The 113958-nt window shown below is 71.3% G+C and carries 100 protein-coding genes and 8 pseudogenes (2 of these 108 only partly in view); 55 read left to right on the forward strand and 53 right to left on the reverse strand.

Going from position 1 to position 113958, the window contains the following annotated elements; translation table 11 throughout:
- Both IE318_RS05260 and IE318_RS05265 read right to left on the reverse strand, forming a co-directional pair.
- Positions 1-151, reverse strand: the beginning of a protein-coding gene (locus IE318_RS05260) for an FMN-binding glutamate synthase family protein (RefSeq protein ID WP_373311079.1). 1424 nt of this gene lie to the left of the window's left edge; the window shows 151 of its 1575 coding nt (coding positions 1-151); its start codon is at positions 149-151; the stop codon falls past the left edge of the window.
- Between the two features lie 115 nt (positions 152-266).
- Positions 267-1055, reverse strand: coding sequence for an alpha/beta hydrolase family protein (locus tag IE318_RS05265; protein WP_189896896.1), 789 nt, complete (start codon positions 1053-1055; stop codon positions 267-269).
- A 284-nt stretch (positions 1056-1339) separates the two neighbouring features.
- Here IE318_RS05265 and IE318_RS05270 point away from each other — a divergent pair, with 284 nt between their 5' ends.
- Positions 1340-1618, forward strand: coding sequence for a hypothetical protein (locus IE318_RS05270; RefSeq protein WP_189896899.1), 279 nt, complete (start codon positions 1340-1342; stop codon positions 1616-1618).
- 140 nt (positions 1619-1758) lie between these two features.
- Positions 1759-2274 (forward strand): hypothetical protein, encoded by a 516-nt coding sequence (locus tag IE318_RS05275; RefSeq protein WP_189896901.1) that lies wholly within the window; start codon positions 1759-1761, stop codon positions 2272-2274.
- Positions 2275-2292: 18 nt separating this feature from the next.
- On the opposite strand, the gene IE318_RS05280 is transcribed toward IE318_RS05275, so the two are convergent.
- Together IE318_RS05280 and IE318_RS05285 are read right to left on the reverse strand one after the other, a co-directional pair.
- Positions 2293-2466, reverse strand: a complete 174-nt coding sequence (locus IE318_RS05280; RefSeq protein WP_189896903.1) for a hypothetical protein — start codon at positions 2464-2466, stop codon at positions 2293-2295.
- 291 nt (positions 2467-2757) lie between these two features.
- Complete coding sequence (locus IE318_RS05285) at positions 2758-5610, reverse strand: helix-turn-helix transcriptional regulator (protein ID WP_189896906.1); 2853 nt, start codon at positions 5608-5610, stop codon at positions 2758-2760.
- 158 nt (positions 5611-5768) lie between these two features.
- On the opposite strand from IE318_RS05285, the gene IE318_RS05290 reads away from it, so the two are divergent.
- Positions 5769-7304: a 4-hydroxyphenylacetate 3-hydroxylase family protein gene (locus tag IE318_RS05290; protein WP_229903346.1), complete on the forward strand. Its 1536-nt coding sequence runs from the start codon at positions 5769-5771 to the stop codon at positions 7302-7304.
- 19 nt (positions 7305-7323) lie between these two features.
- Here IE318_RS05290 and IE318_RS05295 read toward each other — a convergent pair whose 3' ends face one another.
- The 4 genes from IE318_RS05295 to IE318_RS05310 all read right to left on the reverse strand — a co-directional run bounded on the left by IE318_RS05295 (position 7324) and on the right by IE318_RS05310 (position 12458).
- Entirely contained in the window at positions 7324-9543 is a 2220-nt protein-coding gene (locus IE318_RS05295; protein ID WP_189896910.1) for a helix-turn-helix transcriptional regulator, read from the reverse strand.
- A 135-nt stretch (positions 9544-9678) separates the two neighbouring features.
- Positions 9679-10167 carry a flavin reductase family protein gene (locus tag IE318_RS05300; RefSeq protein WP_189896913.1) on the reverse strand — a complete coding sequence of 163 codons (489 nt, stop codon included), beginning with the start codon at positions 10165-10167 and terminating at the stop codon, positions 9679-9681.
- Positions 10168-10273: 106 nt separating this feature from the next.
- On the reverse strand, positions 10274-11143 hold the full coding sequence (locus IE318_RS05305) for a dioxygenase family protein (protein ID WP_030182793.1): 870 nt from the start codon (positions 11141-11143) through the stop codon (positions 10274-10276).
- On the reverse strand, positions 11136-12458 hold the full coding sequence (locus IE318_RS05310; protein WP_229903347.1) for a maleylacetate reductase: 1323 nt from the start codon (positions 12456-12458) through the stop codon (positions 11136-11138). The genes IE318_RS05305 and IE318_RS05310 overlap by 8 nt, the downstream gene beginning before the upstream one ends.
- A 228-nt stretch (positions 12459-12686) precedes the next feature.
- Between IE318_RS05310 and IE318_RS05315 the strand changes: the two are divergent.
- The 10 genes and pseudogenes from IE318_RS05315 to IE318_RS44730 all read left to right on the forward strand — a co-directional run.
- Positions 12687-13361, forward strand: a pseudogene (locus tag IE318_RS05315) (sigma-70 family RNA polymerase sigma factor); the annotation flags it as partial.
- A 175-nt stretch (positions 13362-13536) separates the two neighbouring features.
- Positions 13537-13962, forward strand: a complete 426-nt coding sequence (locus IE318_RS05320) for an SsgA family sporulation/cell division regulator (protein ID WP_189896917.1) — start codon at positions 13537-13539, stop codon at positions 13960-13962.
- Positions 13963-14019: 57 nt separating this feature from the next.
- Entirely contained in the window at positions 14020-14880 is an 861-nt protein-coding gene (locus IE318_RS05325; protein ID WP_189896919.1) for a DMT family transporter, read from the forward strand.
- A gap of 168 nt (positions 14881-15048) precedes the next feature.
- Positions 15049-15720: pseudogene (locus IE318_RS05330) on the forward strand (thiolase family protein); the annotation flags it as partial.
- A gap of 113 nt (positions 15721-15833) precedes the next feature.
- Positions 15834-18000, forward strand: a pseudogene (locus IE318_RS05335) (GAF domain-containing SpoIIE family protein phosphatase).
- Between the two features lie 141 nt (positions 18001-18141).
- Positions 18142-18768, forward strand: coding sequence for a TetR/AcrR family transcriptional regulator (locus IE318_RS05340; protein ID WP_229903348.1), 627 nt, complete (start codon positions 18142-18144; stop codon positions 18766-18768).
- Positions 18765-19520 (forward strand): SDR family NAD(P)-dependent oxidoreductase, encoded by a 756-nt coding sequence (locus tag IE318_RS05345; RefSeq protein WP_189896921.1) that lies wholly within the window; start codon positions 18765-18767, stop codon positions 19518-19520. Before IE318_RS05340 ends, IE318_RS05345 begins: the two co-directional genes overlap by 4 nt.
- A gap of 59 nt (positions 19521-19579) precedes the next feature.
- Complete coding sequence (locus tag IE318_RS05350) at positions 19580-20455, forward strand: ABC transporter substrate-binding protein (protein WP_189896923.1); 876 nt, start codon at positions 19580-19582, stop codon at positions 20453-20455.
- Between the two features lie 96 nt (positions 20456-20551).
- Positions 20552-20812, forward strand: a pseudogene (locus tag IE318_RS44725) (aldehyde dehydrogenase family protein); the annotation flags it as partial.
- A pseudogene (locus IE318_RS44730) lies at positions 20785-21129 on the forward strand (hypothetical protein); the annotation flags it as partial. The pseudogenes IE318_RS44725 and IE318_RS44730, both read left to right, overlap by 28 nt.
- A gap of 5 nt (positions 21130-21134) precedes the next feature.
- Here the strand turns inward: IE318_RS44730 and IE318_RS05360 are convergent.
- Positions 21135-21462, reverse strand: a pseudogene (locus IE318_RS05360) (HSP90 family protein); the annotation flags it as partial.
- 142 nt (positions 21463-21604) lie between these two features.
- Here IE318_RS05360 and IE318_RS05365 point away from each other — a divergent pair.
- A complete protein-coding gene (locus tag IE318_RS05365) occupies positions 21605-21889 on the forward strand; it encodes a hypothetical protein (protein ID WP_189896925.1) in 285 nt (94 codons plus the stop codon).
- 82 nt (positions 21890-21971) lie between these two features.
- Here IE318_RS05365 and IE318_RS05370 read toward each other — a convergent pair whose 3' ends face one another.
- The 3 genes from IE318_RS05370 to IE318_RS05380 form a co-directional block, all read right to left on the reverse strand.
- Complete coding sequence (locus IE318_RS05370) at positions 21972-23513, reverse strand: AMP-binding protein (protein ID WP_189896927.1); 1542 nt, start codon at positions 23511-23513, stop codon at positions 21972-21974.
- A 70-nt stretch (positions 23514-23583) separates the two neighbouring features.
- On the reverse strand, positions 23584-24543 hold the full coding sequence (locus IE318_RS05375; RefSeq protein WP_189896929.1) for an alpha/beta hydrolase: 960 nt from the start codon (positions 24541-24543) through the stop codon (positions 23584-23586).
- A 179-nt stretch (positions 24544-24722) separates the two neighbouring features.
- Positions 24723-25541 (reverse strand): SAM-dependent methyltransferase, encoded by an 819-nt coding sequence (locus IE318_RS05380; protein ID WP_189896932.1) that lies wholly within the window; start codon positions 25539-25541, stop codon positions 24723-24725.
- A 159-nt stretch (positions 25542-25700) separates the two neighbouring features.
- Between IE318_RS05380 and IE318_RS05385 the strand changes: the two genes are divergently transcribed.
- Together IE318_RS05385 and IE318_RS05390 are read left to right on the forward strand one after the other, a co-directional pair.
- Entirely contained in the window at positions 25701-26909 is a 1209-nt protein-coding gene (locus IE318_RS05385) for an alginate lyase family protein (RefSeq protein WP_189896934.1), read from the forward strand.
- 83 nt (positions 26910-26992) lie between these two features.
- Positions 26993-27526 carry a GNAT family N-acetyltransferase gene (locus IE318_RS05390; RefSeq protein ID WP_229903349.1) on the forward strand — a complete coding sequence of 178 codons (534 nt, stop codon included), beginning with the start codon at positions 26993-26995 and terminating at the stop codon, positions 27524-27526.
- 52 nt (positions 27527-27578) lie between these two features.
- Here IE318_RS05390 and IE318_RS05395 read toward each other — a convergent pair whose 3' ends face one another.
- The gene (locus IE318_RS05395; protein WP_373311074.1) at positions 27579-29057 is read right to left on the reverse strand and encodes a hypothetical protein; all 1479 of its coding nucleotides are present in this window, start codon (positions 29055-29057) and stop codon (positions 27579-27581) included.
- 468 nt (positions 29058-29525) lie between these two features.
- Between IE318_RS05395 and IE318_RS05400 the strand changes: the two genes are divergently transcribed.
- Positions 29526-29870, forward strand: a complete 345-nt coding sequence (locus IE318_RS05400; protein ID WP_189896939.1) for an STAS domain-containing protein — start codon at positions 29526-29528, stop codon at positions 29868-29870.
- 372 nt (positions 29871-30242) lie between these two features.
- On the opposite strand, the pseudogene IE318_RS05405 reads toward IE318_RS05400, so the two are convergent.
- Together IE318_RS05405 and IE318_RS05410 are read right to left on the reverse strand one after the other, a co-directional pair.
- A pseudogene (locus IE318_RS05405) lies at positions 30243-30548 on the reverse strand (zinc ribbon domain-containing protein); the annotation flags it as partial.
- Between the two features lie 186 nt (positions 30549-30734).
- Positions 30735-31208, reverse strand: coding sequence for a carboxymuconolactone decarboxylase family protein (locus IE318_RS05410; protein ID WP_030171536.1), 474 nt, complete (start codon positions 31206-31208; stop codon positions 30735-30737).
- A gap of 334 nt (positions 31209-31542) precedes the next feature.
- On the opposite strand from IE318_RS05410, the gene IE318_RS05415 reads away from it, so the two are divergent.
- On the forward strand, positions 31543-31758 hold the full coding sequence (locus IE318_RS05415; RefSeq protein ID WP_189897152.1) for a DUF5133 domain-containing protein: 216 nt from the start codon (positions 31543-31545) through the stop codon (positions 31756-31758).
- A gap of 104 nt (positions 31759-31862) precedes the next feature.
- Here IE318_RS05415 and IE318_RS05420 read toward each other — a convergent pair whose 3' ends face one another.
- Positions 31863-32930: an ABC transporter permease gene (locus tag IE318_RS05420; protein ID WP_189896942.1), complete on the reverse strand. Its 1068-nt coding sequence runs from the start codon at positions 32928-32930 to the stop codon at positions 31863-31865.
- Between the two features lie 419 nt (positions 32931-33349).
- Between IE318_RS05420 and IE318_RS05425 the strand changes: the two genes are divergently transcribed.
- Positions 33350-33904, forward strand: coding sequence for a TetR/AcrR family transcriptional regulator (locus IE318_RS05425; RefSeq protein ID WP_189896944.1), 555 nt, complete (start codon positions 33350-33352; stop codon positions 33902-33904).
- Positions 33905-33932: 28 nt separating this feature from the next.
- Here the strand turns inward: IE318_RS05425 and IE318_RS05430 are convergent, their stop codons facing one another.
- Together IE318_RS05430 and IE318_RS05435 are read right to left on the reverse strand one after the other, a co-directional pair.
- Entirely contained in the window at positions 33933-36380 is a 2448-nt protein-coding gene (locus tag IE318_RS05430; protein ID WP_189896947.1) for a SpoIIE family protein phosphatase, read from the reverse strand.
- Between the two features lie 160 nt (positions 36381-36540).
- Positions 36541-37434: pseudogene (locus tag IE318_RS05435) on the reverse strand (RNA polymerase sigma-70 factor); the annotation flags it as partial.
- Positions 37435-37613: 179 nt separating this feature from the next.
- On the opposite strand from IE318_RS05435, the gene IE318_RS05440 reads away from it, so the two are divergent.
- The 6 genes from IE318_RS05440 (at position 37614) to IE318_RS05465 (ending at position 43788) form a co-directional block, all read left to right on the forward strand.
- Positions 37614-39314, forward strand: a complete 1701-nt coding sequence (locus IE318_RS05440; protein ID WP_189897154.1) for an FAD-dependent oxidoreductase — start codon at positions 37614-37616, stop codon at positions 39312-39314.
- 117 nt (positions 39315-39431) lie between these two features.
- A complete protein-coding gene (locus IE318_RS05445) occupies positions 39432-40178 on the forward strand; it encodes an SDR family oxidoreductase (protein ID WP_189896952.1) in 747 nt (248 codons plus the stop codon).
- Between the two features lie 350 nt (positions 40179-40528).
- Positions 40529-41587: a maleylacetate reductase gene (locus IE318_RS05450; protein ID WP_229903350.1), complete on the forward strand. Its 1059-nt coding sequence runs from the start codon at positions 40529-40531 to the stop codon at positions 41585-41587.
- A gap of 72 nt (positions 41588-41659) precedes the next feature.
- Positions 41660-42529: a dioxygenase family protein gene (locus IE318_RS05455; RefSeq protein WP_189896954.1), complete on the forward strand. Its 870-nt coding sequence runs from the start codon at positions 41660-41662 to the stop codon at positions 42527-42529.
- Positions 42530-42686: 157 nt separating this feature from the next.
- Positions 42687-43202 (forward strand): flavin reductase family protein, encoded by a 516-nt coding sequence (locus IE318_RS05460; protein WP_189896956.1) that lies wholly within the window; start codon positions 42687-42689, stop codon positions 43200-43202.
- Positions 43203-43332: 130 nt separating this feature from the next.
- Positions 43333-43788: a hypothetical protein gene (locus tag IE318_RS05465; RefSeq protein ID WP_189896959.1), complete on the forward strand. Its 456-nt coding sequence runs from the start codon at positions 43333-43335 to the stop codon at positions 43786-43788.
- 90 nt (positions 43789-43878) lie between these two features.
- On the opposite strand, the gene IE318_RS05470 is transcribed toward IE318_RS05465, so the two are convergent.
- The 6 genes from IE318_RS05470 to IE318_RS05495 all read right to left on the reverse strand — a co-directional run bounded on the left by IE318_RS05470 (position 43879) and on the right by IE318_RS05495 (position 49551).
- Positions 43879-44472, reverse strand: coding sequence for a malonic semialdehyde reductase (locus IE318_RS05470; protein WP_189896961.1), 594 nt, complete (start codon positions 44470-44472; stop codon positions 43879-43881).
- Positions 44473-45244: 772 nt separating this feature from the next.
- Positions 45245-46033: a DUF427 domain-containing protein gene (locus IE318_RS05475; RefSeq protein WP_189897157.1), complete on the reverse strand. Its 789-nt coding sequence runs from the start codon at positions 46031-46033 to the stop codon at positions 45245-45247.
- Positions 46034-46046: 13 nt separating this feature from the next.
- On the reverse strand, positions 46047-46580 hold the full coding sequence (locus tag IE318_RS05480) for a MarR family winged helix-turn-helix transcriptional regulator (protein ID WP_189896963.1): 534 nt from the start codon (positions 46578-46580) through the stop codon (positions 46047-46049).
- Between the two features lie 16 nt (positions 46581-46596).
- The gene (locus IE318_RS05485) at positions 46597-47949 is read right to left on the reverse strand and encodes an NAD(P)/FAD-dependent oxidoreductase (protein ID WP_189896968.1); all 1353 of its coding nucleotides are present in this window, start codon (positions 47947-47949) and stop codon (positions 46597-46599) included.
- A gap of 155 nt (positions 47950-48104) precedes the next feature.
- Positions 48105-48692 (reverse strand): histidine phosphatase family protein, encoded by a 588-nt coding sequence (locus IE318_RS05490; RefSeq protein ID WP_189896970.1) that lies wholly within the window; start codon positions 48690-48692, stop codon positions 48105-48107.
- A 313-nt stretch (positions 48693-49005) separates the two neighbouring features.
- Positions 49006-49551, reverse strand: a complete 546-nt coding sequence (locus IE318_RS05495) for a helix-turn-helix domain-containing protein (RefSeq protein ID WP_189896972.1) — start codon at positions 49549-49551, stop codon at positions 49006-49008.
- Positions 49552-49688: 137 nt separating this feature from the next.
- Between IE318_RS05495 and IE318_RS05500 the strand changes: the two genes are divergently transcribed.
- Entirely contained in the window at positions 49689-50930 is a 1242-nt protein-coding gene (locus IE318_RS05500; RefSeq protein ID WP_189896975.1) for a benzoate/H(+) symporter BenE family transporter, read from the forward strand.
- Positions 50931-50945: 15 nt separating this feature from the next.
- On the opposite strand, the gene IE318_RS05505 is transcribed toward IE318_RS05500, so the two are convergent.
- The gene (locus tag IE318_RS05505) at positions 50946-51722 is read right to left on the reverse strand and encodes a TetR/AcrR family transcriptional regulator (protein WP_229903351.1); all 777 of its coding nucleotides are present in this window, start codon (positions 51720-51722) and stop codon (positions 50946-50948) included.
- A gap of 154 nt (positions 51723-51876) precedes the next feature.
- On the opposite strand from IE318_RS05505, the gene IE318_RS05510 reads away from it, so the two are divergent.
- The gene (locus IE318_RS05510) at positions 51877-53103 is read left to right on the forward strand and encodes a DUF418 domain-containing protein (protein ID WP_189896979.1); all 1227 of its coding nucleotides are present in this window, start codon (positions 51877-51879) and stop codon (positions 53101-53103) included.
- Positions 53104-53127: 24 nt separating this feature from the next.
- Here the strand turns inward: IE318_RS05510 and IE318_RS05515 are convergent, their stop codons facing one another.
- Both IE318_RS05515 and IE318_RS05520 read right to left on the reverse strand, forming a co-directional pair.
- Positions 53128-55422: a glycoside hydrolase family 3 N-terminal domain-containing protein gene (locus tag IE318_RS05515; RefSeq protein ID WP_189896981.1), complete on the reverse strand. Its 2295-nt coding sequence runs from the start codon at positions 55420-55422 to the stop codon at positions 53128-53130.
- A gap of 260 nt (positions 55423-55682) precedes the next feature.
- Positions 55683-56570, reverse strand: coding sequence for a LuxR C-terminal-related transcriptional regulator (locus IE318_RS05520; RefSeq protein WP_229903352.1), 888 nt, complete (start codon positions 56568-56570; stop codon positions 55683-55685).
- Between the two features lie 130 nt (positions 56571-56700).
- Between IE318_RS05520 and IE318_RS05525 the strand changes: the two genes are divergently transcribed.
- The 9 genes from IE318_RS05525 (at position 56701) to IE318_RS05565 (ending at position 68216) form a co-directional block, all read left to right on the forward strand.
- Entirely contained in the window at positions 56701-58326 is a 1626-nt protein-coding gene (locus tag IE318_RS05525) for an AMP-binding protein (protein WP_189896986.1), read from the forward strand.
- 65 nt (positions 58327-58391) lie between these two features.
- Positions 58392-59426 (forward strand): alpha/beta hydrolase, encoded by a 1035-nt coding sequence (locus tag IE318_RS05530; protein WP_229903353.1) that lies wholly within the window; start codon positions 58392-58394, stop codon positions 59424-59426.
- Between the two features lie 214 nt (positions 59427-59640).
- Positions 59641-61647 (forward strand): CocE/NonD family hydrolase, encoded by a 2007-nt coding sequence (locus IE318_RS05535; RefSeq protein WP_189896992.1) that lies wholly within the window; start codon positions 59641-59643, stop codon positions 61645-61647.
- A complete protein-coding gene (locus tag IE318_RS05540; protein ID WP_189896994.1) occupies positions 61644-63260 on the forward strand; it encodes an ABC transporter substrate-binding protein in 1617 nt (538 codons plus the stop codon). The genes IE318_RS05535 and IE318_RS05540 overlap by 4 nt, the downstream gene beginning before the upstream one ends.
- A 5-nt stretch (positions 63261-63265) precedes the next feature.
- Positions 63266-64207, forward strand: coding sequence for an ABC transporter permease (locus IE318_RS05545; RefSeq protein ID WP_189896996.1), 942 nt, complete (start codon positions 63266-63268; stop codon positions 64205-64207).
- Positions 64204-66180 (forward strand): dipeptide/oligopeptide/nickel ABC transporter permease/ATP-binding protein, encoded by a 1977-nt coding sequence (locus IE318_RS05550; RefSeq protein ID WP_189896998.1) that lies wholly within the window; start codon positions 64204-64206, stop codon positions 66178-66180. The genes IE318_RS05545 and IE318_RS05550 overlap by 4 nt, the downstream gene beginning before the upstream one ends.
- A complete protein-coding gene (locus tag IE318_RS05555; protein ID WP_229903354.1) occupies positions 66152-67027 on the forward strand; it encodes an ABC transporter ATP-binding protein in 876 nt (291 codons plus the stop codon). The genes IE318_RS05550 and IE318_RS05555 overlap by 29 nt, the downstream gene beginning before the upstream one ends.
- Before the next feature lie 11 nt (positions 67028-67038).
- Positions 67039-67800 carry an SDR family NAD(P)-dependent oxidoreductase gene (locus IE318_RS05560; RefSeq protein WP_189897000.1) on the forward strand — a complete coding sequence of 254 codons (762 nt, stop codon included), beginning with the start codon at positions 67039-67041 and terminating at the stop codon, positions 67798-67800.
- An 83-nt stretch (positions 67801-67883) separates the two neighbouring features.
- Positions 67884-68216: a putative quinol monooxygenase gene (locus tag IE318_RS05565; RefSeq protein WP_189897002.1), complete on the forward strand. Its 333-nt coding sequence runs from the start codon at positions 67884-67886 to the stop codon at positions 68214-68216.
- A gap of 17 nt (positions 68217-68233) precedes the next feature.
- On the opposite strand, the gene IE318_RS05570 is transcribed toward IE318_RS05565, so the two are convergent.
- Positions 68234-70654, reverse strand: a complete 2421-nt coding sequence (locus IE318_RS05570; protein ID WP_189897005.1) for a SpoIIE family protein phosphatase — start codon at positions 70652-70654, stop codon at positions 68234-68236.
- 275 nt (positions 70655-70929) lie between these two features.
- Positions 70930-72357, reverse strand: coding sequence for a rifampin monooxygenase (gene rox, locus IE318_RS05575; RefSeq protein ID WP_189897007.1), 1428 nt, complete (start codon positions 72355-72357; stop codon positions 70930-70932).
- 199 nt (positions 72358-72556) lie between these two features.
- Here rox and IE318_RS05580 point away from each other — a divergent pair, with 199 nt between their 5' ends.
- A complete protein-coding gene (locus IE318_RS05580) occupies positions 72557-73264 on the forward strand; it encodes an SMI1/KNR4 family protein (protein WP_189897009.1) in 708 nt (235 codons plus the stop codon).
- Between the two features lie 83 nt (positions 73265-73347).
- Here IE318_RS05580 and IE318_RS05585 read toward each other — a convergent pair whose 3' ends face one another.
- Positions 73348-74169 carry a DUF1963 domain-containing protein gene (locus IE318_RS05585; RefSeq protein ID WP_189897011.1) on the reverse strand — a complete coding sequence of 274 codons (822 nt, stop codon included), beginning with the start codon at positions 74167-74169 and terminating at the stop codon, positions 73348-73350.
- 95 nt (positions 74170-74264) lie between these two features.
- On the opposite strand from IE318_RS05585, the gene IE318_RS05590 reads away from it, so the two are divergent.
- The 3 genes from IE318_RS05590 to IE318_RS05600 all read left to right on the forward strand — a co-directional run bounded on the left by IE318_RS05590 (position 74265) and on the right by IE318_RS05600 (position 76547).
- On the forward strand, positions 74265-74633 hold the full coding sequence (locus IE318_RS05590; protein WP_189897014.1) for a MerR family transcriptional regulator: 369 nt from the start codon (positions 74265-74267) through the stop codon (positions 74631-74633).
- Positions 74634-74680: 47 nt separating this feature from the next.
- A complete protein-coding gene (locus tag IE318_RS05595; protein WP_189897016.1) occupies positions 74681-75694 on the forward strand; it encodes a zinc-binding dehydrogenase in 1014 nt (337 codons plus the stop codon).
- A gap of 214 nt (positions 75695-75908) precedes the next feature.
- The gene (locus tag IE318_RS05600; protein WP_189897018.1) at positions 75909-76547 is read left to right on the forward strand and encodes a cysteine hydrolase family protein; all 639 of its coding nucleotides are present in this window, start codon (positions 75909-75911) and stop codon (positions 76545-76547) included.
- Positions 76548-76571: 24 nt separating this feature from the next.
- Here the strand turns inward: IE318_RS05600 and IE318_RS05605 are convergent, their stop codons facing one another.
- Positions 76572-77456 (reverse strand): LysR family transcriptional regulator ArgP, encoded by an 885-nt coding sequence (locus IE318_RS05605; protein WP_189897021.1) that lies wholly within the window; start codon positions 77454-77456, stop codon positions 76572-76574.
- A 77-nt stretch (positions 77457-77533) separates the two neighbouring features.
- Here IE318_RS05605 and IE318_RS05610 point away from each other — a divergent pair, with 77 nt between their 5' ends.
- Positions 77534-78151 carry a LysE/ArgO family amino acid transporter gene (locus tag IE318_RS05610; RefSeq protein WP_189897023.1) on the forward strand — a complete coding sequence of 206 codons (618 nt, stop codon included), beginning with the start codon at positions 77534-77536 and terminating at the stop codon, positions 78149-78151.
- Between the two features lie 190 nt (positions 78152-78341).
- The gene (locus tag IE318_RS05615; protein ID WP_229903355.1) at positions 78342-78962 is read left to right on the forward strand and encodes a hypothetical protein; all 621 of its coding nucleotides are present in this window, start codon (positions 78342-78344) and stop codon (positions 78960-78962) included.
- On the opposite strand, the gene IE318_RS05620 is transcribed toward IE318_RS05615, so the two are convergent.
- The 4 genes from IE318_RS05620 to IE318_RS05635 form a co-directional block, all read right to left on the reverse strand.
- Positions 78917-79492 (reverse strand): rhodanese-like domain-containing protein, encoded by a 576-nt coding sequence (locus tag IE318_RS05620; protein WP_189897025.1) that lies wholly within the window; start codon positions 79490-79492, stop codon positions 78917-78919. The two genes, IE318_RS05615 and IE318_RS05620, sit on opposite strands and share 46 nt — an antisense overlap.
- Positions 79493-79576: 84 nt before the next feature.
- Complete coding sequence (locus IE318_RS05625; protein WP_189897027.1) at positions 79577-80320, reverse strand: sulfite exporter TauE/SafE family protein; 744 nt, start codon at positions 80318-80320, stop codon at positions 79577-79579.
- Positions 80317-80466 carry a hypothetical protein gene (locus IE318_RS05630; RefSeq protein WP_189897030.1) on the reverse strand — a complete coding sequence of 50 codons (150 nt, stop codon included), beginning with the start codon at positions 80464-80466 and terminating at the stop codon, positions 80317-80319. Before IE318_RS05630 ends, IE318_RS05625 begins: the two co-directional genes overlap by 4 nt.
- An 84-nt stretch (positions 80467-80550) precedes the next feature.
- Positions 80551-81915: an MBL fold metallo-hydrolase gene (locus tag IE318_RS05635; protein WP_189897032.1), complete on the reverse strand. Its 1365-nt coding sequence runs from the start codon at positions 81913-81915 to the stop codon at positions 80551-80553.
- A 330-nt stretch (positions 81916-82245) separates the two neighbouring features.
- Here IE318_RS05635 and IE318_RS05640 point away from each other — a divergent pair, with 330 nt between their 5' ends.
- Complete coding sequence (locus IE318_RS05640; protein ID WP_189897161.1) at positions 82246-82533, forward strand: metal-sensitive transcriptional regulator; 288 nt, start codon at positions 82246-82248, stop codon at positions 82531-82533.
- 167 nt (positions 82534-82700) lie between these two features.
- On the opposite strand, the gene IE318_RS05645 is transcribed toward IE318_RS05640, so the two are convergent.
- The gene (locus IE318_RS05645; RefSeq protein WP_229903356.1) at positions 82701-82847 is read right to left on the reverse strand and encodes a hypothetical protein; all 147 of its coding nucleotides are present in this window, start codon (positions 82845-82847) and stop codon (positions 82701-82703) included.
- On the opposite strand from IE318_RS05645, the gene IE318_RS05650 reads away from it, so the two are divergent.
- Positions 82846-83253 carry a TetR/AcrR family transcriptional regulator gene (locus tag IE318_RS05650; RefSeq protein WP_189897034.1) on the forward strand — a complete coding sequence of 136 codons (408 nt, stop codon included), beginning with the start codon at positions 82846-82848 and terminating at the stop codon, positions 83251-83253. The genes IE318_RS05645 and IE318_RS05650 overlap by 2 nt on opposite strands.
- Positions 83254-83328: 75 nt before the next feature.
- Here the strand turns inward: IE318_RS05650 and IE318_RS05655 are convergent, their stop codons facing one another.
- Positions 83329-85089 (reverse strand): MOSC and FAD-binding oxidoreductase domain-containing protein, encoded by a 1761-nt coding sequence (locus IE318_RS05655; RefSeq protein ID WP_189897036.1) that lies wholly within the window; start codon positions 85087-85089, stop codon positions 83329-83331.
- 210 nt (positions 85090-85299) lie between these two features.
- On the opposite strand from IE318_RS05655, the gene IE318_RS44735 reads away from it, so the two are divergent.
- The 6 genes from IE318_RS44735 (at position 85300) to IE318_RS05685 (ending at position 92026) form a co-directional block, all read left to right on the forward strand.
- Positions 85300-85989, forward strand: a complete 690-nt coding sequence (locus tag IE318_RS44735) for a TMEM175 family protein (protein WP_051844147.1) — start codon at positions 85300-85302, stop codon at positions 85987-85989.
- A 196-nt stretch (positions 85990-86185) separates the two neighbouring features.
- The gene (locus IE318_RS05665; protein WP_189897039.1) at positions 86186-87055 is read left to right on the forward strand and encodes an alpha/beta fold hydrolase; all 870 of its coding nucleotides are present in this window, start codon (positions 86186-86188) and stop codon (positions 87053-87055) included.
- A 58-nt stretch (positions 87056-87113) separates the two neighbouring features.
- Positions 87114-87995: a DUF427 domain-containing protein gene (locus IE318_RS05670; protein WP_189897042.1), complete on the forward strand. Its 882-nt coding sequence runs from the start codon at positions 87114-87116 to the stop codon at positions 87993-87995.
- A 93-nt stretch (positions 87996-88088) separates the two neighbouring features.
- Positions 88089-88724 (forward strand): response regulator, encoded by a 636-nt coding sequence (locus IE318_RS05675; RefSeq protein WP_189897045.1) that lies wholly within the window; start codon positions 88089-88091, stop codon positions 88722-88724.
- Positions 88702-89898, forward strand: a complete 1197-nt coding sequence (locus IE318_RS05680; RefSeq protein WP_189897048.1) for a sensor histidine kinase — start codon at positions 88702-88704, stop codon at positions 89896-89898. Before IE318_RS05675 ends, IE318_RS05680 begins: the two co-directional genes overlap by 23 nt.
- A gap of 163 nt (positions 89899-90061) precedes the next feature.
- Positions 90062-92026 carry a serine/threonine-protein kinase gene (locus IE318_RS05685; RefSeq protein ID WP_229903357.1) on the forward strand — a complete coding sequence of 655 codons (1965 nt, stop codon included), beginning with the start codon at positions 90062-90064 and terminating at the stop codon, positions 92024-92026.
- Positions 92027-92051: 25 nt separating this feature from the next.
- On the opposite strand, the gene IE318_RS05690 is transcribed toward IE318_RS05685, so the two are convergent.
- Positions 92052-92930, reverse strand: a complete 879-nt coding sequence (locus IE318_RS05690) for an alpha/beta fold hydrolase (protein ID WP_189897051.1) — start codon at positions 92928-92930, stop codon at positions 92052-92054.
- 146 nt (positions 92931-93076) lie between these two features.
- On the opposite strand from IE318_RS05690, the gene IE318_RS05695 reads away from it, so the two are divergent.
- Complete coding sequence (locus IE318_RS05695; protein WP_189897054.1) at positions 93077-95023, forward strand: AfsR/SARP family transcriptional regulator; 1947 nt, start codon at positions 93077-93079, stop codon at positions 95021-95023.
- A 30-nt stretch (positions 95024-95053) separates the two neighbouring features.
- Here IE318_RS05695 and IE318_RS05700 read toward each other — a convergent pair whose 3' ends face one another.
- The 4 genes from IE318_RS05700 to IE318_RS05715 all read right to left on the reverse strand — a co-directional run bounded on the left by IE318_RS05700 (position 95054) and on the right by IE318_RS05715 (position 97836).
- Positions 95054-95833 carry a D-Ala-D-Ala carboxypeptidase family metallohydrolase gene (locus tag IE318_RS05700; protein ID WP_189897056.1) on the reverse strand — a complete coding sequence of 260 codons (780 nt, stop codon included), beginning with the start codon at positions 95831-95833 and terminating at the stop codon, positions 95054-95056.
- A 163-nt stretch (positions 95834-95996) separates the two neighbouring features.
- The gene (locus IE318_RS05705) at positions 95997-96221 is read right to left on the reverse strand and encodes a DUF5133 domain-containing protein (protein WP_229903358.1); all 225 of its coding nucleotides are present in this window, start codon (positions 96219-96221) and stop codon (positions 95997-95999) included.
- Between the two features lie 386 nt (positions 96222-96607).
- Positions 96608-96871 carry a hypothetical protein gene (locus tag IE318_RS05710; RefSeq protein ID WP_189897059.1) on the reverse strand — a complete coding sequence of 88 codons (264 nt, stop codon included), beginning with the start codon at positions 96869-96871 and terminating at the stop codon, positions 96608-96610.
- Between the two features lie 320 nt (positions 96872-97191).
- Positions 97192-97836, reverse strand: a complete 645-nt coding sequence (locus IE318_RS05715; RefSeq protein ID WP_189897062.1) for a TetR family transcriptional regulator — start codon at positions 97834-97836, stop codon at positions 97192-97194.
- 84 nt (positions 97837-97920) lie between these two features.
- Between IE318_RS05715 and IE318_RS05720 the strand changes: the two genes are divergently transcribed.
- On the forward strand, positions 97921-98856 hold the full coding sequence (locus tag IE318_RS05720; protein ID WP_189897166.1) for an oxidoreductase: 936 nt from the start codon (positions 97921-97923) through the stop codon (positions 98854-98856).
- 75 nt (positions 98857-98931) lie between these two features.
- Here IE318_RS05720 and gap read toward each other — a convergent pair whose 3' ends face one another.
- From gap to IE318_RS05740, 4 genes are all read right to left on the reverse strand, one after another.
- Positions 98932-99930 (reverse strand): type I glyceraldehyde-3-phosphate dehydrogenase, encoded by a 999-nt coding sequence (gene gap, locus IE318_RS05725; RefSeq protein WP_189897065.1) that lies wholly within the window; start codon positions 99928-99930, stop codon positions 98932-98934.
- A gap of 127 nt (positions 99931-100057) precedes the next feature.
- Positions 100058-101014: a GlxA family transcriptional regulator gene (locus IE318_RS05730; RefSeq protein ID WP_030171723.1), complete on the reverse strand. Its 957-nt coding sequence runs from the start codon at positions 101012-101014 to the stop codon at positions 100058-100060.
- Positions 101015-101064: 50 nt separating this feature from the next.
- Positions 101065-101721: an ATP-dependent endonuclease gene (locus IE318_RS05735; RefSeq protein WP_189897068.1), complete on the reverse strand. Its 657-nt coding sequence runs from the start codon at positions 101719-101721 to the stop codon at positions 101065-101067.
- 86 nt (positions 101722-101807) lie between these two features.
- A complete protein-coding gene (locus tag IE318_RS05740) occupies positions 101808-102719 on the reverse strand; it encodes an aldo/keto reductase (RefSeq protein ID WP_189897071.1) in 912 nt (303 codons plus the stop codon).
- Positions 102720-103008: 289 nt separating this feature from the next.
- On the opposite strand from IE318_RS05740, the gene IE318_RS05745 reads away from it, so the two are divergent.
- Positions 103009-103752 (forward strand): class I SAM-dependent DNA methyltransferase, encoded by a 744-nt coding sequence (locus IE318_RS05745; protein WP_189897073.1) that lies wholly within the window; start codon positions 103009-103011, stop codon positions 103750-103752.
- Between the two features lie 37 nt (positions 103753-103789).
- Here the strand turns inward: IE318_RS05745 and IE318_RS05750 are convergent, their stop codons facing one another.
- Entirely contained in the window at positions 103790-105772 is a 1983-nt protein-coding gene (locus IE318_RS05750; RefSeq protein WP_189897075.1) for a heavy metal translocating P-type ATPase, read from the reverse strand.
- Between the two features lie 135 nt (positions 105773-105907).
- Between IE318_RS05750 and IE318_RS05755 the strand changes: the two genes are divergently transcribed.
- Positions 105908-106297 carry an ArsR/SmtB family transcription factor gene (locus IE318_RS05755; RefSeq protein WP_030171738.1) on the forward strand — a complete coding sequence of 130 codons (390 nt, stop codon included), beginning with the start codon at positions 105908-105910 and terminating at the stop codon, positions 106295-106297.
- Between the two features lie 3 nt (positions 106298-106300).
- On the opposite strand, the gene IE318_RS05760 is transcribed toward IE318_RS05755, so the two are convergent.
- From IE318_RS05760 to IE318_RS05785, 6 genes are all read right to left on the reverse strand, one after another.
- Positions 106301-107467: a permease gene (locus tag IE318_RS05760; RefSeq protein ID WP_189897077.1), complete on the reverse strand. Its 1167-nt coding sequence runs from the start codon at positions 107465-107467 to the stop codon at positions 106301-106303.
- Positions 107468-107595: 128 nt separating this feature from the next.
- Entirely contained in the window at positions 107596-108567 is a 972-nt protein-coding gene (locus tag IE318_RS05765; protein WP_229903359.1) for a DUF8832 domain-containing protein, read from the reverse strand.
- A gap of 102 nt (positions 108568-108669) precedes the next feature.
- Positions 108670-109167: a hypothetical protein gene (locus tag IE318_RS05770; protein ID WP_229903360.1), complete on the reverse strand. Its 498-nt coding sequence runs from the start codon at positions 109165-109167 to the stop codon at positions 108670-108672.
- Between the two features lie 136 nt (positions 109168-109303).
- On the reverse strand, positions 109304-109639 hold the full coding sequence (locus IE318_RS05775) for a cupin domain-containing protein (RefSeq protein WP_229903361.1): 336 nt from the start codon (positions 109637-109639) through the stop codon (positions 109304-109306).
- A gap of 111 nt (positions 109640-109750) precedes the next feature.
- Complete coding sequence (locus tag IE318_RS05780; protein ID WP_189897079.1) at positions 109751-110482, reverse strand: SDR family oxidoreductase; 732 nt, start codon at positions 110480-110482, stop codon at positions 109751-109753.
- Positions 110483-110541: 59 nt separating this feature from the next.
- Positions 110542-113022 carry a SpoIIE family protein phosphatase gene (locus IE318_RS05785; protein WP_189897082.1) on the reverse strand — a complete coding sequence of 827 codons (2481 nt, stop codon included), beginning with the start codon at positions 113020-113022 and terminating at the stop codon, positions 110542-110544.
- 212 nt (positions 113023-113234) lie between these two features.
- Between IE318_RS05785 and IE318_RS05790 the strand changes: the two genes are divergently transcribed.
- On the forward strand, positions 113235-113958 hold the 5' portion of the coding sequence (locus IE318_RS05790) for an RNA polymerase sigma-70 factor (RefSeq protein WP_189897084.1). It continues 173 nt past the right edge of the window; 724 of the gene's 897 nt are visible here — the first part of the coding sequence; the start codon lies at positions 113235-113237; its stop codon lies beyond the right edge, outside the window.

The raw sequence follows: 113958 nt of genomic DNA on the forward strand, positions 1-113958 counted from the left end.
GCACCGAGTGGCGCTTTTGGAGGAGATCGTAGGTACCCACGCCCGCCAACGCCGCGCACAGCACGGCGGCTGGCCACCACCAGGGAGATACGGCGGCCGCGAAGGATCCAAATGCGACTGCGAGGACTCCAATAAATGCGATCGCTGCAATTCTAATCACGTGCGAAACCTACTCCTGTCCCGGTAGCGTCACAATGTCTGAATGATGCGACATACGGCACATTCGGCGCACGGAAGTCCTATCGGCTCGGAGTATGCGAATTCCGTCACGCCGGCCCGGCCGGGACCGAACCGCGCGCGTAACGGCCGGCCCATGCGGCCAGCAGCGTCGCGACATAGCGGGCGTCGGCACGATCGGTGAGCAGATGGTCGGCGCCATCGATCGCGACAAAGGACTTGGGGTGCCCTGCTGCGTCGAGGATCCGCTGGGCGTTCTCCACACCTACCGTCTCGTCGCTCGGCGAGTGCAACACCAGGAGCGCGTGACGCAGTCGGCGGATGCGCTCGGCCTGAGGCTGCGCGGAGATGTCGTCGAGGAACTCCCGACGGATGTGCAATACGCGGCCTCCGAGACTCACCTCGGCCTCCCCGTTCCGCTCGATCTCCTCCCGCCTGCCGCCGAAAGTGTGCACGACGTGCTCCGGCTCCGCAGGCGCACCGATCGTGGCCACCGCCGCCGTCTCGGGTATCCGGTGCGCGGCGGCCAGCACGGCTGCGCCGCCCAGCGAATGCCCGATGAGGAGCGACGGTGCCGCGAAGTTCTCGCGCAAGTGGTCGGCGGCGCGCACGAGATCGTCCACATCGGAGCTGAATGTACTGTCGGCGAAGTCACCCCCGGACTCGCCGATGCCGGTGAAGTCCACACTGAGGACCGCGATTCCGCGTTCGGCCAGCCCCCGGCAGATCCGAGCGGCCGCCAACCAGTCCTTGCCGCATGTGAAGCAGGGGGCGAATACGGCGTACGCCCAAGGCGTCCCCTCAGGCAGGTCCAGGCGCGCCACGAGCGGGACGCCCTGCGAGCCTACGAACTCGATTTTGCTACTGCGCCTGGACATCCCGGCCCTCCACGCCCCCGGCCCCGATCTGGTTCCGTGTGCCACTTTTCTCGAGCGATATCAGCTCTCTGGGCAGAGTAGACCGGAAAGGAACCGAGAACATCGCACAATCTAGCGATTCATGTGACTACCAAGTCTCGACTCAAGCCCACAATACATACCTGCAGCACGGCCCCACCTGGGCGGCAGTCAATCACCAGATCATGCGATGCACTACGCACCTTCCTGATCGAAACTGGCCGCGTTGGAAGTTTCTACTCTCCGGAAACCAAGGAATGATTGTTTTGCGCACCAAGAACAAGCTCGCACAGCGTATGGCGACCACCGCCGCCGCTCTGGCATTCGCCGGAGGCACCCTCCTCGTCGCCGGGGGTTCCGCGAACGCGGCTGCTCTTCCGGCCGACGCCCGCGTCCCTGCGCGAGCGGGTGCGGTGGCCGAGACGGGAACCGTCGGTGGGCACCACGACGGACATCGCGGACACGTCTGGGACTGTTCCAGGTACGAACGCTTCTACCCGTGGATCTGGGAGCAGCTCAAGACGTTCCGGGTGGCACGCCCGTAGTGGGTGACACCGGCATCGCCCGCGGCCCGAGAAGTTCGGTGGCACACCGCGGGAATATCCGGAACGACGTTACGGCTGTGCCCATGTGGAATCCGGGAAACCCGCCGGTGTCGGAGGAAGTGCGCGAGGACGGACCGCAAGTGACCAAGGAACATACCGGCCACCGCGGCCTCGCGCCGGACCGCCGCAGGAGGCACACCGCTGAGCTGCTCGCCACGTGTGCCGCCTGTCTCATACCCTGGACCGTGATGCTGGGTCTGACGCTACCGTCGTCCCACCACGTGCACGAGTGGCGCCTGACCTGGGTCGGATTCGACGTGCTGCTCATCATGGCTTTGGCGTCCACGGCGTTCCTGGCCTGGCGGCGCAGCCGTTCGGTCATTCTGTACGCGCACGCCACAGCAGTCCTGCTGATCTGCGACACCTGGTTCGACATCTCGCTCGATGCCGGAACTGAGGACGTCTGGATGGCGGGGGGCCTTGCCCTGGCCACCGAACTGCCGCTCGCCGCCTTCCTCATCCACCGGGCACACTCCCTGATCGCCCTGCTGCCATGGCCGCCCCCGCACACCGCCACCGGCGACACCGCCGGGAGCCGGACGGAACCGGTCCCGGAGGGGGAGACCCTCCCCCCGGGCCTGCGGACGCGTGGATGACCGGAGGGGTTCCAGAGCTCAGATGTGGGAGCCGCCGTACGCGACGGCACCCAGCCCGAGGAAGGCGAGCGTCGCACCGGCGAGGAGTGCCAGGACTTCGGCCGTCCCTGGGGCGCCCCGATCGGACGACGTCATGGCGGTGGCGGTCCACGGCGCCAGGGGGTATCCGTGCGGGGCCGCGCTCGCGGCCACGGCTGCACGGAGCCGACCGCGGTATTCGCCGGTGTCGACCGACCCGGGCCGCGGTTGACCATCCGTCCGTGACACGGGGAAAGTCCTCCCACGCCGGTACTCCTGCTCGAGCGCCTGGTACGCGGCCCGGTCTGCGCCACGGGAACGACCCGGTCGGCCTCCGGGCTCACCGTCCGCATGTGATCGGATCGCTGATGGCACCGTGCCTGTGGCGCCGTCGCGACCAGGATCACCCGTACGTCACCCGCCTGCATCGCCCATTCACGGGATCCCCGCCGCCGCAGGCGTCACTCAGTCCGCCCCGTCGGCGATGCCGCCCCGTTCGATCGCCAGCCGGGTCAGTTCGACCCGTGTGTTGATGCCGAGCTTGGTGAAGATGTGCTTCATATGCGTGTTGACGGTGTGCACGGACACGTAGAGCCGGTCGGCGACGGCCCGGTTGGTGAGGCCCTCCACGACGAGCGGGATGAGCTTCCGCTCAGATTCGGTCAGGCTTTCCCATCCCGCTGGGCCGGTCGTGTGGTGCCCTGGGGCAGCTGTGCGCACGCCGAACTGTCTGAGGCGCCGCATGATCCGTTCGTGATCGCGCAGGGCTCCGCATGCCGACGCCAGCTCACTCGCCTCTTCGAAATACCGGATCGCCGACGTGCTGTCGCCCGACGCGGCCACGCGGTCCCCGAGGTCCTCGCAGACCGCGGCCAGGGCCAGCCGCCTGCCGGTGCTCCGGTAACCGGTGACGGCGGACTCAAGTGCACCCCGGTCGTCGTGGAGCAGGCCGTCCACATGGGCACGGACGGTCCCGATGATCTGCTGGCTGTCGTCCTGTTCGGCGAGGGTGCGCAACGCGCCGGACACGGCCTGCGCGAGCGAGGAGTCCTCGCCGCGGAGCGCCATGCGCGCGATCCCGGGCCAGTGGGACGGCGGCGCCGCAAGCAGGCGTGCCGGCTCGGCGTCCGTGAAGCTGCCGCCCATCGCCGCTGCCGCTGCGGTGTCCCGGCCCTCCGCGTCAGCCAGGCAGGCGCGTGCGAGCGACACCCACAGGCCGTACCGCTGGGTGCTCGTGCCGGATCCGGCTTCGACGGCGCGGAGATGGTCCCTGGCTTTGGCGAGGTCACCGCGTCTGATCTCCACCAATGCCAGGACGGAGCGGGCCTGCGGATTCGGCTGGGTGATCTCGAGTTCGTCGGCCACCATCAGACTGGACTCGGCCTCTACGGCCGCGTCGTCCAGCGCCCCCTGTTCGAACAGCGCGCAGGCACGGCTCGCATGCCAGTGGGGAAGTGACCAGCCCAGGCCCAGCGCCTCCGCTTCGCGCTGCCCCTCCCGCAGCACCCGCTCGGTGTCCGCGAGCCGGTCGGTGGCGGTCAGCACCGTGGCCAGCCACAGCGCGGGAATCCGCGGCGGCCGCAGGTGGAGTACGCCGGACTCCGTGCCGGCGCGTGCCGTGGCCTCCTCGGCGAGCTCGAGGGCGCGGGCGAGACGCCCACGGTAGAAGAACGTCTGCGACTGGAACACCATGGCGCTGACGACGACGGCCGGGTCCTCGCTGCGGTAGGAGGCCTCGACCAGTCCGACGTCGGTCTGCTCGGCAGCGGTGATGTCCCCGAGGTACACGTGGCCCGTCGCCTTGGTCTTGAGCAGCCGGACCCGCAGGTCGGCCGGCAGCCCGGGAAGGGTCAGGGCCTGCTGGAGATGCGTCATCGCGGCGGCGTCGTCCCCCGCGGCCTGGTGGATCTCGGCGGCCACCAGGCGCAGACGCGCCTCCTGCAGCGGCTCCAGCCGGTCCGACAGGGTGGCGTCGACCAGGTTGAGCGCCTGGTGCACCCGGCGGGTCCGGCCGAGGTATTCGGCGGCGTCGGTCAGCAGGGCGATGCGCCGCCGGTCGTGCAGGGGCAGCAGTCCGGCGGTCTGCTGAGCCAGGTCCGCGGCCGCGTCAGGGGCCGACGAGGACAGTTCCCGTACCGCGGTGGTCAATGTGGTCACGGCGTCGTCGTCGACCGGGCCGCCCGACAGGACGACGTGCCAGGCCACCTCGGCCGATCGTGCCCCGATGCCACGCAGAATGTCGGCGGCCTCCCGGTGCAGAGCGGTCCGTACGGCCGGCGCCAGATTCTCGTGGACGGCCTGCCGCATGAGGTCGTGGCGGAACGCCAGTCGCGGCCCGTCGCCGGAGAGCAGACCGGCGTTCAGGGCCGCCTCGACGCCCGACAGCAGGCTGCCGGCCTGCCTGCCGAGCATGCGGGCGGCCGTACCGAGGTCGAACTCCCGGCCCAGGACGGACCCGATCTGGAGCAGGCGCACGGCATCCTCCGGGAGCCGGTCCAGACGCGCGGCGACGCTCCGCCGGAAACCGACGGGGATGCCGTCGTGCAGCAGGCTCGCCACGCCCGCCTCCACTTTGACGGCGTCCGTGTCGACGAAGGCGCGCACCAGTTCGATCGCCAGGAACGGATTGCCCCCGACGCCCCGCAGCAGCCGGGCCAGACCGGGTGACGGTTTCGCCCCGAGGACGTCGACCGCGATGTGCTGCAGCTCCTGCTGCGGCAGGGGACCGAGGGTCAGCCACCGGGCTCCGAGGCGTTCGAGGTCCTCCCGCACCCTGGCAACGGTCGGCCGCTCGGTCTCCGACCGTACCGCCAGCACCCACAGGATCCGCGAAGCCGCCAGTCGCCGGGGCAGGGTGCGCAGCACCAGGAGCGTGGCCGGATCCGCCCACTGCGCATCGTCCACCAGCACGGCCACCGGGGCACGCTGGGCACGCTCCTCGAGAGCGTCCGCGATGCTGTCCAGCAGCCACAGCCGCTGATCGTCGGTGGCCGCGGCCGCTCGTTCGGAACCGTCGGAGAACTGCAGGGCGGACTGCAGGGCGGCTCCTGCGGCGTACTGGTCCAGCTCGTCGGCCCGTACGGACACCACGTCGAACCCGGACCGCCGTGCCAGCTCGTCCAGCTCCGCGAGCAGCCGGCTCTTGCCGACACCGGGTGCGCCTTCCACGACGACGCAGGCGCCCCGTCCGCCACGCACCGCGTCCACGGCCTCACGGACAGCGGCCATCTCGCGGCCCCGTCCTCTGAGGCGCAGCCCGTTCATGGCCTGGTTCCCACGCCCACCGGGCCGGTCACCCACGGGGTCTGTGCTGCGCATGGGGCCAGCATGCCGCACGGCCACATCGCCCTCAACGCAGGTTCATGTGTGCCCGGCGCTTTCACCCGGGTGATTGCCGGTTCCGTGCCGTCCGCTCACCCCGCCACGACACATGCTTCGAGGCGTCCAGATCTCTTGCCCCCCGAGAGGAGCACGACGTGCGTACAGGCAAGGAATACCTCGCGGCACTGAACGACGGCCGCACGGTGTGGGTGGGTGACGAACTCGTCGACGACGTGTCCACTCACCCCAAGACCAGGGCGTACGCCCGGAGCATCGCGGACTTCTACGACCTGCACCACCGTCCCGACCTCCAGGACGTCATGACGTTCCTGGACGAGGACGGTGTCCGGCGGTCCATGACATGGTTCCAGCACCGCTCCAAGGAGGATCTGCTGCGCAAGCGGCGCTACATGGAGACGGTGCAGCGGGAACTGGGCGGCGGTGCGATCCCGCGCACACCGGACGTCAACAACTACGTCCTGCTGACCTACGTCGACGACCCCGAGCCCTGGAGCAGCCAGTCCGTCGGGACCGACGGCCGGGACCTCACCGGTGGGATCCTCGACTTCTGGAACGTGATGCGGGACGGCGACCTCAACGCGACGCCGGCCTTCGTCGACCCGCAGGCGGACCGCTCGCGCGATTCCGCACAGGCCATCTCCCCCGCGCTGCGGGTGGTCGCCACCTCGGACGAGGGCATCACCGTGCGGGGTGTGAAGGCGATCAGCACCGGCGCGGCCTTCGGGGACTGGATCCACATCGGCGTCTTCTACCGCCCCGGCATCGTGTCGGAGCAGATCATCTACGGGGCGGTGAAGCCCAACACCCCCGGGGTCACCATCATCTGCCGCGAGAGCAACGTCCGCGACGGCGAGGAGGTGGAGCACCCGCTCGCCTCGCAGGGTGACGAGCTGGACAGCATCATCGTGTTCGAGGACGTGCTCATCCCCTGGAACCGCGTCTTCCACATCGGCAACCCCGACCACGCCTCGCTGTACCCGCAGCGCGTCTTCGACTGGCTGCACTACCACTCGCTGGTGCGTGCCATGGTCAAGGCCGAGCTGATGCTGGGTCTGGCCCTGCTGATCACCGAGCACATCGGCACCTACCAACTGCCCCCCGTCCAGGCCCGGATCGCCCGGTTCGCCGGCTTCCTCCAGACGCTCAAGGCGCATGTGATCGCCTCGGAGGACGAAGGGTTCTTCACTCCCGGCGGCATCTACAAGCCGAACGTCCTGATGTTCGACTTCGGGCGGGCGTACTACATCGAGCACATCACCGACCTGACCCACGAGCTCATCGACCTGTCCGGTCGTGCCGCGCTCATCTATCCCACCGAGGGGCAGTGGGAGCGGCCCGAACTGCGGCCGTGGCTGGCGGCGCTGCAGACCGGACCGGTCGGCAGGCCGCACGACCGGCTGAAGATCAGCCGCGTGATCCGCGACATGTTCCTGTCCGACTGGGGCGACCGCATCAGCACCTTCGAGAACTTCAACGGCACACCCCTGCTGGCCATTCGAAGCCTCACGATGAAACGTGCGGAGATGTCCCCCACCGGCAGCATGGCGGACCTCGCGCGCAAGGTCTGCGGCATCGAGAGCGTGAGCAGCGACGGGGAGCAGGAGACCGCGTACCTGGCCCAGGCGGACTACGCCCGACGCCAGGACGCCTCTCGTCAGAACGCCTCGTAGCAGGATGCCGGGGCCCGGGTCAGAGCATGCCGCACTCCCGGGCCCTGGCGACCGCTGCGCTCCGGTCGTGCGCATCGAGTTTGCGGAAGATCGCCCGTACCTGTGTCTTGACGGTGTTGTGGGACACATAGAACTCGGCGGCGATCTCACGCAGTGTCAGCGGACCGCACAGGGCGTGGAGCACCCGGCGTTCCCCGCGCGACAGCTCCTGGGGGCCGGACACGACGAGCGGCACGACGGTGTCCTCGCCGACTGGCCCGAGCAGTTCCGTGAGCACTCCTGGTGACTCGCACCGGGCCGCTGCCCGCGCGGCCGCCTCACGGGCTTCCCGCGCGGCGTCCGTGTTGTGCCGCGCAGTGGCAAGTCGTGCCCGTGTGACGTGGTACAAGGCGTGCATCTGGGGTTCGCTGCCGGTCCTGGACGAGTCCGCCAGTGCCGCTTCCGCATCGGCCAGGGTCCGTTCGGCCTCGTCGGCCCGTCCCTCGTCGAGGAGCAGGCCGGCCCTGCCGATGTAGGCGGACGCCGCGACGAAGTGCCGCTCCAGCCCGGCCGTCCCGGCCGCGTCCAGGGCTTCGTCGCTCAGCATGCGCGCCGGCTCATGGCATCCGGCCAGCAGGGCGCACAGCGCCCGCAGCCCCAGCGCGCGGACGAGCGTCAGGCCGTGCCCGGCGGCATGCGCGTCACGGGTCGCCTCGCCGAGCAGCGCCTCGGCCTCCTCGTACCGGGAGGTCCACAGCAGAGCGGTACCGCGGGCCGTACAGGCCAGGGCACGCCAGGAAGTCAACGGGACGGTGCCGGCGAAGACGGTTTCGGCGAGACGGTCGCCGGTCAGGACCTCCCCCTGCAGCCAGCAGGCCACGGCCCGCGCGACGGCCGCCGCATCGGACACCGTGCTGCCTTCGCCGACCTTCTCCGCTCCCGGCCCCCTGAGCCGGACCACGTCCAGCCAGCGCCGGGCCGTTTCCCGAGCACCCCCCGACAGGGCCGCCATCGCCGCCACGACGCACAGTCTTGCGTCGGCGGCGACCGTGCGGAGCGGCAAGAGCTCCAGCCATTGTCCGACCTCCCGACCGCGGCCTGCCGAGATCGCCTGTTCCCAGTCGTGGAGTATCGACGCGACGGCGGCGGCCTCGTCACCGCCGCGCAACCAGTGCCGTACGGCCGCGGTCGTCTCGCCCTGCCGTGAGTACCACCGAGCCGCCGTCCTGTGCAACGACACGGCGGTCTCGCGCCCTTCGGATCCGAGAAGGTCCCAGAGCAGCGCGGACAGTGCGCGGTGACGCCGGTATGCCGAGGAATCGGCGGCTACGGGCACGAGCAGTTGGACGGTTCGTGCAAGCTCGCGCAGCAGTACGCCCGCCCGGTCCCCGGCGAGGGCTCGGCACGGCCCGGCACTCAACTCGTCGAGCACACTGGTACGGAGCAGGAACTCGCGCTGCTCGGTGGTGAGCCGGTGGAGCACCTCGGTGGCCAGGTACTCGGTGACCCCTCGCCTGCCGCGGGCCAGGTCGGCCGCCGTGTCGGCGTCGTCCGACGAGCGAGCGAGGGTACGGCCCATGATGCACAGCGCCGCCGCCCACCCCTCGGTGGCCTCGTACACTGCGCTCAACGTGTCCGGGGCCGGAGCGGACCCGAGCAGATCGGTGAGCACGGCCTGTGCCTCCTCGAGGTTGAAGGCCAGGTCGTGCCGGTCGAGTTCGGCGATCGCGCCCCGGGCGCGCAGGGTCGGTACGGGTCCACCCGGAACGTGACGGGTCGACAGAACGACGCGAAAGCCCTGCGGAAGCCTCGTCAGGAAATCCGAAAGGCTGCGGACCGCATCGACGTCCGTGATCGATTCCACTCCGTCGAGGATCAGCGCGAGCGGTCCCTGTCCGTCCAGTCCGCTCACGAGGCTCGGCAGGATCTCCTCGAGCCACGCGTCGAGTGTCCACTCGCCGCGGTGGGGGCGGACGGGCAATTCCGGCCGTACGTGCTGCAACGCCCGCAGGATGCCGGCCCAGAGCCGGCCCGGGGCGTTGTCGTACGCGTCCAGACTGAGCCAGGCGCACGCGCCACGAGTTGCGAGGCTTCGCGACCACTCGGTCAGGAGCACCGTCTTTCCGGCGCCGGCGGGCGCGGAGACCACCACCACGGGCTCGGTCGACGCGTCCAGCCGGCGCAGCAGCCGGGGGCGGGTCAGCAGGTGCGGGGGCTGGTCCCCAGGACGCAGCTTGAAGGTCGGCACGGAACTGGTCATGGCACCTTCGGTGGAGTGGTCAGGAGTGGTGGAGCCCCCGGCGTCCGTGGCTCGCCTGCAGGAGCCCGGCGCCGGGGGCCGTAGTGGACCGGGGCAGGGATACGGCAGCCTTTCGTCGGGCCGCTGTCACCCGCGCTAGCAGGGGGGCCTGAGCGTGTCGAAGTCTCCGCCGAAGTGGAGCAGCGGCCGGCCTTCCATCCGATGTTCGAAGTGACGGACGTCGCCCACGAATATGGTGTGATCGCCGCCGGGCAGCGCCGCGGCGACGTCGCACACGACAGCCGCGATGGCGTCCTTCAGCACCGGCACGCCATGGTCGTCGATGGTCTCCACACCCGCGAACTTGTCCGGCTTGGAAACGGCGAAGTTCCGCGCGAGGTGCTCGCTGTCCTCGCCGAGGACATTGACGGCGAAGCGACCGTGCTCCGCGATCGCGGTCCGCGTGTGCAGCTGGTTGCCGATGCACACGAGCAGCTGGAGCGGCTCCAGCGACAGCGCGGAGACGGCGCTCGCCGTCATGCCGATGGGCGTGCTGCCCGAGCATGTGGTGATCACGCTGACACCCGTGGCGAGCCGGCTCATCGTGGCTCGGAACCCGAAGACGACATCAAGGGTTTCACTCATTTGAGGACCTCCGTGAATTCGGGGCTGAACCCCGCGGTGTGATGGAGTGTTCGACGTCGGCCGTCCTCGTGGATGACCGGCTCCCGTCGTGGTGACGCCGTGAGGATCAGTCCGTGACGCAGGGTTCGAGGACGAAGGTGTGGCGCAGCAGGGTGTACGGCACGTCGGTCATGCCCCGGCAGGGTCCGGCGTCGGCCGGGTAGGTGTCGTAGCGGTCGACCAGCGACTCCTTGACGCCGAACACCGGATCGGTGTCCAGGTGCGGGTCGTCCGAGGGGAAGAGCATGGTGGTCACGCGCTGGAATCCCGGCGCTTCGATCAGCAGGTGCACATGGGCGGGACGCATGAGCGACCTGCTGGTCGCGCTCATGAGTTCGCCGACCGGGCCGTCACCGGGTATCGGGTAGCTGGACGGGCGGATGGAACGGAAAGCGAAGTGCCCCGTCTCGTCGGTACGGAACAGCGCGCGCATGGCCGGCTCGTCCAGGCCGGGCACCTCCATGTCGTAGTGGCCGTCCGAGTCGCTGTGCCAGACGTCCACCGCCGCCTCGGCCACCGGCGCTCCCTCGTGGTCCACGACCCGTCCCTCGAAGAACAGCGGGGTACCGGACAGCCCCCCGGAGATGTCTGCGGCGTCGGCCTGCTGCGGCCTGTCCTCCCTGAAGTACGGGCCCAGCACGCTGTTCTGCGTGGCCTGGCTGGGACGTCGGTTGCTCAGGGCGTCGACCAGCATGGTGACGCCGAGCACGTCGGACAGCAGGATGAACTCCTGACGCGTCGGGGTGCACGTCTGCCCGGTGCGCGTCAGGAAGTCCACTCCCCGGGCCCATTCGTCCTCCGTCAGTTCGACGTCACGGACGAACGCGTGCAGGTGCCGCACCAGTGATTCCAGGATCTCGGCGACGCGGGAGTCCTTGGTGTCCCGCATGGTCGAGATCACAGCCTCGGTGATGGTGTCGCTGGTCAGATCACGCATGACGCGCTCCCATGGTGGTGGAGTGGTGGACCGCGGACTCGGTCGGGGGATGTCCGCCGCCGGATGATGTGCACGGCGGCTGTCCGGCCCAGGCGCGGGCCAGGAGGGCGCGTACCGCCGTCCGTTCGACTGGTCGCGGGTTCCAGTAGCCGTCCCGCACGATGAGTTCGGCCGCCTGCTCGATGCCCGATTCCGGCATCCCGAGGTCCCGCAGTGCCCTGGGGGCGCCGAGCCGTCCCGCGAAGTCGAAGAGTCCCTTCGCGGCGTCGGCCGCCGACAGCGCCCTTGCGATGCGTGCCATGGCCTCGGGCGCCGCCGGTGCGTTGTAGGCAACGACGTGCGGCAGCACGACCGTGTGGGTTTCGGCGTGCGGAAGCCCGAACGTGCCGCCCAGGACGTGGCACACCTTGTGGTGCAGGGCCATGCCGACCGTGCCGAGGCACGTGCCCGCCAGCCACGCCCCGTACAGGGCATCGGCCCGTGCCTCGCCGTCGTCCGGACGTTGTACGACGACCGGGAGGGAGCGGATGAGGGATTCGAGCGCTTCACCGGCCATCAGGAAGGCGAGCGGGTCCCGGTCCTGTGCGTAGAGGGCCTCCACCGCGTGCGCCATCGCGTTGATGCCGCTGACCACCGATGCCGCCGCGGGAAACGTGAACGTCAGGTCGACGTCGTACACCACGGTCTTCGGCAGCACTTCCGGCAGCCGCCGGGTCGTCTTCCGGCGCCCCTCGGTCTCTCCGAGGATCGGCGTCATCTCCGAGCCGGCGTAGGTGGTGGGCAACGCCAGCTGTGGCAGCCCGGTCCGCAGAGCGATCGCCTTGCCGAGGCCGATCGTCGAGCCACCGCCGATGGCGAGCACCGAGTCCGCTCCCACGGTTCCGGCATACGCGACCGCCTTCTCCGTGACTTCGACGGGGGTGTGCGGAGCCGCTTCCGTGAAAGTTCCCACCGCCGCCGTACCCAGTACGTCGTGTACCTCCACTGCCTGGCCCGCTTGACCAGGTGTGCACAGGATGAGCACCCGACGGCATCCGAGGGCATCAGCCTCTTCAGGGATACGGCTGCGCGTACCGCTGCCGAAGACCACCTTGGTCATCTGTCCCCGATGCACGAATGTCTTCATGAGAATTCCCCAGTCCCGCCGTCTGCTTGGAACCAAGACTTTCGATGCCTGAATGACGGGGGTCAACGTAATCCGCGAGGGATAGCGGGCACCGGCGTTGAAATACCTTGTTCGTGCGACAGGCTCCGCGCCCGGGGCCTCCGGCTCTCGACGGACATCACTCGTTTGCGCGATGCGGTGGGTTTCCATGGGCTGGATCGTGGATCCGGACCTCTGTCAGGCCGATATGCCGGTCGAGGTCACCGGAACGGCGTCCGAGGGGTCCGCATTCACGAGCGGCGAGGATTCAGGTCGGGGGGTGCCGAACCCAGGAATACGGCCGCTGTCCGTGCGTCTCCCGGACCAGGTGCGGACCGGTCCGGCGCGCACCTGATCGACGGCTGAGATCCGGCCGCCGTCCCCACCCCAGGAGGCACCATGACCGGAACCGGAACCGACCGCGAGGCCGACCCCGACATCCCGCTGAGCCCGGCGGCGACGGGGACGACCGATGAGGACGCGAAGACCGTGGCGGACCACGACATGCAGGCCCGCTTCGAACCGGCACTGGTACACCGTGACCGGCTTTTCGCGGCCGCCGTGCGGATGACCGGCAGTCCGACCGACGCCGAGGACCTGCTCCAGGAGACGTACGCCCGGGCCTACGCCTCGTTCCACCAGTTCCGCGAGGGCACGAATCTCAGGGCCTGGCTGTACCGCATCCTCACCACCACGTTCATCAACTACCGCCGCAGTCAAGGCAGGCGACCGCAACGCGACGACACGACGGCGATCGAGGACTGGCAGATCGCCCGCGCGGCCTCGCACACCTCGGCGGGACTGCGCTCCGCCGAGGCCGAGGCGCTCGACCACCTGCCCGACTCGGACGTCAAGGCGGCGCTGCAAGCCGTCCCGGAATACTTCCGGACGGCGGTGTACCTCTTCGACGTCGAGGGCTTCACCACCCGTGAGATCGCCGACATCATGCAGACTCCCGTCGGCACCGTGCTGTCCCGACTGCACCGAGGTCACCGACGGCTGCGCTCGCTGCTGGAGGGCTATGCCCAGGAGCACCGTCTCGTCCCGGCGGGCCACGTTCGAGGCAGTGGGTCCGCACCACGGGCTGGTGAGCGAGGTCACCCGGGACGGCGGCGGAAGGCGGGATGCACGCAGGGGGCAGCGGTGTTGCAAGAGCGCATGGAACACCCGTTGACAGCCCTCCGGCCCGGTGTCCGGGACAGCCCCGGGCCGGAGGGCTCGACTCCCGTACCGAGTGAGTGAGGAAGAGATGCCGAGACCCAGCACCGATGCCGTCGATGCCGAGCTATGTGCACTCCTCGTCATGCCGGACGGCTCGGCGGTGCCCGTGTCCACGCGACTGGGCTACCGTCCCGACGATCCCTACGCGGTCCGTGCGACCTTCCGCCTCGGCGGTGACCGGGCGGTCGAGTGGTTCTTCGCCCGTGAGCTCCTGAGAGAGGGGCTGCTCCAGCCAGTCGGTATCGGCGACGTCCGCCTGCGCCCTGCTTGGCACCAGGGACAGCACATGGTGCAGATCGTCCTCACGCCGCCCGCAGGACGGGTCGACCTCATGTTCCCCTGGCCGGTGGTGAGGGAGTTCCTGCAACGCACCGATGCGGTGGTCTCACCGGGCACCGAGCCCGTGCATGTCGACGTCGACGCCCAACTGATGCATCTTCTCGCAGAGCACTGACCCACACCCACGAACGATCGATCATCGATCAATGCGATCTCGGGACAGGAGACCACGATGCTGACCGTGCTGTCGCCGATCTTCGCTCTGCTCGCAGCGGCAACCAACGCACTGGGAACCGTGATGCAGCGCCGGGTCGCCACCGCCGTCCCACAGTCCAGCGGTCTGCGCATCGGCCTGATGTGGGACCTGCTGCGCACACCGGTCTGGCTGCTCGGCATAGGTGGGGTCGCCCTCTCGGCGATGTTCCAGGGCGCCGCGCTGGCCACCGGCGCCCTCGCGGTCGTACAGCCGATCTTCATGCTGGAGTTGCCGTTCGTGCTGCTGCTCGCGAGCATCGTCTTCGGGCGCCCGTTGCCCCGGGCCGGCTGGGTGCCCGTCGGCAGTATCGGGGGCGGCCTGGGCCTGGCGTTGTTCGCGGCCGCGCCGACCGGTGGCACTCTCGGGATCCCCGCGGCTCGGTGGACAGCGGTGCTGACCTGCTGCCTGCTCGCCGTGGTGGTGCTGTGCAGCGTCGCGGTCAGGCTGCCCAACGGCGCGGCGCGCGCCGCGTGCATGGGCCTGGCCGCCGCCGTCTCCTACTCCCTCACTGCCGCGCTCATGAAGTCCTCGACCGCCGCCCTCGGCCGCCGGGGTATGGGCGCCTTCTTCACCACATGGCAGACCTATGCGTTCGCAGCCCTCGGCGTGTGCGCCCTGTTCCTGCTGGAGAACGCCATGCAGTCCGGACCGCTGGTCGCCTCCCAGCCTGCCCTGACCCTCGGGGACACACTGGTGAGCCTGGCGCTCGGCGTCACCCTCTACGGGGAAAGACTGCGTGGTGGCTGGTGGCTGGCCCTCCAGGTGTTCGGGCTCGCGCTGGTGGCGTACGGGGTCGCCCGCCTGTCACGTCAGCATCTCGTTCTCGCAGGAATGTGAAATACCCGATTCGTGCGAGAGCGGCCGACAGCACAACCCTTGAATCGCAGCCAATATCGCCGATCTGCGGGATGGCCAAGCGCGCCGTGGCGTCGGACCGTGGAACCAGGTCTCTGCGGACGGCCCCGGCAGGCCGAATGCACATCGGGCGGACATGTCGGCGGCGTAAAGCAGGGGATCAGCCGTGAGCAGCAGGACGGGTTCGCCCTGCACAGCCACCCGAAGGCCGCCGCCGCCCAGGAAGAGGGCCTGCTCGAAGCCGAGTTGGCGGCCGTCCCCGTCCCGCAGCGCAAGGGCGACCCCCAGCTGTTCGCGGCCGACGAGTGCTTACGCCCCGACGCCTCCCTCGCCGCGATGGCGAAGCTGAAGCCGGCCTTCCGTACCAAGGACGGCACAGTGACGGCTGGTAACGCCTCCCCGCTCAACGACGGAGCCGCCGCCCTGCTGCTGGCCGACGAGGAGGGCGTGAAGGCCATCGGCCGCGAGCCGCTGGCCCGCGTCTGTGCGACCGGAGTGTCCGCGATCGACCCCGACTACTTCGGCCTCGCCCCCGTCGAAGCCGTCACCCGGGCCCTGGCCAAAGCCGGCCGGGCCTTCGCCGACCTCGACGTACTGGAGCTTAACGAGGCCTTCGCCGCCCAGGTCCTCGGCTGCCTCGCCGAGTGGCTCGAGTTCGACACGGCGATCCTCAACCCGCAGGGCGGCGCGATCGCGCTCGGCCACCCCCTAGCCTGCACCGTCGCCCACCAGCTCGCCCGCCGCGGCACCGGCACCGGCACCGGCGTGGCCACCCTCTGCATCGGCGTGGGCCAGGGACTCGCCCTCGTCCTCGAACGCTGACACGCACGGGACGAGCAGACCGTCGTGGGGAACAGCGTCCGTGACCGGGATCGGCAGCGGCTTCCGCGCGGCGGGGCCGGCAGGTGCGGACGTACGCTACTGGTATGTGCGCCATGCGGGAAGGCGGCACGGCGCAGCCCGATGGGCCCCGCCCCCCTTCGCCCACCGCCGGGTCGCTGCGCAGTGCCGAGCTGGACCGGCTGCTGGAGCTCGCCGTGCGCGACACGGGCGCACACGCGGGAGCGGTCTTCCTGCTGGCGTCCGACGGGCAGACCCTGCGGCTGGAGGTGACCGCAGGGATGCCGGCGGAGTATCTCGCGCCCTGGTTCGGGGTCCCGTTGTCGAGCCGCTTTCCCGTGACCGATGCGGTGCGCGAGCGGCGGCTCGTCTGGCTCGGCGACCCGGAGGAGCTCGCCCGTCGCTACCCGCGCACGGCGATCGCCCTGCCCTACCACCATGCGGTGGCCGCGGCACCGCTCCTCACCGGCACCACGGCCTGGGGCGCACTGCTGCTGTTCTGGCCCGGCGCCGGCTCCACCCGTGCCGACGGCCCGAGCCCTGAACGGGTCCGTGCCGCCGGTCGGCGTCTGGGACGGTTCCTGCGCGACGCCGCCGGTACTGGCCATGCCGTCGGTCCGGGATCCACACCCCGCACCCTGGTGCAACCGCCCGCCCGCAAGCGCGGGCCGGCCGAGGCGCTCGCCGCAGCCGACCTCGTCGAGCGGCTGCCCTGGGGCAGTTGCTCCCTCGACCTCGAGGGCAGGTTCACCTACGTCAGCGCCACCGCCGCCGGCCTGCTGGGCGCGAGCAGCCCCGACGATCTGATCGGCGCGTCCCTGGCAGTCCTTGCCCTGGCACACCGACCCGGCCTTCGAGGACCACTTCCGCGCCACCGTGGTCAGCCGGAAGCCCGGCTATTACACCGCCATGCACCCACCGGACCAGTGGCTCGCGTTCGAGCTCTACCCCGACGACTCGGGGGTGAGCGTCCGCATATCGCCGACCGGTCCGGGCGGAGACTCACAGCCGGCGCCCACCAGGACGGAAACGTTCCAGGGCGAGCCGATCCGCCTGGGCGAGATCTACCGGGTACTGCACCTGGCCGCCGCCCTCTCCGAAACCGTGGGCGTCTCGGACGTGGTCGATCTGGTCACCGAGGAGATGCTGCCGGCGTTCGGAGCCCGGACCGTCGCCCTGCTCGCGGCCGAGAACGGCAGAATGCGGGTCATCGGCCGCAGCGGCTACAACCCCTCGCTGCTCGAGCACTTCGACGGCATGCCGCTGACCCACCCGGCACCCGCGGTCCGGGTCCTCGCCACTGGCGTGCCCAGCTTCTTCGCCTCCTTCGACGAGCTGTCCCGGGCCTACCCGCCCGCCCCGCACCAGAAGGGTCTGCATGCCTGGGCGTTTCTGCCGCTGATCGCCTCCGGGCGCCCGGTGGGCTCGTGCGTGTTCGCCTTCGACCGGCCCCACCCCTTTCCCGACCAGCAGCGGGTCGTCTTCATCGCGCTCGCGGGCCTGATCGCGCAGGCGCTGGAACGGGCCCGCCTGTACGACACCAGTAACGAACTCGCCAAGACCCTGCAGGCGTCCCTGCTCCCCGACTCGCTGCCCGACCTTCCCGGACTGGATGTGGCGGCCCGCTATGTGCCCAGCGTCCGCGGCATGGACATCGGCGGCGACTTCTACGACCTGGTCCGGGTCGACGACAGCACCGCCGCCGCGGTCATCGGAGACGTCCAGGGCCACAACGTCAACGCCGCCGCGCTCATGGGCCGGGTGCGCCCCGCCATCCGCTCGCACGCCGCGTCGGGGGCCACGCCGTCACAGGCCCTCGCACAGGCCAACCGCCAGCTGGTCGCCATGGACCCGGGCCGCTTCGTCAGTTGCCTCTACGTCCACCTCGACCTCGCACACCACCGAGCCGTCCTCGCCACCGCCGGCCATCCCCCGCCCGTTCTGCGTCACCCGGACGGCCACGCCAAGGTCCTTCCGCTCCGACCCGGCGTGCTACTCGGCATCGACCCCGACGCGGACTACCCCCCCACCGAGATCCCGCTGACCCCCGGCACCGTCCTGGCCCTGTACACCGACGGCCTCGTCGAGACTCCCGGGGTCGACATGGACGACGCCATGTCCGGGCTCGCCACCCAGCTCGCCCGGGCCTCGATCCAGCCCATGGACCGGCTCGCCACGGCCCTGATCGACCGTGCACGGCAGACCGCGCCCCGGACGGACGACATCGCCCTGCTGCTCATCGGGCTCGCCACCGCCGGGTAGCACGCCCCCGGCCAGACCTCGTCGGCAGGCGCTTGGGACGTACGGCATGCCTTGACAGCGAAGAGACGGAGGGCAACGATGGGAACTATGGAAACTAATCCAGTTTCTCGAGTTTCCACCAGTGACGAGCGGCGTGCGGACGTGATCGTGGAGGCGGCCGGCCGGCTGTTCTTCGGGTCGGGTTTCGCGCGGGTGAGCATGGACGATCTCGCTCGTGAGCTCGGGATGAGCAAGAAGACGATCTACCGTCATTTCCCTGACAAGCGCAGCCTGCTGGCCGCGGTGCTGGACCGCCAGTTCGCCGCGGTGGAGCGCACGTTGGAGGCTGCGACCGAGGAGGCGGAAGGGCGGCCGTTCGGTGTGCGGGTGCAGCGGTTCCTGATCGCGGTCGGCAGTGAGCTCGAGCGGATCGGCGCGCCTCAGCTCGCGACGGGGCGAGGCGACGCGATGCTGCGCCAGTACGTGGAGCAGCGTGTGGACGCGGTGGTCTACCGGCGGCTCGACGAGCTGTTCCGGGAGGGACACCGGCAGGGCTTGCTGCCGGCGCCGCCCGAGCTGCTGAGTGAGATCACCCGCGGCGCGTTGGAGCGGCTGCTCATGTCGGAGTTGCCGCGCGATCTGGACTGGACCGCGGCCGATCTGCTGCGGGCGACCGTCGACACCGTGCTCTACGGGGCGATCCGCCCGACAGGCCAGGGCATCGAGGACGAACAACCCCGGGCGGTCATCCCGACGGCCCGCGACGACGATCAGGAGATGGGCCCATGACCGGGACGACGGCCAGGGTGGCATTGGTGACCGGGGCCGGCAGCGGAATCGGAGCGGCCACGGCGCAACTTCTCGCCGCGCGAGGAATGCGCGTGGTGGTCAACTACCTCCGCAACACCAAGGCGGCCGAGGAGGTCGTGGCCGACATCGAGGCCGCAGGCGGCCAGGCCATGGCCGTGCAGGCCGACGTACGCGAGGAGGAGGCCGTCGAGCGCATGGCCGGGCAGGTCCGGGAGGCCTGGGGCGGCATCGACGTGCTCGTGCACAACGCGCTCATCCCCTATGCGGTCAAGTCGTTCCAGGACATGACGTGGGAAGAACTGGGCGGCAAGATCGACGCCGAGATGCACGCGGCGTTCGCGGTCACCAAAGCCGTACTGCCCACCATGACCGGGCAGGGCTGGGGACGCCTCGTCTACATCGGCACCGGACTCAGCCGTCTGCCCCGGGCAGGCATGATCGCGCTGGGCGTCTCCAAGGCCGCACTCGAGCAGTTCGCCCGGTATCTCGCCCAGGAACTCGGCCCGCAGGGCATCACGGTCAACGTCGTCTCCCCCGGCCCGGTGGAGTCCCGCATCGCCGATGACGTGCTCGACGACGCGACGAGGCAGCGGCAGGTGGCCGCCACCCCGCTGGGCCGCCTGGCCCACCCGGCCGACGTCGCCCAAGCGGTCGCCTTCTACGCCGCCGAGGACAACTCCTTCATGACCGGTACCACGGCCGCGGTCAACGGCGGGATGGCCATGTACTGACACCCCACCGGCCTCCGCCCACGCGGCCGAACCCTTAAACGATCAAGGAAAGACGGTTCATGCACACGATCGACCTGGCCTACGTCGGACAGGGCCTGCACGAAGAACTCGCCGCCTACATCGCCGACCAGCAGGACTACTACGCCGACGAGGGCGTCCACGTCGCGCTGCGCGACGGCTGCCTCTGGGACGTGGAACGGCTGCGCCGCTGCGCCACCATCGGGCTCGGCCGGGCACTGCTGTCACGACTGACCGACGGCACCCCGTGGGTCGCACTCAGTGTCAACACCCAACGCCCGCTGTTCTGGTTCCTCGCCCGCCCCGGCCTGACCTCCCTGGCCGACCTGGCCGGGCGACGGCTGGCGGTCCACGCCCCGCACACCCCGCCCGGCGTCTTCGCCCGGATCGTGCTGCGAAAGGCCGGCCTCGACCCGGACCGCGACGTGAAGACCGTCGTCCGCTCGCCCGGCGACTACGGCATGGACCTGCGCCGGCTCAACGACGGCAGCATCGACGCCGCCTACGTCGGCAGCACCATGGCACCGGAGGCGGTGGCCGCCGAGCACGGCTGGCAGGTGCTGGCCTGGGTCGGCGACCACTTCCAGATTCCCACCGTGGGCGTGGCCGTCGACCCCACCTACATCTCACCGGACGACCCCGCGGTCCAGGCCGTCGTACGAGCGCACCGGCGCGCCCTTCAGGTGATCCACGACGACCCCGACACCACGGTGCGGCACATGCAGACGTTCCTCGGCGGACAGACCGCGGAAGAGGCCCGAGCCCACTACGAGACGTTCATCGCACCGTACTTCACCACGGACGGCCAGGCCGACCTCGCTGTCGCCGACAACGCGATCACCGCGGTCGCCGCCGAACTCGGCGTCCCTGCCACCGTCACCGCGGCCGAGTTCTGCCGCACCGCGGCCACGGTCTAGGCATCAGGAGTCGAGGAGTAGGGTGCAAAGCCCTGGGCCCGCGGGCCGATACTCGCAGCAGCTAGCTCTGCGTTTTCTGTTTGTGGAGGTCCAGCGCCCGACGCCGACTTCGACGCGGCGGCCAACGCCGCCGTGACCGCCGCCCACGGCTCCGCGGGTCAGCGCAGCATGGCAGTCTCCGTGGTGGTCGCGGTCGGCTCGGCGGGCGACGCGGTGGTGTCCCGGATCGCCGAGCGGGCCACGAAGATCAAGATCGGCCCGTGCAACGACCCCACGTCCGACATGGGCCCGCTCATCACCAAGGCGCACCGCGACGAGGTGGCGGACTGCTCGAAGGCGGCGGGTCGGCCATCGTGCTGCTCGACGCCCTGTTGCTCCGCGCCATCGAAGACGGTGTCCAGGAAGCCGTCATCGGGATGGCGCACCGCGGCAGGCTCAACGTCCTGGCCAACAGCATCGGCAAGTCCTACGGCCAGATATTCGACGAGTTCGAGGACGCGGTGGACATCCGGTCGGTCCAGGGCTAGGGGGACGTGAAGTACCACCTCGGCGCGGAGGCCACCTGCCGTGCCCTGGACGGCGACACCATCGCAGTCTCGGTCGTGGCGAACCCCTCGCACCTGGAGATCGTGGGGCCGGTGGCCCAGGGCATGGTGCGCGCCAAGCAGGACCTGGCCGGTTCGGCGATCTTCTCGGCGCGCTTGCTGCTCCGGCCGATCGTGACGAGGAACCTGTGCACGGCGGCCTCGGTGAGTCCGATGCCGTCGTCCTCGACGCGTACGACCGAACCATCGGCGTGCAGGCGGACGCCCAAGGCGTCGGCGGGGGCGGCCGATTCGAGGCGATGCCGGGCGGCGAGGCGTCCACCGCGTTGTGCATCATTTCGCGCAGATAGACGCGGGGCTGGAGTAGAGGTGGTGGGAGAGGAGATCGACGAGGCCGCGCAGATCCACCTGTAAGGTGCGGTCGGCGCCGGCCGGGCTCGAAGGCGTGTCGGGCAGAGTCATCGGGCAGTCCGGGGTGGAGTGGTCGAGGAGTGGCAGGTGGGATGGCGGGGGCCGGGCTCAGGCGTTGCGCCGGGCGCGGGCGGTATTAGGATCCGCACGTGGCACCCGAGAGCGCACCTCGACCACGTCGTCGGGACATGGCATGAAGAGGCACATACCGGCACTCCTGACGGCTTCCCTGGTGCTTGTGGCCGGATGCGCGGGCGACCCTGGTGACCAGTACGAAAAGGGCTATCACTTCGGCCGGGGGCTGCCGGCGACGCATCTCGGCAATCCCATGAACGCGTCCTCCGCCTACGACGGTGCGGCGAGCTCGGAGTGCGGTGAGCACGCCGAGACGGACGGAGTGAAAATCACCGAGGACTGGATGGCGGGCTGTGTCGACGGCGCCCTGGGCCGGCCGGCGTCTCCGCCGGCATCGGGTTGACACCTGTGCTCCGCCGAGTGACCGCACCGCATCATGCCGCGAGGGGCTGTTCCGATCCTGTCACCCGGCTCCGAAGCCGTGGTCAGTTGACCTTCCGGTCCCGCCCGTCCCAGTACGGGCGGCGCAGCTTGAACTTCTGGATCTTGCCGGTGGCCGTACGAGGGATGGCGTCGCGGAACTCGACACTCGTCGGCGCCTTGTAGCCGGCCATGCGCTGCTTGCAGTGGGCGATGATGTCGGCCTCGGTCGCCGTGACTCCCGCTGTGAGCACCACGAGGGCCTTGATCGTCTCGCCCCACTTCTCGTCCGGCACCCCGATGACGGCGACCTCGGCGACCGCCGGGTGGCTGAAGATCACGTCCTCCACCTCGATCGACGACACGTTCTCGCCGCCGGTGATGATCACGTCCTTCTTCCGGTCGGAGATCGTCAGGTGACCGTCGGAGGCGTCGACGCTGCCGCCGTCGCCGGTGTGGAACCACCCGTCCTCCAGGGCCGCCGCAGTCTCCTCCGGCTTGTCCCAGTACCCGTCCAGCACGACGTTCGACCGGGCCAGTACCTCGCCCGTCTCGGAGACCTTCAACCTGACTCCCAAAGCGGGCAGTCCCGCACGGGACAGCTTGCGCGCCCGCTCGTCGGCGGGAAGTGACGCATCGGCAGGCCTGGACCGGTTGAACGTGAGCAGCGGGGAGGTCTCGGTCAGGCCGTAGATCTGCGTGAACTCCCAGCCGAGCTCCTCCCCCACCCGCTGGATCAGCGTGCTCGGCGGCGGAGCCCCCGCGCACACGATCCGCACCCGGTCCCGGCCGGGGATCTCCCCCTCCCAGGACGCCGCCGCGTCCAGCACCGCCTTCCACACCGCCGGCGCCCCGCACATGAGCGTCACGCCATGCCGGTCGACCCGGCGCAGGATCTCCGCGCCGTCGACCTTGCGCAGCACCACCTGCTTCACGCCGAGGCCGGCCATCACGTACGGCATGCCCCAGCCGTTGCAGTGGAACATCGGCAGGGTGTGCATGTAGACGTCGCGCTCCCACGCCCGGGTGTGCAGCCCGAAGGTCATCCCGTTCACCCAGATGTTGCGGTGGGTCAGCTGCACCCCCTTCGGGCGGGCCGTGGTCCCCGACGTGTAGTTGATCGTCGCGGTGGCGTCCTCGTCCGGGTGGGACCACGGGCGGGGGGCGACGCCGAACCGCATCAGTTCGGACTCGGTCTGCTCGCCGAGCACGAAACGGTGGCGCGCCTTGACCCCGGACAGCGCCTCGTCCAGTTCCGGGTCGACGAGCAGCACCGACGCGCCGCTCTGCCGCACCACGTATTCGACCTCATCGGGCCCCAGGCGGAAGTTGACCGGTACGCAGATCCGCCCGCTCATCGGCACCGCGAACAGCAGTTCCAGCAGCCGTGCGGAGTTGTGGCTGACCACCGCCACCCGCTCGCCCTCGGCGACGCCCAGCGCGTCCAGCCCCGCCTGCCAGGCCCGCACCCGCTCGCCCAGCCGCCCGTACGTCGACTCCGGTACCGGCACGCCTGGCTGATCCGGCTCGTCCACCACGCCGGTGTCGGAGGCGAAGCCCAGCTCGGCCCGCTCGAGGAAGTCCGCGACCGTCATCGGAACCCGCATAGCTCACTCCCCTGCATCCGGAAACGACTGCTCCACACGGAAGCCCGCGTACTGGCCAACGTCTACCCAATCAGCCACGTGTACCGGACACGCCGCCGCTCACTCCCGCCGCGTCGAGCAGATGACCGGCCACCGTGCGCGCGCCGTCGTCGCCGACGAGCACGGTGTAGTGGTTGACGTCGGCGACCCGGTGCGTGGCCAGCCGGGCCGGGTCGAGGCCCGCGGCGGCCAGCCGCCGCTCGTCGTACAGCCCCTGGGGCTCGTCCATCAGGCCCCGGTCGGCCCACAGCAGCCGGGCCGGAAGCTCCAGTCGGCCCGGTGCGGCCAGTACCTCCGGATCGCACAGTACCTGCGTGCCGTCTTCGCGTACGGCGTCGCGGACGCAGGACGAGCGCAGTCGCGGCTCCGCGCCGACGAGGTCGCGTTGGATGTAGGCGTCCACCCACGGCGACCACGAGTCGGCGAAGGCTGGATGAGCCCGCCAGTAGTCGCGATACGCCTGCCGGTCGGGGAAGGTCATGGCCAGCCGGCGCATCGCCGGGCCGATGACGGCGTCCAGCAGGGCGTCCGGGTCGAGGTGGGTCGGCGCGGGGAAGCCGAGCCCGCCGTCGACGAGGACGAGCGAGCCGAACCTCGCGGGATGGTGCACGCCGGTGAACGCGCTGACGAAGGCGCCCATCGAGTGACCGGCGAGCACCGCCTCCCGCAGCCCGAACGCGTCGGCGATCGCGGCCACGTCCGCGGCGTGGGCGGCGATGCCGTACGGTCCGGGCAGCGACCCGCTGCCGCCCCGGCCCCGAAGATCGGGCGCGATCACGGTGGCCCGGCCCGCGAGGTGGTGGGCGACCCTCGCCCAGGAGAGTGCGTTGGCGGTGATGCCGTGCACCGCGAGCACGACGGGAGCGCCCGGTTCGGCCGCCGGCCAGCGCAGCACGGCGAGTTCGCCGCCGCTGACGGGTACCGTCAGTTCTTCGTACGGATCAGTCTCCGGCGGGGCCTCGTGGCGAGGGGCCTCGGCGTGACGCGTCATGTTCGGCGACTCCTCATCTCGTCGCGCACGGCTGCGATCGTCCGGTCGCGTGCCGCGCACGATACGGCCCGACGACCGGATCCGACATGTGATCGACCCATGCACGTGACGTCAGACGTGTGTGGCCAATCCACATGGTCGAGGCGCAGTGCGCGTGGGCGAGGTCCCCGTCGTAGCGACTACGCCTTCCGGGCCAGTCCGGCGGCGATGAGGCGTTCCCAGACGGTGAGTTCTCGTTCGCCGTCGTTGTTCCACCGGTTGTCCACGGTGTCGGGACGCCACAGGGACGCGGGGACGATTCCGGGGTCTAGGATCTCCAGGCCGTCCAGCAGGGATTCGATCTCCGCGTCGGTGCGCCACCGGCCGCGGCCGAAGGTCTGCTGGAGGATTCCCTCGGCCTCCACCGTTTCCGGGTTGTTGCCGGAACGGAAGTGGCTGACGAAGAAGTAGCTGCCGGAGGGCACCTGTCCGCGCCAGTAGCGCACGATCGCGGCCGGGTCTTCCTCGTCGTTGACGTGGTGAAGGATGGCGCTGAACATGACGGCGACGGGGCGATCGAAGTCGATCAGTTCCACGGTGTCCGGATGGCCACGGACGTCGTCGGGCTTGCGCACGTCGGCCGCCACGACCCTGGTCCGGTCGTTCTCCTCCAACAGCGCACGGCCGTGGACCAGTACCTGGGGGTCGATGTCGACGTACACGACCCTCGACTCCGGAGCGTGCCGTTGCGCGACCTGGTGGACGTTGTCGGCCGTCGGAAGACCACTGCCCAGGTCGATGAACTGCCGTACGTCCGTGGTCGTCACGATCTCCCCGACCGCCCGGATCAGGGCCGCGCGATTGGCGAAGGCGATGGCCACCGAGCCGGGGAGGTCCCGTTTGAACACATCACCGATCTCCCGGTCCACGGCGTAGTTGTCCTTGCCGCCGAGCAGGTAGTCGTAGACGCGCGCGATGCTCGGCTTGGTGGGGTCGATGGAGAGGCCTTCGTCCGTCATGACGACCATCCTCCCCTGCAACGGCGCCCGCTGACCAGCATTTTGGCATCCTTCTCTGCCACCTCTTGACGGTCCATTAGTTCGTACCTATGGTCACCGGCGAGCACATGCGTTCAACCCCTCACACGTCGTTCACATACAAGAACGGATGGCCGTCGTATGCCTGCCGCTCCCCCACACTCCTGCCGCAGACCCCGAGCCGCACTTCTCCTCACACTGGTCGCCGTCCTCACCTGCGGCCTGCTCCTGCCACGGGCCCAGCGCGCCGAGGCCGCACCCACCACGTTCGTCCACCCGGGCGTGACCGTGTCCCGGGCCCAACTGGACTTCGCCCGCGACAAGGTGCTGGCAGGGGCCCAGCCCTGGAAGGGCGCCTACGACCAGATGGCGGCGAGCTCCTACGCCAGCCTCAGCCGGACGCCGAAGCCCTGGGCGACCGTGGAGTGCGGCTCGTACTCCAACCCGAACTACGGCTGCACCGACGAACGCCAGGACGCCATCGCCGCGTACACGGACGCGCTCGCCTGGTACATCACCCGCGACGCGCGCTACGCCCAGAAGGCCATCGAGATCATGGACGCCTGGTCGGCCGTGATCCAGAGCCACACCAACAGCAACGCGCCGCTGCAGACCGGCTGGGCCGGCTCCTCCTGGCCCAAGGCCGCCGAGATCATCAAGTACACCTACACCGGCGGCTGGCCCAACGCCGGCCGCTTCGCCACCATGCTGCGCAACGTCTATCTGCCGATGGTCATCAAGGGCTCCAACTCCAACGGCAACTGGGAGCTCTCGATGATGGAGGCCGCCGTCGGCATCTCCGTCTTCCTGGAGGACAAGGCGTCCTACGACACGGCCATGGCCAAGTTCCGCACCCGCACCGCCGCGTACGTCTACCTGGCCTCCGACGGGGACCTGCCCAAGACCGTGCCGAGCCAGAACCTGAACACCAGGGACAAGATCGTCTCCTACTGGCAGGGCCAGTCCACCTTCGTCACCGGACTCACCCAGGAGACGTGCCGCGACTTCACCCACACCGGGTACGGCATCTCCGCCATCTCGCACGTCGCCGAGACCAGCAGGATCCAGGGACAGGACCTGTACGGCACCGACGTCGGCGAGCGGCTGCGACAGGCCCTGGGGTTCCAGTCCAAGTACGAGCTCGGCGCCTCCGTGCCCAGCTGGCTGTGCGGCGGTTCGGTCAACCGGGGCCTCGGCCCGGTCACCGAGGTCGGCTACAACGCCCTCCACAACCGGCTCGGCATCGCCATGACCAACACCCAGGCCCTGACCCAGCAGAACCGGCCGGCCGGCACCAACGCCCTGTTCGTGGCCTGGGAGACGCTCACCCACGGGGACAATCCCGCCTGACGGGCGGCCGAGGCGGCCGCGGCCGGGCCGGTCACGGCTCAGGGGAAACAACGATGTAACCAACTCCGCGTACCGTCGTACCCGTGAGCACGAACGTGAACGGGCACAGGGCTGACTCAGGGGCACGGATCCGGCCCGGCACCGAGGACGACCTCGAAGAACTGACCCGGATCTACAACCACTACGTCGCCGAGACACCGATCACCTTCGACATCGAGCCGTTCACCGTGGACCAGCGCCGGCCGTGGCTGCAAGCCCATCCCGACTCTGGTCCACACCGGCTCCTCGTCGCCGAAGAGGGCGGAAAGCTCCTCGGCTACGCGACCAGCAGCGCGTTCCGCCCGAAGCAGGCGTACGCGACCTCCGTGGAAACCAGCGTCTACGTGGCGCCCGAGCACGTGGGCCGTGGCGTCGGCAGCCTGCTGTACACCGCGCTCTTCGACGTGCTGGAGCACGAAGACCTTCATATGGCGCTCGCCGGAATCACCCTGCCCAACGAAGCGTCGCAACGGCTCCACGAACGCTTCGGGTTCCGGCCCGTGGGCGTCTACGAACAGGTCGGCCGGAAGTTCGGGAGTTTCTGGGACGTCGCCTGGTTCCAGAAGCCGCTGTCCTGAGAACCGGCGGCGAACTTCGGCGACTTGACGACCGCCGACGTGCCGCCCTCCGTCAGGTGGCGAGGCCGGCGACTCTGAGGGCGTGGAGCAGGTCCCGGTGGCGCTCGTTCGAGACGGAGCGGGCCGCGTCCAGCAGCAGCGGTACCAGGCGCCCCGGATCGGGTTCGGCGCTGCGGGCCGCCTGCTCGGGGGTGCGGACGCGGACGTACGCGTCGAGCAGGACGCGCACCTCTCGGTCGCGGCCCCCGGCGGCCAGGCCGAGCACGGCCTCGCCGATCTCGGCTGCGGGCCGCGCGACCCCCTGCCGTACGATCTGCTCGCTGTCGGCCCCGCGGCCCGCCGCCAGCAGTGCGTCGGCGGCCTCCACCAGCCGCTCCGCGGGCAGCGAGGCCGCCTCCCAGAGCAACGTGGTCCAATCGGCGCCCAGCCCGGCGCTCTCCAACTCCGCTGCGAGGGGCGGCAGCTGGGGCGCCGGCCAGTGGACGGCCTCGATCAGCAGGGCGTGCGCCTCGCCGCCGCGGCCTTCGCCGCGCAGCCGCAGCAGGGTCCGGACCGTCCGGGCGATCAGCTCTCGCGCCGTGTCGTCGACGCGAGCTCCGGGCGTCGCCCTCCGCTCCGGGTCGGTCTCGGCGGCGGCTCCCGCGAAGCGCGCGCCGCGGGGTGTGGGGCGCCGGTCGGCGGTCTGCGGGGGAAGGACGGGGACGACTTCCGGGGCCGCGTCCTCTGGCTCCGACATCCCGGCGAACCGCGCGCTCCCGCGCCGCCGCTTCCGGGGTGGTTCGGCGACCGGGTTCGCGGGCGCCGGAGCGTCCGCGGGTGCGTGCTGCCCGAGTTCCGGGCCGGGCGCTGTTCCCTCTCGGCCGGGTCGCACCCCGGCCTGCGGGCTGTGCCCGATGCGGGGACCAGGGACAGTGCCTGCGGTGCCGTAGCCGTCCGTGCCGGGCGCCGGGGCCGGGCCCGCCTCCGCACCCTGGGCGCCCATGGCACTCGGGACCCCTGGGCGCCGGCCGGCGGGCGCCGTGGCCCGGTCGAGGTCCGCCATGCGGGAGCGGATCTCCGCGCAGCGCGCGGTCGCGCGTTCGAAGTCGTCGTGGGCCCAGGCCAGGTCGACACGGAGGGCGTCGGCCCGGTCCGGTGTGGTCGCCGTGGCGAGGTCACGGCTCAGACCGGCCTGTCGTTCGGCCGCGTACCGCTGCTCGCGGAGCATCACGTCCAGCCGGTCGCCGAGGGACTCCCGCCCACCGGGCCGAGTGTCGTACGCGGTGACCGCGGCCGCGTACAGGCCGCGGGCCCGGTCACGCTCGAGGGCGACGACCGCCGGACCGTGGTCCGCGGCGAGGTCGTGCAGCAAGGCCTCCATCACGTCCCAGGGCGGCACCTCACGCCCCTCGACGCAGGCCCGCATGCCCTCGGGATCGCGCTGCCAGAAGATGCCGCACCATCCACCTGCCGGGTCGAGCCGCGCCAGCAGACCGTCGAGGTACGTCGTGAACTCCCGCAACGGACCGGGGAGCCGATCCCGTTGGTCCACGATCAACGCCCACCTCCAGCCAGACCGGATCACTCCCGTCCGACACAACACCAGCCGCGTTACAGAGGTGCTACAGGGAGTTTTCATCGGCGCGCACGACGTCCCGGGGGCGCAGGGGCAGGCCGCGCATCCCCCCTGTGTCGGACAGCCTGCCCCTGCTCGCCACATCGGCCGACACACCGGTCTCCGGCCGTGCGGTGGGTGCGGCTCCGCCGCCCTGGGGGTTGTACGGGCTGCGTACAAGGGGGCGGAGCCGCGGGCCTCGACTCCCGACCGAGGGGGGCGTAGGAACCGAGGTGGTGAAACGTACCTTCATGGGGCGCCACTGTCGCTCCACCCCAAGGGTGAACCGTTGGCCAGGCGTTCGCACCCTGGTGATCCTTTGGCCATTCGTTCGTGCATATGCGGAACGAATGTGCGGTAGTGGTAGGCCGCAACCTCTACCCAAGGCATTTCTGTTGGTCCGGTATGCGGCACGAATTCGAGATCAGCCACCGCGAAGAGAACGAGTGGACCATCGTGGAGATCCGCGGCGAGGCGGACATGTACACCGCACCGCAGATCCGTGAGCACGTCTTCGACCGGATCCGGGCAGGCCACCACCGTCTGATCCTCGACCTGCTCGGTGTGCAGTTCATGGACTCCACGGGCCTGGGCGCTCTCGTCGGCATCCGGAACCTCATCGCACCCCACGGCGGAGAGCTGAGACTGGCCATCAACCATCCCGGCATTCGGCGGATCTTCGCCATCACGGGTCTGCACCACGTCTTCCCGATCTACGAGACCGTCGACCTGGCGAAGGCCGCCCAGTGAGAGCCCACGGCGGAGCCACCGCGTGCACCAGGCCGGCGTCGTCGAACAGCACGACGGTGCCGTCCAGGATCAGCGGCGCGCACAGGCCGAAGCCCTCCGGCCACGGACGACACCGTCGGCGACCGCGAGGCCTTGGCCCGCCTCGTCGACCTTCGTGCGCCGGCCTCCCCGTCCGTTCGCCGAATCCAGCGTGAACACCGTGCCGCCCGCCGCAGTTGCGTACAGCACTCCCGCGTCCGCGACCGGGGCACCGCACACCTACCCGTCGGAGTCCGTGTGCCGCAGGGTCCGGCCCGACCCGGCGTCGAGCGCTCGTACGCCCAGCCTGCCGCCGGACGACGGCGTGCCCATGCCGTTGACCTCCTCCCCCGCCTAAAGGCGGGGGATTCCAGCGGTCGCCCGCTGGGTTTCCTGCTTCACCGACGACCGCCCTGTCCGGGAGGACTCCCGTTGAGGTCTTACACCGTCTCCACAGGCAGACGCCGCCAGCCCGGCGGCCAGGATGTTGCGTGCCGCGTTCACGTCGCGGTCGTGCACCGCGCCGCACTCGCACGTCCACTGGCGGACGTGCAGCGGCAGCTTCGCCGTGACCGTGCCGCAGGCCCCGCACAGCTTCGAGCTGGGGAAGAAACGGTCGATCACGACGAGTTCACGCCCGTACCAGGCGCACTTGTACTCCGAGGTCACCAGCCTGTGCATGGGCCGGCCCGGCGCGCACATCAGGGGTGCCGCCGCCGGTCGGGAGCGGCCCGCACTCGTCCTGGTTCGCTGCCATCGGCCGGCGCCCGAGGCCCGTCTCCCCGCTGAACGCCGCGGCGGCGGAGAGACGGACCGGACGCGTCCCACCGGACGGAACGCCCTGGCTCAGCCGAACATGCCGACCTTGTAGCCGCCGGCCGGCTGCTGGGTGATGATGTTGATGCGGTTGTAGGCGTTGATGATCGCGATGAGGGAAGCCAGGGCGGTCAGCTGGTCCTCGTCGAAGTGCTTCGCGGCGTTCGCCCAGGCCTCATCGGTGACTCCGCCGGCCGCGTCGGCGACGCGGGTGCCCTGCTCGGTCAGTTCCAGTGCGGCGCGCTCGGCCTCCGTGAAGACCGTCGCCTCCCGCCAGGCGGCGATGAGATTGAGCCGCACCGAGGTCTCCCCGGCGTGGGTGGCCTCCTTGGTGTGCATGTCGGTGCAGAAGCCGCAGCCGTTGATCTGGCTGGCACGGATCTCCACCAGGTGCTGGACGGTGGTCGGCAGCGTCGAGCCCGCCAGGACCTTGCTGGCCGAGACGAGGTGCTTCAGCACCTTGCCCCCGAGGGAGTTGCCGTAATAGTTGAGACGCGGATCCATGGGTCTGGGCCCTCCTAGCAGAGTCGCGGTTACGCACTACTGACCGGACAGCCCGGCAAGGTGTGACACCCGAACCGGTGTGATGCGGGTCTTCATGCGTGCGCCGGCTGCGAGTCCCGAACAGCACGACCGTCACAGAAGTCGGGTGCATCCGGTCTTCACCTCGGGCAGCGGTGTGGAGCCCCAAAGCACGGGCCAGGCACGAACGTTCGTTCACCGGTGCGGGAAGACAACATGGAGGTACGAGACAGTGTCCAGCCACGTCTCAGCAGGCGCGACTTCGGCCCGTGACGGGGCAGTCGGCGCGGAGATCGAGAGAGTGCGCCTGACTGTGCTGCTGGTTCCGGATCCGAAGGTCGTCAGAGGGCTGTTGACCCGGTACGCGTCCCTGCGGATCGCGCTCGCCGAAGGCGGGAGGCCGGCCACGGAACGCGAGCTCGAGGACGTGCGGTACACGCTGTGCGTCACGATGGGCACCCGGAACATACAGGAGGCCATCGAGGCCGCGGACGCGCTTCTCGCGGCCGGGCGGGGGCGGGCGAACACGTGAGCCGGTACCTCGCCCCGCACCCCTTCTTCAGCATCGCCTGCACTTGAGGCGCATCCCCTATGAGGAGCCCGGCGCGGGCTGATCCGGAGTATGCCGGCCGGCCCTCAGGCGCCCGCTCCGGAAGGTTTTCCGCGGTGGGCGACATGGACGATGGCCGTCGACGCGGCGATCTGGTCGAGGCTGAAGATGGCCCCGATGCAGAACACCACCCAGACGGAGAGGATGGTCACGCCGTCCCCGACTCCGTCGTTGTGGAAGTAGGCGAGCCCGTTGATGGCCCGCACCCCGACACCGGCGGGCATCACCGAGGCCAGCGGCTGCAGCCAGCCGGGAAGGAACGACGGGGGCAGCACACCGCCGCTCGTGGCGTTGCCCATCACCAGCATGAAGATCGAGCCCAGCGGGACGCCGAGCGGCCCGAAGATCCGGATGAGCAGGACGGTTCCGGCCGCGACGGCCCCCGCCATGAGCGCGATGACGCCGGCCAGGGCGATGAAGGACCCCGGAATCGCGTCGAAGACGGTACTCGCGATGAGCGCGGTGGCCAGTCCTCCCACGACCGCGAAGATCGTGAGACTGAGCACGCGTTGCGCGAAGGACAGCCGCGGCGCCAGTTGGTACGTCATCTGACCGAACAGGAAGCCCGCCAGGACGAGCCCGAAGGAGGCGTAGAAGACCGACAGGCCGCGGCTGTCCCCCTTCGACAGCGGAAGGATGTCCTGCACCCGCAGCCTGTTGCCCTCAGGCGTGGCGGCGTGACCGAGCGGCGTGATCATCGCCTTGACGGCCAGGCCGTTGGCACCCGCGTACAGAATGCGGGGCGGGCCGGAGGTGTCCAGGTAGGCCGCGTACGCGGCGCGGTGCTCGACCGCCGACCTGGCGGCGTCCTCGTCCCGGTACCGCTCGACCTGGAACGCGTCGGGCGCCACCCGCTGCAGCCTCACGTCGAAGAGTGCCGCCGCCCGGTCCGGAGCGGCCACCGCGACCGGCAGTCGGTGGGCCTTGGGCGTGTGGAAGGCGGCGAGAAACACAGCCACGAAGACCAGTCCGATGGTGAGCACGGTGACGACCGGGGCCAGCACCGCTGTGGAGCCGGTCAGGCCACGCCGGACCGGCGCCGCGTCGGTGCGCGTACCCGCCCGGTGCCGGGGCCGGCCCCTGTCCGGACTCATGTCGGGCGTCATGGCGTCTTGCTGCACAAGCACATCTCCTGGTGAGGCTCCCGAGGGAGGTGACGGGCCCCCCTCCGGCCCGCCAAGTCAGCACTCGCTGACATAACGACTGTAGGCGAACCCGGCGCCCTGCCGGCGGGCGGTTGTCACGAGGGCGCCTAGTACTGGACCGCACGGAGGACCGTCGGCCGGAGTCCGGGCGCCTGGCAGCCGCATCGCGCGGGACCACCCATGGCTACTAGGCCGGGCCGTAGACGCTGCCGGCCGCGTGATACGACTCACGTCCCTGCGACCTGTCACCCGGACGCCTGGTGAACGACCGCATCCGAAGAGCCCGGCCTCTGGCGCGCCGGAGACGACGAAGGCGTGGCAGAGTCGGCCGCAGGGGCGGACAGACGAGAAGGAGGGACGTCGCGTCGATGAGCGCCGAGAGGCCCGCGCGCCGGAGGGATTCGGCGCGTACCAGGGAGCTGTTGGTCAAGGCCGCGGGCGAGTTGCTCGCCGAGCGCGGGTTCGAACGCACCACGGTGCGGGACATCGGCGAACGCGCGGGCGTGGACCAGGCCCTGATCGCCCGTTACTTCGGGGGCAAGACGCAGCTCTTCATCGCTGTTCTGCACGCCGAGACGGGCGACGACGTGCCGTTGGACCTGCTTCACACCGAGCGGCTGCAGGAGCTCTTCGAACGCGTCGGGCGGCGCGGGCCCGGACCCGTCTTCCAGGCCGCGGTCCAGCGCCCTCATGATGCGGCGGTCGAGAGCGCGTCACGCGAGCAGCTCCAGGTCCGGATGGTCGCCCCCTTGAAGGAGGCCTTCGCGGAGCAGGGACTCGACCGGCCGCAGCTGCGGGCCGAGGTGGCGACGGCCGCGCTCATCGGGGTGCTGATGGGACGCAGCGCCGGTGCGTTGGAGGAGTTGGCGGCGGCGGACCCGCAGGAACTGCTCCCCTTGGTCCAGCGCCTACTGAGTCACTGAACCACTGAGCCACTGAGCAGCAGGTGCGTCAGGGGAGATCCTGCTCGGCCCAGACGACCTTGCCCGGTTCGGTGTAGCGAACGCCCCACCGCTTGCTCAGCTGGGCGACGAGGAACAGACCTCGGCCGCCCTCGTCCAGCGTCCGCGCGTTCTGCAGCCGGGGCGAGGTGTTGCTCCTGTCGAAGACCTCGCAGATGAGGGCATCGTGGTGGATCAGGCGCAAGGTGAGCGGGCCCTTGCCGTAGCGGACCGCGTTGGTGACCATTTCGCTGACGATCAGTTCGGTCGTGAACGCCAGCTCCTCCAGCCCCCACTCGGCCAGTTGACGCATGGCCAGTTCCCGGCTCAGCGTCACGACCGCCGGATCGGTGGGAAGGTCCCAGCGAGCCACCCGGTCCGCAGCAAGGATGCGGGTGCGGGCCATGAGCAGCGCCGCGTCGTCCCAGAGCGGTTGGTCGAGAACGTCGGCGGCCACCTTGCCGCACAACTCGTCCAACGAGGACCGGTCTCCGCATCCGGCATGCGCCAGGGCCTCGGACAGCCGCGTCATCCCCGTGCCGAGATCCCGTCCGCCGCACGTGATCAGCCCGTCGGTGAAGAGGACCAGCAGGCTCTCCTCGCGCAGCTTCCACCGCACCGACTCGATCGAGAGCGTCGCCACACCGAGTGGCGGCGCCGGTGGCAGATCCAGGAAGGTGACCGTGCCGTCCGGTGCCAGCAGGGCCGGCGGCGGGTGGCCCGCCCCGGCCGCCGTGCACTCCCCGAGAACGGGGTCGTACACGATGTACAGGCAGGTCGTGCCCACCGGCCCGAAGCGAAGCCCCTCCCCGTCGGACGTGTCCTCCTCGGCGAGCCGGACGACCAGGTCGTCCAGGTTCGCCAGCAACTCCTCCGGCGTCAGGTCCATGGCAGCCAGGGTCTGCACGGCGGTCCTCAGCTGACCCATGGTGGCGGCCGCATGCACCCCGTGCCCGACCACGTCGCCGACCACCAGCGCGACACGGGCACCTGACAGTGGGATGACGTCGAACCAGTCGCCGCCGACCCCTCCGTGCGTGTCGGTGGGCAGGTAGCGCCAGGCCACGTCGAGCAGAGACCCTCGTGCCGGGCTGTGCGGGGGCAGACTGTGCGGCAGCAGGCTCTGCTGCAGAGCCAGCGCCGTGGCGTGCTCCCTGCTGTATCGATGAGCGCGGGCGAGGGCGGCCGCGGCCCGAGTGGTGAACTGCTGGACGAACAGAAGGTCGTCCTCCGTGAAGGGCCCGGACCGCAGCGCCCGTGCCACGGACATCACTCCGAGCACGCCGTCCGGAGAGGTGATGGGGACGGCGATGAGCGAGTGCGCCCCGAAGTCCCGGACCAGCGCGGCGACGTGCCCGTCCGCGTCCTGCTCGGCCGAAGCGGCTTCACCATCCGAACATTCGATCCGGGCGAGCAGTCCCCGGCCCTCGGAGACGGCACGCGCCGTCACCGACGCCGGCTGCGTCCGCACCTCGTCACCCACGGCCGGCCCCGACGTCGAGAGTGGTCGCAGGGACTCCTGCCCGGCCCGGCGCAGCGGGACCCGGCGACGGGCGCGTCCGTCCGGAAGTGACCCGCCGGGAAGGGCCGTGTCCAGCAGGTCGACAGCGGCATAGTCCCCGAGCAGCGGAACCGCGGCGTGCGCGATGCTCTGCGCCGTCCGCGTGATGTCGAGGCCGTCCTCGATGCGGTCGCCGAGCTCACTCATGAGCTGCCTGCGCTGCCGGGCCCGCCACCGCGCGGTCACGTCCAGAACGAGGCACGCCACACCGAGGACGCGGTTCCGCGGCCCCTGGAGCCGGGCGAAGGAAGCCGAGTAGGCGCGACCGGCGGGATCGGCCATCGTTGCGCCCTGGTACTCGTGGTCGATCAGTGGCACACCGGTTTCCAGCACCCGGCGGATCCGCGCCCCCAGCTCGGCGGCCTGGGAGGGAGGGAACACGGCGTCCAGCCCCAGACCCAGACGCCGCTCCCGGGGCACTCCGCCGACACGGGCCTGGGCGTCGTTGAGCCACACGCAGCGCAGGTCCGGATCCAGCACGGCCACGCCGACCGGTGCGTCCTCGAGCAGCCGTCTGACGGCCGACCGTTCCACGCCGTACCAGGGCGTCTGCTCGGCCGGAAGGACCTGGAGCAGTCGTGACTCGGCTCCGTCGTCGTCGGTCAGGACGGACACCCGCACGATCAGCCCCAGACGGCGTCCGTCGCGGTGCCGGGCCACGACGTACTGGTCGCGGGCCGCACGCCGCGCCGGAAGCCCGCCCTCGCCGGGCGCGTCGACGAGGTCACCGGAGACCAGGAGTGAGTCGACCGGCTGCTTCAGCACCTCGGAGCCCGTATAGCCCAGAAGCTCTTCGGCCTCGTCCGACCAGGCGGTGATCAGACCGAGCGCGTTCAGCATCATTAGCGCGGCCTCGAACGACGGGGTCACGCCCTCGGTTTCAGCACGGGAAGCCATCGCTGTCCGCCCTGGAGAGCTGGAGCACAGGGGGTGGACTCACCGGGACCATGAGCCATTGCGCCTCGTCTGCACACGCTACCTCGCACTCCGCCTCCTCGCAGGAAGCCGCCGGCGGCCCTGGCATGCCCGCGCGGACGCCGGAGGGCGTCGTTGCGATGCGGGAGCGTGAATCCAGGAAGGCCGCGATCTTGCTCGGGTTCCACACCCACATGACCGTGTGGATGCCTTCCGGCGATGCGGCTGTCGTCAGGAACGTGGTGGGCTCGCCGTCTCGGTAGATCATCACTCCTGAGCGGCCGTTGGCATCGACGGGCCTGAGGTCCGCGCCGCTCCAGAACCGCCGAGTGGCGGTCGCCAGGTTCGCCACGCGTACGCGGCCCAGCACGGGTACCCGCGCGGCCCCCTGGATGCCGTTGCCGTCGGACAGGCTGACGGCATCGGGGGTGAGCAGGGCTTCCAGGGATCCCATGTCCCCCGTCCGAGCGGCCGAGACGAAGGCGTCCAGGAGACGTCGGTGCTCCGCCCTGTCCACGCTCTCCCGCCGCTCTTCCGACAGACGCCTGCGAGCGCGGCTGACGATCTTTCGCACGTTGACGAGACTGAGCTGAAGGATCTCGGCGATCTCGGGATATGCGTAGTCGAACGCCTCGCGCAGTACGTACGCGGCGCGCTCGGTCGGGTTCAGCCGCTCCAGCACCAGCAGCAGGGCCAGCTCCACGGACTCTCCTCGCTGGGCGCCCACCTCCGGGTCCGAGCTGGTGTCGACGGGCTCGGGCAGCCACGGACCGATGTAGGTCTCCCGGCGCACACGCGCCGACTGCGCGACGTTGATGGCCAAGCGGGTCGTGGCGCTCGAAAGGAAGGCCATCGGGCTGACCACCGCGCAGCGGTCGGTCTGCTGCCAGCGCAGCCACACCTCCTGAACCACATCCTCGGCCTCGGCCACACTGCCGAGCACGCGATACGCGATTCCGAAGAGACGTGCCCGGTGCTGCACGAAGACAGAGGCGGCCTCCTCGAGGTCACTCGGCCTGGGGGACATACGGTGCATCGTTTCGGCCACCCGACCACAGTGGATCGGGGCGGTACGCAAGCGCATCGCATGAACGAGTGATTTGGCTGCTGCTCCGTCGGAAGGTGTCACAGATCCCCGGACGACCCGGTCGTAGTGACTGACACCCCCGACCATCGGAGTAGACCGTGGCTCTCGTCGAACAACGTCTTTCCACCATGGTGCTGGTGATCGGCACCGGAGGTGCTGGGCTGCGAGCAGCGATCGAACTGGCAGAGGCCGGAGTCGACGTCCTCGCGGTCGGCAAGCGCCCCAAGGACGACGCCCACACGGCACTCGCTGCCGGTGGGATCAATGCGGCGCTGGCCACCATGGATCCCGAGGACACCTGGCAGCAGCACGCGGCAGACACTCTCAAGGAGAGTTACCTGCTGGCCGACCCCCGGACCGTCCAGATCGTCACCGAGGGCGCCGCCCGAGGCATCGACGACCTGGAACGCTACGGCATGTCCTTCGCCAGGGAGGAGGACGGCCGGATCTCCCAGCGCTTCTTCGGCGCGCACAAGTTCCGGCGGACCGCCTTCGCCGGCGACTACACCGGACTGGAGATCCAGCGCACCCTCGTCAGGCGCACGGAGCAGCTCGGCATCCCGGTACTGGACGGCGTCTACATCACCCGGATCCTGGTGCACGACGGCACCGTTTTCGGCGCCTACGGCTTCGATCTCACGCACGGAACGCGGTACCTGATCCATGCCGACGCCGTCATACTCGCCGCGGGTGGCCACACCCGCATCTGGCGGCGCACGTCCTCGCGGCGCGACGAGAACACGGGTGATTCCTTCCGCCTGGCGGTGGAGGCCGGAGCCCGACTGCGCGACCCGGAGCTGGTCCAGTTCCATCCGTCGGGGATCCTCGAGCCGGAGAGCGCGGCGGGCACCCTGGTCAGCGAGGCCGCCCGCGGTGAGGGCGGGATCCTGCGCAACGCACTCGGGGAACGGTTCATGACCCGCTACGACCCCGACCGTATGGAGCTGTCCACCCGCGACCGCGTGGCACTGGCGTCCTACACGGAGATCAAGGAGGGGCGGGGGACGCCCAAGGGAGGCGTCTGGCTCGACGTCTCCCACCTGCCACGGCAGACGATCATGACGCGACTGCCCCGTGTCTACCAGACGCTTCTCGACCTCCAGATGCTCGACATCACCCGCGAACCCGTCGAGATCGCGCCCACCGCGCACTACTCGATGGGCGGGGTGTGGGTGCGTCCCGAGGACCACAGCACCGACGTGCGTGGCCTGTACGCCATCGGTGAGGCCTCCAGCGGAATGCACGGCGCCAATCGCCTGGGCGGCAACAGTCTCATCGAGTTGCTGGTCTTCGGCCGGATCACCGGGCAGGCGGCCGCCGCCTATTCGCAGTCCCTGACCGCGCAGCCGCGCTCCGCCTCAGCGGTGGCACAGGCCCGCGCGGAGATCGACGAGCTGCTCGCGGCCGACGGACGGGAGAACGTCCGCGCCCTGCAGCGTGCCGTCCGCAACACCATGACCGAGCACGCGGGAGTCGTACGCGACGAGGAGGGTCTGCGCACCGGGCTGGCGGAACTCGCGGAGGTCGAGAAGCGGATGGAGGACGTCGGTGTGCACCCGGACATCGCCGGCTATCAGGACCTGGCGCACGCCTTCGACCTCAAGTCCGCCGCCCTGGCGGCCCGGGCCACCCTCGAAGCGGCTCTGGAGCGCCGCGAGAGCCGCGGTTGTCACAACCGCAGCGACTACCCGGACCTGGATCCCACGCTGCAGGTCAATCTCGTGTGGTCCCCGACAACGGGCATCACCCGCGAGAGCATCCCGGCGATCCCGGACGAGATCTCCTCTCTGATGCAGGAGGTCTCGACCGAGGGAAAACTCGCCGAATAGACCGATGGGGGCGGCGGCGGAATCTCTTCTCGACTTCGCGAACCGCATGTCACAAACGGAACTGCCGCCCTGTCTCTCCTCGTACAGACATCAAGAAACTCCGAGAGGAATTCCGCCATGAAGGTCGTAGTGATCGGTGGCACCGGGCTCATCGGCTCCAAGGTGGTCGCCAGGCTCCGCGAGCACGGGCACGAGGCGGTGGCGGCCGCGCCCAGCACCGGCGTGAACACGCTGACGGGCGAGGGCTTGGCCGACGTCCTGGAGGGCGCGTCGGTCGTGGTCGACGTGTCCAACTCCCCCTCGTTCGAGGACCAGGCCGTCATGGACTTCTTCCGCACCTCCACGGCCAACGTCCTGAAGGCGGAGTCCGGGGTCGGCGTCACACACCACGTGGCGCTGTCCGTGGTCGGCACCGAGCGCCTCCGGGAGAGCGGGTACTTCCGCGCCAAGCAGGCCCAGGAAGAGCTGATCAAGGCGTCGGGAATCCCCTACTCCATCGTCCACGCCACCCAGTTCTGCGAGTTCGCGAAGGGACTCGCCGACGGGATGACCGACGGCGACACCGTGCGCGTGCCCGCCGCGAGGATCCAGCCCATCGCCTCCGACGACGTGGCAGCGGCCGTCGGCCGCACCACGGTCGGCGCCCCGGTCGACGGCGTCGTCGAGGTCGCGGGCCCAGAGGCGTTCCAGCTCGCCAACTTCATCCGCACGGGACTCGCCGCCCTCGACGACCCCCGCGAGGTCGTCACGGACCCGCAGGCGCGGTACTGGGGTGCCGAGCTGCAGGAGGCCACGCTCCTGCCGGGGCCGGACGCGCAGATCGGCGAGATCACGTTCGCCGACTGGCTCGCACAGCAGAAGTGAGCAATCCCTGAGAGTGGCCCCCGCCGGCAGGCGGGGGCCACTCTGCTTTTGATCCCCGCACGGGGGCAGAAGCCGGCGAGCTCAGGAACCGCGTGGCCGAGCTCCGCCGACAACTCGCGCTTCTCGACGAGCGGATGGGCCGCACGGAGGCCCGGTGCTCGGCGTCATTCACCAGATCATGCGATGCGCGCCCCTCGCCGTCACGCCGAGACTGGCGGTGCCGGCCGAGGGTGGGTGCGCCGGTCGGCCGGACGGCCACGACGCGATGCGTCGGCGGCTGGATCCGTCACCGCCGCGGCTTGTCCGGGTGGTGACAGGCGATGTGGCGCAGCGAGCTGAGGAGCAGCGCGATGGACGGGTTCGTGCACCAGGGGCAGATCACCAAGGTGGTCTTCGGCAGCGGCACACGGCTCCGCATCGGCCAGGAGGTCGCCGCCCTGGGATGTGGGCGGGCGGTGGTGCTGTCCACACCCGGTCAGGCCGCCCAGGCGGCCGCGGTGCAGGGGACGCTCGGCGGCATGGCCGCCGGTGCTTTCGCCGAAGCGGCCATGCACACGCCCTTGCACGTCACCCGAAGAGCCTTGCGTTTCGTGGCGGCTCAGCAGTCCGACTGCCTGGTCAGTGTGGGAGGCGGGTCGGCGATCGGGCTCGGCAAGGCGGTGTCGCTGCGCACCGGACTTCCACACATCGCGCTGCCGACCACGTATGCGGGGTCGGAGATGTCTCCGATCCTGGGCGAGACCGACGGCGAACGGAAGACGACGCGTCGCCTGCCCGAGGTGCGGCTGAGGACGGTGGTCTACGACGTGGATCTCACCGTCACCCTCCCGCCGGCCATGGCGGCGGCCAGTGGGCTCAACGCGCTCGCCCATGCGGTGGAGGCGCTCTACTCCCAGGACGGTGATCCGCTCGCGTTCCTGATGGCCGGTGAAGCGCTCACCGCGCTGACGACCCATCTCCCCGGTGTCGTGGAGCGACCGGACGACATCGAGGCCCGCTCCGGGGCACTGTACGGAGCCTGGCTGGCCGGCGCCTGTCTGGGCACGGTCGGCATGGCGCTGCACCACAAGATCTGTCACGTCCTCGGGGGCATGTTCGCACTGCCGCACGCCGAGACCCACGCGGTCGTGCTGCCGCATGTGGTGGCGTTCAACGCGCCGTCCGCGCCACGGGCGATGGCACGGATCGGCACCGCACTGTCCGCCGCCGACCCGGCGACCGGTCTGTACGAGTTCACCGGGCGGCTCGGGGTCCCCCCGCTCGCTGCGCGAACTCGGCATGCCCGAGTCGGGCATCGAGGCGGCGGCCGACCGAGTGCTGGAGAACGCCTACTGGAACCCCCGCCCGGTGGACCGGCGCGCCGCCACCGGGATCCTCACCCGCGCCTGGCGCGGGGCCGCACCGACTGAATGACCCCGAAGAAATGCGCGTCCGCCGCGGCCCGCCGTCCGCGGTGGCGACCAAGAGCAAGGGAGACATACATGCGAGACCTGGACAGCGCGGACATCACCGAGGAAGTGATCTCCGCCATGGCCGGAACCGAGGATCCGCGGGTGGCGCAGATCCTCGACTCACTCGTCCGTCATGCGCACGACTTCGTCCGCGAGGTCGGCCTGACGGAGGAGGAGTGGGCGAAGGGCGTGGACTTCCTGACCCGGACCGGTCAGCTGTGCTCACCGCAGCGCCAGGAGTTCATCCTGCTGTCCGACGTCCTGGGCGTCACCATGCTCGTCGACGCGATCAACCACCGACGGGAGGGCAAGGCCACGGAGAACAGCGTGCAGGGTCCGTTCTTCCGGGAGGACCGGCCGTCGCGGGACACGGGGGACGACATCTCCGGGGGAATTCCAGGGGCTCCCCTCTTCTTCGACGGCCAGGTGCTGGACGAGGACGGCGAACCGGTCGCCGGCGCGGCCGTGGACGTCTGGCACAGCGACGGCTCGGGCCACTACGACGTCGACGTCCCCGGGCTCACCCAGCCCGCCATGCGCGGCCTGTTCCGGACGGACGCCCAGGGACGCTTCGCCTTCCGTTCCGTCCGGCCCGCCAGCTATCCGATTCCCGGCGACGGCACCGTGGGTGAACTGATGAAGGCGACAGGACGCCCGCTGATGCGCCCGGCCCACATCCACCTGGTCATCGAGGCGGCCGGATACCAACGGGTGACGACCATGCTGTTCCCCTCGGACGACCTCTACCTCGACCAGGACCCCGTCTTCGGCGTCAAGCAGTCGCTCATCGCCGACTTCGCCACCCACGCGGCGGGGACCGGCCCCCACCAGCAGTCGACCGACGAGGCCTACACCGCCATGCAGCACACCTTCGTGCTGGATCCGCTGTCCCGTCGTTGATCGCCGCGGCCCGGGGCCGGACACCGCATCCGCGTCCCGGGCAGCCAGGTCTCGGCCCCGGACACGCTCGAGGCCGACGGTCCGTCGGACGACGGACATCCACACGCTCTTCCCCGCCCCTCGGCAGCCGGCCGAGCGCCCTTCCACGGAGGCAACCATGCCTGCATCCCTCGACCTGACCGCCGCGTTCCGAGCCACCATGGGCCGGCTCGCCACCGGCGTGAGCGTGATCACGACCCGCAACGAGAGCGACCCGATCGGCATGACGGCGAGTGCTGTCGCCTCCCTGTCGATGGACCCGCTCCAGCTCATCGTCTGCATCGGCAACCACCTGTACACGTGTGAGGCGATCACCAACTCCGGACGGTTCGCCGTGAACATCCTCGGCGAGGGCAGCGAGGAGCTGGCCATGAACTTCGCCGTCTCCAAACCCGACAAGTTCGCCGGAGTGGACTTCCACGTGGAACACGGAGTACCGGTTCTCCGAGACGCCATCGCCTACGTCGTCTGCGACGTCGCCGCGGCGCTCCCCGGTGGCGACCACACCATCTTCGTCGGCGACGCACGGCACTTCGAGCACCGGGAGCAGGCGCGTCCGCTCCTGTACTTCGCGGGCGGGTTCCGCAGCATGCGACGTGCGCCCTCGGCCGCCGTGCCCGTGCGCACAAGCTGACGGGTGGGGCGGAAGCCGCACATCACGGTGGGCCTCGCGGCGGGTGGGCGGACGACAGCGTCCGCCCACCCGTCCGCGAGGCGCTCCCCAGCGCTCCGCGTCCGGCGCGGCGAAAGAGAGGTGCCTCGACATGCTGGGACCCGGGTACCGCCGGCAGCTCCAGGCGGTCGTCTCCGGCAGCGCGACTCCCTACGGCTACACGCTGACCCTGTGGACCGCCACCGCGGTGACATCCGCGGCTCGCGGCTCGCCACGGGCGGTGGACGCCGTAGTGCTTCTGATCGGGGCGACGCTGTCCTTCGTGGCCGTGGGTGCGTTCGCCGCGGGCGGCCTGCGCCGGCCGATCGGCCCGCGGGCCGCCGGCCCGACTCCGCTCTGGGCAGCCTTGCACCTGCCGTCGGCGGGCGCCGGGATGCTGCTGTGCCGGCTGCTCGCCTCCTTCCTCTCCGGATGCCTGCTGTGGACGGCGGTCGGTGCGGTGAGCACGGCGGTCTACCTGGTGGGCGTCGCCGCACAGTTCTGGTACGCCGAACGTCACCTCGGCGAGTCCCCCGAGCGGTCCCAGGACGCGCAGCACGCGTCCTGATACGACATGCGGCCGCCGCCTCCTGGTGGGAGGCGGCGGCCGCATGTGGTGTCCTGCGTCGGCACGGTGCGTGCGAGCACCGGCTCCGGATCAGACGGTGGTGAAGACCTCGTCGTAGTCGAGTCGGGGCAGGCGCGGCAACCACGCGTTCTCGCCGGGCCTGCCGATGTTCACCACGGCGAGGACCCCGTGTTCAGCGTCGGGGAAGAACTCCTTGTTGATCCCCTCGGCATCGAAGCCCGTCATGGGTCCGGCCGCGAGGCCTGCGGCGCGCACTCCCACGATGAAGTACCCCACCTGGAGCGCGGCGTTGAGCCACGCGGACTGCTCCCGCACGGACCTTTCGGCGAAGAAGACGTCCTTGGCCTGCGGGAAGTGCGGGAACTGGCTCGGCAGTTCCCGGTGGAACTCGTAGTCCGCCGCGAGGATCGCCACCAGCGGAGCCGACGCGGTCTTGGCCCGGTTGCCCTCCGCCATGTGCCCGAGCAGGCGCTCACGGGCCTCGTCCGACCGGACGAGGACGACGCGCAGCGGCTGCTGGTTCATGGAGGTCGGGCCGTACTTCACCAGGTCGTGGATAGCACGCACCTGTTCGTCCGTCACCGGCTCGTCCGTGAACGCGTTCGCCGTGCGTGCGTCGCGGAACAGGAGACGTTGGGCCGCGGAGTCGAGTACGAGAGACATGGACACCTCTTGGGGAAGTCGGAAACGGGACAGCACGGGCTCGGTGTCGTACGGGACCGACGCACATGGCCCGACGTCGCCAGTCTCCGAAAGACGGCTCCCCGGCCGCATCGCATGAACTGGTGATTCGCGGGACACCGTCGTCCGCTCCCCGCAAACGCAACTGGGGTACGGCGGACTCGGTGAGCCGAGCGGCCGTCAGAATCTCCCCTCGCGAGCAGGACACCGCCGACCGCACGATGACCGTCGTGTCCGTCGCACCGGACGCCTCGCCGAACGCGACGGTCCCGGGGCGGCGCACATCGGCCAGATCGAGCCACCGGCAGGCCGCCTCCACGTCTCCCCCGGCGAGCGCGGTCATGGCGCCGACGGCACAGAGCCTGGGATCCGCCGCGACCAGCTCCCTGGGCAGTTGCTCCAGCCAGGGCGCCGCATCCGTATGGCGCCCGGCGGCCACCGCGCCCTCCCACGCCTGCAGCACCGCCGCAGCCGCGGTCGTGAGGTCCGCGCCGAGAACCGCGTGCCGGACCGCCCGCGACGCCTCTCCGTGTTGCTCGAAATTCTTGTCGGCCTTCCCTGATGGGGTCAACGGCCACATCGCGCGACTTGTCGCTGCGCTCGTCCCTCGGGCTTTTCACGCCATGGTTTTGACGTGTTCGAACGATGGCCTCGGCCCTCCGGACCAGGCGCCCTCCCGGCGACGCCTCGCCCGGCCGGCCCGGGCATCGCCTGTTCATGCGATGCCCGGGTCCGCCTTCGGCCCGGCGCCGTGCTATTCGGCAGCTCCACCGGTGGGGTCGGTGGGCCTCGGCAGCAAGGTGCCGTCGACGTACAGATCGACGTGCTCGTTGTAGAACGCGGTCAGCCCCGCGATGCGGTTGGCCTCGACGGTCGGGAAGTCGTACGTCCAGGCGATGTCCTCATGGGAGGCGGTGTCGCTGTCGAACGACCAGTAGCTGCTCGTCGTCCCCTTGTACGGGCACCGGGTCACCGTGTCGGAGTGCCGCAGCCGGGTCCAGTCGATGTGCGTGCCGTCAAGGTAGTAACGGGTCGGCAGACCGGTCTCGAACAGCTTCACGCACTGGGGTGCCTCCGCCAGCAGGACCCCGTCCAGCTCCACACGGATGGCGCTGGAGGACCGCAGGGCGTCCACGCGGGAGTACGGGCTCCTCGGGTGGACGAAGACCGGCTCATCCTCCTCGAACCAGGAGTCCAGCGCGTCCCACTCGAAGCGCACGGTGTCGTGCAGGGGCTCCGGGGCGCCCTCGTCCCACACCCATGCCGCACCCGCGCGGACCTCGGAGCCGACCTGCAGGGTGTGCCGGCGTGCGGGGCCGGCACCCAGTTGCTCCGTGTGGTCGTCATCGCGGAGCAGGCCGTCGACCAGGTCCTCGACCGGAATGCTGAACTGAGGGTAGGCCTGCCATTCCCACACATACAGGGCGCGGCGCGTGTCGAAGACGACGCGGCCGCCGACCAGCCCGCGGATCCGACGCGGTACGGGCTCGACGTGCCCGATCGGGACGATCAGGCCCGGATGCAGAACGCTCTCGATTGCAATTGCCATGGCGGTCCTACCCTCGTCGTTCCATGCTTTCGGTTGTACAGGACTGCGGCACCGCGACAGTGTTTCCGGAGTCCGGCAGCGGAGGCCCCGGCGGGGGCTTCGCCCCCTGCACTCCCCGAAGGTAATCGAGGAGGCCTCGGTCGATGTCCCCCGTGCCGGCGTCCTCCACTGCGTCGTGAACAGCCCGGTCGAGGAGGAGTGTCCCCAGACGCAGCACATCGTGTGCGATCGGAGTGAGCCGGACCTCGACGCTTCGGCGGTCGTGCCATGGGGTTCTGGTCGCGACGAGTCCGCGGTCCCGCAGGCGGCCCACGAGCCGACTCGTCGCGGACCGACTCAGTCCGATCCTGTCGGCGAGTTCGCTCAGGTGCAGCCGATGCGCGGGAGCCGGCGCCTCCGCCCGGAGGGCGAACAGGGCGTAGAACTCACGGGGCTGGAGGCCCAGATGCCGATCGAGCCGTCGCTCGACACGGGTCTCGATCTGCCGGTGGAGCCGATCGAGTGTGCTCCACCGTCCGATCGACGACATGTCCTCGCTCATCGCGGTGCTCTCCGTCTCAAGCGGCCCTGTAGATCGCCCGGCTCTCGCCGGCACGCTGTGCGTCACCGCTGGTGACGAAGGCGTCCCGGGGGTGCTGCACGGAGAGCAGGGAGACGAGGTCTCGGCCGAACAGGGCCGCCGTGAGCCAGACGGAAAGGACGCGGATCTTCCGTTCCCAGCTGGGCACGGCCAGGACGTGGTAACCCCGGTGCATCAGCCAGGCGGGGAATCCCTTGATGACGATGCTCTTGTACTGGAAGATGCCCCGTCCCAGTCCCAACGTCGCGACCACTCCCAGGCTCGCGTGGCGGTAGCTCCGGATTCTCCCTCCCCGCAGGCCGGCCACGATGTTCTTCGCGAGCCACTTGCCCTGCCGCACGGCATGCTGAGCGTTCGGCACCGTGTGCGCGCCCGGCACGGGCGAGGCCAGATCGGGAACGGCCGCGTCGTCTCCGGCCGCCCACACATCCTGCACGGGCTCGCTGTCGGTGCCCACGCGGAGATCGGCACGGACCACGAGCAGACCCCGCTCGTCGACGGGCAGATCCGTGTGGTTGTGCACCACCGGGTTGGAGGCGTTGCCCGCCGTCCAGACGATCAGCGCGGAATCGAACTCCTCCCCGCTCGAGAGCACGACGTGTCCGTCCTCGGCGGAGACGAGCTGCGTGTTCAGGTGGACGTGCGCACCACGCCGTTCCAAGGAGTCCACCACCCAGGCGCCCGGCTTGTCTCCCACCTCGGGCAGAATGCGGTCCCGGGCCTCGACCAGATGGAACGACAGATCGTCGATACTCAGCTCCGGATAGGACTTGAGCATCGCGGTCGCCAGAGACAGCAGTTCACCGAAGCCCTCGACACCGGAGAAGCCGCCGCCCACGAACGTGACGGTGAGCAGCTTTCGTCTCTCGGCCCCCGGGGGCAGTGAGGCCGCCTCGTCGAACGCCGTCATCAGCCGGTCGCGGATGGCCACCGCCTCCTCCACGTGTTTCAGGCCGATCGCCTGCTGTGCGAGTCCGGGGATGGGGAAGGTGCGCGTCACGGCGCCGGCGGTGACCACGAGGATGTCGTAACGCATGTCGTGGTCGGCGCCGTGCACGGGCCGGACGGTGACCTTCCGGTCCGTGTGACGGATCTCGGTCACGCTCCCCGCGATCAGCCGGGTGCGGCGCAGGTGCCGCCGCAACGACACCGCGGCGTGACGTGCCTCGACCGATCCGGCCGTCACCTCCGGCAGGAAGGGCTGGTAGGTCATGTACGGACGTGGGTCGACGACGGTGACCCGTGCCTCGTCCTTGCGCAGCGTCTTCTCGAGGCGCCACGCGGTGTAGAAGCCCGCGTAGCCGCCACCGACGATCACAATCTCACGCATGGTTCCCTCTGCTCGTAGTTCGACACCACATAGACAAGGAGGGACGGGATGATGTGACACGGTGGTGGCGGCAGAGCCCAATGTCGCACTCACCGGCGGGAACCCACGTCGCGCTCGCCGGCCTGGTGCCGGACCGTGAGAACCGATGGCTGCCGCTACGGGACGTTCCATGCGGAGATGCACGGCTGCCCGTCGTCGGCTGCCAGGAAGCCGAGCGTCCCCGGATGCGGGTGGCCGAGCAGGCGGGCGGCCGACGCGTCCAGGCCCAGCCAGCGCACCGCGAGTACGCGCCCCAGATGACCGTGAGCGACGACCGCGACGTCGCCGCCGCTCAACAGCGCCCGGATCCTGTCCAGCACCGCGTCCGTCCTCGCGGCCACCTGCTCGAGCCGCTCGCCGGGATGGTCGGTGTCGCCGGGAACGACGCCGTCCCGCCACAGATCCCAGCCCGGCCGTGCCCGACGGATCTGTTCCGCGGTCAGGCCCTCATAGCCGCCGTAGTCCCACTCGATCAGGTCGGGATCGGGCCTGACGCCGGTCAGGCCCGCCAGCTCGGCCGTGCGCACGGCACGGCTCAACGGGCTGCTGAACACGCCGGCCAGCGGGCGCCCGGCCAGCCGGGGAGCGAGCGCCTTGGCCGCAGCCTCACCCGCCTCGGTCAACGGAACGTCCGTGCGGCCGGCGTACCGGCCCGACAGGCTCCACTCGGTCTGTCCGTGCCTGATCAATATCAGCTCACCCATGGCTGTGCACGCTATCTGATCAGGCGTCACGGCGGGCCGGACCGCTCGCGTCCGCTGCGCACGTCCGCGAAGTCCGCCTCGTCGCGGGCGCCGGCGTCGTCGATGACGGGCTCCGGCGGCCTGGCCGGCCCGGGGCGTGCACCCGGGTGCCCGGCAGTTCGCCGCGGCCGTCGCGGAGGTGCCGGCCCGGGGAACCGCTCCGGCCCGCCCCGGACCCGAGCGGGGCTCTCCCCGCCCCTGGTCCGTCGTGTACGGGGCGCCCGAACACGTGGAGGACGCTTCGTAGTTCCCTCCCGGCCGTCGTTCACCCGTGTCAGAGCGCGGCCGCCGGGTAGCGCACGAAGAGGATGCCGTGCACGTCGCCGTGCGGGGCGCTGTAGAGGTGGGCGGTGTCGGCGGGCCAGCACACCGACATGCCCGGCCCGACGCTGCGCGGCGCGTCCTGGACTCCTACGACGGCCGTACCGCTCAGGATCATCAGGCTCTCCGTCGTACCCGCGACGTGCGCGGCCGACTCCTGTGTGGCGCCGGCGGCGATGGTGATCCGGAAGACGTCGGTGACCGCGTCCTCGTCCTCGTGCCGCTCGATCAGAACCGCCGTGACGGCGCTGCCGGAGACGGCGCCCTCGTGCTGCTCGCCGCGCGGGGGCGGGTCGTCGCTGAGTACGGCGCTGAGCGGCCGGTTGAGCGCGGTGGTCAGGGCGTAGAGGGTCTCGAGGGTGGGGTTGCGCGTGCCGCCCTCCAGCTCCGAGAGCGTGCCTTTGCCCACGCCGGAGCGCCGCGCCAGCTCCGAGAGCGACAGGCCCCGGGCCGTGCGCAGCGCCCGGAGTCTGCGCCCCACTTCGTCGTTCAGCCCCATCGCCGGATCGCGCTCCCGCTGTCGTTGCCGTGGTTGACGGGTCTCCGTCTCGCCTCTAGTGTTCCACAAACAGAACGTTCCGTTTATGGAACAGCAGGTACGCATTCCGTCGCCTTCGTCCCCGGAAGTTGTCCCACATGCCCTCCTTCTCCGACCGCGTACGCGCGGCCGCCCCGCCGTCGGCCGTGGCCGCCGGACTGATCGCCGTCACCGTGGGCGTCACCAGCTCGGCCGCGCTCGTGTTCACCGCGGCGAGGGCCGCGGGGGCGGGCCCGAGGGAGATCGGCTCCTGGATGCTCGCACTCGGCGTCGGCCTCGCGGTCACCTGCGTCGGCCTTTCTCTGCGCCATCGCGCCCCTGTCGTCACCGCGTGGTCGACACCGGGCGCGGCCCTGCTCTCGACCAGCCTCGCCGGGGTGCCGATGGGACAGGCCGTGGGCGCGTTCGTCTTCTCGGCACTGCTCGTCCTCGTCACCGGAGTGACCGGGTGGTTCGCCCGCGCCATGGACCGCATCCCCGTACCGCTGGCCTCGGCGCTGCTCGCCGGGGTGCTGCTGCGGTTCGGCACCGGGCTGTTCAGCACGATGCACGACAGTTTCGCGGTCGCCTTCCCCGTTTTCGTGCTCTATCTCCTGGCGCGCCGGTTCGCACCGCGGTACGCGGTGCTCCTCGCCCTCGCCGGCGGTGTCCTCGCCTCGGTCCTCACCGGCGGGTGGCGCCTGGACCGGCTGCGGATCTCGCTCGCCGAGCCGGTCTTCGTCGCGCCGGACTTCGACTGGAAGGTCCTCGTCAGCGTCGGTGTGCCGCTGTTCGTGGTCACGATGGCCTCGCAGAACCTGCCCGGAGTCGCCGTGCTGCGCGGCTCGGGCTACGACGTGCCCGTCTCGCCGCTGATGACGTGGACCGGAGCGGTCAACGTCCTGCTCGCCCCGTTCGGCGCGTTCGGGCTGAACCTCTCCTCCATCACCGCCGCGATCTGCACGGGCCAGGAGGCGCACCCGGACCGGAACAGGCGCTACGTCGCCGCCGTGTGGGCCGGGATCTTCTATCTCTGCGTCGGGGTGTTCGGTGCCACGGTCGCATCGCTGCTCACGGCCATGCCGCACGCCCTGGTGCTCGCCACAGCGGGCGTGGGTCTGCTGGCCACGATCGAAAGCTCCCTGACCACGGCCCTGTCCGACAAGGCGGCGCGGGAGGCCGCGGTCGTCACGTTCCTCGCCACCGCGTCCGGTGTCACGCTGCTGGGCATCGGATCCGCCTTCTGGGGGCTGCTCGCGGGCGCCCTCACCAGCGTCATCGCCAACGCCGGACGACGACGGACCAGGCCGACACCGCCGGCCCGGCGGCCGGACACGGTGGGCGATACGGCCGGAGTGTGACGCAGTTCCCCAAGCTCACGTGGTCGCGGCGCCGTCCGTCGCGCGGCTGACGGCGGCTGCGACACCGTCCAGGATCAGCTCCAGGCCGACCGCGAAGTCGCTGTCCGCCATCGCCTCGTCGGTGGTGACGGGCGGGGCTTCGAAGAGGGACGAGGCGAACAGCCGGGCCGACTCGGGGAAACGGCCGGGATCGACGAGCCGCGTCAGCGCGCGGCCGTAGTCCCGTTCCGCGCTCGCCTGGCCGGTCCCCTCGCCCCTGCCCGCGGCGAGATCCTGCGACTGCAGTACCGCCTGGCGTGCGTAACCGCTGATCAGGCCGAGTACGGCGATCTTGCGCGCCCAGTCGAGACCGGTCCCGCGCAGTACCGCCAGCGCCGATTCCATCCAGGCGATGTGATGGGGACCGGCGGGCGGGCCGGACATCGGCACCCGCACGAGCCAGGGGCGCCGCAGATACACCTCTCGCTGTGCACGGGCCCAGTCGCGCAGGCCGTCGCGCCAGGACGGTGCGCCGCCGTCGAGCGCCGGCGGGTCGCCGAGCGCGGCGTCGCTCATCAGCACGAGCAGTTCGTCCTTGGAACCGACATAGCGGTAGAGCGACATGCTCGTCACGCCGAGCGCGGCCCCGACCTTGGGCAGCGTCACACCGCCGAGCCCGTCACGGTCGGCGAGTTCGACGGCGACTCCGACCACCCTGCCGATGTCGAGCGCGGCGGGCCGGCCCAGGCGCGACGGCTCCGACAGGCGCCAGAGCCTGCGCAGGCCGTCCGGCACTGTGTCCTCGCTGTTCACGCACTCCTCCATCGCTGCCTCGACCCGATCGACCGTCTCATCATCGCGTACCCCGACCCTCGGCCTCCCCGCGACCTGCATTAGTTTCCCCCTTATAGTTTCTCTGATATATAAATAAAGACCTCGAGTCTGAAGCAGGGGGAAGGGGACAGGGATGACCGTCGACCATGTCGATCGCGGCGTGCGGCCGGTGCGGGGGCCGGTGCGGCGCGCGGAGCGCGCGCTGGCGCCGGACCTGGGCAGGGGCGCGATGCTGCTGATCATCGCGCTCGCCAACGCGGCGGGTGTGGTGTTCGCCGGCGAACCAGGTGCCGAGCCGTCGCCTCACGGCGTCGACCGGGGCGTCAACCTCGCGATGTTCACGCTGGTCCACGCTCGCGGCTATCCGGTGTTCGCGGTCATGTTCGGCTACGGGCTCGTCCAGCTGGCCCGTCGGCAGGCCGCGGCCGGTGCGCCGCGCACGGCGGTGCGGTCGGTGCTGCTCCGGCGCAACGCATGGCTCGTCGTCTTCGGGTTCGTCCATGCCACGCTGCTCTACTACGGCGACTTCCTCGGCGCCTACGGCCTGGTCGGCGTCGTCATGACCCTGGTGCTGCTCGATCGGAGCGACCGGGTGCACCGGGTCGTGACCTGGCTCTGGGCGCTGTGCGCGGTGGAGGTTTTGGTGCTCGGAACGCTCGTGGTCCGGGCGCTGTTGTCGGGTTCCGCGCCGGGCTCCGACGCCGCCGTCCCGAGCCGGCACGTCGACTCGCTCGCCGCGCCGGACTACCTCCACGGCATGCTCGACCGGCTCGGCGAGTGGCCCACGCACACGATGACCGTCCTGCCGTTCATCCTCATCACCTGGCTCGGCATGTGGGCCGCGCGCAAGCAGGTGCTGGAGGACCCGGTCCGCCACCAGCGGCTGCTGCGCCGTACCGCCGTGGCCGGTCTCGGGCTCGCCGTGGCGGGAGGGCTCCCGCTGGCGCTGGTGGCCGCGGGATGGCTGCACGTCGACGCCTCGACCGCGTCGCTCATGTCGACGCTCTACGGCGCCAGTGGCATGTTCGCCGGCCCCGGCTACGTCGCGGTCTTCGGACTGATCGCCCTGCGCGTGTCACGCGCGACACCGGGCCCGCTGGTCAAGTCGCTGGCCGCGCTCGGGCAGCGCTCGCTCTCCGGCTACCTCTTCCAGTCCGTCGCCTGGCTCGTCCTCCTGGCGCCGTACAGCCTGGGCCTGGCCGACACGTTCGGCGGCGGCTCGGTCACCGCCGTGCTGCTCGCCGTCGCCGTCTGGCTCGTGAGTGTCGCCGGCGCCGTGTGGCTCGATCGACACGGCCGGACCGGACCCGCCGAGTGGCTGCTGCGGCGGCTCACCTACGGCCGGCGCGACAACCGTTGACGGCCGAGGCGGCACACGGTCACGTCACTTGACGGTGAGGGTGCAGCCGGTGGTCGTCGTGCGGGAGCCGGTGCTCAGGTGGATGTGGATGTCACCCGGTTCGACGAGGAACTCGCCCTCGGGGCAGTTCGTCCAGAAGCCGAAGTCCTCCGCGCCGAGGGTGAAGTTCACTGTGGTGCTCCGTCCTGCGGGGAGGTGGATGCGGCGGAAGGCCCGCAGGCGTCGAACCGGTTGCACGAGGCTTGCCACCGGGTCGTGGATGTAGAGCTGGACGACCTCGTCGCCGGCCCGGGCGCCGGTGTTGGTCACCGTCACGGAGGCTGTGACCGTGGCTCCTTCGAGGAGGGCCTGCGCGGTGAGGGCCGTGGTGTCCACGGTGGGCCGGCCGAGCTCGAACGTGGTGTAGCCGAGGCCGTGGCCGAAGGGGAACCGCGGGCCGTGGTCCAGGTCGAGGTAGCGCGAGCCGTAGCGCGGGGGCTGCGGTCCTGGGCCGCACGGGCGGCCGGTGTTCTCGTGGTTGTAGGCGATGGGGATCTGACCTGTGGTGCGGGGGAACGACACCGGGAGTCTGGCACCCGGGTCGACGGCGCCGAACAGCACGTCGGCCAGGGCGTGGCCGGCTTCGAGACCCGGGTGCCAGGCGACCAGGACCGCCGGCACCGCGTCGAGCCAGTCGCCGAGGGCGAGGGGGCGGCCGCAGGTCAGTACGACGACGCAGGGGCGGCCCGTGCCGGCGATCGCGGCGACGAGGCGGTCCTGCTCGCCGGGCAGGCCGACGGCGCTGCGCGAGCCGCCTTCGCCGCTCAGGGCCGCCGGCTCGCCGACCACGACCACGGTCACGTCGGACACCTCGGCCGCGGCGACGGCGGCCGCTATCCCGGACGTGTCCTTGCCCTCCGGGTCGACTCCCTTTGCACAACGGATCTTTGCTCCGGGCACCGCGTGCCGGATGCCGTCCGCCATGGTGACGGCGGGGAAGGCGTCGGCACCCGGCCCGGCCCACGCGCCGTTGAGGTCGGTCGACTCGGCGAACGGGCCGACCACCGCGATCGAGGCGGCGTCCCGCGGCAGGGGAAGTGCGCCGCGCTCGTTCTTGAGCAGCACCATGGAGCGGGCGGCGGCGGCACGCGCGGCGCGACGGGCGTGCGCGGACGGTGCGGTGATCTCCGTGCGCTCGTCCGTGTAGGGGTTGTCGAAGAGACCGAGCCGGAACTTCAGACGCAGCACCCGTGCCACGGCGTCGTCCAGACGGTCGGCCGTGAGCCGGCCGTCCGCAAGCAGCCTCGCACCGTGGTCGGCGAAGCAGGTGCTGACCATCTCCATGTCGACACCGGCGCCGAGCGCGAGCCGTGCGGCGTGCGCGAGGTCGGCGGCGAAACCGTGAGGCACCAGTTCGGCGACGCCGGTCCAGTCGCTGACCACTACGCCGCCGAAGCCCCAGTCCCGCTTGAGGATGTCGGTCAGCGTACGGGCGTTGGCGTGCGCCGGTACGCCGCTGACGGTGTTGAACGCGGCCATGACCGTGGCCACGCCTGCCTCGACGGCGGCCCGGAACGGCGGCAGGTGCAGGTTCCGCAGCCGTGACTCGGACACGTCCACCGTGTTGTACTCGCGGCCGCCCTCGACCGCGCCGTAGCCGACGAAGTGCTTGGCGCAGGCGGCCATGCGGTCCCGTGGGATCCGTCCGGCCCCGGCGCCCTGGTATCCACGGATCTTGGCGGTCGCGAACGCCGCCGTGAGGCAGGGGTCCTCGCCGCAGCTCTCGGAGATCCGTCCCCAGCGCGGCTCGGCGGTGACGTCCATCATGGGTGAGAACGCCCAGTGGACGCCGGCCGACCGCGCCTCCTCGGCGGAGATCCGGGCCTCCCGCTCGGCGATGTCCGGGTCGAAACTCGCCGCCTGGGCCAGCGAGATGGGGAAGGTGGTCCGGAATCCGTGGACGACGTCCATGCCGAAGACCAGCGGAATGCCGAGCCGGCTCTCCTCGACGGCCACGCGCTGGAGGTCGTTGGTCGCGCGGGCACCGTGGAGGTTCAGCACGGAGCCCAGCCCGCCGGCGCGCGCGGCGCGTCCCACGAGGTGTGCCTGGTCGTCGCCGGGCCCGGTGTCGGCGGCCCAGGCGAGTTGCTGGAGCTGGCCCAGTTTCTCGTCGAGGGTCATCCGGGCGAGCAGATCGGAGATCTCGCTCTCGTACGGTGCGGTGTGGTGCCGGCGGGTGTGCGGTGCGGCGTGGTGCTCGCCGACCCGCGGTGCGGCCCGGTCCTCGTCGGTGTGTGGTGCGCAGTGGCCCAAGGCGTCGTTCGGCACAGGGCGGTCCATGGCGTCGTCTCCTGGGGATGCGAGTGCCCGGTGCGTGTGCACGCGGGACCGCTCGGCGCGCTGGGTGTGCGGGTCGGGCGGCCGTGGTGTGCGTGGTGCCACGGGCACGGGGGAACCGGCGCTGGGCGCCGGGGAGATGAGCGGCGGACCGACGTCCTGACACGGCGGTTCCACTGGGCCGGGAACGATAGTGCACCGGGCCGGTGTCACGTCAACCCCGGGCCGGTCCGGGGCGGGCCCGGGTACGTGGAAGGCTCCTGTCAGGGCAGCAGACCGCGGCGCCGCGCCGCGACCACCGCCTCCAGCCGGGAGCGTGCCTGGAGTTTGCGGGTGGCGCTGCGCAGATAGCTCTTCACCGTCTCGACGGTGATCCCGAGGTCGGCGGCGACCTGCGGGTTCGTCCAGCCCAGAGCGACGCAGGCGAGCACGTCCAACTCGCGGGCCGACAGCGGTGCCTCCTCCCGTCGCACCGCCGCGCCGTCCGCCGGGCGGGTGTCGCCGCCGGCCGTGGAGAGCTTGTGGCACACCGCCTCGATGCGCTCCCGCAGCGTCGGGTCGTCGGTGTTGTGGGCCAGGACCCGCAGCTCCGCGTAGGCCTCGCGGAGCTGTTCCCGGTGGGTTCCGGCCGGCTCGGGGGCGCCCGTCGCCCTCGGCTCCGGTACCCGCTCGTCCAGCCAGCGCAGTCGCCGCGCGAGTTCGTCGTCGACCGCCAGATCCTGCTCCAGCTCCCGGGCCATCTCCATGACGGAGTGGACGATCCGGTCCCCGAGCGGTGTGGCGCTGCGTACGGCGCCGTACAGCACACCGCGCACCCGGCCGCGTACCACCAGGGGCACGGCGACCAGGGCCCGCAGGCATTCGGCCTGGATGATGTGGTCGTAGTGGTGGCTGATGCCCTGCGAGCCCACGTAGTCGTTGACCAGTTGCGGTCGCCGCAGCGTCACCACCTTGCCGCCGAGTCCGCGGCCGGGGTCCAGGACGGCCCCGCGCAGCGCCCCGGCGATGGCTCCGACGAACTGCGTGAGCTGCAGTTGCATGCCGCTGTTGACCGCTCCGCCGAAGGTGAGGGGCAGGTCGGTGGCATCCCGCAGCCGGGCGAGTGTGCGCTGTATCCGGGTCTGGTCGTCTGCTGCCACAGAGCGGTTCACGCCGCCTCCTGGAATGAGCCGCGTCGCGGGGGCGCCCCCCCTCAGTCGGGGGTACCTGGTGCTGCCACCGCGCCGGAAACATCTGGTTAACAGTCGGGCATCAAGGTGCCCCATGGATCCGGGAGCCGCAATGACTTTGCCACACGAACGCGTCGCGGAGACCCTGGCGGCGGTCGCCGGGCCGGAGGCCGTCGCCGCCGAGTTGCTGTGCGACCGACATCCGCCGGACGCCGTCGCCGTGCGGGTCGTCGAGCCGGACCTCACCAGCACCGACCTGACCTACGGCGAGCTGCACGACCGCTCCGCACGGCTCGCGACCGCGCTGGCCGGGCTGGGCGTCGGGGTGGGCGACCGGGTGGCCACGCTGATGCCCAAGTCGGCCGACCTGGTCGTGGCGGCCCTGGCGATCTGGCGGCTCGGCGCGGTCCAGGTCCCGCTGTTCACCGCCTTCGCCCGGCCCGCGATCGCCCTGCGGATCACCGGCAACGGCACCAAGGCGGTGATCTGCGATCCGTCGCAGCGGCCCAAACTCGCCCCGGGCGACGGCATACCGGACGCCCCCGAATGGCGGGTCATCAGCACCGGGGCCGCCACCGGAACCGACCTCGCCCTGCACGACCTGCTCACGGCGGAGCCCTGGCCGCACCCCGTGGCCGTCGGCGGCGAAGGAACCCTCGTCGAGCTGTTCACCTCGGGCACGACCGGCGCCCCGAAGGCCGTACCGCTCCCGCTGCGGGCCGTGGCGGCGATCCTCATGTACCAGGAGTACGGTCTCGACCACCGCCCCGACGACGTCTTCTGGAACGCGGCTGACCCCGGCTGGGCGTACGGCCTGTACTACGGGCTGATCGGCCCGCTCGCCCTCGGCCGGACCACACTTCTGCTGCACAGCGCCTTCTCGCCCGAGCTGACCTGGTCAGTCCTGGCGAGGTTCGGCGTCACCAACTTCACCGCGGGCCCCACGGTGTTCCGGGCGCTGCGCGCCCAGACCCCGGCGCGGGCCGAGCCCCTCGCGCTGCGGCACTGCTCCTCGGCCGGCGAGCCGCTCGGCGCGGACGTCGTCGCCTGGGCCGAGCGGACGCTGGGCGTTCCGGTGCGCGACCACTACGGCCAGACCGAGCTCGGCATGGCCGTGGCCAACGCCTGGCATCCCGAGGTCGCGGCACCCCTGCGGCCCGGTTCGATGGGCCGTGCGCTGCCCGGCTGGCGCCTCGACGTGTTGCGGCCGGACGCGGACGAACCCGCGCCGCGCGGTACACCGGGCCGGCTCGCGGTCGACGTGGAGTCGAGCCCTCTGATGTGGTTCACCGGCTACCGCGACGCCCCTGAGCGCACCGCGGAGCGCTTCACCGCCGACGGCCGCTGGTACCTGACCGGTGACGCGGCGGCCCAGGACGACGACGGCTATCTCACCTTCGCCTCACGCGACGACGACGTGATTCTGATGGCCGGTTACCGCATCGGCCCGTACGAGGTGGAGAGCCTGCTGGAGCGGCACGAAGCCGTGGCGGAGGCCGCCGTCGTCGGCGCTCCGGACGACCTGCGCGGCGAGATCGTCGTGGCCCATGTGGTGCTGCGGCAGGGCGCCGAGCCGGGCGACGCGCTGGTCGACGAGCTCCAGAAGCATGTGAAGACACACCTCGCCGCGCATTCCTATCCGCGTGAGATCCGCTTCGTGAACCGACTGCCCCGCACGCCCAGCGGCAAGCTCCAGCGCTATCTGCTCCGGGAGAGCGACGGCTCCCGGCAGTCCTGATCCGCGCCCGACTCCCCTGAAAATTCCTCCCTTTCCCCACGTCCCAGGAGGCGACGATGCCCCACATGGACCGACGTAGATTCCTCACCGGTGCCGCCGCGGCCGCTTCGGCGGTCGCGCTGACGGCCACCCCCGCAGGAGCCGCTGCCCCGCCGGCCCGGCGCAAGGCCAAGCCGGCACGGCGCGCGGCCGGCACGTTCGGCGACGCCCGCGTGGTGGCCGAGACCTACGTCGACACCCGGACCCTGGACCTCACCATCGACTCCCCCGCTCTCGCGGACCCGGCGGTGAAGGTGCGGCTGCTGCTGCCGCCGGGGTGGACCCCGAACCCGGCCCGCACCTGGCCGGTGCTGTATCTGCTGCACGGCGCGGGCGACGACTACTCGTCGTGGACCCGCTCCACCGACGTCGCCGCGCTGACGCAGGACACCGGCGTCCTCGTCGTCATGCCGACCGGCGGCCGCGCCGGCTTCTACTCGGACTGGTGGAACCACGGCTTCGGCGGTGCTCCGGCCTGGGAGACGTTCCATCTCGTCGAACTGATACGCATCCTGGAAGGCGGCTACGGCGCCGGCCCGCGGCGCGTCATCGCCGGTCTGTCGATGGGCGGCTTCGGCGCGATGTCGTACGCGGCCCGCCATCCCGGCATGTTCCGTGCCGCGGCCGCGTACAGCGGTGTCGTCCACACCACGTACACCGGGCCGCACGACCCGAGCCCGTTCGACGGTCCCGCACTGGTGCGGGGCACCCTCCAGGTGGAGGGGTTCGACCCGGACGCCCTGTGGGGGGACCCGGCCGTCGACCCGGGGCGGTGGGCGGCGCACAATCCGTACGACCTCGCGTACCTGCTCAAGGACATCCCGTTGTACGCCTCCAGCGGCAACGGCCAGCCCGGCCCCTTCGAGCCGCCGGGCACACCGGCGGATCCCAACATCGAACCGCTGATCGAGATCATGACCGAGGCGTTCGTCGACCGCCTGCACCAGGTCGGCGCGAACATCACGGCCAACCTCTACGGCCCGGGCATCCACAACTGGCCCTACTGGGAGCGCGAGTTGCACGCGTCCTTCCCGCTCCTCATGAACGCGGCCGGCGTCTGACCTGACGCGGACCCGACCGTGAAGAGGCGCGGTTCCGCGCGCCCGGCCTGACACGAGCACGCGGAACCCCCTCGACGACGCGCCGTCCGTTTCCCCACACAGCCGCGGTCACAGACGCAGACACCTGCACCGACACCGACACCGACACCGACACGCAGCCACAACCACAGCCACGCAGGCACAGGACACATCCTGCTCGTGGCGAGAGGCCACCATGAACGCACCCGAACCTCCCCTTGAAGGCCCGGGCCGCCGCTACGGCGTCGTCGTGCACCGCGACGTCCGCATCCCCACGGCGGATCCCGAAGTCACGCTCTCCGGCGATCTGTTCCTGCCCGAGGGCGCCGCCCCCGCACCGCTCCTCCTCACGCTTCTCCCCTACCGCCGCGACGTCGCCGCCCTGTCCGGCTCCGCCGCCTTCCGCTGGTTCGCCTCGCGCGGCTATCCGTCGCTGCTGGTGGACCTGCGCGGTCTCGGGTCCTCCGACGGCGTGCGCAGGCCACCGTTCCACCCGGGGGAGGCGGACGACGCACTCGACGCCATCGCCTGGGCCGTCCGCCAGCCCTGGTGCGACGGCACGGTCGGCATGTGGGGCGGCTCCTACGGCGGGATGACGACGATGCGCACCGCGGCCCGGCGCCCCGCCGCACTGCGGGCGATCGTCGTCCTCGAAAGCACGGACGACCCGGGCCACGACTTCGTCCACCCCGGTGGCACCCGCGGCGCGCTCGGCCCGCTGGGCCTGTGGTCGATGACCATGCTGCTCGGTCAGCTGCTGCCACCGCTCGACGACTACGCGGACCTGGCCGAGCGGGCGCGCTGGCGCTCCCGCCGGAGCGAGCGCCCGCACCTGCTGGACCTCTTCGGCCCGGGCCCCGGCGACCCGGTGTGGGACCGAGCGCGCATCGACGCCTCGGCGATCGACGTCCCCGCGCTGTGCTTCGCCGGGTGGCGGGACCTGTTCTGCGAGGGCACGCTGCGGGCGTACGAGAAGATGACCGGGCCGAAGCGGCTGATCGCCGGACCGTGGCTGCACACCATGCCCAACGAATCGCCGCACGTGCCCGTCGACTTCCTCGAGCTCGCGCTGGCCTGGTGGGACCGGTGGCTGCGCGACGAGCCGAACGGCGCGGACAAGGCGACGCCCGTCAGCGTGTACGTCGAGGGAGGCGACGCGCCGCGCTGGCTGGGTCTGCCGGGCTGGCCCATGGGCGACAGCGCCGTTCCGGTGGATCCGGCGACCTGGACGCGCACCGTGGCGGTGCGGCCCGATCCGGCGACCGGCGCACTCAGCGGCCTGTGGGCCGTTCCGTCCGGGCCCTTCGGTCTCCCTCTCGACCAGCACGACGACGACACGCACAGTCTGTGCCTGACATCGCCGCCGTGCCGCGTGCCGCAACTGCTGTGCGGGCGTCCCGTGGTCACCGTCACCGCGCCCTGGCCGCGCGTGTCGGTGAAGCTCACGGACGTCGATCCGATGGGCCGTTCCACCCTGGTCTGCGCCGGTCTGTGGGCCGGGGAGCCGCTCGCCGGCGGCACCGTCGACGTCATGCTCGGTCCGACGGCGTACGAGCTGCGTCCCGGACACCGGCTGCGCGTCGTCGTCGCGCCGGGCGACTTCCCGCGTGTCTGGCCCGAGGAGCCGGGGTGCGCGGACGCGTGGCCCGAGGTGACCGGGCTGGTGCTGCCCGTCCTGCCCGCGGAGCGCGTCGAGAACGCGGACGTGCTCGACTTCCCCGCCCCGGATCCGAGTTCACTCCTGGAGCTGCTGTCCGTGGCCACCGGCACGACCTCCGAGCGCCCGACCCCGGGCACGGCACCCGTCCCCGCGGCCGCCGCTTCGGCTCCCGGCCCACCCGTCTGGGAGATCGCCGACGACCACCTCGGCAACACGGTCTCCGTACGCATCGCCCTGAGCGACGACGGAGCCGCCGTACCGCACGCCCACGGCCGCGCCCACCGCGTGCGCGGCCGGCAGGAGATCACCGCGACGGCCGACCGCGTGCGGCCGGACGCCGCCACCGTCACCGTCAGCGCCTTCGGCGAAGTCCACACCGACACCGGTCACCACATCACCGTCGACGCCGACATCACCGCCCAGGCCTCCGGCGTGCGGGCCACCGGCCGGATCACGCTCGACGGTCACCTGCTGTTCGACCGCCAGTGGACCGCCGGTCCTCCTCACCCGCCCGCCCTCTCTCACCACAGGAGCCCACGATGAGCACCGCATCCCTCGGCGGGACACTCCCCGCCCGCCTCACCGAAGCCGCGGTGCCGGACCGGCCAGGCCTGTCGCGACGGCGGTTCGCGGCCACGGCGACCGTGCTCGCCTCCGGACTGACGCTGACCGCGTGCAGCGGTGGCGCCGGTTCCGCCGGCTCGGCGACCTCGCACAGCACCCTGCGCATCGGACAGTTCTGGCCGCCGGTCAGTCTCGACCCCGCCAAGGCCGGTGGCGAGTCGCTGTTCTACCTCAACCCGGCCTACGACCCGCTGATCCACCGCGCCGCCGACGGCAGTCTGCGACCGCGCCTGGCGACCTCGTGGAGGTACCTCGGCAAGGGGAACACCGCCTTCGAGATCAAGCTCCGTGCGGGCGTGACCTTCAGCGACGGCGCGCCGCTCGACGCCGAGGCGGTCGAGCGGAACATCGCGTACTTCAAGCAGGCGGCGGGCCAGGCGGCGGCCTTCCTCGCGCCCGTCGCCAAGGTGGAGGCACTCGACGAGCACACGGTCCATCTCGCTCTTTCCCAGCCGCACCCGCAGCTGCCTGCGCTCTTCACCCAGGACTACTTCGCGGGCAACCTGATCAGCCCCCGAGCGCTCGCCGATCCGGGCGGACTCGCACGCCGTACCTACGGCGCGGGCCCCTACATGCTGGCTCCGGCGGAGACGGTGGCGGGCGACCACTACACCTACGTGCCCAATCCGAGGTACTGGAACGCGAAGGACCGCCGCTACGACAGGATCGTCATCAAGGTCCTGCCCAACGAGAACACCGCCCTCGCCGCGCTCAAGACCGGCCAGGTCGATGTCATCTCCGGAAGCTACGCGATCGCCTCCGGCGCGGCGCGGGCGGGGCTGAAGGTCGCCTCCAGCCCCAACATCGTGATGGGCATCCAGCTCAACGACCGTGCCGGAAAGCTGTGCCCGCCGCTGCGTGACGTCCGCGTGCGGCAGGCCCTCAACCACGCCGTGGACCGCCAGAAGATCACCAAGGCGTTGCTCGGTGCCTACGGCACACCCACCGACCAGCCGGCGGTGCCCGGTCAGGACGGCCACAACGACACCGTCTTCTACCCCCACGACCCGGTCAAGGCCAAGCAGCTCCTGGCCGCGGCCGGGCACGCCGACGGCTTCACCCTGCCGGTGGTCGTCCCGTCGACCCCCGCGTTCCCCGGGGAGATCGCCCAGGCCATAGCCGCCGACCTGGAGAAGGTGGGCGTCCGGATGCGGATCACGGCGAAGGATCCCGCCGGCGCGGCGCAGGAGATCACCAAGTATCCCGCGTCCACGATGGGTTGGGGTGCGCTGCCGGTCTACTTCATGGGCCGGGGGCTGTGGCTGCGGGACGCCGTCGGCATGAACCCCTTCCACAGCTCCGATCCCGAACTGGAACGGCTGGACCGGCAGGCGGCCGCCGCGGACGAGAAGACCCGTTCGGGGCTGGACCGGGACATCGTCCGGCGGGTGGTGGAGCAGGCCTGGTTCCTGCCGGTGTGCCTGAGTCCGGTGTTCCTCTTCCACCGCGACAGCGTGCGGATCGAGGCGGTGCGGGACAGGCCGTTCCCGAGCGTCGTCGACTGGCGCCCGGCGGCGGGCCCGGGAGCCTGAACGCCATGCTGCGGTTGATCGCACGCCGGCTGCTGGTCTCGGCCGTGCTCGTCCTCCTCGTCTCACTGCTGACGTTCCTGCTCCAGGCGGCGGCTCCCGGAGACACCGCCCGCACGATCCTGGGCGATCACTACAGCCCCGAGGCCCACCGGCTCCTGGCCCACCGACTGCACCTGGACGAACCGGTGTTGGTCCAGTACGCCCACTGGCTGGGCCAGGCGCTGCGCGGCGACCTGGGCTCCTCGCCGATCAGCGGACTCGACGTCGGCGCGGAGATCGCGGGCCGTCTGCCGGTGACGCTCTCACTGATCGTGTGCACCACCACCGTCACGGCCGTGCTCGGGGTGGCGCTGGGCGTGCTGAGCGCGGTGCGCGGCGGGCGTATCGGCCGTGCCGTGGACCTGGTGTCGCTGATCGGGTACGCGCTGCCCGGTTTCTGGCTGGCGCTGGTCCTGGTGGCGCTGCTCGCCGTGGCCGTGCCGGTGTTCCCCGCGACCGGGTACGTGGCGTTCGCCGACGCCCCCGCCGGGTGGGCGCGCAGTCTCGTGCTGCCTGTGGCCACCCTGGCGCTGCCCGGCATCGCGGTGTTCGCCAAACAGACACGCGACGCGATGCTGGAGGCCCTCTCCCGGGACTTCGTCACCACGCTGCGCGCCAACGGGGCCTCGCGGGCCTCCGTCGTCCTGCGGCACGCGCTGCGCAACGCGGCCATACCCGTGGTGACGCTGGTCGGCCTCACCTCCGTCGGCCTGCTCAGCGGCACCGTCTTCGTGGAGGCCGTCTTCGCCATGCCCGGCCTCGGCGGTCTCGCCGCGCAGGCCACGACCCAGCACGACATCCCCGTGATCCAAGGTGTGGTCGTGGTGTTCACGCTGGTGGTCGTCGCCGTGAACCTCGCCGTCGACCTCGCCTACGCCCGGCTCAACCCCAAGGTGCGTGTGCCATGACCGAACTGCCCTCCGCCGTACGACGCCACCGGCCCGCGCCGATGGTGCGCACCGTGCTGCGGCGCCCGGCCGCCCTCGTGTGCCTGGCGTACCTCGCGCTGCTGGTCCTGGCGTCCCTCGCCGCTCCGTGGCTCGCGCCGCACGGCCCGACCGCCACCGACCTGGACCACGTCCTCACCGGTCCGGGCGCGGCGCATCCGCTGGGCACCGACAACCTGGGCCGGGACGTGCTCAGCCGCCTCATGTACGGCGGCCGTCCCAGCCTGATTGACGCCGCTGTGGCCGCGTCGACCGTGCTCGTCGTCGGCGCCGGCTGCGGGGTCACGGCCGGTTTCCTCGGCGGCTGGTTCGACCGGGTCTTCTCCTGGGCGGTGGACGTCATGCTCGCGATCCCCGTGCTGGTCACCCTGCTCGTCGTCCTCGCCGTCGTCGGCGACCACCAGGTCCTGGCGATGGCGGTGCTCGGGGTGCTGGTCTCCCCCGGCGTCGCCCGGGTGGTGCGGGGTGCCACCCTCGCCGTACGGCAGGAGTTGTACGTCGCGGCGGCTCGGGTGAGCGGCCTGGGCCGGCGTCACATCCTGGTGCGCCATGTGCTGCCGCGGGTGGCGGGGCCGGTCGTCGTCCAGGTCTCGCTGTTCGCCGGCGGGGCCCTGATGATCGACGCGGGTCTGAGCTATCTGGGGTTCGGCGCCGACCCGCCCACACCCACCTGGGGCAACATGATCGCCGACGCGGCCGCGGTCACCGACCGGCAGCCATGGCTGCTCGCGCCACCCGGTGTCGTGCTCGGTCTGGCGATCCTGGCGTGCGGGGTGCTCGGCGACGCCGTCCGGGACGCCGGGGCGGGCCGGTCCACGACGGCCACGCCGCCCGCACCCCGCTCACGCCCATCGCGGTCCCGGGCTTCCCGGCCCCGCAAGGGCACATCGCATCCACCGGTGCCCGCCTCGCGCACGGACTCCTCCCCCGCCCTGCTGTCGATCCATGACGCCACCGTCGCGCTCCCCGGTCCGCACGGCATGACCACCGTAGTGGAAGGCGTGGACCTCGACATCGGCCCTGGGGAGACCGTGGGCCTGGTCGGCGAGTCGGGCTGCGGCAAGTCCGTCACCGGCCGGGCGATCCTGGGACTCCTGCCCGGCCGGGGCGAGATCACCGAGGGCAGCATCGTCTTCGACGGCACCGAACTCGTAGGCGCGGACCCGCGGACCGTCCGCGCGCTGCGCGGCAGGCGCATCGCCCTGGTCTCGCAGACTCCCCTCACCTCCCTCGACCCCGTGATCCCGGTCGGCGGACAGATCGCGGAACTGGTCCGCCGCCACCACGGCGGCACACGCCGGGCCGCCCGCGCCCGGGCCGTCGAACTGCTGCGCGCCGTACGCGTCGCCGAGCCAGAACACGTCGCCACCTGCCATGTCCACGAACTCTCCGGCGGAATGGCACAGCGCGCCGCCATCGCCCTGGCCCTGGCCGGGGAGCCGGACCTTCTGATCGCCGACGAGCCCACCACCGCACTGGACGCCGGCGTACGCGCCGAAGTCCTCGACCTGCTCCGACAGGTGCAGCGCGAGCGCGGCCTGGCGGTCCTGCTCATCAGCCACGACTGGAAGGTCATCTCACGGATGTGCCGGCGGACGTACGTGATGTACGCCGGCCAGGTCGTCGAGTCGGGTCCGACGGCCGATCTGCTCGCGCACCCTCGGCACCCCTACACGGCCGGGCTGCTCGCCTCGGCGCCCGGCCGCGCCGCTCCCCGAGAGCCGCTGCGGGCGATCCCCGGCACGGTCCCGGCTCCCCACGAGTGGCCCCCGGGCTGCCATTTCGCCGCCCGCTGCGCGCTCGCCACGCCGGCCTGCGCCGCGGCGGCAGTGCCCCTGCTGGAACCCGCGCCCGACCGCGGCACCCGCTGCCTGCGGCACACCGAACTCGGCAAAGGAGACGACCGTGACCGAGCGACCGCCGTACGTTCCTGAGACCGCCGCGGACGAGGGGCACCCGTACGCTCCTGACACCGCCGTGGCCGCGCGGCCGCCGACCGACGCGACCGAACCGCTGCTGGAGGTGCAGGAGCTGAGTGTCTCCTACGGGCGGCGCGGCCGGAGCCGGCACCCGCTGCGCCCCGCCGTCGACGGTGTCACCCTGCGCCTCTCCCGCGGTGAGACACTGGGCCTGCTGGGGGAGTCGGGCTCCGGCAAGTCGACGATCGGCAAGGCGATCCTGGGCCTGGTGCGGCCCGCCGCCGGGCGCATCGTCTTCCACGGCGCCGTCCAGGACGAGGACATCACGCACGCACCGCCCGCGCGGCGCCGCCGGCTCGCCCGGCACATCCAGGTGGTGTTCCAGGACCCGTACGGTTCGCTCAACCCCTCACGCACCATCGGCCAGACCCTGAGCGAACCGCTGCACATCACGCGGCGGCACACCCGCGGCCAGGCCGCGGCACGTGTGAGCGACAGCCTGAACCTGGTCGGTCTGACCGCGGACGCCGCCGAGCGCTACCCTGCCGCCTTCTCCGGGGGACAGCGCCAGCGCATCGCCATCGCCCGCGCCCTCGTCCTCGAACCCGACCTGATCGTCTGCGACGAGCCGACCAGCGCGCTGGACCTGTCCGTGCAGGCCCACGTCCTCAACCTGCTCGTCGAACTCCAGCAGACCCTCGGCGTCGCCTACTTGTTCATCTCCCACGACCTCGACGTCATCCGCCACGTCGCACACCGTGCGGCCGTGCTGCGCGGGGGAACCGTCGTCGAGGAGGGCACCGCCGACCGGCTCACCACCCGTCCGTCCCACCCCTACACACGGACCCTCCTGACAGCCTGAGGAGCAGCACGTTGCACATCAAGGGAAACGTCGCACTGATCACCGGAGGCGGGTCGGGCCTGGGCCTGGCGACCGCGCGCCGGCTCGTCGAGGCCGGAGCCACGGCCGTACTCGTCGATCTGCCGACCTCGGACGGGGCGCAGGCCGCCGAAGAGCTGGGCGACCGGGCGTGTTTCGTCGCGGCCGACGTCACCAGCGCCGAGCAGGTGGCGAGCGCCCTGGACACCGCCGGGGGACTGGGGCCGCTGCGCGCCGTCGTCACCTGCGCCGGGGTCCTGCGGGGCATCCGTCTGCCGGCGCAGGACCCGGCCTCCGGTCTCGCCGCCTTTCGCAGCGTGGTCGAGGTCAACCTGATCGGCACCTTCAACGTCGTCCAGCTCGCCGCCCGGCGCATCGCCGCGCAGCAGCCGATCGGGGGCGAGCGCGGCGTCGTGGTCACGACGGCTTCGGTGGCCGCGTTCGACGGGCAGATCGGACAGGCCGCGTACGCCGCGTCCAAGGCAGGCGTCAGCGGAATGACGCTTCCGTTGGCGCGGGACCTCGCCGAGAGCCTGATACGGGTGGTGAGCATCGCGCCGGGCCTGTTCGAGACGCCCATGCTCGCGGGCCTGCCGGACGCGGCCCGGGCGGCTCTCGGCGCACAGGTCCCGCACCCGGCCCGCCTCGGCGCCCCGGACGAATACGCCGCTCTGGTGGAGCACGTCCTCACCAACCCCATGCTCAACGGCGAAACCGTCCGGCTGGACGGCGCTCTCCGCATGGCGCCCCGCTGACGCCCGGCCGGCGTGGGCCGGCCCGCGCAACGGCAGGAGCGACAGGAACAGCGACGGCACTACGAGGTCGTACGATGCTGCCCATGATCTTCATCACCGCCAAGTTCCGAGTCCGCCCCGAGCACGCCGACCGCTGGCCCGAGATCACCGCTGACTTCACCAGCGCCACCCGCGCCGAGCCGGGCTGCCTGTGGTTCGACTGGTCGCGCAGCATCGAGGACTCGACGGAGTACGTGCTGGTCGAGGCGTTCCGCGACGACGAGGCCGGGGCCGCGCATGTGCAGTCCGCGCACTTCAAGGCCGCGCAGCAGTCGCTGCCGCCCCATCTGGCCGAGACGCCGCGCATCGTCAACATGACCGTCGAGCAGAACGACTGGTCCCTGCTCGGGGAGATGGCGGTCCCCGGGCAGGAGTAGCGGTCCCGCCGGGGCCGTCAGGTGAACGCGCCGCCCAGGGGCTGTTCGGTCCACACCGTCTTGCCGTCGCGGCTGTAGCGGGTGCCCCAGCGTTCGGCCAACTGGGCCACCAGGAAAAGGCCGCGCCCGCCCTCGTCGGTGGTGCGGGCGCGGCGCAGGTGGGGCGAGGTGTGGCTGGTGTCGCTGACCTCGCACACCAGACACCGTTCGCGGATGAGCCGCAGGGTGGCGGGGCCGCCGGCGTACCGGTAGACGTTGGTGACGAGTTCGCTGGCGATCAGCTCGGTGGTGAACGCCAGGTGCTCCAGGCCCCATTCGGCGAGCTGGGCGGAGGTCAGCTCGCGGGCCCGGGCGGCGCTTCCGGGCTCCGGTGGCAGTTGCCAGGAGGCGACGTCGTCCGGTGACAGCATGCGGGTGCGGGCGATCAGCAGGGCGATGTCGTCGCTGGGGCGCGCGGGCACGAGGGCGTCGACCACTGCTTGGCATGTCCGTTCCAGTGCGTCCGCGGGGCGGGTGAGCGCCGCGCGCAGGGTGGCCAGGCCCGCGTCGGCATCGATGTGGCGTTCGCCGATGAGTCCGTTGGTGTAGAGGCACAGCAGGCTGCCCTCGGCCAGTTCGACGTCCCGGGCCTCGAACGGCAGGCCGCCCAGGCCGAGCGGTGGACCGGCGGGCAGGTCGAGCAGGGCCGCCTGTCCGTCCGGGGTCGTCACCACCGGCGGCGGATGGCCGGCGCGGGCCGCGGAGCAACGCCCGGAGACCGGGTCGTACACGGCGTACAGGCAGGTGGCGCCGACGACCTGCTCGCCCACGGGCCGCTCGCCCGCCGCCTCCTGTTCGGCCGCCAGCATCAGGACCAGGTCGTCCAGGCGGGAGAGGACCTCGTCCGGTTCCAGGTCGAGGCTGGCGAGCGTGTGCACGGCGGTACGCAGCCGGCCCATGGTGGCGGCGGCGTGGATGCCGCGTCCCACCACGTCGCCGACGACGAGGGCGACCCGGGCACCGGACAGGGGGATGACGTCGAACCAGTCGCCGCCCAGGCCCGGCGCCGCGCTTGCCGGAAGGTACCGCAGGGCCACCTCGACGGCCGACTGGTCCGGGACCGTACGGGGCAGCAGGCTGCTCTGGAGGGTGAAGGCGGTCTGCTGCTGCTGGGTGAAGCGCCGGGCGTTGTCGATGGCGACGGCGGCGCGCGCGGCGAGTTCCTGGGCGAGGGTGAGGTCGTCCGCCTCGAAGGGATCGGGGCGGCGCGAACGCCACAGGGTCATCACGCCCAGCACCAGGCCACGCGCGGCCAGGGGTACGACGATCAGCGAGTGCGCGCCGAGTTCCGGAGCGTGGGTCCCCTGCCGGCCCTGGCTGGAGAACCAGTCGGGCGGGAGCACGGCCTCCAGGACGGGCCGGCCTTCGGCCAGGCATCTGGCCTCGGGAGTGTCGGGTGCGAACTCCACCGGCTCGCCCTGGGGGTGGGGCGGACCGGGTTGCCGGGCACCGACGCCGCTGGTCCCGACGCGCACGACGGGCCCTGCCAGTGCCTGCGCCGGTTCCTCACCGCGTGTCACCTGCTGAAGGAGGTCCACCGAGGCGTGGTCGGCGAGGTGAGGCACCATCACCTCGGCCAGTTCCCGGGCGGTCTCGGCCGCGTCGAGGGTGGTTCCGATACGGCTGCCGGCCTGGTCGAGGAGCGCGAGCCGACGCTGGGCCCGATAGCGTTCGGTGATGTCCTCGATCATCTCGGCCACGCCCAGGATGCGGCCGGAGGGATCCTTCATGGGGAAGGACGAGACCATCGCGACCCGCTCGCGTGCCGGATCCCACTCCATGCGGACGAGCTGCTCGGAGTAGACCATGGGCCTTCCGGTCTCGATCACCCGGCGCACCCGGTCCACGGCCCTGCGCGCGTCGTCGGGCAGGAGGAAACAGCCGGTGGGCAGCCCCCGGAACTCCGCTGCCGGGACGCCGGTGAAGCGTTCGATGGCCCGGTTGACCCGGAGCAGCCGAAGGTCGGGGCCGTGCACGACGAGGCCGATGGGGCACCGGCGGTACAACCCGTCGAGCACCGCGCGGTCCCTCTGCCACTCCAGCACGTCGACCGCGAGGGCTCCGGCCAGAAACCATTCACGGATCCCGTCGCCGCGGGTGAGCGCATGGGCCCTGAGCCCCATCTCCACGAGCCGTCCGTCGCTGTGCCGCACCCTCAGCACCCCGAACCAGCCGCCGGCTCTCCTGCATCTGGCCGCTGCCTGTCGTACGGCCGGCAGATCGCGAGGATCGACGAGGACCTCGAGTGCCGGACGACCGATCACGGCTGTGTCCGGGTGACCGAGCAGTTCCTCGGCCCGCCGGTTCCAGCCGACCACCGCTCCGCGGTCGTCGAGCACCGCCACAGCGGCCAGGTGCTGGGCGAACGGATCGTCGTGGCTTTCGCTGAGCTCCGTCATCCGCTTCTCCACCACCGGACTCCACCTCGTACCAGGTCAGCGACGTTCTGCCGCGGGTCCTGACCGCGGCCGGTGACCGGTTTGACGGGGTCCCGTGTGGTGTCGCTCGGCGTACCCCCCTTGCACGCTGACCTGCTGATGCACCGTAAGCCTAGTGAACGGGGCGGGGTCGCGGCGGCCACGCCCGCCGCACGGCGCGGCGTGGCGTGGTGTGGCGTGGCGCCGCGTGGCAGGCGTGGCGGGCACGAAGGTCCGCTCGGGCTGAGGCCGCGCGCTCAGCCCGCGGCGGCGCCGAACCACGTGGGCAGCCGGCCGAGCAGATCCCGCTGGTCTTCACCGACCCATGCCACATGGCCGTCCGGCCGCAGCAGCACCGCCGGCACATCGAGCTCCGCGCTGACGTCGACGACGTGGTCGACGCGGTCCGCCCAGCCCGCCACCGAGAGCCGGCCGGTCTGGTCGAGCAGCAGTCCGCGACCGCCGTGCATCAGCTCGTACAGGCGCCCCCGCTTCAGCTCCACGTCCCGCATCCGCCGGCCGAGCAGCTCGTGCCCTTCACCGAAGTCGTAGCGGATGCCGATCGCGGTGATCTTCTCGATGAGGTACCGGTTCACCTCCTCGAAGTCCATCAGTTCCGCCACCAGCCGGCGCACCGCCTGGGGACCGGGCTCGGTGGCCATCAGGTGCATCTGCGCACGGGTGTGGTCCAGCACGGTCGCGGCCACCGGGTGCCGTTCGTCCTGGTAGCTGTCCAGCAGCCCCTCGGGCGCCCAGCCGGCGATCTCGGCGGCCAGTTTCCAGCCGAGGTTGAACGCGTCCTGGATGCCGAGGTTGAGGCCCTGTCCGCCGGTCGGCGGGTGGACGTGTGCCGCGTCGCCGGCCAGCAGCACCCGGTCGACGCGATAGCGCTCGGCCTGCCGGGTGGCGTCGCCGAAGCGGGAGAGCCAGCGCGGCGAGTGCACACCGAAGTCGGTGCCGGCGGTCGCCCGCAGCTGCTGCTTGAACTCCTCCATCGTGGGCGGGACCGTACGGTCCTCGGCCACTCCCTCGGCGGGCACGACGACGCGGTACACCCCCTCCCCGAAGGGCGCGAAGCCGAACCGCTTCTGGGTCTTGCGGACCTCGGTCATCACGGTGGTCAGCGTCTCCTGGTCCACGCCGATCTCCATCTCGCCGAGCAGCGTCTCGACCCTGCTGGGCTCCCCGGGGAAGCCGACGCCGAGCAGCTTGCGCACGGTGCTGCGGCCGCCGTCGCAGCCGACGAGATAGCGCGAGCGCAGCCGCGTGCCGTCGGCCAGCTCGGCGGTCACCCCCTCCTCGTCCTGGCTCAGCCCGACCAGTTCGCAGCCGGAGCGGATCTCGGCGCCCAGCTCGGTGGCGTGCTCGGACAGCAGCCGGGCCGTCACGGGCTGCGGGATGCCCAGGACGTACCCGTGCGCGGTGTCCAGCCGGTCGGGCCAGGGCTTGTCGATGCCGGCGATGAAGCCGCCGACACGGTACTGCTTACCGAGCGCGAGGAACCTCTCCAGCAGGCCGCGCTGGTCCATCACCTCGATGCTGCGCACATGCAGTCCGAGCGCGCGGACCACCTTCGTCGGCTCCGCCTCCTTCTCCAGCACGAGCACACGCACGCCGTGCAGCCGCAACTCCGCGGCCAGCATCAGCCCGGTCGGTCCACCACCGACAATGATCACGTCAGTCATCAAGTCCCCCATTTCATCAGCTTCCGGCCACCCGATGTCCTCAGGTTCTGCCACCGGCCGGAGATTCTGCGGCACAGAGGGGGCCTTGCCGCAAGGCCCCCTGTGCGCTATACGTTGAGAGTGGCAAGGAGTGCGCGAACTCCTTGCCTTTGCTTTTTGTCGTCCGCTGTGGACGGGTCGACGGGTTATCGTTCCGGGCATGCGGGCGGTGGACTGGGACGAGGTGCGAGAGCGGACCATCGCCCTCTACGCACGACGCGGTAAGGACGTCGGCCGGTACGGTGGCCTCCCGCCGGTCTTGAGCGAGGCGCAGGTACGTCAGGCCGAGGCACAGTTCGGCGTGGCCTTTCCCGACGACTATCGCCGGTACCTGCTTCATGTCAGCGCCGGTGGCCGCGTGCGCACACTGTCGTTCGACGGGTCGCGCTGGGGATGGGACGGTGCCCGGTACGGGGAACATGCGAATCTGCATCTCCCGTTCCCCGATCACGACACCGCTCTCGCGGCAAGTGAAGACCTGTGGGAGACCGAACCGAAGCGGGAGGACTACGCCTCCGCCGCGGCTTACCAAGCCGATCACGACGCCTGGCAGGAGGCCGCCGCCGCGGCGGAGGACGCCCGGACTCACGGGGCCGTCCTGCTCTGCGACGACGGCTGCGGCTTCTCCACGCTCCTGGTGGTGAGCGGGCCCATGCGAGGGACCATGTGGTTCGACGGGCGCGCGACCTGCGATCGTCTGAATCCGCTCCTGAACGATGCCCGCCGACCGGCGAGTTTCGCGGAGTGGTACCTCGACTGGCTCGCCCACGAGGAGCCGCTGGGCACCCCCGAACAGCGCCGCGCCGCATTCCAGAACTGGCATGCAGGGACGGACACGCCCATCTGGCTGCGCTGGTTCGACTCGTGAGCCCCGAGATGCCGGCCCGCAGGCACGAACCGGCACTTGGGGCCGTAGCGGGCACCGCCGTGGGGCCCGTCCCTGCCGGACGGTCAGGCCATTTCGACGTAGCGGTGGGCTCGGTCGAAGCGCAGGGCCGCCAGGTCCCGGCGGCGGATCACCCAGTGGGCCACGCCGGAGTCCAGTTCCGTGACGTCGTCGCCGCATCTCCAGGTGGCCAGGAGAGTCCAGTCGTCAGTGCCCACGCCGCCGTCCGTGCCGCCCTGCTCGGCGGTGTCGTCCTGATCGGGGTCGCGGGCGTAGTGGACCGGGTCGTTCTGAGGAGAGACCGGGTGGCCGCCGATCTGGAGGGTCCAGGGAGGCCGGTGGCCGCCCACCTGGGACCAGGCGTCGGCGAGCTCTTCGGCGCGTTCGAACTGTTCGTCGTCGGGGAAGTCGCCCCATGTGTCCAGGGCGAAGCTCTCTGGCATCTGCGGGCTCAACTGGTGCCAGAGCGTGCGCAGTTCCCGCACTTGGTACGGCTTGCGCCAACCGTGTTCCAGGGGGCGTCGGGTGGTCGGTGTCCCGACGGGGATGTACATCACCGCGTCCGGCACGTGTCCCTGGACGCCACCCACGTCGGGGGCGGCGAAGAAGAGCAGGTGCCCGTCGGCGGGGAGCGGGAGGTTGGTGGCCCCCGGGGGAAGGGCCGCGAGGTCGACGGCGGCCACGAAGGGATCGGACGGGTCCGGCACGTCGTGCGGCAGCATCGGGTCGCCACCCACCCGGGCGGCGAGGGGCCCGTCACCGTCCTCAGCCATGTACACCGCAGGAAGGGCGACGCGTATCCACTCCTCCACCTCCTCCGACGGCAGGTCTCGGGATGCCGCCTCGGCGCGGAAGCGGTTCGGCCTGTCCAGGGTCTCGTCAGTCACGGGGCCACCCTAACGATCTCGTGCGCGGGCGGCAGTTGCTCATCGAGGGCGCCGTGCCGGGAAGACGGCGGAGCACACGGACGTTGGCTCCGACCATGAGGATCGGCGAGGCTTCCAGGGCCAGCGGCGTGAGCGCACGGTCGTTGCGCTACTACGAGGACGAGGGCCTGATCGTCCCTGGCCGCTGCGGCAACGGGTACCGCGACTATTGCCGGTCCACCGTCGACCGGGTGCTCGTCATCCGCTCGCTGCTTGAGTCCGGGTTGCCGGTGCGGCTGATCAAGGAGGTTCTGCCCCACCTCACCGGCCGACCGGATGATGGCGGCACCGGTGTGGTGTGCGCGGAGTTCCTGCACGAGGTGCGGAGTTATCGCGATCGGCTCGCCGCACGCATCGCCATGCTCAGCGCGCAGCAGCAGGCACTCGACGGCTACCTGCGACAGGCTCGTCCCGCCGGCGCATGATCGCCGTTTGACCTTGACACCGGTGTGAGGCTTCTACGGTGCGGTGCATGGAGATCACCGAGCAGCAGCACACCGTTGAGACGGTACGGGCACTGGTCCAGCAGTCGCAGCGCGGGCCGAAGGACCTGGCCCTCACGACCGACCGTCATCGGCCCGCCCCGGGGCCCGGCGAGTACCTGATCCGGGTCGGCGCGGCCGGGGTCAACTTCGCGGACGTCATGCAGACCCGCGGAACCTATGGGGGAGGTCCGCAGGCGCCCTACGTGGCGGGCTTCGAAGCAGCCGGCGTGATCGTGGGCGTCGGCCCGGCGGTGGAGAACCCGCTCCCGGTCGGCACCCACGTGGTCGGAACCGGCCCGGGCGCGTTCGCGCAGTACATGACGATGCGGGCCGCGGAAGTGCTTCCCGTCCCGTCCGGCTGGAGCGACGCCGAGGCCCTGGGCCTGGTGCTGAACTGGGCGACCGCCTTGGCGGCACTGAAACCGCTGGGCGAGGTCGAGGCAGGTGACACCGTGCTCGTCCACGCCGCGGCCGGAGGCGTGGGGCAGGCGGCCGTCCGCCTCGCCCGCCACTACGGCGCGCGCGTGATCGCCACGGCTTCCCGGGCCAAGCACGACACCGTCACAGCGCTCGGCGCCGACGAGGTCCTGGACAGCGCGCGCCCCGACCTGACCGAGGAGATCATCCGCCTGAGCGGCGGTGTCGACCTGGTCCTGGAATCCGTGGGACAGGCCACGTTCCCCGTCAGTCTGGCGGTCACCAAGCCGTTCGTCGGACGCGTCGTCGTGTTCGGTGCCGCTTCCGGTGAGGCCGGCCTGACCACGCACGACCTGATCTTCGCCCACCAGGTCCAGCTCAAGGGCCTGCACATCGGTGCCCTGGCCACGGCGGTCCCTTCGATCTACCGAGAGTTGCTCGCCGAGATCGAGGCACTCATCACCCACGGCGTGTACCCGCCGGGCACCCCCCACGTTCACCCCCTGTCCGAAGGACCGGCAGTGCTTCAGCGACTCGAGGCGGGCCGGACCCGCGGCAAACACGCCCTCGACCCATGGCGGTAGGAAAGACCTGCGCCGCACCGCAATACCCGCGTCGCAGCCGAGATGAGGATCTCCTGGGACGTCCCGGGGAGTTGCTTCCGGACCGGATGCACCCGTACATCGAGCATGGGACGATGGTCGCCCGAGTTCGTCCTGTTTTGAGTTCTCTCTCGAGCTTTGGCCAGTGACCGTCGCTCCCCTGAAGTCCTGCCGGGAGACGGATCCGAGGAACGAGATGAATGCCGAGACCGCAGCTTATCCACCCGAAGAGACGGCTCTGCTGATCATTGATCCGTACAACGACTTCCTGTCCGAGGGTGGGAAGCTGTGGCCGCGGGCCAAGGAGGTCGCGGAAGGCGTAGGGCTCCTCGACCACATGCGAGTCATGCTGGCCACTGCCCGCGACCAAGGTTTCCGCGTCTTCATCGTGCCCCACCACCAGACGGCGCCGGGTGACTACAGCACATGGGATCACCTGTCCCCGACCCAGCGGCATGTCGTCGAACGGCAGACCTTCGCTGCCGGCAGCTGGGGTGCTGAATGGCACCCTGACTTCGTGCCGCGAGAGGGCGAGCTGGTCATGCGGCAGCACTGGGCGTCGAGTGGCTTCGCGAACACAGACCTCGACATGATGCTCAAGCAGCACGGGGTCAAGAAGATCGTGCTCATCGGCATGAAAGCCAACACCTGTGTGGACACCACCGCCCGCTTCGGCCAGGAACTGGGATACCACGTCACCCTCGTTCGCGACGCCATCGGATCGTTCGACTGGGACGAGATGAAGGCGACGTTCGACATCAACGCGCCGGCGTATGCCCATGCCGTCCTCACCACGGATGAGTTTCTCGGCATCGTCGGGGGAACGGCCCGGTAGTCGGGGAAACGGCCCGGTGATCCTTCACTGCCGGAGAGCCTCGGCCGCGGTGGCCGTGACCGCGTCGGCCAGTGCCGCCAGTGCCGGGGAGTCGAGCTTCCACTGTTGCCAGTGCAGGGTGACGTCCATCCATTCCCCGGGCGCCAGCAGGGTCAGACGCCCCGCTTCCAGCAGCGGAGCGGCCTGGACCTCCGGGACCATGCCCCAGCCGAGTCCGGCCGCGACCGCCTCGCAGAAGCCCTCGGAGGTGGGGACGTGGTGCCGGTCCGCGGCGGCGGAGGTGCGGCCCAGCCGGCGCACGAAACCGTCCTGGAAGTCGTCCTTGCGGTCGAAGACCACGACGGGGGCCCGGGACAGCGCCTCCGGGAGCGGCCCGGTCATCAGGCGTGCCGCGAGACCCGGCTCCGCCACCGGCAGGTACCGCATCCGGCCGAGCGGGCGGACCGTGCAGCCGGGCACCGGGTCGGCCGAGGAGGTCACCGCCGCCATCACCAGGCCTTCGCGCAGCAGGGTCGCCGTGTGGTCCTCGTCCTCCCGGTGCAGCTCGAAGCAGAGCCCGGTCACCCGGGTCAGGGCCGGCAGGAACCAGGTCGCCAGCGAGTCCGCGTTCACCGCGACGGACACCCGCGTCGGCTGTCCGGCGCCGCTGAGTCCCAGCTCGCCCCACGCGTCCCGCTCCAGCCGTGCGAGCTGCCGGGCGAACCGCACCAGCACCGCGCCGGACTCGGTGGGCCGTACCGGCTTGGTGCGCTGCAGCAGCACGCGGCCGGTGCGCTGCTCCAGTGCCTTGATGCGCTGGCTGACCGCCGACGGCGTCACATGCAGCGCCGCGGCCGCCGCGTCGAAGGTGCCCTCGTCGACCACGGCGAGAAGAGTCCGCACCTGTTCCACAGGGAGATCCGTCATCACGGCTGCTAAGAGTAGCTAAGGATGCATAAGAAACTTTAGCTGTACTTTTCATCAGGGGCTTCCTTAGCGTCGGCACCATGAACCACCACGCCCTGGCCGTCGCCGCCGCCGGATTCGGCACCGGACTCTCCCTGATCGTCGCCATCGGCGCCCAGAACGCGTTCGTCCTGCGCCAGGGGGTGCGCCGGGACGCCGTCCTCGCCGTCGTCGGCATCTGCGCGCTGTCCGACGCGGTGCTCATCGCGCTCGGCGTCGGCGGGGTCGGGGCGGCCGTCGTGGCGTGGCCGGGCGCACTCCGTGCGGTCGGGATCGTCGGCGGCGTCTTCCTGGTCTCCTACGGTGTCCTCGCCGCCCGCCGCGTCCTCCGGCCCGGCACCGGACTGCGGGCGCAGGGCGAAGCCGCCGGGTCCCGCAGACGCGCGGTCCTCACCTGCCTGGCGATGACCTGGCTCAACCCGCACGTCTACCTGGACACCGTGTTCCTCCTCGGCTCCCTCGCCGCCGACCGCGGTCCCCTGCGCTGGACCTTCGGGCTCGGCGCCGCTCTCGCGAGCCTCTGCTGGTTCGCGGCGCTCGGCTTCGGCGCCCGGCTGCTGGGCCGCCTGCTGGCCCGGCCCACCGCCTGGCGTGTTCTGGACGGCCTGGTCGCCGTCACCATGCTCGCGCTGGGCACCACCCTCGCCATCGGGGCGTGAGGGCGAGGGTGGGTGGCGGCTTGCGCGTGTTCGTCAGCCGGAGGCGGGACGCAACCGGCAGGCGTGGCTGTAGCTGCGCCCGGAGTGTCCTGCGGTACGGGATGCGCGCTTCACGGACGGTCTGCCGGACGAGGAGCAGCGTGGCGGCTGCCCCACGGCCGATGTCAGTGCCCGTTCATAAGATCACGGCATGTCTGATGCCTTCACCGTCCTGTGGACCCAAGACACATGCCGTGCCCTGCGTGAGGCGGGCCGCGTCGGAGAGCGGCCGACGGTCGCCTTCAGCGGCGTCCATTCCTCCTTGCCCGCCTGGTCGGGTGCCCGCCCTGGGGACGAGGTGTACGCCCTGCACGTCAACCGGTGCGTCGTCTACGTGGTGAGCCGGATGCGCGTGACCGACCTGGGGCGCCGCGACTGCTGTGGCGCCGCGCCCGAGACGTGGCGGGACACGGCGTTTCGCGGGCACGGCGACTGGGCGATGCTCGGTGCCGGCGGCTGCGGCGCCACGGCGGTGCACGTGGACGCGACGCCCGTACGCTTCGACCAGCCGATCCCCGGCGATCTCCTGGGAAGGCTCACCTGGCGTAACCGCAGAGGCCGGACCCGCGGTCTGAAGTACGTGGTGGACGGCCGCCTCGAGCACTCGGTCGGCCTCCAGGGTTTCTACCGGCTGACACCCGAGTCGGCCGACGAGTTGGCGGAGCTCGTCGGCAGCGGCAGCCAGGCCGACGGATCGCTCGAGCCCGGGCGAACGAGGCCGCGACGTCAGCCGTTGCGCAGCCGTGCCAGCGTCGCGTCCAGGTCGGCCTGACGGGGCCGGTTGAAGGGGAGCCTGGAGAGTACGGCGGCCATGCCGCAGGTGTTGGACACCGCGGAGAAGACCAGGCCGCCCGCGATGCCGGCGGACAGCAGCCGGAAGGCCGGGTGGACCGTCTCGCCCAGCACCAGGCCGAGCAGCACGATCGAGCCGGCGGTGAGCCGGACCTGGCGCTCCATGGCCCAGGTGGCCTTCCGAACGCCCTCGGGGTGATGGAGGTCGTGGCCCTGGGCCGCCCAGGCGCCGGTGCCTCCGGCGAGCGTGGCGGCCTGGACGCCGTTCTCCGCGAGCGTCCGGCACGCGTTCTCGGAGCGGGCTCCCGAGGCGCAGACGACGAGGATCTCGCCGCGCAGGGCGGCGGTTCGGATGTCGGGCAGCGCCTGGTCGAGCCGGTCCAGCGGGATGTTGAGGGCACCGGGGAGGTGCCCGCCGGCGTACTCGCCCGGAGTGCGGACGTCGATGACGGTGAGCTCGTGCAGCCGGGCCCGGGCCTGGCGCAGGTCGAGGGTGGTGAAGGTGGTCATGCCGGTTGCCGTCCTTGTGTGTTGTGGGGCGAGTCTAGGGGAGTCATGTGAGGAGGTGCAGGGGCGTACGAGAAGGAATCGTGGTCATGTGAGCGCGTCGACGAGCATGAACGCGGCGACCGCGAGCAGCACGTAGGCGAAGACGCTCTGCAGTGCTCTGCCCCCGATCCTCTTCGACAGGCGTTTGCCGTCCCAGGCGCCCAGGATCGCCGCCGCCGTGAACGGTGCGACGACCGCCCAGTGCAGGTGCGTCCCGGAGCCGGACCGGGCGGCCAGGGCCGCGAGTGAGTTGACCGTGATGACCAGCAGGCTGGTGCCGACCGCCCGGCGCATGGTCAGGCCGAGCACGCCCACCAGCGCGGGCACGGCGAGGAAGCCACCGCCCACGCCGAGGAATCCGGTCACCGCACCGAGCCCGGCGCCCGCCGCGCCGGCCTTGCCGGGGCGGACCCGGCCGGACGGCTCGGTGCGTGGGGGCCGCAGCATGCGCACGGCGGCGAGCGCCGCTATGACGGCGAAGGCGACGGTCAGCACGGACTCCGGCAGCCGGGCGGCGGCAGCCCCGGCGATCACCGCGGGCACGATGCCCGCCAGGGCGAAGAGCAGTCCGGTCGGCCAGGCGACGTTGCCGTCCCGGGCGTGGCCGGTCAGTGCGGTGACCGAGGTGAGGCTGACGATGACCAGGCCGGCGGTCGTCGCCTCGGCGGGGGTGAAGTGGAGCAGGTAGATCAGGGCGGGCACGGCGAGGACGCTGCCGCCTCCGCCGAGGCCGCCCAGGGCCAGGCCGATGACGGCTCCGGCGACGAGCGCGAGAATCAGGGCGCTCATGCCGTCGAACCGTCGTCGACCTCGGGGGCTTCGAGGGCTTCGAGGGCCTCGGCGCCGCGTTCGGCCGGCAGTGCGGAGGTCGGCCGGCCGCTGGGCCCGCCGCGCCGGTGGGTGCGTGGGTGGGTGCGTCGGTGGGCCGCGTGCACGGTTGCGTGGTCTGGGCCGCAATGGCGGAGGTGGGGCATCACAGTCTCTTGGGAGGTTCGGGAGGATCGTCCGGCCGGGTCGCGTCAGCCGGAGGCGACGACGGTCAGTCCGGCCTCGGCGGCGGCGTCGAAGCCGTCGTCGACGGCCACGACGTCACGGCCCGCGGCGTCCAGCAGGGAGGCGGCGACAGCGGCGCGCGCCCCGCCGGCGCAGTGCACCCAGACGGTGCCGGCCGGTACCTCGCCCAGGCGCTCGTGCAACCGATGGATCGGGATGTGCACGGAGTCCGCGATGTACCCGCCTGCTCGCTCCGAGTCGCGGCGTACGTCCAGGACGACGACGTCGTCCGTGCCGTGCTCGGCCAGGCCCGCGAAGGTCGAGCGGGGGAATGAGGCGAGGCCGTCGCCCTCCGGGATCCACTGCCGCGGGGTGCCGGTCGCGGCGGCGGCCGGGCGGTCGATGCCGACCCGGACGAGTTCGCGCTGGGCGTCGGCCAGCTGCTCGGGGGACTCGGCGAGCAGCGTCACGGGCTTGCCCCACGGGATCAGCCAGGGCAGATAGGTGGCGATCCTGCCGTCCGCCTCGAAGTTGAACGACCCGGCGACATGCCCCTCGGCGAATGCCACGCGGTTGCGCAGGTCCACGACCCACTCACCGGCCGCGAGCCGGGCGGCGATCTCGTCGGCGTCCGCGACGGCCGGAGGGGTGAGGTCCACCGGCGCCGGACCTGCGGAATTGGCCGGGCCCATGTGCGTGTAGTAGGCGGGGATGTCGTCGAGATCCGCGAGCAGCCGGGCGACGAAGGAGTCCACGTCCGTGGTCAGCGCCGCGTTGACGGACTTCTCCGTGCCGATCGTGGTGGTGTCGCCCCCCGAGGTCTGCGCGGAGGAGCAGAAGCTGCCGAAGCCGTGCGTCGGCAGTACGGAGGTCTCGTCCGGCAGTTCGGCCGCCAGGCGGTGCGCGGAGGCGTGCTGGGCGCGGGCCAGTTGTTCGGTCAGCCGCGGTTCGACCAGGTCGGGCCTGCCCACGGTGCCGATCAGCAGTGACCCGCCGGTGAACACGGCCACCGGCTGCCCCTGCTCCCGCAGGACGTAGGAGGTGTGGTGCGGGGTGTGCCCGGGCGTGGCGACCGCGCGCAGGTCCAGCCCGCCGTCGACGGTGACGGTGTCGCCGTCGGCCACCGGCACCCGCGCGAACGAGACGTGCGCCCCGGCCGGGACCAGGTAGGCGGCACCCGTCACCCGGGCCAGCTCCAGGCCACCCGTGACGTAGTCGTTGTGTATGTGGGTCTCCACCACATACACGATCCGCACGCCGCGTCGCGCGGCCGCCGTGAGCACCTGGTCGACGTCGCGCGGCGGGTCGACCGCCACGGCCGCCCGCCGGCCACCGGCCAGATAGCTCCGGTTCCCCAGGCCCTCGAGGTCCATGGTGTCGATGAAGAACACGGGGATGCTTCCTTCCCGTCGAAAACACCCAGGGAAATTACCCCCAGGGGTATACGAGCACCCTAGCATGAGTACCCCGGGGGGTATTCCGAAGTGTGGTGCGACCCCGGCCGGGGAGCAGGTCGGTTGCCGTCGGCGGCGGTGTGCGCTGCTTGAAGGTGCCGATCAGCGGGAAGGTGGGCGACGGCCGGCTTCAGGTCGTGGTCGACCTCGTACCGTCTCGGCGACCGTCACGGGCGGCCACGTCGTCGGGCAGGCAGAGCCATGCCCGGGAACCTCGGACGCCAAAGGGGGTATATTACCCCAGGGGGTATTTCATGGGGAGTGATGATGGAACTTGATCTGGCGGGCGCTGAACTGAAGTCGATCCTCAACCGGCTGCGCCGGGCTCAGGGCCAGATCTCCGGAGTGATTCGGATGATCGAGGAGGGCCGGGACTGCGAGGAGGTCGTCACCCAGCTCGCCGCCGCGTCACGGGCCCTGGACCGGGCCGGCTTCGCCATCATCGCGACCGGTCTGCAGCGATGCGTGGCCGACATCGAATCCGGCCGGACGAACGGCCAGGACGCCCAGCAAATGCGCGCCCGCATGGAGAAACTCTTCCTGTCGCTGGCGTAGAGCGCGCCAGAGCGCCTCAACCTCTCCCCCGGCCGGCGCCAGTGCCGCGTAGGTGTGCGCGTAGGCGCTGATGCCGTTGCCGGTGCTTCAAAGCCGGTCAGGGCCGGCACGCACGGCCTACCCTGCGCGTCCCGCGCGACGAGACCCGGCCACATCCTCGCTTCGTCTCACTCCCCGTCGCCGTCCACGGGAACCGTGCGGGTGGTCATGTGTGCCTGTCGCATCCGCCCGTCCGGGGCGAACCGGCCGAAGAAGTAGACCTCGACGGCCAGGTCCCTGCCTCGCTGCGAGGAGTGCAGGGCCGTCGCCGCCATGGATGCCGCCGACCTCGACGCCTGCCCCGCCGCGGACGCCCTGATGCGCATGCTCGACGCCGGTGCACAAGTGACCCGGCGTCACCCCGTACTGCTGCAACTGATCGGCGCACCCCCTGTCGGCCCGCAGGCAGAACACGACCGGCACACGCCCGTCGCCGAACGGATCAGACGGGTGATCGAACGCGGCCGACGGACGGGAGAGTTCGACGACCGGCTCCCCCTCGACTGGCTGATCGCGGCGACCATCAGGCTCGGCCATGCCGCGAGCGAGGAGCAGGACGCCGGTCGGCTGTCCGCCACGGCCGCACAGGACGCCCTCCGCACCAGCCTGCTCCGGCTGCTCGGCGCGGGGGCCGTCGACGACGCCGGCACCCGGGCGGATTCCTCGCCTCGGTCTCGCTGAGCGCGTCCGGCGCCCGCGGCCGGGTACGTCGTCGGCACCCGTCGCACGCGGAGCAGGGTCCGTCCCTGGTCCCGGCTACAGGTCGAGGACGACGTCGGTGGCCGGTTCGCTGCAGCAGACGAGGACGGTGCCGGGCTCGGGGAGTTCGAGGGGTGGGGTGGTGTAGGTGACGTCGCCTGCCACGAGGTGGGTGACGCAGGTGTGGCAGACACCGGTCCGGCAGGACCACCGGGTGGGGATGTCGCAGGCTTCGGCGAGTTCGAGGAGGGTGGCACGGGCGGGTGACCAGGGGGTGGTGACACCGCTGCGGGCGAAGGTGATGAGGGGGCCGGTGCCCGTGGGGCCGGGTGGTTGGTGCGGCCGGATCGCCGCGGTGGGGGTGACGCCGGGGTTGATCGCGGGCAGCGCGCTGAACTGTTCGGTGTGAATCCGCTCGGGGCCCAGTCCGTGATCGCGGAGCAGGCCGCCGAGGTCGTCCATGAACGCGGACGGTCCGCAGAGATAGGCGTCGGCGTCGGTGGGGATGCCCAGGGCCGCGAGGGATCGGGCGTTCGGGCGGCCCCGGGAGATGCGGCGCTCGTCGGGGTGCGGGGTCTCCGCGGTGTAGTAGATGTGCTCGTGGGCGTCGGGGAGTTGCTCCAGGAGGGCGTGGGTCTCGTCCGCGAAGGCGTGGTGGGCGCGGTCGCGGGCGGTGTGGATCCACCAGACGGGGCGTGGATCCGCCGTGGCGGCGAGCCGGTGCAGCATGGCGAGCACGGGAGTGGCACCGATCCCCGCGGACACGAGCACGACCGGGCGGGTTCCCTCTTCGAGTACGAACGTCCCCCGGGGGCTTGCGACGTCCACGAGGTCCCCGGGGTGGAGCGTGGTGTGGATGTAGCTGCTGACCTTGCCGTGAGGCTCGTGCTTGACGCTGATGCGGTAGGTGCCGGCTGCGGGCGCGGAGGAGAGTGAGTAGCTGCGTACCGCGGGGACCGCCTCGCCGACGGGGAGGCGGATGGACAGGTACTGACCCGGGCGGGCCTCCGGCAGTGGGGTGCCGTCCAGGGTGTCGAGGTAGATCGACGAGACGGTGGGGGTCTCGGCGACGATGCGGGCGACGCGCATGGGTTTGAAGCCCGGCCAGCCCGGCTCTGCTCCGGGCTGTCGCGTGGCGGTGCGTTCGCCCGGCCATCCTGGTTCCTGCTTGGGCTGCTGGGCGGCGGCCAGGTCGCGGAAGGACTGCTGCCATCCGGGGCTGAGGGCGGGGATGTCCAGTGCTCTGCGCAGCTTGGCGGGGTCGCGGTCCGGCAGGTAGAGCAGTGCGTCGGTGTCGGCGACGGTGAGTTGCTCCGGTCCTTTGCGGGTGAGGGTGATCTCGTCGCCGGCCTGGACGCGTCCCTCGGTGATGACACGCAGATAGAAGCCGGGACGGTGGTGGGCGACGAGCAGGGAGGCCATGGCGGGTTCGCCCAGGCGCATGCCGACCCGGTAGCAGGTGACACGGGGCTGGGTGACCTCGAACTCCGCTTCTCCGATGCGGTACCGGTCGCCGATGCACACCTCGTCGTCGGGCAGGCCGTCGACGGTGAAGTTCTCCCCGAAGATCCCGAAGGTCAGGTCGTCGCGGCCGAGTTCCTTCTGCCAGTACTGGTAGGACTGCAACTGGTACACGAGGACGGCTCGAATCTCGCCGCCGTGCCCGGCCAGGTCTCCTTGACCGTCTCCGTCGACGTTCAGCCGCCGCACCATACGGGGGCCCTGGACGGGCGCCTTCCAGGCCCCGGTGCGGACGGTCCTTCCCTGCCAGGAGACGTCCTTGGGCATGCCTACGTTGACGGACAGCAGCGTCGCCATTTGCTGACCTCCTGCGGGGCGGCCGGCCGGGGCAGCCCCTCATGGCGCGGTGACCTGTGCGCTGGTGCCGATCCTATGCGGAGACCGGTACGACCGCGATTCCCGTGACAGGGAGCATGCCTGCGAGGTGCGGGGCCGCGCCGTGCCCCGCGCCGAGGAAACACCCCTCGGATACGCGCGAAGGAGCGTACGGTGCCGGAGGCTGGGGCGATGAGAGAGCCTGTTCACGGACCGGGCGGCCCGGGAGAAGGGGCGACGTCGTTCGGCGTGGAGCGCGATCCCGCCCGGGTGGTCACGTTCAGCGACGGTGTCATCGCCATCGCTGTCACCCTGCTCGTCCTGGAGATCCACCCGCCCCACGACACCAGCCGTCTGCTGCACGGCCTCGCCGTGCTCTGGCCGTCCTACCTCGCCTACGTCGTCACCTTCATGCTGATCGGACAGGTGTGGGTCAACCACCACCTCATGTTCGACCACATCCGCAGCGCCGACCGAGTGGTGCTCTTCCTCAACACCGTGCTGCTCATGGACGTCGCGTTCCTGCCGTTCGCCGCCTCCGTACTGGCTCAGGCGTTCCGTGACGGACATGGGGAGCGCACCGCCGTCGTCCTCCACGGTGCCGCCTTCGAACTCCTGGCCGTTCTGTTCAACATCATCTGGGGCTATGTGCGCCGGGACCGGCGGCTCCTCACCGCCACCATCGATGCGGCCGGCGTGGCAGCGATCAGCCGGCGCTTCCGGCTCGCCCTTGTCTGGCTCGCCACCGGCACCGTGCTCGGTGCCTTCGTACCCGTACTCGGCATGGCCGTGATCGCCGCCTTCATTCCCTACTACTGGCTTCCGATCGTGGGCGAGATCGCCGAGGCCGAGCGCCGACGTCGCCGCGGGCATCGGACGTGACCGGCGACGGGGGCGCTGCGCTGGCCGATGACCGCTGACGGACCGAGGCTGGGGGCGGGACGACGCCCGCCCCAGGTGCATCGGCGTCCCCTGCCGACATCATCAAGCTAACCACCTAAAACGAATTGACAGGTTAGGTCGAGCGTGCTCGACTGGAGGTGTAACCAATGAAACTCGAAAGAGGGGTTAGGTACAGATGGTCTCCGCAGTCCACCACCGCACCGCCACCGTCGACGGCCTCGAGGTCTTCTACCGGGAAGCCGGCGACCCCCAGGCACCCGTGATCGTGCTCCTCCACGGCTTCCCGACCAGCTCGCACATGTTCCGCCACCTGATTCCGGCACTCGCCGACCGCTACCACGTGATCGCCCCCGACCACATCGGGTTCGGCCAGTCCGCGATGCCCGCTCCCAAGGACTTCCCGTACACCTTCGACGCGCTCACCGACATCACCTCCGGCCTGCTCCAGCACCTGGGCATCGACCGGTTCGCCCTGTACGTGCAGGACTACGGCGCCCCCATCGGCTGGCGTCTCGCCCTCCGGGCCCCGCAGCGCATCACGGCGATCATCACCCAGAACGGCAACGCCTACGAAGAGGGCTTCGTCAAGCCCTTCTGGGAGGCCGTCTTCGCCTACGCCACCACCCCGGGACCCGACACCGAGTCCCCCATGCGGGCCGCCCTCACCCCCGAGATCACCCGCTGGCAGTACGTCAACGGCGTCGCCGACCCCACCCTGGTCAGCCCCGACAACTGGGTCCACGACCAGGCACTGCTGGACCGCCCCGGCAACGACGAGATCCAGCTCAGCCTCTTCCGCGACTACCCCACCAACGTCGACCTCTACCCGGCCGTCCACCAGTACTTCCGCGACTCCCAGGTCCCACTGCTGGCCGTCTGGGGAGCGAACGACGAGATCTTCGGCCCCGCCGGCGCGCAGGCGTTCCGCCAGGACCTGCCCGACGCCGAGATCCACCTCCTCGAGTCAGGCCACTTCGCGCTGGAGAGCCACCTCGAGACCATCACCGAACACATCCGCGACTTCCTCGCCCGCGTCCTCGACTGACGCACCTCACTGGGCGTCCGCGTCCATCACGTCCATCACGTCCCCGAAGGGAACCGTCATGGGACTGTCCTGGCAGCAAGGCCCCCTGTCCGCAGGCGCCGTCGGACACTTCCTCACCCCCCAACCCCTGCCCGAGCGGCTCCTGTTCGCCGAGCGCCTGCGCCGCCGAATGCGCGTGAGGTTCAACGACGCCTGGATCGCCGACAGCGAGGACGTGATCCTGCTCCACGAACCGGGCCGCTACCCCGTCGCCTACTTCCCCCGCCAGGACATCGACGAGCACGCCCTGGTCCCGAGCGGCAAGGTCACCCACCACAAGGACCTCGGCGACACCACCTGGTACACCGTGCACACTGCAGAGCGCACCACCGAACGCGCCGCCTGGCAGTTCACCGCACTGCCCGCCCACGCCGCCGCCCTCCAGGGGCGCATCGCCTTCGCCTGGCGGGCGATGGACGCCTTCTACGAGGAGGACGAACGCATCCTGGGACACGCCGCCGACCCCTACCACCGCATCGACATCCGCTCCACCTCCCGCACCCTGGATGTCCGCCACGGCGACACCGTGATCGCCCGCTCCGAGCACCCCGTCGTGCTGTACGAGTCGGGCTTCGCCCCACGCTGGTACGTCCCCCGCGCCGACATCGACGAGACCCGGCTGCGCCCGGTCCAGGGCCGGACCTTCTGCCCCTACAAGGGCCTGTGCGACTACTACGACATCGGCGACGCGCAGCGCGCCGCCTGGTCCTACCGCGACGCCTACCGGCAGGTCGACCGGATCAGCAACCTCGTGTCCTTCGAACCGGACAAGGTCGAGGTCTACCTCGACGGCACACGCCTGCACCTCGAACCCGGACAGAACGTCGTGCCCCACGGTGTCGACCGCGGCCTGGAGGTCGACGAGGTCAACGCCGGCGCAGCGGCTCCACCCTCGTCGTAGTCCCGTCGACACGGGACGGGCTACCGACCACCCCGCGCGGCCCTTACGATCGGGGACGGCGGGGCACAGGGCGAGGACGCGGACGGGGGCGGCATGCTGCGCGTGGGGATCGTCGACGACCATCCCGTGGCCCGCCGGGGCATGGCCGCCGTCCTGGGCGACGATCCGGACTTCGAGGTGGTGGCCTCCGTGGCCCGCACCGCCGACCTGCCCGATCCGGCCTCCCTCGATGTGGTGCTGTGCGACCTCTACCTGGGCGAGGGCCGTCCCTCCGTGCCGGAGGTGCGGGACCTGGCGGCACGCACCCATGTACTGGTGGTCTCGGCGGCGAGTCAGCCCGCGGACGTGCTCGCCTGCGTCGCGGCGGGGGCGGCGGGCTATCTCACCAAGGACAGCGAGGACGAGCTGTTCGGGGAGGCGGTCCGCACCGTCGCCGCGGGCGGCTTCTACGTCTCCCCGCACCTGGCCGACGTCGTGCGCTCGGCGGCGCACAGCGCGGAGAGCCGCGACGGACTGTTGCTGACGGTGCGGGAGGAGGAGGCCCTGGGCTGGATCGCCAAGGGCCTGACGCATGCTCAGGCGGCCCGCCGGATGGGCGTGGCGACGTCCACCGTGGACACGTACATCAAGCGCATCCGGGCACGGCTGAGCCTGGGCAACAAGGCGGAGCTGGTCTGGTTCGCCCGCAATCTCGCCGAGGGAGGCCGTGCTGACCCGCCCGCCCGCTGACCAGCCCCTCGCGGGCGCCGCGGCGCGGGTGCACCGGATGGAGGTCGTGGCGCTGGCGGCGAGCCGCTGCGCCGCCCTGCTCAACGTGGTGGTGGCCCTGACCACCGGGGCCGGGCGCGGCGAGGCCTTCGGCCCGGTGGTGGTGCTGGCGGCGGTTCTGCTCGCCGAGTCGACGGCGCTGGTGTGGCTGTCGTGGCGTAGGGGCGGCCTGTCGCCCGCCGCCGGTGTCGCCGACCTGCTGGTGGGCTGCGCGGCACTGGCGGTCAACGGTCTGCTGGTCTCCGGCGTGGACGTGCACACCTGGGGCTTCTTCGCCTACCCCTACACGCTGGTGGCCTCCTGCGCGACGGGCCTGGCCTTCCCACGGCCGGCGCAGGTGGTGGCCGGTTCGCTCGCCTGCGCCGTCGTGTACGCGGTCTCCGATCACGCCGCCAGCGGCCAGCCGCTGTGGAACGCGGTGCCCAACGCGGGCAGCTATCTGGGCATCGCGCCGGTCGTGTGGGCCGTCGCCCGGCAACTGCGGCGTCTGGCCGCCGAACTGGACGAGGAGAAGGCCCGCAGCCTGGCGACGGCCCGCCGTGAGGCGGTGCTGAAGGAGCGCGCACAGCACGCCCGGCTGCTGCACGACCGGGTGCTGCAGACCATGGAGACCTTGTCACGGGGTGCCTGGATCCAGGACCCCTGGATGCGCGACCAGGTCCGGGCGGAGGCCGGGTGGGTGCGCTGGCTGGTCGAGAACGGCCCCGAGGCGGAGGAGGTGCACGACCTGGGCGGGGCGCTGCGGGCCCTGGCCCAGGAGCGCACCCGGCGGGGGCTCCGGGTGACGGTGCGCTTTCCGCCCCCGCCGGCGGGCGACTTCGGTGCGGTGCCCGGTGCGGTGGCGGACGCGCTGCTGGCCGCCACCCACGAGGCGCTCACCAACGTCTCCAAGCACGCCGGAGTCGACCGGGCCTCGGTGCGCGCCGCGGTGGAGGACGGGGTCGTGGTGGTGACCGTCGTGGACCGGGGCCGTGGCTTCGACGTGTCGGCGACCCCCGCCGGGATCGGCCTCACCCAGTCGATCAGGGCCCGGCTGACCGAGATGGGTGGCGAGGCGCTGGTGGAGTCCGAGCCCGGCGGCGGGACCTGTGTGGAACTGCGCGCGCCCCTGACGGACACCGGGCTCGTCCCCTGAGTTCGTCCCCTGAACTGGGGACGGCGCGCGCGTTGAGCGGCGCGGAGCGCCGCCGGTACAACGGTGCTGCCGCTTTCGCCCGTCCCGTCCGTGGAGGTGCCCGGTGTCCGGTGCAGCGCTCGCCCAGGCAGTCCTGGATTTCCTGACGCTAGGTCAAACAGCCTTGGAATTACCGGATTTCGCCACCGAGCGGCACCGTCCGCTGGCGGATGCCTGGCTGTCGTGGCAGGAGCTGCCGCACCGGCCCGAGCGGATCTCCGCGCTGCGCACCGCCCTGGACGAGGCGCTCTCCCGTGACGGTGAGCTGCGCTCCTGGGCCCGCGTTGCCACGGGGCAGGCCGACGGCGTACCCGGGCCGCCCAAGGCCCCGCCCGCACCCGCACCCGCACCCGCTGCCACACCCATGCCCATACCAACGCCCACCGTCGCCGACCAGGGCCCGGACCGGACGGCCGTGTTCGAGCCGCTGCGGCCGGACGACCCGCGCGAGGTCGGCGGATACCCGCTGCGGGCCCGCATCGGGCAGGGTGGCATGGGCGCGGTCTACCTCAGCCGTACCCCCGGCGGCCGGCCGGTGGCGCTGAAGGTGGCGCAGCCGGAGTTCGCCGCGGACCCGGACTTCCGCCGCCGCTTCCGCAAGGAGGTCGCCTTCGCGCAGCGCGTCCAGGGTCCGTACACCGTGCCGGTCATCGACTGCGACCCGGAGGCGCCGCTGCCCTGGCTGGCGACCTCGTACATCGCCGCGCCCTCACTGGCCGTGGCGGTGGGCCGGCGGGGACCGCTGCCCGCGGCCAGCGTCCTGGTGCTGCTGGCCGGCATCGCCGAAGCCCTGCACTCCATCCACCGGGCGGGAGTGCTGCACCGCGATCTCAAGCCGGCCAACGTGCTGCTGGCCCACGACGGCCCACGCGTGATCGACTTCGGGATCTCGCGCGCCGTCGAATCGTCCTCCGGGGCGCTCACCCGCACCGGCGTCCAGGTCGGCACCCCCGCCTTCATGGCACCGGAACAGGTCAGAGGCGAGCAACTGACCCCCGCCGCCGATGTGTTCTCGCTCGGCTCGCTGGGCTTCTACGCCGCCACCGGCGAACTGCCCTTCGGCGGGGACGCCGCCGTCTTCCACCGCATCTGCCACGAGCGGCCCGTCTGGGAGCTGTGCCCGGCCCCCGTGCGGGCCGTGCTGGAGAGGTGCCTGACCCGCGACCCAGGGGAGCGGCCGACACCCGCCCAGGTCATCACGGCCTGCGCCGAGGCGGCGGGCGAACGCCTCGCCATGGGAGAGGGCTGGCTGCCGCCGACGGTCTCCGCCGTGATCACCCGCTACGGCAACGCCGAGGCCCCGCCCACCCAGCCCGCCGCGCCCGCCGCGCCGAACACCGTTGCGAACGCCACTCCTTCTGCCGCTTTGCACGCCACTCCCCCTGCCGCCCCGCCTGCCGCCGGGCCTCGACGCCGCCGCACGGCGGTGCTGGTGGCCGCCGCCGTGGTGCTGGCCGTCGCGGCCGGCACCACCGGCGCCGTACTGGCCTCCGGCGGCGGTGGCGACCATGGCGCCGGCGCGCCGGGCACGTCAGCGAGCGCCACGGTGACGGGCTCCGGCGCGGCCGAACCGTCCGAGCCCGGCACCTCCCCCTCCTCGGGCCTCCCTGCCTCGGACCTCCCGTCGGCCGCTCCGTCCGCCGGCCGGTACCTGACCCGCTTCACGGACGTCCCCTTCAACCTGATCGGTGCGAACACCTCCGGCTGCATGAAGGACGTCACGGTCTCCTTCGACGGTGAAGGACCGTCCGTCGACTCCGACGTCTCGATCGACGAGGGCAACTACACCTCAGGCGACCTGTTCTACGGGTGCGACTCCTCGTCCGGCGACTTCTGGGTGCTGGTCCCGGACGAGGACCGGTTCGCCCAGGTCACCGGTCGCCCCGAACCGGACAGGTGTGCGGCCCTGGCCCGGCAACAGGCCACGGCCAAGCGGGTGATGCTGCCCCAGGTCGAGCCGGGGGCCATGTACTGCCTGGTCACCGCAGTCAGCTCGCGGATCGTCTTCCTGCAGGTCGTCAGCGTCTCACGGAGCAGTCACGACATCCGCTGGAAGGCCACGGCCTGGGAGGACACCCACGCCGGCTGAGACCGGGCGCGCCCGTCCGTGACGATCACCGTTTCACCAGGTCGAGGATCAGCGTGGCGATGTCCTCCGGAGCCTCCTCGGCCATGAAGTGACCCGCCTGGGTGGTGAAGTGCTGAAGGTCGCCGGCCCACGGCCGCCAGATCGCGGCGGCGTCGAACCCCAGCTGCCGGCCCCAGTCCTGCTGGACGACCGTCACCGGCATGGTGAGGCGGTTGCCGGCGTCGAGGTCGGCCTGGTCGTGCTCGATGTCGACGGTCGCGGTGGCGCGGTAGTCGGCGACGATCGACGCGACGGCGCCCCGGCAGGCGCGAAGGTACTCGGCACGTACGTCCGCGGGGATCGCCTCGGGGTTCGCGGACCAGATGTCGAGGAAGTGACCGAAGAACGCGTCGGCGCTGCCGGCGATCATCCGCTCGGGCAGTCCGGGCGGCTGGGCCATCAGATACAGGTGGAAGGCCACCGCCGCGCCGGCCCCGTGCAGGACCTTCCAGGTGTCCAGGGTGGGAACGATGTCGAGGATTCCCAGGTGACTGATCCGGTGCGGGTGATCCAGACCGGCCCGGAAGGCGACGTGCGCGCCGCGGTCGTGCCCGACCAGCGCGAACCGGTCGAACCCGAGTGCGTCGGCCAGGCCCACGACGTCCGCGGCCATCGTCCGCTTCGAGTAGGTGTCCTCGGTGACCGCTTCGGGTTTGCCGCTGGCGCCGTAGCCGCGGAGGTCGGGGCAGACCACGGTGTGGTGCCCGGCCAGGACGGGAGCGACGTGCCGCCACATCAGGTGTGTCTGGGGAAAGCCGTGGAGCAGTACGAGTGCCGGTCCTTCGCCGCCGACCGCCGCGTTCAGCTCCACGCCGTCGGCCACCTGGATCGGCCGTGTCTCGAAGCCCGGAATGGTGATGCTCATCGTTGTCGTCTCCTTCTTCCGATCTCCCGCACTCGTGAGCCACTGCCGGTCACGGTGGATGTGCGGACGACAGAAGGATCGGAGAGCCGGGTCAGCAGCGGATCAGCGGCGGCCGGCGCCGGCGACGTGCGGACGACAATGAGGGCATGGAGATCTTCGTCGAGGTGCTCGGGCCGATCGAGGTCACCGACAGCGAGGGCCGCCCCGTGGCGGTGGGCAGCCGGCGCCGCCGCGAGCTTCTGGGGCGGCTGGTCGCGGCCGGTGGCCGGGTGGTCCCGCTGCCGGTGCTGGTCGATGATCTCTGGGAGGAGCCGCCGCCCACAGCGGCCGGGACGATCCGCACCTTCGTCGCCGAGCTGCGCCGCGCCCTCGAGCCGGACCGGCGCCCGCGCACCCGGTCGCGGGTCATCGAGACCGTCGGTACCGGATACGCCCTGCGGATCCCACGGTCGCACGTGGACGCCCACCGGTTCGAGGACACCCTTCTTGCGGTACGCGAAGGATCCGGCGGCCAGGCGGCCGGTGCGCTCAGCGAAGCGCTCTCGTGGTGGCGGGGCGAGCCGTACGCGGACCTCGACGTCTCGCCCTGGCTTACACCCGAACGCGCCCGCCTGACGGAACTGCACCGTCAGGCCGTCGAGCTGCGTGCCCTGGCGGTACTCGACCTCGGGCGGGGCGCGACCCTCGTCCCGGAGCTGGAGGCGTTCGCCACCGCACACCCGTGGCGGGAGCATGCCTGGGCCCTGCTGGCCCGTGCCCTCTACCAAGCCGGCCGGCAGGTCGACGCGCTGGCCTCGCTGCGTGACGCGCGCGCCGGGCTGCTGGACCGGTTCGGACTGGAGTCGGTGGACAGTCTGGACCATCTGGAACGTGACATCCTCCGGCACGCTCCGCATCTCATGCCCGCGCCCCGGGACGGGGACCGGGTCCACCTGCTCTCGCGCACCGAGGCGACGGGGGTCTACACCCGGCTGCGCTCGATGAGCACGGTGGCCGGAGCCGCGGCGATCACCGGTGGCAGCAACCTGGTGTTGGCCCAGGAGCAGCGCGCCAGGGCGGTGGCGGAGGCGGAACGGACGGGAGACCCGGGCCTGACCGCCCGTGTGATCGCGGCCTACGACGTCCCGACCATCTGGACCCGTGCCGACGATCCCGCACGCTCCGAGGCCCTGGTCGCGACCGTCCGACGGACCCTGCACCGGTTGGGAGCGGGGGCTCCACCCCCGCTTCGGGCACGTCTCCTCGCGACCGTGGCGCTGGAGCATCGCGGCACCCGGGACCGCTGGGCCGCCGAGGCGGCGACCGAGGCCGAACGCCTCGCCCGGGACCTGCACGACCCCGGTGTGCTGGTGCTCGCGCTCAACGCCCGGTTCGTGCAGTCCTTCCAACGCCCGGGGGGCACCGGCGAACGCGATGTGATCGCCGGCGAGCTCATCGAGCTCGCCGCGCGACATGAGCTGCCGATGTTCGAGATCCTCGGCCACCTGATCAGGATCCAGGTCTGCGCGGCCCGCGGCGAGGGCGAGGCCGCGCAACCTCACGTCGTTGCGGCCGAGCGGCTTGCCACCATCCATGAGACCCCGCTCGTTCACGTCCTCACCGCCGCCTACCGGGCCATGCGGCTGGCAGAACGGTCGAGCGACCCCGCCGAGGCCGCCCACGCCTATCGCGCCGTGGCCGCGGACCTCGCCGGTGCCGGCATGCCCGGGATGGAAGCCGGCATCTTCCCGCTCGCGCTGCTCTCCCTCCGCCTGCGCCACCGACGGCCCGCGCCGACGGACCCCGGCCTCGACTGGGGCCCCTACCGTCCCTGGGCGCGGCCCCTCCTGGACCTCGCCCGCGGCAACCCCGCGGCGGCCCGGTACGCGGCCGCCGGCCTGCCCACGCCCCCTGCCGACCACCTGTACGACGCGCTGTGGGCCGTCAACGCGCACACGGCGATCCTGCTCCAGGACGCATCACTGGCCGCACAGGCGCACGAGGCCCTCTCCCCCCTGCGCGGCGAGATCGCGGGCGGAACGACCGCCGTGATCACCTTCGGCCCGGTCGACGACATCCTGGCCGCCCTGGACCGCCACTTCGACCGGGGGTGACCACGGGGCGTCCACCATGGCTGGTCACGGTCACACCACGCCGCTCTCCCACCACCAGGAGCCGGAGCCGTACGACGGGTACTGGACGCGGCTGTCCACGTGCTGCCAGGAGTGCGTGTACGCCTCCAGTCCGGAGAACCCGCAGGTCTCGGCGATCTTGTACACCTGGAGGGTGGTGTGCCCGGAGACCACGACGTCGGCTGCGACGCCGTACACGTGCATGCTGTTGGACGCGCCGCCCACGGAGGCGTTGTGGGCGACGCTGCGGAAACCGGAGTTGATGGTGACCGCGGCGTCGCCGGCCTTCTTGCGCAGCGCCTCCAGCTTGTACATCAGCCGCCGGATGTTCTCCTTGACCTGAGTGGCGCTCACCTTGCCGCCGCTGAACCCCGAGCCGTCCTTGGACTGGAACTCGCTCCAGTCGAAGTGCGCGGTCGAACCGTCGCCGCTCTCCAGGCCGTTGAGCACGCTCTGCGTCTGCGGTCCGACGACGCCGTCCGCGGTCAGTCCGTAGGCGGACTGGAAGCGTCTGACCGCACCGTCGGTGCCCGGGCCGAAGGCGCCGTCCCAGGCGATGTACGTCTTCTGGGCACTCGACGCGGCCCAGCCCCCGACGCGGATCTGCAGCTCGACCACGTCCGAGCCGGAGGCGCCCTGCTGCAGTGTGCGGGTCCAGCCGTAGGCCGAGGCCCGGCCCGCCGAGCCGAGGTCGACGAACGCCGCCGCGCCCAGCGCGGCCGTCACGCCCGCCGCACCCCGCAGCAGCGCGCGGCGACCCACGCTTCCCCCCTGGACCTGTGACTCGTTCATGATCGCGTCCCCTCGACCGGGCGGTGGTTGACGCGCGTCACCGTAAGCGCTGTCTTGTCATGAACACAACGGGTCGATGCGGCGGATCCTGCCACTCGGGTCCGGCCGCGCCGCACGCCCGCACAGGTCCGGGCGGCGACATCGAGCACGCTGAAACGGCTGCTCAGCGCCGAGGTTGCTGTCGCGCCATCGCGTCGGCCAACTGCCGACGGGCCACGAACAAGGCCGCGTCCAGCCGGCGGGTGCCGGTGACCACACACAGCGTGTACGCGGCGTCCTCGAGCTGGCGCGCGGTGTCCGAACCACCCCCGGACGCCACCCGCCGGCTGAGCCTCTCACACCGTTCGATCAGCTCCCGCAGGAGCGAAGGATGCGCCACCAGCACCACGGCCGCCTCCGTTCTCACCCACCTGGACCATCCCCCATCCCTCAAACGGTCCCAGCCACCGGCCTCCGCCGCACCTCGAGCGGGATCGCGGGCCATGCTGGTGGCAACCCGGCGTCAGGAGCAGCCATGAACAACGATCGGCGCAAGGAAGCGTATCTGCAGCAGAACGGCCGCACGGACGTCACGCCGCGACAGCGACGACGCCTGAAGAAGAAGGGCGCCCAGGGCAAGCAGTAGCAGCCCCGCGGCTGTCGGCACACCGCTCCGTCCGGGAGCGGTGGCGACACGACGGACCGGCCGCCTGCGCGCCCTGGAGCGGACGCGCCGACGGCCGGTCGGGTCGCCGTCACCGCCGGCTGGAGGCGGTGACGGCGGCGGTTGCGGGATCAGCGGTGGCAGTTGCGGTGGTGGGTGGGCTGCCAGACGCGGGTCCAGTAGGCGGCGTGCCAGCGGTGGTGCCGGTCCCGGAATCCGGAGTGCCGCACCCACGTCCAGTGGCCCGCCGACTCCACGCAGTGGCGCGACGGCCTGGGCGGCTGGTGGTGCTGCGGTGCGGCCGAGGCGGTGCCGACCGTACCGACGACCGCGCCCGCGGCCAGGGCCACCGTCGCCGCCCCCAGGGCCACCGCCCTCTTCAACCCGTTGATCATGTTCAGACCTTTCCGTGCGAGCCGGGGCCGAGGCCCCGCCACTCCCCCGACCGGTTCGGCCGGGGACGCAGCGATCCTCGCCCTCCGGCACCGGCAAAGACCTGAAGAACACCGCTTGTTACGAAACACCAATCAATTTCTCATTCGCCTCAAATAGTCATATATATGCATCAATACCAACAGTCGGGGCTCAGTGGGCGTTCGCGCTGGTCAGCGGCTTGATGGCACGCGCGATCGCGGCGTGCATACCGTCGGCGACCCCGTGGGCCGTGTGCGCCTTAGGACACCGGCGGGGTGCGGCCTGTGCGGTCTTGCGAGTGTCAGGAACGTGACGGACCCGGGCCGGGTGTCCCGGGCCGTGCGACGGCGTCCAGGGCGGGGCCGATGACGGTGAAGGACTGTTCGGTCAGGGCGGCGGGGTCCTCGGTGCCGTCGCTGTCGCTCCACCGCTGCAGCACCGTGTGAAAGGCGGTCAGCGCCATCCCGGCGGCCAGGCGCGGGTACAGCTCCGTGGCGAGGTCGAGACCGAGTCGCTCGGCCATCTCCGCCGCCAGTTCCTCGCGCCACTGGGCCTGGCGCTCCAGGAAGCGGGCGAGCAGGGCGGGTGTCCCCAGGATCAACTGCACGACGCGCAGGGCCCGGTCGGCGTGGCCCGCGCAGGCGTCGACAGAGCGCCACACCGTGTGCCGCAGGGCGGCCGACGGCGGTTCCGTCGCCGGGCGGCTCGCCAGTTCGTCGCACATGGCGGCGCCCATGTCGGCCAGGAACTGGACGACCACGTCCTCCTTCGAGGCGAAGTAGCGGAAGAACGTCCGCTTCGACACACCCGCGGCGGCGGCGATCTCGTCCACCGTGACCGCGTCGAAGCCTTCGCGTGCCAGCAGGGTCAGCGCCGCCTGCGTCAACTCGTCGGCGACGAGCTGACGTTTGCGCTGGGCCAGTGTTCCTGTGGGACGGGAGGTCATCTCCTCATCGTATCCGCCGTGCCACCCCTGCCCCCGAATGTCATGCTTGACACTTGGTGTCATGCAAGGCACCGTAAGTCCATGATGATGCGTCAGGAGCGCTGGACCGCTGATCGGATCCCGCACCAGAACGGCCGGGTCTTCGTCGTCACCGGAGCCAACAGCGGCCTCGGGCTGGCGACCACGCGGGCACTCGCCCGCAAGGGTGCCCACGTGATCCTCGCCGTACGCGACGAGGCCAAGGGTCAACGGGCGGTCGCGGAGGTGACGGCCGAGAGCTCGGGTGCCCGGCTGCAGGTGCGCCGGCTGGACCTGTCCGACCCGGACTCGGTCCGGGCGTTCGCCGACCGGCTGCGCTCCGACGGTGTGCGGCCCGACGTGCTGGTCAACAACGCGGGCGTGATGGCACCGCCCCGCACGCTCACCGCACAGGGCCATGAGCTGCAGTTCGCCGCCAACCACCTCGGCCACTTCGCCCTCACCGGTCTGCTGCTGGACCTGATGACGGACGGCGACGACCCCCGCGTGGTCACGGTGACGTCGGCCAACCACCGCCTGGGGCGGATCTTCTTCGACGACCTGACCGGCGAGCGGGCGTACTCGCCGATGGGCCGTTACAACCAGTCCAAGCTCGCCAACGCCGTGTTCGGAGGGGAGCTGCACCGACGGCTGAGCGCTGCCGGCAGCCCGGTGCGCAGCGTACTGGCCCACCCCGGCTACGCCGCCACCCGGCTGCAGACCAGCGCCCCCGTCGGCATGGTGAAGCTCCTCTTCGGCCGACTGCTGCTGCCCCTCGCCCAGTCCCCGGACCAGGGTGCGCTGCCCCAGCTGTACGCGGCCACCGCGCCGGACGTACGGGGCGGCGAGCTGTTCGGGCCGGACGGCATGGGCGAGCTGCGGGGTGCGCCCCGGCGTGTGAAGCCGGCCCAGCGGGCCGCCGACCCGGAGACCGGCCGCCGGCTGTGGCAGCTCTCGGAGTCGCTGACGGGCGTGAGCTTCGGGCTCCCGGCCCCGGCGTGAGCCGTCAGCCGGGCCCCCGGGCCTCGGCCCCGGGGCGCCGCGGGAGCCCGGTCAGCGAGTGCCGTGGACGCCCGGTCAGCGGCCGGCGAGGAGTTCGAGCGTGTCGATCACGCGGTTCGAGAAGCCCCACTCGTTGTCGTACCAGGCGACCACCTTGACATGGCGGCCGTCGACGCGGGTGAGGGCCGAGTCGAAGATCGACGAGGCCGGGTTGCCCGTGATGTCGGAGGACACGAGCGGGTCGTCCGAGTACTCGAGGATGCCGGCGAGCGGCCCCTGTGCCGCGGTGCGGTACGCCGCCAGCACGTTGTCGCGCGTCACGTCACGGGCGACGGTGGTGTTCAGTTCGACGATCGAGCCCACCGGAACCGGCACACGGATCGAGTCGCCCGACAGCTTGCCGTCGAGGTTCGGCAGCACGAGGCCGATCGCCTTGGCGGCGCCCGTCGTGGTCGGCACGATGTTGACGGCGGCGGCGCGGGCGCGGCGGGCGTCGCGGTGCGGACCGTCCTGCAGGTTCTGCTCCTGTGTGTAGGCGTGCACCGTCGTCATGAAGCCGTGCTCGATGCCGGCGAGTTCGTCGAGCACCGCGGCCAGCGGCGCGAGCGCGTTGGTCGTGCACGAGGCGTTCGAGACGATCGTGTGCACGTCCGGGTCGTACGCGTCGGTGTTGACCCCGAACGCGAGCGTGACGTCGGCGCCGTCCGAGGGCGCGCTGACGAGCACCTTCCTCGCGCCCGCGTCGAGGTGGGCGCGGGCGGCCTTCGCCGACGTGAACCGGCCGGTCGCCTCCAGCACGATGTCCACGCCGAGTGCGGCCCACGGCAGCTGCGCCGGTTCGCGCTCGGCGAGCACCTTGATGCGTCGGCCGTCGACGACCAGAGTGTCCCCGTCGACGGTCACCGGGCGGCCGAGGCGGCCGGCCGTCGTGTCGTAGGCGAGCAGCCGCGCGAGGGTGGCGGGCTCGGTCAGGTCGTTGACGGCGACGACCTCGAGGTCGCCGCCGCGTTCGAGCAGTGCGCGCAGCACGTTGCGTCCGATGCGGCCGAATCCGTTGATCGCGATGCGAGTCATGAATGGTGTCCCTTCGGTTCGCGACCAGCGTCGCGCGCGGCGCCCGCACGGAACAGCGGCGTGATCGCCACGGTTCACAAGGATCGCGCCACAGTGGGTGGCGGGCGGCTCACCCCGAGCGGGTGGGCTACTCGCCCCGAGCGAAGGTGCGCCGGTACTCGCTCGGTGTGGTGCCGAGGATGCGCTGGAAGTGCAGCCGCAGATTCGCGCCGGTGCCCAGGCCCACGTCGGCGGCGATCTGCTCGACGCTGAGCTGGGAACGCTCGAGCAGCTCCCGGGCCATGTCGATACGGGCTCGCATCACCCACTGCATCGGCGTGTACCCCGTGTCCTCGACGAAGCGCCGCGAGAACGTACGCGGCGAGACCGCCGCATGCCGGGCGAGCGCCTCGAGGGTGAGGGACTCGCCCAGCCGGTGCAGCGCCCACTCACGGGTCGCGGCGAACCGCTCGCCGAGCGGCTCGGGCACGCTGCGCGGCACGTACTGCGCCTGACCGCCGCTGCGGTAGGGCGCCGCGACCAGGCGCCGGGCCGCGTGGTTGGACGCGGCCACCCCGAGGTCGCCACGCAGAATGTGCAGGCACAGGTCGATGCCCGAGGCCGCGCCGGCCGATGTCAGCACACTGCCCTCGTCGACGAACAGCACGTTCTCGTCGACCTGGACGAGCGGATGCTTCTCCGCGAGCGCCCGCGAGTAGTGCCAGTGCGTCGTGGCACGCCTGCCGTCGAGCAGGCCCGTCGCCGCGAGCGCGAAGGCGCCCGTCGAGATGGCCGCGAGCCGCGTGCCCCGGGCGTGCGCGGCGATCAGCGCGTCGACGACCGCCTGTGGCGGGTCGTCCCGGTCCGGAAAACGGTAGCCGGGGATGAAGACGATGTCCGCCCACGCGAGTGCGTCGAGGCCGTGGGTGACGTGGTACGCCAGGCCGTCGCCGCCGGTCACGAGACCGGGCGCGGCCCCGCACACCCGTACCTCGTACGGCATGCTCGCGCGGGTCGTGAACACCTGCGCGGGAATGCCCACATCCAGCGGCTTGGCACCCTCGAGCACGAGCACGGCGACACGATGCAGACGGGAGGACGGCACGAGGGCCAGGATACGAGGGGTGCAAGGCCGGCCGGCCCCGCCGCCGATCGTCAAGAGACGTATGTGAGGAGGCGCTCCAGCGGCCGGGGAACATGGTCGAGGTCCAGGCGCGCGACCAGCGCCCGCGCGTAGAGCGCCTTCCGGCCGCTGTGCGTGCCCATGAAGCGACGCAGCTGGTGCTCCACGGGCCGTTCCCGCTGCGCCGGCTGGCCCTGGAAGGTGAGGAAGGGGCGCGTCTCGCCCTGGGTGTCGATCACCTGCCGCACGCGCTCCGCGCCGAGAGCGCGGATCAGCTCGTCCTCCAGGTCGGCGACGCACACCTGGAACCCGAGCGTCTCCGGTCCGGTGTGCGTGAGACCGGACCCGAGCCCGACCCGCTGCAGATGACGCCGGAAATGCCGCTCCTCCCCGATGTCGCAGAGACCGGCCAGCGGGAGGCCGAGGCCCGGAGGACCGCACACGTCCAGGAAGCGCCCGATGTTCATGGCCCCGCCGAGCGGTACGACAGCGACGCCCTCCGCACCGAGGTCGCGGCCGCGGCGCGTGGCCAGCGTCTCGAGCGCGACCTGATCACTGCTCCCCTCGACGAGCACGACCGTCCGCACACCGCCGGCCAGCTCCCGAGCCGCCGCGGCGGCCGCACCCGCCCCCGCCCCGCCGGCCGCCCATGCGACCAGTGCCTGGCGGAATCGCCTCAACTCGTCCACGAGACCTCGCTTCCCCCACGCCATCCTGGCAGGCCTGGATCTCGTACGCACGCGCGTTTTCCGGGGTGGCGACTCGGGCGAACGGCCTACCGCGCCCCGGCCGGCAGCGCTGCGGTGAGGCGTGTCATCTCCTCCTCCGTGAGCCGTATCGAGCCGGCCGCCATGTTCTGCGCGAGGTGGTCCGGGTCCCCGGTCCCGGGGATCGCCAGCACATGCGGACCCTGGTGCAGGGTCCAGGCCAGGCGGACCTGCGCGGTCGACACACCGTGCGCGCGCGCCACGGCCTGCACCGCCTCGGTGTCACGGGCCGCCGGGCCCGCCTCGCGCCCGGAACCGGCGATGGCGAAGAACGGGACGAAGGCGAGGCCGAGTTCACCGCAGAGCCGGAGGAGAGCCCGGTCCTCGTCGGACGCGCCGACCCCGTAGGGGTTCTGCACGCACACCACCGGCGCGATGGCGCGGGCCTCGGCCAGTTGCTCGGAGGTGACGTTGGAGACTCCGAGGTGCCGGATCAGCCCGGCGTCGCGCAGTTCGGACAGCGCGCCGAAGTGCTCGCCGATCGAGCCGGTCCGGCGGCTCGGCGGCACACGCAGGTTCACCACGTCCAGGTGGTCGCGGCCGAGTTGGCGCAGGTTCTCCTCCACCTGTCCGCGCAGCTGCCCGGGTGTGGCCCACCACCAGGCGCCCGAGGGGTCGCGGCCGGGCCAGACCTTGGTCGTGATGACCAGGTCCTCCGGGTACGGCGCCAGCGCCCGGTTGATCAGCTCGTTGGCGGAACGCGTCGCCGAGAAGTAGTACGCGGCGGTGTCGATGTGATCGACGCCGGACTCGACCGCCCGCCGGAGCACGCCGATCGACGTCTCGCGGTCACGCGGCACACCGTGGTCGAAGGGAGCGGTGCCGGTCAGTCGCATCGCGCCGAAGCCGATGCGGTTGACGGTCAGGTCACCCAGCTGCCACGTGCCGGCGGCTGCCGTGATGTTCGTGCGTGGATGCATGCGAGGTCTCCTCTTGCGGGCGCGGGGCGGGAAGGGGAAAGCGGGTTCACCGAATGGAGGCGGGTTCACCGACTGCCGGAGGCAGCCAGGCCCCGGGCATGAAAAAAGCCTCCCCGGCGGATCGGAATCCGCGCCGAGAAGGCTCGCGTACGACGTAAACCTAGCAGGCCGGCGGAGGCGTCCGCCAGCTGGTCTTCGGATCCGGGGCTGCGCCGGCCGGCGTCCCGGCAGCGGCGGCACGCGGGAAATCCGCTGGACATCACACGGGCCGGCGGCCAGCGTTGAGGGAATGCAGCAGGAGAAGATCTGGGACGCCGATGCCGCCCAGCGCTATGACACGCCCGGCTCCGGCATGTTCGCGCCCGAGGTCCTGGGGCCGGCCGTGGAGCGGCTCGCCGAGCTCGCGGAGGACGGTGCGGCGCTCGAGTTCGCCATCGGGACCGGCAGGGTGGCCGTGCCGCTCGCCGAGCGAGGAGTCCCGGTCACCGGCATCGAGCTGTCGCTGCCGATGGTGGAGCAACTGCGCACCAAGGCGGACGAGTCGACGATCCCAGTGGTCATCGGTGACATGGCGACCACCGCCGCCCCCGGGAAGTACACCCTGGTCTATCTCGTCTACAACACGATCTCCAACCTGCTCACCCAGGACGAGCAGGTCCAGTGCTTCCGCAACGCCGCCCGCCACCTCACACCCGGCGGCCGGTTCGTGATCGAGCTCTGGGTGCCGGAATTGCGCAGGCTCCCACCGGGCCGGACGGCCACCGTCTGGCAGTCCGAACCCGGCTACATCGGTCTGGACACCTACGACGTCCTGCACCAGCACGTGGTGTCGCACCACTTCCACTTCGACGACACCCAGCAGGCGCGGTTGTTCCGCAGCCCGCATCGCTACATCTGGCCCGCCGAACTGGACCTCATGGCCCGACTGGCCGGGTTCGAACTGGAGGCGAGACACGCGGACTGGGCGGGCGCCGAGTTCACCGCCGAGTCACGTTCTCACGTCTCCGTCTACCGCATCCCGCCCATCCGGTAGCGGCGGTGCCGGCACACGGTGACCGTCCCGCGGCGGCTCACTCGGCGGCCCGCTTCCAGGCCGCCTCGCGCAGCAGCCGCAGCCCGTTGAGGCCGACGATGACGGTGGAGCCCTCGTGTCCCGCGACGCCGAGGGGCAGCGGCAGGTGTCCGGCCAGGTCCCAGGCGACCAGGCCGGCGATGAAGACAGCGGCGATGACGAGGTTCTGCACGACCAGCCCGCGGGCCCGGCGGGACAGGGAGATCACGGCGGGTACGGTGGCGAGTTCGTCGCGGACGACGACGGTGTCGGCGGTCTCCAGCGCCAGGTCGGAGCCCGCCCGGCCCATGGCGACGCCGGTGTGTGCGGCGGCCAGGGCCGGGGCGTCGTTGACACCGTCGCCGACCACCATCACCTTGCGACCGGACCGTTCGAGCTCCCTGACGGCGCTCACCTTGTGGTGGGGCAGCAGTCCGGCCCGCACGTCCTCGATGCCGACCTCGGCGGCGAGGCGGGCGGCCGCCCGCGGGTTGTCGCCGGTCAGCAGCAAGGGCGCGGTCCCGGTCAGGGACGTCAGGGAGGCGACGGTGGCGGTGGCGTCGGGACGCAGTCGGTCGGCGATGCCGAGCACGCCGACGGGTGTGCCGTCCACTGCGACCAGCACGGCCGTGCGGCCGCCGTCCTCGAGTTCGGCGGCCTGGTCCGCCGCGCCCGCGGAACCGGCGTCGCCCGAACCGGTGAGCAGCCGGGCGGGAGCGCCGACCGCGACCGCGTGTCCCCCGACGGTGGCCGTCACGCCGACACCGGGCGTGGAGTCGAAGTCCTCCGCCACCGGAAGGGCGAGTCCCTGCTCACGGGCCGCCTCCACCACGGCGCGGGCCAGCGGATGCTCGCTGGGGTGCTCGGCCGCCGCGGCGATCGTCAGCAGGCCGGCCTCGTCGAGGCCGGACCCGGGCAGCGGCCGTACGTCGGTCACCCGCGGCGTGCCCTCGGTCAGCGTGCCGGTCTTGTCCAGCGCGACCGCGTCGACCTCGCCGAGCCGCTCCATGACCACCGCGGACTTGACCAGCGCACCGTGCCGTCCGGCGTTGGCGATGGCCGACAGCAGCGGCGGCATGGTCGCCAGGACCACCGCGCAGGGCGAGGCCACGATCATGAACGTCATCGCCCGCAGCAGCGAGCCCGTGAGAGCGGCGCCGAAGGCCAGGGGGACGAGGAAGACGGCGAGGGTCGCGGCCACCATGCCCAGCGAGTAGCGCTGTTCGACCTTCTCGATGAACAACTGGGTCGGCGCCTTGGTCCCGGACGCCTCCTCCACCATGCGCACGATCCGTGCGATCACCGTCTCGGAGGCGTCGCGTTCGACGTGGACGCGCAGCGCGCCCGTGCCGTTGAGGGTGCCGGCGAAGACCTCGTCGCCGCGCTCCTTGGCCACGGGCAGGGGCTCCCCCGTGATGGTCGCCTGGTCGACGTCGCTCGCCCCGTCCAGGACACGTCCGTCCGCGCCGACGCGCTCGCCGGGCCGTACCAGGATCGTGTCGCCGACGGTCAGTTCCTCGACGGCGACGGTGACCTCGCTGCCGTCGGCCTCGACGCGGGTGGCGGTGGCCGGGGCCAGGTCGAGCAGACCGCGCACGGAGTCCGCGGTGCGGGCGGTGGCGAGTGCTTCCAGGGCGCCCGAGGTGGCGAAGATGACGATCAGCAGCGCACCGTCCATCACCTGCCCGATCGCCGCCGCCCCGAGCGCGGCGACCACCATGAGCAGGTCGACATCGAGCGTCTTGTCCTTCAGCGCCCGCAGTCCCGCCCAGCCCGGCTCCCAGCCGCCCGCCGCGTAGGTCAGCGCGTACGCAGGGCCCCATGTCCAGGCGGGAGCGCCGGTCAGCTGCAAGGGCAGCGCGATCAGGAAGAGGACCAGGGCGGCTGCCGCCCAGCGTGCCTCGGGCAGCGCGAGGACTCGGGTGCGGCGCCGGGGTGCGCCCGCGGTCCCGGCCGGCGGCGCTGCGCGGTCGATCGGGGCCGGGGCGAGGGTGGAGGTCATCGGGGCGGGAGTCCTTCACGACGGCATGGCGAGGGCACGGGCAGCCGGGGACCCGGCGCGCCGCTCCCTCCACCGTACAGGAGTAGATGAAGAATCATTCATGCGTTCATGTGTTCTTCTCCGTAGGATGTACGCATGGGCCACGGAGCTGACGCCAAGACCACCGCCACCGCGCGCCAGCGCCTCGAAGCCGTCGGCGCCGCCGACGTGGCCGTGACCCTCCAGGCCCTCGCCACGCCCTCCCGGCTGCGCATCCTGGCCCGCCTCCAGGAGGGCCCGTGCGCGGCGACCGAACTCGCCGATGCCGTGGGCATGGAGCAGTCCGCCTGTTCCCACCAGTTGCGTCTGCTGCGCAATCTCGGCCTGGTCACCGGCGAGCGCCGGGGCCGCTCGGTCATCTACGCCCTCTACGACAACCACGTCGCCGAACTGCTCGAGCAGGCCCTCTACCACGTGGAGCATCTGCGCCTGGGCCTGCGCGACACCCCGGCACAGGCGTCTGCCACGGCGGCCGGAGCGCGCTGATCCTCACGCCCGCATGGGGCCGGCGTGATCGTGGCCGGTGTCCGGGGAGCCGCCCATCCCGCGCAGCATGGACAGGCCGCCGGTCCGCAGGAACCGCACCAGGAGCACGGCGGCGAGGATCAGGAAGGCGATGTCGAGCCAGGTGGTGTAGTTCCAGCTGACGCCTTCCGTGGGGACCTTCGCCTCGGCCTGGTCGGGGATCAGTCCGAGCCCGCCGAAGGCGAACTCCACGACGTATCCGGCGACGACGGCCGCCAGGAAGAGGGTGCCCAGGAGGAAGGCGGCCATCCTCGGGCCGTAGTACTTCCGGTAGATGTTGAGGATCGGCAGGATCAGCAGATCGGCGAAGATGAACGCCACCACACCCCCGAAGCTGATGCCGCCCTTCCACAGCACCACCGCCAGCGGCACGTTGCCGATGGAGCACACGAACGAGGCGATCGCCACCAGCGGCCCGACGACGGGTCCCCACAGCTTGGCGGCGAGCGGGTGGCCCTCGAAGAAGAACGCGCGCCAGAACGAGTCCGGGACCCAGGCGGCGATGGCGCCGGCGATGAACAGGCCGACGACCAGGTCGCGCAGGATCGCGGCCCACTCCATGACGAACACGTGGCTGACGGCGGTGAAGCCCTCCCGGGAGAGCAGCCGCCGGATGAAGGAGCCTGCGCCGCGGACGGACATGTCCATCGCGGCATGACCCTCCATCGATCCGGCCAGCCCGCGTTCTGCCTGCGCCCTGGCCCGGCGCAGGGGCCCCGCGCGCAGGAACAGCCGGAACAGGACCGCCAGCACGGCGATCATGACGGGGCCGCCGACGAACTCCGCCGCGGTGAACTGCCAGCCCATCAGCAGCGCGAGGATGACACCGAGTTCGACGACGAGGTTGGTGGAGGCGATCTCGAAGGCCATCGCGGCGGTGAAGTCGGCGCCCTTGCGGAACAGCGAACGGGCCAGCGCCACCGCGGCGTAGGAGCACGACGAGGACGCGACGCCGAGGCCCGCGGCGACGGCGAGAGTGCGGGGCCGGTCGTCGCCGAGCAGGGAGACGACCGTGGACTTGCGGACCACGGCCTGGACGACCGCGGACAGGGCGAAGCCCAGGATGAGGGCCCAGGTGATCTCCCACGTCATGGACCCGGTGATCGACAGTGCGTGCAGTACGGCGTGCATCTGCGAAACCTTCTCTCCGCGGGACGGCGTACGGCCTCCCGGCACCCTCCTGGCGGCGGGCTTGCTCGCCGGGCCGGGTGCGGGGCGCCACCGCACGGGGATCCGCAGTGGTGGCGCCCCGCCGGAGGTCAGCCCACGTGCAGGGTCAGGGCGGCGGTGTGGAGCGTGCCGCCGGTCCGGAACTGCAGGAACAGCCGCCAGTTGCCGGAGGTGGGCAGTTCGGCGTGGAAGTTCAGGTCCGGGCCGCCGTGGTCGCCGGTCACCTCGGTGGTCGGGTGGAGGTGGGCGAACGCGGCGTCGCCTTCGTGGAAGCCGGTCAGGTGGGCGTAGGTGCCCAGGTAGGGCTGCAGGTCGGTGACCGGCTTGCCGTCCTTGGAGACGGAGACGGTCAGCGGGTGTGCCATCCCCGCCATGGGCTCGCCCTTGACGGTGACGGTGTACCCGTCGGCCCGCGTGCTGCCGGCGGGGGCGGGCAGCGGTGTCCTCGTGGCGCCGCCGGGCACGGTGAGGGTGCGCGAGAGCACGAGGTCCTTGCCCTTGCCAGGACCGGCGGCCGGGGTGAAGGACGCGAACATCCGCCATGAGCCCGGCGTGAGGGAGGCCAGGCCGGCGCTCCAGGTGCCGTCTGCGGCCATGGTGGGGTGGATGTGCTGGAAGCCGGTCAGGTCGGAGCGGATGGCGTAGAAGTGCATCCGCTTGGTCTGGTCGACGGCGAAGTCGGTGACCGGCTTGCCGTCGGGGCCCGTGACCGTGAACCGGTAGGCGGTCCGCCGGCCCGAGGGCAGGGTGGTGTCCTTGGAGGAGAGACGGTAGCCGTCCTCGGTGTCGGACAGTCCCTCGCCGGTGGACATGTGATCCATGCCGGGCATGTCACCCATCGCCTGCGATGCGCTGGGCGAGGCGGGCACGGACGACTTGGCTCCGTGGTCCATGCCGGGCATGGACGAGGAGTCCCCGGAGGAGCCGCCCGAGGAGCCACAGGCGGCCAGCACCAGCGTCAGAGCGGCCGCGGCACCGGCCGCGGCGAAGCCGCGGCGCGTGGTGAACCGGGGAGAGCGGATCGGAGAACGGAACGAGGAGCGGGACAAGAAACGGGACATCGACGTGGGTCTTTCCAGGTGGGCGCACCACACCGGTGGCGCGCGGAAACGAGCAGGGCACCGTGCCGGTTCCGGCCCTGGGCCGGTTCCGGCGCGCGCCTGTCACGTCCGCGCGATGCACACCTGAAGCAGGAGATCTCGTCCGCCGGCCGGTGGCCCGCGCCGCCCCGTCGCGCGGACGGCCGCGCGCAGTCCCGCCGCCGCCCCGAGGGCGAGCGCCCCGGCGCCCGCCACGGCGAGCAGACCGGGCGCGGGCAAGGGCACCCGCTCCTGGGCCGGGGTCGAGACACAGTGGACCCCGCTCATGCCGGACGTGTCGGCGGCCCGGACCGCAGGACCCGCACCGTGCGTGTCCGGCGCCGTGACCGTGGACATGGGGGCGACATCCTGGCCGCCGGCCACAGGGGTCGGGCCGGTCATGGGGGCCATGCCGGTCATAGGGGGCAGAGGGAGGGCGGCCGTGTCGGACATGGCGCCGTGGCACCCCTCCGCGGCGGTGGCCGGGGCGCCGTGCATGAGGAACAGACCGAACAGCACCGCGCAGACCGCGAGCAGGCGGGCGATGCCCCGTCTGACTGCTCGTCCCCGCACGCTGTCCACGACACTGTCCCTTCTCGCCGGCCTCGGCTCGCGCCTGCCCACCCGACCATACCCCACCAGGGTATCGGTCGGCCGACGAGAGGGCTGACGGGCCGCCTCCATGACGGCACTGAGACGCACGTCACACACAGCCGGGTCAGGTGCCGGGACGGGGAGCTCGCAGGTGCTCCCGCCGGGCCAGTTCCTCGTCGTCGACGAGCGTGAGCATGGGCTGGCCCGGCGCACACATCATGGTGACGAGGAAGCGGCTCCAGGAGTCCGCCCGGTTGTTCCCGTCCTGGTGGTGGATGACGTCGCCGCCCGGCTCCCAGAAGGTCTCCCCCGCCTTGATCACCCGCTCGGGCTCACCCTCCAGCTGAGCCGTCTTCCATGCTTCCGGACGCGGCCGGCTCTCATTGCTCCCCGCACCGCCCGCGGCGCCCGTGCTCCCCGCGCTCCCCGAGCCGCCTGCCGCCGATTCCTTGTTCGCCAAGATGATGCCTCCGTGAGTGGGCCCGATGGCCTAGGGGGTGTCTCGCCGATCAGGCCGGGCTCGCGGCGCCTGGCACCGCACCCTGATCCGCCCTGATCGACGAGACACCCCCTAGGACAGCCAGTCGGCGTAGTGGGTGGGGGCGATGCGGGCGTCACCTTTGGTGGTGAGGACGTCGCCGGGAACGGCGGCGAACATGCCGGCGGTGTCGTCGGTGACGACCGTACGGCCGTCCGGGTGGGCCTCGAGGGTGATCCTGCCGAGTTCGTCGAGAGTGAAGACGTCGGGCCCGCCGACCTCGAGGGTGCCGTTCAACGGGGTGCCGAGTGCGACGTCGGCGACGGTGTCGGAGACGTCCTTGGCGGCGATCGGCTGGATCGGCGTGGCGGGCAGACGGACGGTCTCGCCGTCGGTGGTCCACGACAGGACCGCGTCCATGAACTCCATGAACTGGGTGGCGCGGACGATGGAGTACGGTATCCGCCCGGCCTTGAGGATGTCCTCCTGCAGGGCCTTGGCCTGGTAGTAGACGAGGCCGGGCACCTGGTCGGTGCCGACGATCGAGAGGACGACGACGTGTCCCACCCCGCCCTTCCGGCAGGCCGCCAGGAGGTTGTCCATGGAGGTCCGGAAGAAGGCCGGTGAGGCGTCGTCGAAGGTCGGTGAGTTCGTCAGGTTGACGACGACGTCGGCTTCGGCCACCGCCTCCTCCAGGCCCTGGCCGGTGATCACGTCGACACCGGTGGACATGGAGTGCGGTACGGCCTCGTGTCCGGCCGCGTTCAGCTTCTTCACGACCTGCGACCCGATCAATCCGGTACCGCCGATCACTGCGAACTTCATACGAGCGCCTCCCATCGCGGACCACTCGTCATGTGGTCATGGGTCCAGACTGCGACGGCTCAGTGCGCGGCGCACGTCACGCCCGCGTGTGTGGGTGTGCCGGTCGGGTCCTCCTCGGCCCAGACGACCTTGCCGCCCGACACCCAGCGGGCGCCCCATCGCCGGGACAGCTGGGCGACCAGGAAGAGGCCGCGGCCGTTCTCGTCGACGGCACGGGCGCGACGCACCCGCGGGGAGCCGACGTCGGCATCGAACACTTCGCAGGTCAGTACCTGATGCCGGATCAGACGGAGGACGATCGGACCGGTGCTGTGGCGCACGGCGTTGGTTACCAGTTCACTGACGATCAACTGGGTGGAGTCCACGAGACCTTCCAGTCCCCATTCGGCCAGCTGGTCGGCCGCCCTGTGCCGGGCGGTGCGGACGGCCCTCTGGTCGTCGGGCAGCGTCCAGGAGGCGACCTGCGTGGGTCGCAGTGAGCGGGTCCGCACCAGGAGCAGGGTGACGTCGTCGGAGGGCGCCTGACCCGGGCGACTCTCCGTCGCGCGGGTGCAGAGTTCTTCCAGCGGACGGTCCGGCTGTGCCAGGGCGGCGCCCAGGCGGTGCATCCCCTGGTCGATGTCGTGGTCGCGGGACTCGATCAGCCCGTCGGTGTACAGGGCGAGGAGGCTTCCCTCGGGCAGTTCCAGCTCCACCGCCTCGAACGGCACTCCCAGTCCGATGCCCAGCGGGCTTCCGGTGGGCAGGTCGGGGAAGGTGACCCGACCCTGCGGATCGATGATCGCGGGCGGCGGGTGCCCGGCCCGCGCCATGGTGCACCGGCGGGTGACCGGGTCGTAGACGGCGTACAGACAGGTGGCTCCCACGACGGCGTTGGGCTGGTCCGGGGCGTCGGCGTCCTCCTCGGCCAGGCGCTGGACCGTGTCGTCGAGATGGGCCAGCAACTCGTCGGGGGGCAGCTCCATATGGGCGAGCGTGTGCACGGCGGTGCGGAGCCTGCCCATCGTCGCGGCGGCGTTGATGCCGTGTCCGACGACATCGCCGACGACGAGGGCCACCCGGGCACCGGACAGCGGGATCACATCGAACCAGTCGCCCCCGACGCCGCTGTGGGCGTCGGCGGGGAGGTAACGCGAGGCGGCCTCGACGGCAGCGCCGCCCCTCAGACGGTGCGGGAGCAGGTTGCGCTGGAGCGCGAGGGCCGCGGTCTGCTCACGCGCGTACTGGCGCGCGTTGTCCAGCGCCAGCGCGGCCCGGGTGACGAGCTCTTCGGCGAGCAGCAGGTCGAACTCCTGGAACGGCACCGGGTCCTCGGTGCGGATGAACACCGCCATGCCCAGCAGGGTCCGCTGCGCGCGGATGGGGACGACCATCAGGGAATGCATGCCGTTCTCATGGATCGTCCGCGCCAGTGCCGGCTCCTGGTCGGTCCAGGTGCCCGGAGCGGCGTCCAGGACCGGCTGCAGGTGGGAACTGCCGGTGCGCAGGACGTCGGTGAAGGGTGAGGCGGGCGGCAGGGGTACCGGCTCACCGAGTGCCCACGGGGATTCCGGGATCCCTTGGTGGATCGAGGCCAGACCGGCACGCCGGAACGCGGGCGGGCGCTCGCCCGTCGGGCCGAAGTGGGCCGGCGGCCCTTCCCCGAACGGGATCGACGGCTCGAGGTCGACGGCGGCGTAGTCGGCGAGCAGGGGCACGGCCAGATCGGCCAGTTCCTGGCTGGTCCGCATCGCGTCCAGGCTGCTGCCCAGGCGTGCGCCGGCCTGGCTGAGGATGGCCAGGCGCTCGCGGGCACGCCGGGTCTCGGTGACGTCGACGCTGATGGTGCACACCCCCAGCGTCTGCCCGTCGGCTCCCTGGAGGCAGAAGAACGAACCCGCGAACGTGTGCTCCCGGCGTGGGCCCGTCGGCAGCCACCGGCGGAACTCGTGGACCGTGGTGGCCCCGCTCCGCAGTACCTGCTCCATCACGGCCTCGAGCGCTTCGGCCTTGGCACCGGGCCAGACTTCGGTGAGTCGGCGCCCGAGCCGTCGCTCACGGCGAATGCCGTCGTGGCTCTCCGTCGTGTCGTTGACCCAGGTGCAGCGCAGCTGCCGGTCGCGCACGACGATGCCGATGGGCGCGCGGGTGAGCAGCGACTCGCGCACCGATCCGGTCATCGCCTCCCCGGACAGCGAGCCGACATCGGCCACGGACGCCAGCCACCGCACCGCTCCGTCCTGCCCCGACACCATCGACATCCGCAGGCTGACGTCGAGTGTCCGGCCGTCCCGGTGGCGCACCGCCGTGGTGCCCCACCAGCCGTGCCGGGCACGGCACTCCTCGATGAACGCCGAGATCGACGGTGCTCCTGCCGAGGACGGCAGGATGAGCGCGGCGGACCGGCCCACCACGTCCCCGGCGGTGTACCCGACGAGTTGCTCGGCGGCCCGCGTCCACGCGACCACCGTCCCCCGCTCGTCGAACATCACGATCGCCGACCCGGCCGGCTCACGCGTGTCGCTGTGATCGCCGAGCGTGACATCGTCAGTACTGATCATCGAACTGCCCTCGGGTGAGTGGTTTGGCGGAGCGGCATCAGGCAGGTGCACCGAGGTGCGGACCGCGAACTTCGCTTTCCGGCCAATTGACCGGATAGTCCCGCAATGTGTGACAGCGGTGTCTCCCACGGCACCGCCGCCACAGGCGGGACACCCGCGCGCGTCCCCATGAGGCGGCTTGTAGCATGGTGATCCGGAGCTGGAGGACGTCTATGTACGCCGGTGACGAGGCAGACTCACTGGACCGGGCGACGCGGGATTTCATCGCGGCGCGTCCTCAACTGTTCGGCATCGCCTATCGCATTCTCGGCAGCGCGACGGAGGCCGAGGACATCGTCCAGGAGGCGTGGCTGCGCTGGCAGAACGCCGACCGTGCCGGCATCCACGAGCCGACGGCGTTCCTGACGACGGTCACCGCCCGGCTGGCGATCAACCACGCGCAGTCCGCCAGGGTGCGGCGCGAGTCGTACATCGGGCCGTGGCTTCCGGAGCCGGTCGACACCAGCGGGGATCCGCACCTGGGCGCGGAACGCGCGGAGGCACTCGATCTGGCGGTGCTCTTCCTTCTGGAGAAGCTGAACCCCGTGGAGCGGGCCGCCTACGTGCTCAGAGAGGCGTTCGACTACCCGTACCAGCAGATCGCGGAGATCCTGGAGACGAGCGAAGCCAATACGCGCCAGTTGGTGAGCCGCGCCCGCAAGCATCTGTCGTCGCAGCGCAGGGAGCCGGTCAGCTCCGACGCGCACCGGCGCCTGCTGGAGGCGTTCGTCGCCGCCGCGCAGACCGGTGATCTCTCGGCGCTCGAGGGTGTCCTCACGGCGGACGTGGTCAGTTACGCCGACGGCGGAGGGATGCGCGGGGCGAGCAGGATCCCGGTCATCGGGCGTCCGCACGTCTCCAAGTACGTCGCCGCCTTCGCCCCGCGTTTCTGGCCCG

This window comes from Streptomyces spiralis, assembly GCF_014654675.1.
Lineage (GTDB): Bacteria > Actinomycetota > Actinomycetes > Streptomycetales > Streptomycetaceae > Streptomyces > Streptomyces spiralis.

Excerpts from the sequence above, each read along its gene's own strand:
- IE318_RS05265 (WP_189896896.1), bottom strand. The coding sequence starts at position 1,055 with ATGTCCAGGCGCAGTAGCAAAATCGAGTTCGTAGGCTCGCAGGGCGTC.
- IE318_RS05285 (WP_189896906.1), bottom strand. The coding sequence starts at position 5,610 with ATGCGCAGCACAGACCCCGTGGGTGACCGGCCCGGTGGGCGTGGGAAC.
- IE318_RS05295 (WP_189896910.1), bottom strand. The coding sequence starts at position 9,543 with ATGACCAGTTCCGTGCCGACCTTCAAGCTGCGTCCTGGGGACCAGCCC.
- IE318_RS05300 (WP_189896913.1), bottom strand. The coding sequence starts at position 10,167 with ATGAGTGAAACCCTTGATGTCGTCTTCGGGTTCCGAGCCACGATGAGC.
- IE318_RS05305 (WP_030182793.1), bottom strand. The coding sequence starts at position 11,143 with ATGCGTGATCTGACCAGCGACACCATCACCGAGGCTGTGATCTCGACC.
- IE318_RS05310 (WP_229903347.1), bottom strand. The coding sequence starts at position 12,458 with ATGGAAACCCACCGCATCGCGCAAACGAGTGATGTCCGTCGAGAGCCG.
- IE318_RS05320 (WP_189896917.1), top strand. The coding sequence starts at position 13,537 with ATGCCGAGACCCAGCACCGATGCCGTCGATGCCGAGCTATGTGCACTC.
- IE318_RS05325 (WP_189896919.1), top strand. The coding sequence starts at position 14,020 with ATGCTGACCGTGCTGTCGCCGATCTTCGCTCTGCTCGCAGCGGCAACC.
- IE318_RS05345 (WP_189896921.1), top strand. The coding sequence starts at position 18,765 with ATGACCGGGACGACGGCCAGGGTGGCATTGGTGACCGGGGCCGGCAGC.
- IE318_RS05350 (WP_189896923.1), top strand. The coding sequence starts at position 19,580 with ATGCACACGATCGACCTGGCCTACGTCGGACAGGGCCTGCACGAAGAA.
- IE318_RS05365 (WP_189896925.1), top strand. The coding sequence starts at position 21,605 with ATGAAGAGGCACATACCGGCACTCCTGACGGCTTCCCTGGTGCTTGTG.
- IE318_RS05370 (WP_189896927.1), bottom strand. The coding sequence starts at position 23,513 with ATGCGGGTTCCGATGACGGTCGCGGACTTCCTCGAGCGGGCCGAGCTG.
- IE318_RS05375 (WP_189896929.1), bottom strand. The coding sequence starts at position 24,543 with ATGACGCGTCACGCCGAGGCCCCTCGCCACGAGGCCCCGCCGGAGACT.
- IE318_RS05380 (WP_189896932.1), bottom strand. The coding sequence starts at position 25,541 with ATGACGGACGAAGGCCTCTCCATCGACCCCACCAAGCCGAGCATCGCG.
- IE318_RS05385 (WP_189896934.1), top strand. The coding sequence starts at position 25,701 with ATGCCTGCCGCTCCCCCACACTCCTGCCGCAGACCCCGAGCCGCACTT.
- IE318_RS05400 (WP_189896939.1), top strand. The coding sequence starts at position 29,526 with ATGCGGCACGAATTCGAGATCAGCCACCGCGAAGAGAACGAGTGGACC.
- IE318_RS05410 (WP_030171536.1), bottom strand. The coding sequence starts at position 31,208 with ATGGATCCGCGTCTCAACTATTACGGCAACTCCCTCGGGGGCAAGGTG.
- IE318_RS05420 (WP_189896942.1), bottom strand. The coding sequence starts at position 32,930 with ATGAGTCCGGACAGGGGCCGGCCCCGGCACCGGGCGGGTACGCGCACC.
- IE318_RS05425 (WP_189896944.1), top strand. The coding sequence starts at position 33,350 with ATGAGCGCCGAGAGGCCCGCGCGCCGGAGGGATTCGGCGCGTACCAGG.
- IE318_RS05430 (WP_189896947.1), bottom strand. The coding sequence starts at position 36,380 with ATGGCTTCCCGTGCTGAAACCGAGGGCGTGACCCCGTCGTTCGAGGCC.
- IE318_RS05440 (WP_189897154.1), top strand. The coding sequence starts at position 37,614 with ATGGTGCTGGTGATCGGCACCGGAGGTGCTGGGCTGCGAGCAGCGATC.
- IE318_RS05445 (WP_189896952.1), top strand. The coding sequence starts at position 39,432 with ATGAAGGTCGTAGTGATCGGTGGCACCGGGCTCATCGGCTCCAAGGTG.
- IE318_RS05450 (WP_229903350.1), top strand. The coding sequence starts at position 40,529 with ATGGACGGGTTCGTGCACCAGGGGCAGATCACCAAGGTGGTCTTCGGC.
- IE318_RS05455 (WP_189896954.1), top strand. The coding sequence starts at position 41,660 with ATGCGAGACCTGGACAGCGCGGACATCACCGAGGAAGTGATCTCCGCC.
- IE318_RS05460 (WP_189896956.1), top strand. The coding sequence starts at position 42,687 with ATGCCTGCATCCCTCGACCTGACCGCCGCGTTCCGAGCCACCATGGGC.
- IE318_RS05465 (WP_189896959.1), top strand. The coding sequence starts at position 43,333 with ATGCTGGGACCCGGGTACCGCCGGCAGCTCCAGGCGGTCGTCTCCGGC.
- IE318_RS05470 (WP_189896961.1), bottom strand. The coding sequence starts at position 44,472 with ATGTCTCTCGTACTCGACTCCGCGGCCCAACGTCTCCTGTTCCGCGAC.
- IE318_RS05480 (WP_189896963.1), bottom strand. The coding sequence starts at position 46,580 with ATGAGCGAGGACATGTCGTCGATCGGACGGTGGAGCACACTCGATCGG.
- IE318_RS05485 (WP_189896968.1), bottom strand. The coding sequence starts at position 47,949 with ATGCGTGAGATTGTGATCGTCGGTGGCGGCTACGCGGGCTTCTACACC.
- IE318_RS05490 (WP_189896970.1), bottom strand. The coding sequence starts at position 48,692 with ATGGGTGAGCTGATATTGATCAGGCACGGACAGACCGAGTGGAGCCTG.
- IE318_RS05495 (WP_189896972.1), bottom strand. The coding sequence starts at position 49,551 with ATGGGGCTGAACGACGAAGTGGGGCGCAGACTCCGGGCGCTGCGCACG.
- IE318_RS05500 (WP_189896975.1), top strand. The coding sequence starts at position 49,689 with ATGCCCTCCTTCTCCGACCGCGTACGCGCGGCCGCCCCGCCGTCGGCC.
- IE318_RS05510 (WP_189896979.1), top strand. The coding sequence starts at position 51,877 with ATGACCGTCGACCATGTCGATCGCGGCGTGCGGCCGGTGCGGGGGCCG.
- IE318_RS05515 (WP_189896981.1), bottom strand. The coding sequence starts at position 55,422 with ATGGACCGCCCTGTGCCGAACGACGCCTTGGGCCACTGCGCACCACAC.
- IE318_RS05525 (WP_189896986.1), top strand. The coding sequence starts at position 56,701 with ATGACTTTGCCACACGAACGCGTCGCGGAGACCCTGGCGGCGGTCGCC.
- IE318_RS05530 (WP_229903353.1), top strand. The coding sequence starts at position 58,392 with ATGGACCGACGTAGATTCCTCACCGGTGCCGCCGCGGCCGCTTCGGCG.
- IE318_RS05535 (WP_189896992.1), top strand. The coding sequence starts at position 59,641 with ATGAACGCACCCGAACCTCCCCTTGAAGGCCCGGGCCGCCGCTACGGC.
- IE318_RS05540 (WP_189896994.1), top strand. The coding sequence starts at position 61,644 with ATGAGCACCGCATCCCTCGGCGGGACACTCCCCGCCCGCCTCACCGAA.
- IE318_RS05545 (WP_189896996.1), top strand. The coding sequence starts at position 63,266 with ATGCTGCGGTTGATCGCACGCCGGCTGCTGGTCTCGGCCGTGCTCGTC.
- IE318_RS05550 (WP_189896998.1), top strand. The coding sequence starts at position 64,204 with ATGACCGAACTGCCCTCCGCCGTACGACGCCACCGGCCCGCGCCGATG.
- IE318_RS05565 (WP_189897002.1), top strand. The coding sequence starts at position 67,884 with ATGATCTTCATCACCGCCAAGTTCCGAGTCCGCCCCGAGCACGCCGAC.
- IE318_RS05570 (WP_189897005.1), bottom strand. The coding sequence starts at position 70,654 with ATGACGGAGCTCAGCGAAAGCCACGACGATCCGTTCGCCCAGCACCTG.
- rox (WP_189897007.1), bottom strand. The coding sequence starts at position 72,357 with ATGACTGACGTGATCATTGTCGGTGGTGGACCGACCGGGCTGATGCTG.
- IE318_RS05580 (WP_189897009.1), top strand. The coding sequence starts at position 72,557 with ATGCGGGCGGTGGACTGGGACGAGGTGCGAGAGCGGACCATCGCCCTC.
- IE318_RS05590 (WP_189897014.1), top strand. The coding sequence starts at position 74,265 with ATGAGGATCGGCGAGGCTTCCAGGGCCAGCGGCGTGAGCGCACGGTCG.
- IE318_RS05595 (WP_189897016.1), top strand. The coding sequence starts at position 74,681 with ATGGAGATCACCGAGCAGCAGCACACCGTTGAGACGGTACGGGCACTG.
- IE318_RS05600 (WP_189897018.1), top strand. The coding sequence starts at position 75,909 with ATGAATGCCGAGACCGCAGCTTATCCACCCGAAGAGACGGCTCTGCTG.
- IE318_RS05610 (WP_189897023.1), top strand. The coding sequence starts at position 77,534 with ATGAACCACCACGCCCTGGCCGTCGCCGCCGCCGGATTCGGCACCGGA.
- IE318_RS05615 (WP_229903355.1), top strand. The coding sequence starts at position 78,342 with ATGTCTGATGCCTTCACCGTCCTGTGGACCCAAGACACATGCCGTGCC.
- IE318_RS05620 (WP_189897025.1), bottom strand. The coding sequence starts at position 79,492 with ATGACCACCTTCACCACCCTCGACCTGCGCCAGGCCCGGGCCCGGCTG.
- IE318_RS05625 (WP_189897027.1), bottom strand. The coding sequence starts at position 80,320 with ATGAGCGCCCTGATTCTCGCGCTCGTCGCCGGAGCCGTCATCGGCCTG.
- IE318_RS05640 (WP_189897161.1), top strand. The coding sequence starts at position 82,246 with ATGGAACTTGATCTGGCGGGCGCTGAACTGAAGTCGATCCTCAACCGG.
- IE318_RS05650 (WP_189897034.1), top strand. The coding sequence starts at position 82,846 with ATGGATGCCGCCGACCTCGACGCCTGCCCCGCCGCGGACGCCCTGATG.
- IE318_RS05645 (WP_229903356.1), bottom strand. The coding sequence starts at position 82,847 with ATGGCGGCGACGGCCCTGCACTCCTCGCAGCGAGGCAGGGACCTGGCC.
- IE318_RS05655 (WP_189897036.1), bottom strand. The coding sequence starts at position 85,089 with ATGGCGACGCTGCTGTCCGTCAACGTAGGCATGCCCAAGGACGTCTCC.
- IE318_RS44735 (WP_051844147.1), top strand. The coding sequence starts at position 85,300 with ATGAGAGAGCCTGTTCACGGACCGGGCGGCCCGGGAGAAGGGGCGACG.
- IE318_RS05665 (WP_189897039.1), top strand. The coding sequence starts at position 86,186 with ATGGTCTCCGCAGTCCACCACCGCACCGCCACCGTCGACGGCCTCGAG.
- IE318_RS05670 (WP_189897042.1), top strand. The coding sequence starts at position 87,114 with ATGGGACTGTCCTGGCAGCAAGGCCCCCTGTCCGCAGGCGCCGTCGGA.
- IE318_RS05675 (WP_189897045.1), top strand. The coding sequence starts at position 88,089 with ATGCTGCGCGTGGGGATCGTCGACGACCATCCCGTGGCCCGCCGGGGC.
- IE318_RS05690 (WP_189897051.1), bottom strand. The coding sequence starts at position 92,930 with ATGAGCATCACCATTCCGGGCTTCGAGACACGGCCGATCCAGGTGGCC.
- IE318_RS05695 (WP_189897054.1), top strand. The coding sequence starts at position 93,077 with ATGGAGATCTTCGTCGAGGTGCTCGGGCCGATCGAGGTCACCGACAGC.
- IE318_RS05700 (WP_189897056.1), bottom strand. The coding sequence starts at position 95,833 with ATGAACGAGTCACAGGTCCAGGGGGGAAGCGTGGGTCGCCGCGCGCTG.
- IE318_RS05710 (WP_189897059.1), bottom strand. The coding sequence starts at position 96,871 with ATGATCAACGGGTTGAAGAGGGCGGTGGCCCTGGGGGCGGCGACGGTG.
- IE318_RS05715 (WP_189897062.1), bottom strand. The coding sequence starts at position 97,836 with ATGACCTCCCGTCCCACAGGAACACTGGCCCAGCGCAAACGTCAGCTC.
- IE318_RS05720 (WP_189897166.1), top strand. The coding sequence starts at position 97,921 with ATGATGCGTCAGGAGCGCTGGACCGCTGATCGGATCCCGCACCAGAAC.
- gap (WP_189897065.1), bottom strand. The coding sequence starts at position 99,930 with ATGACTCGCATCGCGATCAACGGATTCGGCCGCATCGGACGCAACGTG.
- IE318_RS05740 (WP_189897071.1), bottom strand. The coding sequence starts at position 102,719 with ATGCATCCACGCACGAACATCACGGCAGCCGCCGGCACGTGGCAGCTG.
- IE318_RS05745 (WP_189897073.1), top strand. The coding sequence starts at position 103,009 with ATGCAGCAGGAGAAGATCTGGGACGCCGATGCCGCCCAGCGCTATGAC.
- IE318_RS05750 (WP_189897075.1), bottom strand. The coding sequence starts at position 105,772 with ATGACCTCCACCCTCGCCCCGGCCCCGATCGACCGCGCAGCGCCGCCG.
- IE318_RS05755 (WP_030171738.1), top strand. The coding sequence starts at position 105,908 with ATGGGCCACGGAGCTGACGCCAAGACCACCGCCACCGCGCGCCAGCGC.
- IE318_RS05760 (WP_189897077.1), bottom strand. The coding sequence starts at position 107,467 with ATGCACGCCGTACTGCACGCACTGTCGATCACCGGGTCCATGACGTGG.
- IE318_RS05765 (WP_229903359.1), bottom strand. The coding sequence starts at position 108,567 with ATGTCCCGTTTCTTGTCCCGCTCCTCGTTCCGTTCTCCGATCCGCTCT.
- IE318_RS05780 (WP_189897079.1), bottom strand. The coding sequence starts at position 110,482 with ATGAAGTTCGCAGTGATCGGCGGTACCGGATTGATCGGGTCGCAGGTC.
- IE318_RS05785 (WP_189897082.1), bottom strand. The coding sequence starts at position 113,022 with ATGATCAGTACTGACGATGTCACGCTCGGCGATCACAGCGACACGCGT.